The organism is Bacillus sp. GW823-FHT06B01, from assembly GCF_058952315.1.
In genome coordinates, this window is record NZ_JBXAHR010000004.1 from 347,910 (window position 1) to 463,252 (window position 115,343).

Annotated in this window: 117 protein-coding genes, 1 tRNA gene, 1 other RNA gene, 2 pseudogenes, 1 riboswitch and 2 other annotated features (2 of these 124 cut by a window edge); of the genes and pseudogenes, 84 read left to right on the forward strand and 37 right to left on the reverse strand. The window is 36.3% G+C overall.

What is annotated here, in order from left to right; genetic code table 11:
* The 18 genes from AC1Q8N_RS20235 to AC1Q8N_RS20320 form a co-directional block, all read left to right on the forward strand.
* Positions 1-220: the end of a hypothetical protein gene (locus AC1Q8N_RS20235; RefSeq protein ID WP_493521354.1), read on the forward strand. 401 nt of this gene lie to the left of the window's left edge; 220 of the gene's 621 nt are visible here — the last part of the coding sequence; its start codon lies beyond the left edge, outside the window; it ends in the stop codon at positions 218-220.
* Between the two features lie 46 nt (positions 221-266).
* Positions 267-695 (forward strand): DUF4362 domain-containing protein, encoded by a 429-nt coding sequence (locus AC1Q8N_RS20240; RefSeq protein ID WP_048542499.1) that lies wholly within the window; start codon positions 267-269, stop codon positions 693-695.
* A 151-nt stretch (positions 696-846) separates the two neighbouring features.
* Positions 847-2,823 (forward strand): excinuclease ABC subunit B, encoded by a 1,977-nt coding sequence (gene uvrB, locus AC1Q8N_RS20245; RefSeq protein WP_098721103.1) that lies wholly within the window; start codon positions 847-849, stop codon positions 2,821-2,823.
* Positions 2,824-2,834: 11 nt separating this feature from the next.
* Complete coding sequence (uvrA, locus tag AC1Q8N_RS20250; RefSeq protein WP_141497529.1) at positions 2,835-5,705, forward strand: excinuclease ABC subunit UvrA; 2,871 nt, start codon at positions 2,835-2,837, stop codon at positions 5,703-5,705.
* Positions 5,706-5,765: 60 nt separating this feature from the next.
* Positions 5,766-6,215 (forward strand): DUF4275 family protein, encoded by a 450-nt coding sequence (locus AC1Q8N_RS20255; protein WP_098078571.1) that lies wholly within the window; start codon positions 5,766-5,768, stop codon positions 6,213-6,215.
* A gap of 115 nt (positions 6,216-6,330) precedes the next feature.
* Positions 6,331-6,711 (forward strand): phage holin family protein, encoded by a 381-nt coding sequence (locus AC1Q8N_RS20260; protein WP_001267307.1) that lies wholly within the window; start codon positions 6,331-6,333, stop codon positions 6,709-6,711.
* Positions 6,712-6,867: 156 nt separating this feature from the next.
* Positions 6,868-7,797 (forward strand): HPr(Ser) kinase/phosphatase, encoded by a 930-nt coding sequence (gene hprK / locus AC1Q8N_RS20265; RefSeq protein WP_001127245.1) that lies wholly within the window; start codon positions 6,868-6,870, stop codon positions 7,795-7,797.
* A gap of 24 nt (positions 7,798-7,821) precedes the next feature.
* Positions 7,822-8,634: a prolipoprotein diacylglyceryl transferase gene (lgt, locus tag AC1Q8N_RS20270; RefSeq protein WP_000924234.1), complete on the forward strand. Its 813-nt coding sequence runs from the start codon at positions 7,822-7,824 to the stop codon at positions 8,632-8,634.
* A 67-nt stretch (positions 8,635-8,701) separates the two neighbouring features.
* Positions 8,702-9,352 (forward strand): pyrophosphatase PpaX, encoded by a 651-nt coding sequence (gene ppaX, locus AC1Q8N_RS20275; RefSeq protein WP_048542493.1) that lies wholly within the window; start codon positions 8,702-8,704, stop codon positions 9,350-9,352.
* Positions 9,353-9,427: 75 nt separating this feature from the next.
* Positions 9,428-9,934 (forward strand): acyltransferase, encoded by a 507-nt coding sequence (locus tag AC1Q8N_RS20280; protein WP_048542491.1) that lies wholly within the window; start codon positions 9,428-9,430, stop codon positions 9,932-9,934.
* A gap of 145 nt (positions 9,935-10,079) precedes the next feature.
* Complete coding sequence (locus AC1Q8N_RS20285; RefSeq protein ID WP_048542490.1) at positions 10,080-11,591, forward strand: tetratricopeptide repeat protein; 1,512 nt, start codon at positions 10,080-10,082, stop codon at positions 11,589-11,591.
* Positions 11,592-11,676: 85 nt separating this feature from the next.
* Positions 11,677-12,633, forward strand: coding sequence for a thioredoxin-disulfide reductase (gene trxB / locus AC1Q8N_RS20290; RefSeq protein WP_001288065.1), 957 nt, complete (start codon positions 11,677-11,679; stop codon positions 12,631-12,633).
* Between the two features lie 159 nt (positions 12,634-12,792).
* Positions 12,793-13,599 carry a DUF368 domain-containing protein gene (locus tag AC1Q8N_RS20295; RefSeq protein WP_000455195.1) on the forward strand — a complete coding sequence of 269 codons (807 nt, stop codon included), beginning with the start codon at positions 12,793-12,795 and terminating at the stop codon, positions 13,597-13,599.
* Positions 13,600-13,827: 228 nt separating this feature from the next.
* Positions 13,828-14,286 (forward strand): NUDIX hydrolase, encoded by a 459-nt coding sequence (locus tag AC1Q8N_RS20300; RefSeq protein ID WP_001190080.1) that lies wholly within the window; start codon positions 13,828-13,830, stop codon positions 14,284-14,286.
* Positions 14,287-14,306: 20 nt separating this feature from the next.
* Positions 14,307-15,188, forward strand: coding sequence for an RNase adapter RapZ (gene rapZ, locus AC1Q8N_RS20305; protein ID WP_000138461.1), 882 nt, complete (start codon positions 14,307-14,309; stop codon positions 15,186-15,188).
* Between the two features lie 3 nt (positions 15,189-15,191).
* The gene (locus tag AC1Q8N_RS20310; RefSeq protein ID WP_000712182.1) at positions 15,192-16,145 is read left to right on the forward strand and encodes a gluconeogenesis factor YvcK family protein; all 954 of its coding nucleotides are present in this window, start codon (positions 15,192-15,194) and stop codon (positions 16,143-16,145) included.
* Positions 16,146-16,234: 89 nt separating this feature from the next.
* The gene (gene whiA / locus AC1Q8N_RS20315) at positions 16,235-17,185 is read left to right on the forward strand and encodes a DNA-binding protein WhiA (protein ID WP_000006569.1); all 951 of its coding nucleotides are present in this window, start codon (positions 16,235-16,237) and stop codon (positions 17,183-17,185) included.
* Positions 17,186-17,208: 23 nt separating this feature from the next.
* Entirely contained in the window at positions 17,209-17,457 is a 249-nt protein-coding gene (locus AC1Q8N_RS20320; RefSeq protein WP_000250305.1) for an HPr family phosphocarrier protein, read from the forward strand.
* A 560-nt stretch (positions 17,458-18,017) separates the two neighbouring features.
* On the opposite strand, the gene clpP is transcribed toward AC1Q8N_RS20320, so the two are convergent.
* The 8 genes from clpP to AC1Q8N_RS20360 all read right to left on the reverse strand — a co-directional run bounded on the left by clpP (position 18,018) and on the right by AC1Q8N_RS20360 (position 22,603).
* A complete protein-coding gene (clpP, locus tag AC1Q8N_RS20325; RefSeq protein ID WP_001049163.1) occupies positions 18,018-18,599 on the reverse strand; it encodes an ATP-dependent Clp endopeptidase proteolytic subunit ClpP in 582 nt (193 codons plus the stop codon).
* Between the two features lie 240 nt (positions 18,600-18,839).
* Positions 18,840-19,709 (reverse strand): DUF421 domain-containing protein, encoded by an 870-nt coding sequence (locus AC1Q8N_RS20330; protein ID WP_046955590.1) that lies wholly within the window; start codon positions 19,707-19,709, stop codon positions 18,840-18,842.
* A 20-nt stretch (positions 19,710-19,729) separates the two neighbouring features.
* Positions 19,730-19,936, reverse strand: coding sequence for a DUF1657 domain-containing protein (locus AC1Q8N_RS20335; RefSeq protein ID WP_000215899.1), 207 nt, complete (start codon positions 19,934-19,936; stop codon positions 19,730-19,732).
* 11 nt (positions 19,937-19,947) lie between these two features.
* A complete protein-coding gene (spoVAE, locus tag AC1Q8N_RS20340; protein WP_000575918.1) occupies positions 19,948-20,298 on the reverse strand; it encodes a stage V sporulation protein AE in 351 nt (116 codons plus the stop codon).
* Positions 20,295-21,311 (reverse strand): stage V sporulation protein AD, encoded by a 1,017-nt coding sequence (gene spoVAD, locus AC1Q8N_RS20345; protein WP_098068792.1) that lies wholly within the window; start codon positions 21,309-21,311, stop codon positions 20,295-20,297. Before spoVAD ends, spoVAE begins: the two co-directional genes overlap by 4 nt.
* Entirely contained in the window at positions 21,312-21,788 is a 477-nt protein-coding gene (gene spoVAC, locus AC1Q8N_RS20350; RefSeq protein WP_000095399.1) for a stage V sporulation protein AC, read from the reverse strand. It abuts the gene before it with no gap.
* A 29-nt stretch (positions 21,789-21,817) separates the two neighbouring features.
* Positions 21,818-22,303: a YhcN/YlaJ family sporulation lipoprotein gene (locus AC1Q8N_RS20355; protein WP_098642303.1), complete on the reverse strand. Its 486-nt coding sequence runs from the start codon at positions 22,301-22,303 to the stop codon at positions 21,818-21,820.
* Between the two features lie 93 nt (positions 22,304-22,396).
* On the reverse strand, positions 22,397-22,603 hold the full coding sequence (locus tag AC1Q8N_RS20360) for a DUF1657 domain-containing protein (RefSeq protein ID WP_000216160.1): 207 nt from the start codon (positions 22,601-22,603) through the stop codon (positions 22,397-22,399).
* 205 nt (positions 22,604-22,808) lie between these two features.
* On the opposite strand from AC1Q8N_RS20360, the gene AC1Q8N_RS20365 reads away from it, so the two are divergent.
* From AC1Q8N_RS20365 to eno, 11 genes are all read left to right on the forward strand, one after another.
* A complete protein-coding gene (locus AC1Q8N_RS20365; RefSeq protein WP_000734941.1) occupies positions 22,809-23,162 on the forward strand; it encodes a YxeA family protein in 354 nt (117 codons plus the stop codon).
* A 155-nt stretch (positions 23,163-23,317) separates the two neighbouring features.
* Positions 23,318-23,393, forward strand: a tRNA-Arg gene (locus AC1Q8N_RS20370).
* Positions 23,394-23,573: 180 nt separating this feature from the next.
* Complete coding sequence (locus tag AC1Q8N_RS20375; protein WP_098078563.1) at positions 23,574-23,870, forward strand: hypothetical protein; 297 nt, start codon at positions 23,574-23,576, stop codon at positions 23,868-23,870.
* Positions 23,871-24,141: 271 nt separating this feature from the next.
* Positions 24,142-25,449, forward strand: a complete 1,308-nt coding sequence (gene rpoN / locus AC1Q8N_RS20380; RefSeq protein WP_088123730.1) for an RNA polymerase factor sigma-54 — start codon at positions 24,142-24,144, stop codon at positions 25,447-25,449.
* A gap of 9 nt (positions 25,450-25,458) precedes the next feature.
* The gene (locus AC1Q8N_RS20385) at positions 25,459-25,704 is read left to right on the forward strand and encodes a glutaredoxin family protein (RefSeq protein WP_098068791.1); all 246 of its coding nucleotides are present in this window, start codon (positions 25,459-25,461) and stop codon (positions 25,702-25,704) included.
* Positions 25,705-25,839: 135 nt separating this feature from the next.
* Positions 25,840-26,868 (forward strand): gapA transcriptional regulator CggR, encoded by a 1,029-nt coding sequence (gene cggR, locus AC1Q8N_RS20390; protein WP_001258183.1) that lies wholly within the window; start codon positions 25,840-25,842, stop codon positions 26,866-26,868.
* A 26-nt stretch (positions 26,869-26,894) separates the two neighbouring features.
* Positions 26,895-27,899, forward strand: a complete 1,005-nt coding sequence (gene gap / locus AC1Q8N_RS20395; RefSeq protein WP_000161234.1) for a type I glyceraldehyde-3-phosphate dehydrogenase — start codon at positions 26,895-26,897, stop codon at positions 27,897-27,899.
* Between the two features lie 139 nt (positions 27,900-28,038).
* Positions 28,039-29,223, forward strand: coding sequence for a phosphoglycerate kinase (locus AC1Q8N_RS20400; RefSeq protein ID WP_001036333.1), 1,185 nt, complete (start codon positions 28,039-28,041; stop codon positions 29,221-29,223).
* Positions 29,224-29,255: 32 nt separating this feature from the next.
* Complete coding sequence (gene tpiA, locus AC1Q8N_RS20405; protein ID WP_001231042.1) at positions 29,256-30,011, forward strand: triose-phosphate isomerase; 756 nt, start codon at positions 29,256-29,258, stop codon at positions 30,009-30,011.
* Positions 30,008-31,537: a 2,3-bisphosphoglycerate-independent phosphoglycerate mutase gene (gene gpmI, locus AC1Q8N_RS20410; RefSeq protein WP_493521355.1), complete on the forward strand. Its 1,530-nt coding sequence runs from the start codon at positions 30,008-30,010 to the stop codon at positions 31,535-31,537. The genes tpiA and gpmI overlap by 4 nt, the downstream gene beginning before the upstream one ends.
* A 30-nt stretch (positions 31,538-31,567) precedes the next feature.
* Positions 31,568-32,863, forward strand: a complete 1,296-nt coding sequence (eno, locus tag AC1Q8N_RS20415; RefSeq protein WP_000103948.1) for a phosphopyruvate hydratase — start codon at positions 31,568-31,570, stop codon at positions 32,861-32,863.
* Between the two features lie 100 nt (positions 32,864-32,963).
* On the opposite strand, the gene AC1Q8N_RS20420 is transcribed toward eno, so the two are convergent.
* Positions 32,964-33,914: a nucleoside hydrolase gene (locus AC1Q8N_RS20420; RefSeq protein ID WP_098078561.1), complete on the reverse strand. Its 951-nt coding sequence runs from the start codon at positions 33,912-33,914 to the stop codon at positions 32,964-32,966.
* A gap of 335 nt (positions 33,915-34,249) precedes the next feature.
* Here AC1Q8N_RS20420 and AC1Q8N_RS20425 point away from each other — a divergent pair, with 335 nt between their 5' ends.
* The 14 genes from AC1Q8N_RS20425 (at position 34,250) to alo (ending at position 49,260) form a co-directional block, all read left to right on the forward strand.
* Positions 34,250-34,618: a CidA/LrgA family holin-like protein gene (locus tag AC1Q8N_RS20425; RefSeq protein WP_000673212.1), complete on the forward strand. Its 369-nt coding sequence runs from the start codon at positions 34,250-34,252 to the stop codon at positions 34,616-34,618.
* The gene (locus tag AC1Q8N_RS20430; protein ID WP_000078299.1) at positions 34,615-35,307 is read left to right on the forward strand and encodes an LrgB family protein; all 693 of its coding nucleotides are present in this window, start codon (positions 34,615-34,617) and stop codon (positions 35,305-35,307) included. Before AC1Q8N_RS20425 ends, AC1Q8N_RS20430 begins: the two co-directional genes overlap by 4 nt.
* 94 nt (positions 35,308-35,401) lie before the next feature.
* Positions 35,402-35,635 carry a preprotein translocase subunit SecG gene (gene secG, locus AC1Q8N_RS20435; RefSeq protein ID WP_000557264.1) on the forward strand — a complete coding sequence of 78 codons (234 nt, stop codon included), beginning with the start codon at positions 35,402-35,404 and terminating at the stop codon, positions 35,633-35,635.
* A 161-nt stretch (positions 35,636-35,796) separates the two neighbouring features.
* On the forward strand, positions 35,797-36,537 hold the full coding sequence (estA, locus tag AC1Q8N_RS20440) for a carboxylesterase (protein ID WP_165775569.1): 741 nt from the start codon (positions 35,797-35,799) through the stop codon (positions 36,535-36,537).
* Between the two features lie 142 nt (positions 36,538-36,679).
* On the forward strand, positions 36,680-39,118 hold the full coding sequence (gene rnr, locus AC1Q8N_RS20445; protein ID WP_098078557.1) for a ribonuclease R: 2,439 nt from the start codon (positions 36,680-36,682) through the stop codon (positions 39,116-39,118).
* Positions 39,119-39,490: 372 nt separating this feature from the next.
* The gene (smpB, locus tag AC1Q8N_RS20450; RefSeq protein ID WP_001123908.1) at positions 39,491-39,958 is read left to right on the forward strand and encodes an SsrA-binding protein; all 468 of its coding nucleotides are present in this window, start codon (positions 39,491-39,493) and stop codon (positions 39,956-39,958) included.
* Positions 39,959-40,083: 125 nt separating this feature from the next.
* Positions 40,084-40,438, forward strand: a transfer-messenger RNA (tmRNA) gene (gene ssrA, locus AC1Q8N_RS20455).
* Between the two features lie 455 nt (positions 40,439-40,893).
* A complete protein-coding gene (locus AC1Q8N_RS20460; RefSeq protein WP_002184681.1) occupies positions 40,894-41,394 on the forward strand; it encodes a GNAT family N-acetyltransferase in 501 nt (166 codons plus the stop codon).
* An 879-nt stretch (positions 41,395-42,273) separates the two neighbouring features.
* A complete protein-coding gene (locus AC1Q8N_RS20465) occupies positions 42,274-42,951 on the forward strand; it encodes a response regulator transcription factor (RefSeq protein ID WP_002034688.1) in 678 nt (225 codons plus the stop codon).
* Between the two features lie 420 nt (positions 42,952-43,371).
* Positions 43,372-44,385 (forward strand): siderophore ABC transporter substrate-binding protein, encoded by a 1,014-nt coding sequence (locus AC1Q8N_RS20470; RefSeq protein ID WP_493521356.1) that lies wholly within the window; start codon positions 43,372-43,374, stop codon positions 44,383-44,385.
* Between the two features lie 19 nt (positions 44,386-44,404).
* Positions 44,405-45,421 carry an ABC transporter permease gene (locus AC1Q8N_RS20475; protein ID WP_098078549.1) on the forward strand — a complete coding sequence of 339 codons (1,017 nt, stop codon included), beginning with the start codon at positions 44,405-44,407 and terminating at the stop codon, positions 45,419-45,421.
* Positions 45,418-46,482, forward strand: coding sequence for an iron chelate uptake ABC transporter family permease subunit (locus tag AC1Q8N_RS20480; RefSeq protein WP_098078546.1), 1,065 nt, complete (start codon positions 45,418-45,420; stop codon positions 46,480-46,482). The genes AC1Q8N_RS20475 and AC1Q8N_RS20480 overlap by 4 nt, the downstream gene beginning before the upstream one ends.
* The gene (locus tag AC1Q8N_RS20485; protein WP_098078543.1) at positions 46,479-47,231 is read left to right on the forward strand and encodes an iron ABC transporter ATP-binding protein; all 753 of its coding nucleotides are present in this window, start codon (positions 46,479-46,481) and stop codon (positions 47,229-47,231) included. Before AC1Q8N_RS20480 ends, AC1Q8N_RS20485 begins: the two co-directional genes overlap by 4 nt.
* Before the next feature lie 490 nt (positions 47,232-47,721).
* On the forward strand, positions 47,722-49,260 hold the full coding sequence (alo, locus tag AC1Q8N_RS20490; RefSeq protein ID WP_098078541.1) for an anthrolysin O/cereolysin O family cholesterol-dependent cytolysin Alo: 1,539 nt from the start codon (positions 47,722-47,724) through the stop codon (positions 49,258-49,260).
* Positions 49,261-49,311: 51 nt separating this feature from the next.
* On the opposite strand, the gene AC1Q8N_RS20495 is transcribed toward alo, so the two are convergent.
* The 3 genes from AC1Q8N_RS20495 to AC1Q8N_RS20505 form a co-directional block, all read right to left on the reverse strand.
* Positions 49,312-50,592: a purine/pyrimidine permease gene (locus tag AC1Q8N_RS20495; RefSeq protein ID WP_098078538.1), complete on the reverse strand. Its 1,281-nt coding sequence runs from the start codon at positions 50,590-50,592 to the stop codon at positions 49,312-49,314.
* Between the two features lie 127 nt (positions 50,593-50,719).
* Positions 50,720-51,169: a cyanase gene (gene cynS, locus AC1Q8N_RS20500; RefSeq protein ID WP_033657709.1), complete on the reverse strand. Its 450-nt coding sequence runs from the start codon at positions 51,167-51,169 to the stop codon at positions 50,720-50,722.
* A 55-nt stretch (positions 51,170-51,224) separates the two neighbouring features.
* On the reverse strand, positions 51,225-51,806 hold the full coding sequence (locus tag AC1Q8N_RS20505) for a beta-class carbonic anhydrase (protein WP_098047322.1): 582 nt from the start codon (positions 51,804-51,806) through the stop codon (positions 51,225-51,227).
* Between the two features lie 167 nt (positions 51,807-51,973).
* On the opposite strand from AC1Q8N_RS20505, the gene AC1Q8N_RS20510 reads away from it, so the two are divergent.
* Positions 51,974-52,405, forward strand: a complete 432-nt coding sequence (locus tag AC1Q8N_RS20510; RefSeq protein WP_002096214.1) for an Lrp/AsnC family transcriptional regulator — start codon at positions 51,974-51,976, stop codon at positions 52,403-52,405.
* A 288-nt stretch (positions 52,406-52,693) separates the two neighbouring features.
* Positions 52,694-53,122 (forward strand): Lrp/AsnC family transcriptional regulator, encoded by a 429-nt coding sequence (locus AC1Q8N_RS20515; protein WP_223270633.1) that lies wholly within the window; start codon positions 52,694-52,696, stop codon positions 53,120-53,122.
* A gap of 40 nt (positions 53,123-53,162) precedes the next feature.
* Here AC1Q8N_RS20515 and AC1Q8N_RS20520 read toward each other — a convergent pair whose 3' ends face one another.
* A complete protein-coding gene (locus AC1Q8N_RS20520; protein ID WP_404520597.1) occupies positions 53,163-53,720 on the reverse strand; it encodes a cysteine hydrolase family protein in 558 nt (185 codons plus the stop codon).
* A gap of 294 nt (positions 53,721-54,014) precedes the next feature.
* Here AC1Q8N_RS20520 and psiE point away from each other — a divergent pair, with 294 nt between their 5' ends.
* Positions 54,015-54,419, forward strand: a complete 405-nt coding sequence (gene psiE / locus AC1Q8N_RS20525; protein WP_002144945.1) for a phosphate-starvation-inducible protein PsiE — start codon at positions 54,015-54,017, stop codon at positions 54,417-54,419.
* Between the two features lie 51 nt (positions 54,420-54,470).
* Here the strand turns inward: psiE and AC1Q8N_RS20530 are convergent.
* A pseudogene (locus AC1Q8N_RS20530) lies at positions 54,471-54,943 on the reverse strand (DUF4362 domain-containing protein).
* A gap of 461 nt (positions 54,944-55,404) precedes the next feature.
* Between AC1Q8N_RS20530 and speG the strand changes: the two are divergent.
* From speG to AC1Q8N_RS20550, 4 genes are all read left to right on the forward strand, one after another.
* Complete coding sequence (speG, locus tag AC1Q8N_RS20535; protein WP_088064778.1) at positions 55,405-55,920, forward strand: spermidine N1-acetyltransferase; 516 nt, start codon at positions 55,405-55,407, stop codon at positions 55,918-55,920.
* Between the two features lie 180 nt (positions 55,921-56,100).
* Positions 56,101-56,307, forward strand: coding sequence for a DUF3955 domain-containing protein (locus AC1Q8N_RS20540; protein WP_088123718.1), 207 nt, complete (start codon positions 56,101-56,103; stop codon positions 56,305-56,307).
* 50 nt (positions 56,308-56,357) lie between these two features.
* Complete coding sequence (locus tag AC1Q8N_RS20545) at positions 56,358-56,570, forward strand: DUF3955 domain-containing protein (RefSeq protein WP_262753398.1); 213 nt, start codon at positions 56,358-56,360, stop codon at positions 56,568-56,570.
* A gap of 63 nt (positions 56,571-56,633) precedes the next feature.
* The gene (locus tag AC1Q8N_RS20550; RefSeq protein WP_493521357.1) at positions 56,634-56,873 is read left to right on the forward strand and encodes a DUF3947 family protein; all 240 of its coding nucleotides are present in this window, start codon (positions 56,634-56,636) and stop codon (positions 56,871-56,873) included.
* Positions 56,874-56,906: 33 nt separating this feature from the next.
* Here AC1Q8N_RS20550 and crcB (AC1Q8N_RS20555) read toward each other — a convergent pair whose 3' ends face one another.
* Complete coding sequence (crcB, locus tag AC1Q8N_RS20555) at positions 56,907-57,263, reverse strand: fluoride efflux transporter CrcB (RefSeq protein WP_064473510.1); 357 nt, start codon at positions 57,261-57,263, stop codon at positions 56,907-56,909.
* Positions 57,260-57,664, reverse strand: coding sequence for a fluoride efflux transporter CrcB (crcB, locus tag AC1Q8N_RS20560; protein ID WP_048542863.1), 405 nt, complete (start codon positions 57,662-57,664; stop codon positions 57,260-57,262). Before crcB (AC1Q8N_RS20560) ends, crcB (AC1Q8N_RS20555) begins: the two co-directional genes overlap by 4 nt.
* Positions 57,665-57,718: 54 nt before the next feature.
* Positions 57,719-57,778: riboswitch (Fluoride riboswitch) on the reverse strand.
* A gap of 218 nt (positions 57,779-57,996) precedes the next feature.
* Here crcB (AC1Q8N_RS20560) and AC1Q8N_RS20565 point away from each other — a divergent pair.
* From AC1Q8N_RS20565 to tyrS, 7 genes are all read left to right on the forward strand, one after another.
* Positions 57,997-59,055 carry an endonuclease/exonuclease/phosphatase family protein gene (locus tag AC1Q8N_RS20565; protein ID WP_098222778.1) on the forward strand — a complete coding sequence of 353 codons (1,059 nt, stop codon included), beginning with the start codon at positions 57,997-57,999 and terminating at the stop codon, positions 59,053-59,055.
* 34 nt (positions 59,056-59,089) lie between these two features.
* Entirely contained in the window at positions 59,090-60,592 is a 1,503-nt protein-coding gene (locus AC1Q8N_RS20570) for a DUF4077 domain-containing protein (protein ID WP_098642715.1), read from the forward strand.
* 211 nt (positions 60,593-60,803) lie between these two features.
* On the forward strand, positions 60,804-61,199 hold the full coding sequence (locus tag AC1Q8N_RS20575) for an SET domain-containing protein (protein ID WP_000573650.1): 396 nt from the start codon (positions 60,804-60,806) through the stop codon (positions 61,197-61,199).
* A gap of 108 nt (positions 61,200-61,307) precedes the next feature.
* A complete protein-coding gene (locus AC1Q8N_RS20580; protein ID WP_098642716.1) occupies positions 61,308-61,868 on the forward strand; it encodes a sigma-70 family RNA polymerase sigma factor in 561 nt (186 codons plus the stop codon).
* Positions 61,838-63,235: a DUF4179 domain-containing protein gene (locus AC1Q8N_RS20585; protein ID WP_098078522.1), complete on the forward strand. Its 1,398-nt coding sequence runs from the start codon at positions 61,838-61,840 to the stop codon at positions 63,233-63,235. Before AC1Q8N_RS20580 ends, AC1Q8N_RS20585 begins: the two co-directional genes overlap by 31 nt.
* 380 nt (positions 63,236-63,615) lie before the next feature.
* Positions 63,616-64,530 (forward strand): UDP-N-acetylmuramate dehydrogenase, encoded by a 915-nt coding sequence (gene murB / locus AC1Q8N_RS20590; protein ID WP_048542427.1) that lies wholly within the window; start codon positions 63,616-63,618, stop codon positions 64,528-64,530.
* 108 nt (positions 64,531-64,638) lie between these two features.
* Positions 64,639-64,854 (forward strand) — a binding site (T-box leader).
* Positions 64,855-64,904: 50 nt separating this feature from the next.
* Entirely contained in the window at positions 64,905-66,167 is a 1,263-nt protein-coding gene (tyrS, locus tag AC1Q8N_RS20595; RefSeq protein WP_048542425.1) for a tyrosine--tRNA ligase, read from the forward strand.
* A 339-nt stretch (positions 66,168-66,506) separates the two neighbouring features.
* Here the strand turns inward: tyrS and AC1Q8N_RS20600 are convergent, their stop codons facing one another.
* From AC1Q8N_RS20600 to AC1Q8N_RS20610, 3 genes are all read right to left on the reverse strand, one after another.
* Positions 66,507-67,685, reverse strand: a complete 1,179-nt coding sequence (locus AC1Q8N_RS20600) for an NAD(P)/FAD-dependent oxidoreductase (RefSeq protein WP_000043194.1) — start codon at positions 67,683-67,685, stop codon at positions 66,507-66,509.
* A gap of 44 nt (positions 67,686-67,729) precedes the next feature.
* Complete coding sequence (locus AC1Q8N_RS20605) at positions 67,730-68,170, reverse strand: DUF1641 domain-containing protein (RefSeq protein WP_001115312.1); 441 nt, start codon at positions 68,168-68,170, stop codon at positions 67,730-67,732.
* Between the two features lie 430 nt (positions 68,171-68,600).
* Positions 68,601-68,948 carry a winged helix-turn-helix transcriptional regulator gene (locus AC1Q8N_RS20610; protein WP_000760478.1) on the reverse strand — a complete coding sequence of 116 codons (348 nt, stop codon included), beginning with the start codon at positions 68,946-68,948 and terminating at the stop codon, positions 68,601-68,603.
* A 395-nt stretch (positions 68,949-69,343) separates the two neighbouring features.
* Between AC1Q8N_RS20610 and AC1Q8N_RS20615 the strand changes: the two genes are divergently transcribed.
* The 4 genes from AC1Q8N_RS20615 (at position 69,344) to AC1Q8N_RS20630 (ending at position 77,399) form a co-directional block, all read left to right on the forward strand.
* Positions 69,344-70,507: an MFS transporter gene (locus tag AC1Q8N_RS20615; RefSeq protein ID WP_180228544.1), complete on the forward strand. Its 1,164-nt coding sequence runs from the start codon at positions 69,344-69,346 to the stop codon at positions 70,505-70,507.
* Positions 70,508-70,522: 15 nt separating this feature from the next.
* A complete protein-coding gene (locus tag AC1Q8N_RS20620) occupies positions 70,523-71,362 on the forward strand; it encodes an aldo/keto reductase (protein WP_493521358.1) in 840 nt (279 codons plus the stop codon).
* A gap of 124 nt (positions 71,363-71,486) precedes the next feature.
* Positions 71,487-72,416: a thioester domain-containing protein gene (locus AC1Q8N_RS20625; protein ID WP_493521359.1), complete on the forward strand. Its 930-nt coding sequence runs from the start codon at positions 71,487-71,489 to the stop codon at positions 72,414-72,416.
* Positions 72,417-72,986: 570 nt separating this feature from the next.
* Complete coding sequence (locus AC1Q8N_RS20630; protein ID WP_493521360.1) at positions 72,987-77,399, forward strand: putative mucin/carbohydrate-binding domain-containing protein; 4,413 nt, start codon at positions 72,987-72,989, stop codon at positions 77,397-77,399.
* Positions 77,400-77,441: 42 nt separating this feature from the next.
* Here AC1Q8N_RS20630 and AC1Q8N_RS20635 read toward each other — a convergent pair whose 3' ends face one another.
* On the reverse strand, positions 77,442-78,080 hold the full coding sequence (locus tag AC1Q8N_RS20635; RefSeq protein WP_048542416.1) for an NAD(P)-dependent oxidoreductase: 639 nt from the start codon (positions 78,078-78,080) through the stop codon (positions 77,442-77,444).
* 299 nt (positions 78,081-78,379) lie between these two features.
* On the opposite strand from AC1Q8N_RS20635, the gene AC1Q8N_RS20640 reads away from it, so the two are divergent.
* From AC1Q8N_RS20640 to AC1Q8N_RS20660, 5 genes are all read left to right on the forward strand, one after another.
* A complete protein-coding gene (locus AC1Q8N_RS20640) occupies positions 78,380-79,810 on the forward strand; it encodes an alanine/glycine:cation symporter family protein (protein WP_060488095.1) in 1,431 nt (476 codons plus the stop codon).
* A gap of 333 nt (positions 79,811-80,143) precedes the next feature.
* A complete protein-coding gene (locus AC1Q8N_RS20645) occupies positions 80,144-81,586 on the forward strand; it encodes an alanine/glycine:cation symporter family protein (protein ID WP_098078512.1) in 1,443 nt (480 codons plus the stop codon).
* 365 nt (positions 81,587-81,951) lie between these two features.
* Positions 81,952-83,133, forward strand: coding sequence for a NupC/NupG family nucleoside CNT transporter (locus tag AC1Q8N_RS20650; RefSeq protein ID WP_000673848.1), 1,182 nt, complete (start codon positions 81,952-81,954; stop codon positions 83,131-83,133).
* A gap of 351 nt (positions 83,134-83,484) precedes the next feature.
* Positions 83,485-84,666 (forward strand): NupC/NupG family nucleoside CNT transporter, encoded by a 1,182-nt coding sequence (locus AC1Q8N_RS20655; RefSeq protein WP_098078510.1) that lies wholly within the window; start codon positions 83,485-83,487, stop codon positions 84,664-84,666.
* 92 nt (positions 84,667-84,758) lie between these two features.
* Positions 84,759-84,992, forward strand: coding sequence for a hypothetical protein (locus tag AC1Q8N_RS20660; RefSeq protein ID WP_048542410.1), 234 nt, complete (start codon positions 84,759-84,761; stop codon positions 84,990-84,992).
* A gap of 25 nt (positions 84,993-85,017) precedes the next feature.
* Here the strand turns inward: AC1Q8N_RS20660 and AC1Q8N_RS20665 are convergent, their stop codons facing one another.
* Both AC1Q8N_RS20665 and AC1Q8N_RS20670 read right to left on the reverse strand, forming a co-directional pair.
* On the reverse strand, positions 85,018-85,524 hold the full coding sequence (locus tag AC1Q8N_RS20665) for a ferritin (protein WP_048542408.1): 507 nt from the start codon (positions 85,522-85,524) through the stop codon (positions 85,018-85,020).
* A 53-nt stretch (positions 85,525-85,577) separates the two neighbouring features.
* Positions 85,578-85,901 carry a MazG nucleotide pyrophosphohydrolase domain-containing protein gene (locus AC1Q8N_RS20670; RefSeq protein WP_098078507.1) on the reverse strand — a complete coding sequence of 108 codons (324 nt, stop codon included), beginning with the start codon at positions 85,899-85,901 and terminating at the stop codon, positions 85,578-85,580.
* A 73-nt stretch (positions 85,902-85,974) separates the two neighbouring features.
* Between AC1Q8N_RS20670 and AC1Q8N_RS20675 the strand changes: the two genes are divergently transcribed.
* Positions 85,975-86,553: an LOG family protein gene (locus tag AC1Q8N_RS20675; RefSeq protein ID WP_046955625.1), complete on the forward strand. Its 579-nt coding sequence runs from the start codon at positions 85,975-85,977 to the stop codon at positions 86,551-86,553.
* Positions 86,554-86,671: 118 nt separating this feature from the next.
* Positions 86,672-86,957, forward strand: a pseudogene (locus tag AC1Q8N_RS20680) (hypothetical protein).
* A gap of 17 nt (positions 86,958-86,974) precedes the next feature.
* Here the strand turns inward: AC1Q8N_RS20680 and AC1Q8N_RS20685 are convergent.
* The 3 genes from AC1Q8N_RS20685 to AC1Q8N_RS20695 form a co-directional block, all read right to left on the reverse strand.
* A complete protein-coding gene (locus AC1Q8N_RS20685) occupies positions 86,975-87,172 on the reverse strand; it encodes a hypothetical protein (protein ID WP_000656322.1) in 198 nt (65 codons plus the stop codon).
* A 596-nt stretch (positions 87,173-87,768) separates the two neighbouring features.
* Positions 87,769-88,209, reverse strand: a complete 441-nt coding sequence (locus AC1Q8N_RS20690) for a Dps family protein (RefSeq protein ID WP_001041898.1) — start codon at positions 88,207-88,209, stop codon at positions 87,769-87,771.
* Positions 88,210-88,422: 213 nt separating this feature from the next.
* The gene (locus tag AC1Q8N_RS20695) at positions 88,423-89,856 is read right to left on the reverse strand and encodes an alanine/glycine:cation symporter family protein (RefSeq protein ID WP_088060095.1); all 1,434 of its coding nucleotides are present in this window, start codon (positions 89,854-89,856) and stop codon (positions 88,423-88,425) included.
* 409 nt (positions 89,857-90,265) lie between these two features.
* Between AC1Q8N_RS20695 and AC1Q8N_RS20700 the strand changes: the two genes are divergently transcribed.
* The 7 genes from AC1Q8N_RS20700 (at position 90,266) to nprB (ending at position 96,288) form a co-directional block, all read left to right on the forward strand.
* The gene (locus AC1Q8N_RS20700) at positions 90,266-90,763 is read left to right on the forward strand and encodes a cation:proton antiporter regulatory subunit (RefSeq protein WP_001026069.1); all 498 of its coding nucleotides are present in this window, start codon (positions 90,266-90,268) and stop codon (positions 90,761-90,763) included.
* Positions 90,764-91,963 (forward strand): cation:proton antiporter, encoded by a 1,200-nt coding sequence (locus AC1Q8N_RS20705; RefSeq protein WP_000380223.1) that lies wholly within the window; start codon positions 90,764-90,766, stop codon positions 91,961-91,963.
* Positions 91,964-92,043: 80 nt separating this feature from the next.
* Positions 92,044-92,637 carry an undecaprenyl phosphate transporter UptA gene (gene uptA / locus AC1Q8N_RS20710; protein ID WP_000900216.1) on the forward strand — a complete coding sequence of 198 codons (594 nt, stop codon included), beginning with the start codon at positions 92,044-92,046 and terminating at the stop codon, positions 92,635-92,637.
* A 137-nt stretch (positions 92,638-92,774) separates the two neighbouring features.
* Complete coding sequence (locus AC1Q8N_RS20715; RefSeq protein ID WP_046960033.1) at positions 92,775-93,209, forward strand: DUF3920 family protein; 435 nt, start codon at positions 92,775-92,777, stop codon at positions 93,207-93,209.
* Positions 93,210-93,321: 112 nt separating this feature from the next.
* Positions 93,322-93,732, forward strand: coding sequence for a MarR family winged helix-turn-helix transcriptional regulator (locus AC1Q8N_RS20720; protein WP_064469276.1), 411 nt, complete (start codon positions 93,322-93,324; stop codon positions 93,730-93,732).
* A 51-nt stretch (positions 93,733-93,783) separates the two neighbouring features.
* The gene (locus AC1Q8N_RS20725) at positions 93,784-94,482 is read left to right on the forward strand and encodes a pirin family protein (RefSeq protein WP_048542399.1); all 699 of its coding nucleotides are present in this window, start codon (positions 93,784-93,786) and stop codon (positions 94,480-94,482) included.
* A 156-nt stretch (positions 94,483-94,638) separates the two neighbouring features.
* Entirely contained in the window at positions 94,639-96,288 is a 1,650-nt protein-coding gene (gene nprB, locus AC1Q8N_RS20730; protein ID WP_048542397.1) for a neutral protease NprB, read from the forward strand.
* Between the two features lie 42 nt (positions 96,289-96,330).
* Here the strand turns inward: nprB and AC1Q8N_RS20735 are convergent, their stop codons facing one another.
* The 4 genes from AC1Q8N_RS20735 to AC1Q8N_RS20750 all read right to left on the reverse strand — a co-directional run bounded on the left by AC1Q8N_RS20735 (position 96,331) and on the right by AC1Q8N_RS20750 (position 101,608).
* Complete coding sequence (locus AC1Q8N_RS20735; RefSeq protein ID WP_048542395.1) at positions 96,331-96,648, reverse strand: metal-sulfur cluster assembly factor; 318 nt, start codon at positions 96,646-96,648, stop codon at positions 96,331-96,333.
* A gap of 117 nt (positions 96,649-96,765) precedes the next feature.
* Entirely contained in the window at positions 96,766-98,457 is a 1,692-nt protein-coding gene (locus AC1Q8N_RS20740) for a methyl-accepting chemotaxis protein (protein WP_048542393.1), read from the reverse strand.
* Between the two features lie 225 nt (positions 98,458-98,682).
* The gene (locus AC1Q8N_RS20745; protein ID WP_493521361.1) at positions 98,683-100,377 is read right to left on the reverse strand and encodes a methyl-accepting chemotaxis protein; all 1,695 of its coding nucleotides are present in this window, start codon (positions 100,375-100,377) and stop codon (positions 98,683-98,685) included.
* 412 nt (positions 100,378-100,789) lie between these two features.
* Entirely contained in the window at positions 100,790-101,608 is an 819-nt protein-coding gene (locus tag AC1Q8N_RS20750; RefSeq protein ID WP_493521362.1) for a class I SAM-dependent methyltransferase, read from the reverse strand.
* 114 nt (positions 101,609-101,722) lie between these two features.
* Positions 101,723-101,993: a binding site (T-box leader), on the forward strand.
* 51 nt (positions 101,994-102,044) lie between these two features.
* Here AC1Q8N_RS20750 and metG point away from each other — a divergent pair.
* Entirely contained in the window at positions 102,045-103,679 is a 1,635-nt protein-coding gene (gene metG, locus AC1Q8N_RS20755; RefSeq protein WP_493521363.1) for a methionine--tRNA ligase, read from the forward strand.
* A 41-nt stretch (positions 103,680-103,720) separates the two neighbouring features.
* Here metG and AC1Q8N_RS20760 read toward each other — a convergent pair whose 3' ends face one another.
* The 6 genes from AC1Q8N_RS20760 to AC1Q8N_RS20785 form a co-directional block, all read right to left on the reverse strand.
* Positions 103,721-103,975: a hypothetical protein gene (locus AC1Q8N_RS20760; protein WP_000154150.1), complete on the reverse strand. Its 255-nt coding sequence runs from the start codon at positions 103,973-103,975 to the stop codon at positions 103,721-103,723.
* 72 nt (positions 103,976-104,047) lie between these two features.
* A complete protein-coding gene (locus AC1Q8N_RS20765; RefSeq protein WP_098078498.1) occupies positions 104,048-104,950 on the reverse strand; it encodes an EamA family transporter in 903 nt (300 codons plus the stop codon).
* A gap of 140 nt (positions 104,951-105,090) precedes the next feature.
* Complete coding sequence (locus AC1Q8N_RS20770) at positions 105,091-106,533, reverse strand: sensor histidine kinase (RefSeq protein ID WP_098078496.1); 1,443 nt, start codon at positions 106,531-106,533, stop codon at positions 105,091-105,093.
* Positions 106,511-107,176: a response regulator transcription factor gene (locus AC1Q8N_RS20775; protein ID WP_000148835.1), complete on the reverse strand. Its 666-nt coding sequence runs from the start codon at positions 107,174-107,176 to the stop codon at positions 106,511-106,513. Before AC1Q8N_RS20775 ends, AC1Q8N_RS20770 begins: the two co-directional genes overlap by 23 nt.
* 364 nt (positions 107,177-107,540) lie before the next feature.
* A complete protein-coding gene (locus tag AC1Q8N_RS20780; RefSeq protein ID WP_000735054.1) occupies positions 107,541-108,002 on the reverse strand; it encodes a L,D-transpeptidase in 462 nt (153 codons plus the stop codon).
* A 30-nt stretch (positions 108,003-108,032) separates the two neighbouring features.
* On the reverse strand, positions 108,033-108,476 hold the full coding sequence (locus AC1Q8N_RS20785) for a DUF3978 family protein (RefSeq protein ID WP_048542378.1): 444 nt from the start codon (positions 108,474-108,476) through the stop codon (positions 108,033-108,035).
* Positions 108,477-108,890: 414 nt separating this feature from the next.
* Between AC1Q8N_RS20785 and AC1Q8N_RS20790 the strand changes: the two genes are divergently transcribed.
* From AC1Q8N_RS20790 to AC1Q8N_RS20810, 5 genes are all read left to right on the forward strand, one after another.
* On the forward strand, positions 108,891-109,505 hold the full coding sequence (locus tag AC1Q8N_RS20790) for a DedA family protein (RefSeq protein WP_048542376.1): 615 nt from the start codon (positions 108,891-108,893) through the stop codon (positions 109,503-109,505).
* A gap of 218 nt (positions 109,506-109,723) precedes the next feature.
* Positions 109,724-109,945 carry a helix-turn-helix transcriptional regulator gene (locus AC1Q8N_RS20795; RefSeq protein ID WP_048542374.1) on the forward strand — a complete coding sequence of 74 codons (222 nt, stop codon included), beginning with the start codon at positions 109,724-109,726 and terminating at the stop codon, positions 109,943-109,945.
* Positions 109,929-110,642, forward strand: coding sequence for a DUF3169 family protein (locus AC1Q8N_RS20800; protein WP_098078493.1), 714 nt, complete (start codon positions 109,929-109,931; stop codon positions 110,640-110,642). The genes AC1Q8N_RS20795 and AC1Q8N_RS20800 overlap by 17 nt, the downstream gene beginning before the upstream one ends.
* A 12-nt stretch (positions 110,643-110,654) precedes the next feature.
* Entirely contained in the window at positions 110,655-111,737 is a 1,083-nt protein-coding gene (locus AC1Q8N_RS20805; protein ID WP_098078491.1) for a site-2 protease family protein, read from the forward strand.
* 96 nt (positions 111,738-111,833) lie between these two features.
* Positions 111,834-111,974, forward strand: a complete 141-nt coding sequence (locus AC1Q8N_RS20810; RefSeq protein ID WP_000404783.1) for a DUF3985 family protein — start codon at positions 111,834-111,836, stop codon at positions 111,972-111,974.
* Between the two features lie 227 nt (positions 111,975-112,201).
* Here the strand turns inward: AC1Q8N_RS20810 and AC1Q8N_RS20815 are convergent, their stop codons facing one another.
* The gene (locus AC1Q8N_RS20815) at positions 112,202-112,588 is read right to left on the reverse strand and encodes a DUF3938 domain-containing protein (protein ID WP_001077770.1); all 387 of its coding nucleotides are present in this window, start codon (positions 112,586-112,588) and stop codon (positions 112,202-112,204) included.
* Between the two features lie 461 nt (positions 112,589-113,049).
* Here AC1Q8N_RS20815 and AC1Q8N_RS20820 point away from each other — a divergent pair, with 461 nt between their 5' ends.
* On the forward strand, positions 113,050-113,571 hold the full coding sequence (locus AC1Q8N_RS20820; RefSeq protein ID WP_098078488.1) for a GNAT family N-acetyltransferase: 522 nt from the start codon (positions 113,050-113,052) through the stop codon (positions 113,569-113,571).
* 110 nt (positions 113,572-113,681) lie between these two features.
* On the opposite strand, the gene AC1Q8N_RS20825 is transcribed toward AC1Q8N_RS20820, so the two are convergent.
* A complete protein-coding gene (locus AC1Q8N_RS20825) occupies positions 113,682-114,575 on the reverse strand; it encodes a YitT family protein (protein ID WP_098078485.1) in 894 nt (297 codons plus the stop codon).
* Positions 114,576-114,851: 276 nt separating this feature from the next.
* Between AC1Q8N_RS20825 and AC1Q8N_RS20830 the strand changes: the two genes are divergently transcribed.
* Entirely contained in the window at positions 114,852-115,136 is a 285-nt protein-coding gene (locus AC1Q8N_RS20830) for a hypothetical protein (protein ID WP_000394931.1), read from the forward strand.
* 28 nt (positions 115,137-115,164) lie between these two features.
* A protein-coding gene (gene yidC / locus AC1Q8N_RS20835) for a membrane protein insertase YidC (protein WP_000920534.1) crosses the window boundary here: on the forward strand, positions 115,165-115,343 show its start. 604 nt of this gene lie beyond the right edge of the window; 179 of the gene's 783 nt are visible here — the first part of the coding sequence; it begins with the start codon at positions 115,165-115,167; its stop codon lies off the right edge, out of view.

Below are 115,343 nucleotides of genomic sequence, written 5' to 3' on the forward strand. Positions count from 1 at the left end.
TGTTTTATTCGTTGTTGCGCATATTTTCTTTTTCTTTCTGTACGGTTTTGTCCCGTTTGAACAATGGCATAATTGGTTAGAAACGGGGATTGTTTTAAATGAAAAAGCAAGTCGTGTTAGCCAAGTTTGGGCGATTATACTTTTAGTGGATACAGTTATTTCATTTTCATATGTTCTTTTCCCGAAGAAGGAAAAAGAAAAAGAGAAGCTACTTTCATAGAGGAAAGTAGCTTTTTCTAGTATACCAATAGTTTGTATAGGAGAGGATAACAATAGGAAAAACAGGTTTTATATGCTTATTTCTCTTTAGTTTAGTAGCATGCTCACAACCTAACATTGACATTGATAAGAAGAATGATGTCATTGTAAAGAGAGCAGTAATTTCCAATCTAGATAATTTTGAAAAGTTCGTTTTGAATGTTGACCAAGGGAAAGTTGATAAAATAAGAATTGTGCAGTATACCCATGAAGGTGATCCGATTTTTCAAACGGTAGAGCATAGTGAGAACGATATACTTTATGTGTTAGATAATAGAAAAGACCAATTTGCTGGTGAGCATAAAGGATTACATAAAGATAGTTGCAAAAGTATTGTTAAAGAGCAGGGAGAATTAGAAATCACTTATAGGTTAATAGATTGTACGAGTAAAAATGGGCGCAATGGATATGATTTATTATATGTACCTAAAAAATAGAGTTAGTAGAGGAAGGAAGTTTTTACTCCTTCCTTTTTCTATGTATATATTGTCGAAAATTTTACCGAATATCTGTTCGTTTTCTTGGTTTTTTTATGAGCATTCGTGGTAAAATGGGAATACAGATTTTTTACGAGGAGGTCGGTTTTGTTTGGAACATCAATTTGAAATTATCTCAGCTTATTCCCCGCAAGGTGATCAGCCGGTAGCTATAGAAAAGCTTGTAGAGGGAATTAATAGTGGGAAGAAAAAGCAAGTGTTGCTTGGAGCAACAGGAACGGGTAAGACATTTACGATTTCAAATGTCATTAAAGAAGTGCAGAAGCCAACACTTGTTATGGCTCATAATAAAACGTTAGCAGGACAGTTATATAGTGAGCTGAAAGATTTTTTTCCGAATAATGCAGTTGAATATTTTGTTAGTTATTACGATTATTATCAGCCAGAAGCGTATGTGCCTCAAACAGATACGTTTATTGAAAAAGATGCGCAGATTAATGATGAAATCGATAAATTGCGTCACTCAGCAACATCTGCACTATTTGAACGGGATGATGTGATTATTGTTGCGAGTGTTTCGTGTATATATGGTTTAGGTTCTCCAGAAGAATACCGCGAGTTAGTTGTTTCACTTAGAGTTGGTATGGAAAAGGACCGCAATCAATTGCTTCGTGAACTTGTTGATGTACAATATGGACGTAATGACATTGATTTCAAGCGTGGTACATTCCGTGTGCGCGGAGATGTAGTTGAAATCTTCCCAGCATCACTTGATGAGCATTGTATTCGAATTGAATTTTTTGGCGATGAAATCGATCGTATTCGCGAAGTAAATGCGTTAACAGGTGAAGTATTAGCAGAACGTGATCATGTAGCAATCTTCCCAGCATCTCACTTCGTTACACGTGAGGAAAAAATGAAGGTCGCTATTGAAAATATAGAAAAAGAATTAGAAGAACGTTTAAAGGAATTAAATGATAATGGCAAGTTGTTAGAAGCGCAGCGTATAGAACAGCGTACACGTTATGATTTAGAAATGATGCGTGAGATGGGCTTTTGTTCAGGGATTGAAAATTATTCCCGTCATTTAACACTTCGTCCGGCGGGTGCAACGCCATATACGTTAATAGACTATTTCCCGGAAGATTTCTTAATTGTTATGGATGAGTCACACGTATCAGTACCACAAGTAAGAGCGATGTATAACGGGGACCAAGCACGTAAGCAAGTACTTGTGGATCATGGGTTCCGTTTGCCATCAGCTTTAGATAATAGACCGCTTACGTTTGATGAGTTTGAAGGAAAAACGAATCAAGTTATTTACGTTTCGGCAACGCCAGGACCGTACGAGTTAGAGCAGGCACCGGAAGTAATAGAACAAATTATTCGTCCAACAGGGCTTTTAGATCCACCAATTGATATACGACCAATTGAAGGGCAAATTGATGATTTATTAGGAGAAATTCAAGATCGCATTGCCAAAAATGAACGTGTATTAATTACGACTTTAACGAAGAAAATGTCAGAGGATTTAACAGACTACTTAAAAGATGTAGGAATTAAAGTGAATTATCTCCACTCTGAAATTAAAACGTTAGAACGTATTGAAATTATCCGTGACCTTCGCCTTGGTAAGTTTGACGTACTTGTCGGTATTAACTTATTACGAGAAGGATTAGATATTCCAGAAGTATCACTTGTAGCTATTTTAGATGCTGATAAGGAAGGGTTCTTGCGTTCAGAGCGTTCATTAATTCAAACAATCGGTCGTGCAGCACGTAATGAAAACGGACGCGTTATTATGTATGCAGATCGTATAACAAGATCAATGGGAATTGCAATTGAAGAAACACAGCGTCGTCGTACTATACAAGAAGCTTACAATAAAGAGCATGGTATTACGCCGAAAACGATTCAAAAAGGCGTGCGTGATGTTATCCGTGCAACGACAGCTGCTGAAGAGCCGGAAATGTATGAAGCGGCACCAGCTAAGAAGATGACGAAAAAAGAGCGTGAAAAGACAATTGCGAAGATGGAAGCAGAGATGAAAGAAGCAGCAAAAGCGTTAGATTTCGAGCGTGCAGCTGAATTAAGAGATTTACTATTAGAATTAAAAGCGGAAGGGTGAACAGAGTGAGCATAAGCAAGGATTTTATTGTCGTAAAAGGTGCTAGAGCACATAACTTAAAAAATATTGATGTAACCATTCCGAGAAATCAGCTTGTTGTTGTGACGGGATTGTCTGGTTCAGGGAAATCATCATTAGCGTTTGATACGATTTATGCAGAAGGGCAACGCAGATACGTAGAATCGTTATCTGCGTATGCGCGCCAGTTTTTAGGACAAATGGATAAACCTGACGTGGATACGATTGAAGGTTTATCTCCAGCGATTTCAATCGATCAAAAAACGACAAGTCGTAATCCACGTTCAACAGTTGGAACGGTAACGGAGATTTATGATTATTTACGTTTATTATTTGCGCGAATTGGTACGCCAATTTGTCCGAATCATGGTATTGAAATTACATCACAAACAGTAGAGCAGATGGTAGACCGTGTACTTGAATATCCTGAACGTACGAAATTACAAGTGTTAGCTCCTATCGTTTCTGGGCGTAAAGGTGCACATGTGAAAGTGCTTGAAGATATTAAGAAGCAAGGGTATGTTCGTGTACGTGTTGATGGTGAAATGTTAGATGTATCTGAAGATATTGCGCTAGATAAAAATAAGAAGCATTCCATTGAAGTTGTAATTGACCGTATTGTTGTAAAAGAAGGGATTGCAAGCCGTCTTGCGGATTCTCTTGAAAGTGCATTAAAGCTTGGCGGGGGCCGAGTGTTAATTGATGTAATGGGAGAAGAGGAACTTCTATTTAGTGAACATCATGCTTGTCCGCATTGTGGTTTTTCAATCGGAGAATTAGAGCCGCGCATGTTCTCATTCAATAGTCCATTCGGGGCATGTCCTTCTTGTGATGGACTTGGTTCAAAGTTAGAGGTAGATTTAGAACTTGTCATTCCGAATTGGGATTTATCATTAAATGAACATGCGATTGCGCCTTGGGAGCCGACAAGCTCACAATATTACCCGCAGCTTTTACAATCTGTATGTAATCATTACGGTGTTGATATGGATATACCTGTGAAAGATATACCGAAAGATTTATTTGATAAAGTGTTGTACGGAAGCGGAGAAGAAAAAGTTTATTTCCGCTATGTAAATGAATTTGGTCAAGTAAAGGAAAATGAGATTTTATTTGAAGGTGTTATTCCAAATATCGAACGTCGTTATCGTGAAACGAGTTCTGATTATGTTCGTGAGCAAATGGAGAAATATATGGCAGAGCAAGCTTGTCCGAAGTGTAAAGGTGGACGCTTAAAGCCAGAGAGTTTAGCTGTTTTCGTTGGTGATAAAACGATTGCTGATGTAACGAAGTATTCTGTTCAAGAAGTACAGGAATTCTTCTCGAATGTGGAGCTAACGGAGAAACAACAAAAAATTGCTCATTTAATTTTAAGAGAAATCCAGGAGCGCGTTGGATTCTTAGTGAACGTCGGTTTAGATTATTTAACGTTAAGTCGTGCCGCAGGAACTTTATCAGGTGGTGAGGCGCAGCGTATTCGTTTAGCGACACAAATCGGTTCTCGTCTTACTGGCGTACTTTACATTCTTGATGAGCCTTCAATCGGCTTGCATCAGCGCGATAACGATCGTCTTATTCGTACGTTGCAAGAGATGCGTGATTTAGGGAATACGTTAATTGTCGTTGAACATGATGAAGATACGATGATGGCTGCTGATTATTTACTTGATATCGGACCTGGTGCAGGTATTCACGGTGGTCAAGTTGTATCAGCGGGTACGCCAGCTGAAGTGATGCAAGATGAGAATTCGCTAACAGGGAAGTATTTAAGCGGTAAAGAGTTTATTCCAGTTCCACTTGAAAGACGTAAAGGTGACGGACGTAAAGTGGAAATTGTCGGTGCAAAAGAGAATAACTTAAAGAATGCAAAGATGTCATTCCCGCTTGGTACGTTTGTAGCGATAACTGGTGTATCTGGTTCCGGTAAAAGTACGATGATTAATGAAGTACTATATAAATCATTAGCGCAAAAGTTATATAAAGCGAAAGCGAAGCCAGGTACGCATAAAGAAATTAAAGGTCTTGAGCATTTAGATAAAGTAATCGATATTGATCAATCGCCAATCGGGCGTACACCACGTTCTAATCCAGCGACGTATACAGGTGTATTCGATGATATTCGTGATGTGTTTGCACAAACGAATGAAGCGAAAGTGCGTGGATATCAAAAAGGACGTTTCAGCTTTAATGTAAAAGGTGGACGTTGTGAAGCGTGCCGTGGTGATGGAATTATTAAAATCGAAATGCACTTCTTACCAGACGTATACGTTCCGTGTGAAGTTTGTCATGGTAAACGTTATAACCGCGAAACGTTAGAAGTGAAGTATAAAGATAAGAACATTTCTGAAGTGTTAGGGATGACAATTGAAGATGGAGTAGAGTTCTTCGCTAATATCCCAAAAATTAAGCGTAAACTTCAAACGCTTGTAGATGTAGGTCTTGGTTATATGAAATTAGGACAGCCAGCTACGACGTTATCTGGTGGTGAAGCGCAGCGCGTGAAGCTAGCTTCTGAATTACACCGTCGTTCTACTGGGCGTACGTTATATATTTTAGATGAGCCAACGACTGGTTTGCATGCACATGATATCGCGCGTCTTCTAGAAGTGCTGCAACGCCTTGTTGAAAGTGGCGAGACAGTTCTTGTTATTGAACATAATTTAGATGTAATTAAAACAGCTGATTATATCGTTGACCTTGGACCAGAGGGCGGAGATAAAGGTGGGCAAATCGTTGCTTCCGGAACGCCAGAGCAAGTAGTAAAAGAAGAACGCTCGTATACAGGTAAGTATTTAAAAGAGATTTTAAATCGCGATAAAGCAAGAATGAAAGAGAAAATAAAAGAAGTAGAGCTATCACAATAAGGGTATTACTAAAAAACCGAGTGGAAATGACACTCGGTTTTTCGTTCATAGGGGGAGAAAATGGAGTTTACAGATGTTTTAAGAAAGAAAAATATGAAGGTAAGAGAGTTTCAAAATTGGGGTGTATATTTTCGCAAGCGCTGGGAGGATCATTTTGCAAACCATGTAAGTGATGAGGAAAAGGAAGACATCTTTCTGTATGGAGATAAGTATGCATGTGGGTATCTTTGGCACATATTTAGTTATGAGAAAAAGAAGTGTTTAGAGGGTGAAGAAGCGGAGAACACGTTTCATAATGTAGTGAAAAGGGATTGCTATATATTCTATCAAAATTGTGATGATGTACTGCTAATAAAAGATACGAGGTTGTTACATATGGAGGATATATTGTGTGAGCGGAACGATATGTATAAAGGCGATATCTATATTGTAGATAAAGAGTTCACTTGGACTTTTGTAAAAACTCATGAACATAGATGGTGTGGTCCCTATTTCACAAAGAAATGTTAGTAGGTATACAAGCATGAAGAGTAGAATAAGTTGATATAAGTGTTTGCATGATACTTGCGTTTCTTATCTATTAGCGTATGATGAAATATATATGTTTAAAAGGATGTGTAACGAAATGAGATGGATTGTATCACTTCTTGTAAATAGCGTTGTGTTAATCGCTGTATCGGGACTTTTAAAAGGGATTGCGCCAGACGCGTTTTACGTAGCAAATATACAAACTGCAATTATTGCGAGTATTATCTTGGCTGTTTTAAATGTGTTCGTAAAACCGTTTTTAATTTTAATTACGCTACCGATTACTCTTGTAACTTTCGGATTCTTCTTAATTGTTATTAATGCGATTACGTTAAAAATAGCAGATTCATTATTAGGAGATGCGTTTAATATATCAGGGTTTGGCGTAGCAATCGTTGCGGCAATTTGTATTTCAATTTTTAATATGATTATTGAAAAGGCAATTGTGGAACCTTTATATGAAAAAAAGAGAAAATGACAAAAAGAAAAACATTTCATGATGTATATGAAATGTTTTTTTCTATTTATTAGAAACCGTATTTCTTGTTTCCAGAAAAAAATGGTACAATATCCGGTAGAATGGAATTTTACATCAAATGAGACTGAACCCGCAGCGGAGTGGAGGTTTATACATATGCCGAAAGTAAGGACAAAAGATTTAATTGAACAATTTCAATTGGAGTTAATAAGTGGTGAAGAAGGAATTCATCGTCCGATTGATACAAGTGATTTATCACGACCTGGAATTGAAATGGCAGGATTTTTCACATATTATCCAGCTGATCGTGTGCAGCTTCTTGGAAAGACGGAGCTTACGTTCTTTGACACGTTAACGTCAGAGCAAAAACAAGAGAGAATGAAAGCGCTTTGTACTGAGGAGACGCCATGTATTATTATAACTCGTAATCAAGATGTACCAGATGAGTTACTGCATGCATCGCGTGAATCAGGCATGCCTTTATTACGTTCTGCTCAAACGACAACAAGATTATCAAGTCGTTTAACAAATTATTTAGAAGGTAAGTTAGCACCAACAACAGCTGTACATGGTGTGTTAGTAGATATTTACGGTGTTGGTGTTTTAATTACAGGTCAAAGTGGTGTCGGTAAAAGTGAGACAGCTCTTGAGCTTGTAAAACGTGGTCACCGTCTTGTTGCGGATGATAGTGTAGAAATTCGCCAAGAAGATGAAGACACATTAGTAGGAAGCTCACCAGATTTAATTGAGCATTTATTAGAAATTCGTGGTCTAGGTATCATTAACGTTATGACGTTATTCGGTGCAGGGGCAGTGCGAAATTATAAGCGTATTACACTTGTTATTAATCTTGAAATTTGGGATCAAAAGAAAAATTACGATCGCTTAGGTCTTGATGAAGAGAAGATGAAGATTATTGATACAGAGCTTACGAAGATTACACTTCCAGTTCGTCCTGGTCGAAACTTGGCTGTTATTATTGAAGTAGCAGCGATGAACTTCCGTTTAAAACGTATGGGAGTCAATGCAGCACAACAGTTCTCTGAACGATTAATGAGTGCGATTGAGTTAGGAAATCAGGAGTAAACTTTGGAGAGGGAGGTCATACATATGCTGTTAGGTTCTGTACCACAGCTTGACCGTGTAGCGATCCAACTTGGGCCGTTTCCTGTATATTGGTACGGGATTATTATCGGTACAGGCGTGCTATTAGGTCTTTGGCTAGCAACTCGCGAGGGAGAAAGACTAGGTATTCCAAAAGATACATTTGTTGACCTTGTATTAATTGCAGTACCGATCGCTATTCTATTTGCGAGAATGTACTATGTTATTTTTGAATGGGAATATTACGCGCAAAACCCGAGTCAAATTATTAATATTCGTCAAGGTGGCTTGGCGATTCATGGTGGTTTAATCGGGGCTGTTATTACAGGGATTCTTTTTGCGAAACGACGCGGGGTTTCATTCTGGAAGTTGGCTGATATTGCTGCGCCAAGTATTTTACTAGGACAAGCAATTGGTCGATGGGGAAACTTTATGAACCAAGAGGCGCATGGTGATGAAGTAACGAGACAGTTTTTAGAAGGACTTCATTTACCGGATTTCATTATTAATCAAATGTATATTGAGGGTGTGTACTATCACCCAACGTTTTTATATGAGTCATTATGGAATTTTGCAGGTGTCATTTTATTACTTGCATTACGAAAAGTGAATTTACGACGCGGGGAATTATTCTTCACATATTTAATTTGGTATTCAATAGGGCGCTTCTTCGTAGAAGGCTTACGTACAGATAGTTTAATGTTAGGACCACTTCGTATCGCACAAGTAATGTCAATTGGACTTGTTGTTATTTCTATTATTTTCATTATCGTGAGACGAAAAATGGGGCAAGCTGATAAAAGATATTCGGAAAATTAGAGAAAAGTAGCATCTTATTATAAGATGCTGCTTCTTTCATATTCAGGAAAGAGAAGGGACTAAGGCAATGAGAATAAATACAGTGTTATTTGATTTAGATGGAACTTTAATTAATACAAACGAACTTATTATTTCTTCTTTTTTACATACGTTACATACATATTATCCAAGTCAATATAAGCGTGAAGATGTATTGTCATTTATTGGCCCTTCTTTACATGATACTTTCAGCAAGATTGATGAAAACAAGGTTGAAGAGATGATTACATGTTATCGTCAATTTAACCATGATCATCACGATGAATTAGTGGAAGAATATGAAACTGTATATGAAACAGTTCAAGAGTTGAAGAAGCAAGGCTATAAAGTTGGTATTGTTACAACGAAAGCGAGACAAACAGTTGAGATGGGATTAAAGTTGTCAAAGCTTGATGAATTTTTTGATGTGGTCGTGACAATTGATGATGTGGAGCATGTGAAACCACATCCAGAACCACTTCAAAAAGCGCTTGAGTTATTAGATGCGAAACCGGAAGAAGCATTGATGGTTGGGGATAATCACCATGATATTGTTGGTGGACAAAATGCGGGCACGAAAACAGCTGCTGTCTCATGGACGTTGAAAGGTAGAGCGTATTTAGAGGCTTACAAGCCGGACTTTATGTTAGATAAAATGAGTGATTTGCTACCGATTTTGTCTGATATGAACCGTTCATAAAGGTCCAAGTAAGTTAGTAGGGGTCTGTTTCCCTACTAACTTACAGTTTCACTTTTTAGTAGAGGAGCGAGTTAAGTGCGACGGACAACGCGCTATCCTGTTTCGGGAGAAAATTCATTATGGAATGTGTATAAAACAGTTTCTTTTTGGAAGGTAATGAAAAACTTTATTATTATCCAAATTGCGCGTTATACACCATTTTTATCCGTCAAGAATTGGTTGTACCGTACATTTTTACGGATGAAAGTCGGAAAGAAAACATCAATTGCGCTTATGGTAGTGCCGGATATTATGTTCCCAGAAAAGATAACTGTGGGAGAGAATTCAATTATTGGCTATAATACAACGCTTTTAGCACATGAATATTTAATTCGCGAATATCGACTTGGAGAGATCGTCATAGGAAATGAAGTGATGATTGGAGCAAATACGACTATATTACCAGGTGTGAAAATTGGAGATGGCGCGATTGTTTCAGCTGGCACACTTGTTCATAGAGATGTCCCAAGTGGTGCTTTCGTGGGTGGAAATCCAATGCGTGTTATTTATACGAAAGAAGAAATGGATGCTAGAGAAGGTTGATGCTAAAAATGTAACATTTCTCTTCTTTTTTAATGAATAAAAAGGAAATAATTGAGTATAATATACTGTTTTGTTTTTTACGGAATCGTTTATACTTATAGATAGAAGAATGTGTGAACGAAGAAAACAAAAAACTGGAGGATATATGGGGAAAAATCAAGGAATATATAAGGAGAACGGACAAGTTATCTCTTTTAATCAATTATCGGACTTCTTTTATAAAAAAGGGATGAGGGCTTACAAAGGACAGAAATTGCAAGATGCAATTAAATATTTTCGAAGAGCGGCACAAAGTGAGAAGGAGCCGTTTATTTTATGCCAATTAGCAACAGTATTATCTGAGGCTGGTGAATATCAAGAGTCGAATCAAATCTTCTTTAAGCTTGTTAGATCTAATCCAGAACTTGAACAATGCTATTATTTTATTGCAAATAATTATGCATATATGGGGCTATTTCAGCAGGCGAAAAAGTATGCGGATCGCTATTTAGAAGTTGCAGAAGAGAAGGAATTTGTAGAAGATACATTAGAATTACTTGAAATTATGGAAGAAGAAGCGATGGGTGAGGAAGAGATTGAGGATGAGGACGATCTAATTGTTATGCAAGAAGAAGCGAATCGTTATATTCGTAACGGACAATTGGAAGAAGCAATTGCTACATTGGAAATTGTTACAAAAGATTATCCGGAATTTTGGTCGGGTCATAATAATTTAGCTATTGCACATTTTCAATCTGGTAATGTAGATAAAGCTCTGAAGTTAACGGAAATGATTTTAGAGAAAAATCCTGGTAATATACATGCGCTTTGTAATACGCTTATTTTCCTATATTCAATTGGAGAGCATAAACAAGTAGAAGCGTTAGCGGAGCAGTTAGTTTCAGTATATCCGATTTCGTTCGAGCATCGTTTGAAACTTGGAACGACACTTGCAACAATTGGTCATTTTGAGCCTGCATATAAATGGTTCAAAGTATTAAAGCGTCAAGGATATGAGGGAGACGTTAGTTTTTATTATTGGTTTGCATATTCTGCTTATATGGTGAAAGATCAGCAAGTAGCTGAAAAAATGTGGCAGCATGTTGTAGAATTGCACCCTGATAAAAAGGGAAAAGAACCGTGGAATGCGCTGAATTTAGCAGATGAAGGACAAAACGTATTATTTGAAGAATTACGAAAATCATTTCAACAAAGTGCGACGCTAGAGGAACAAATGCTAGCTTTATATTTAATGAATGAATTATCAACGCCAGAGAAGGTGGGATTCTTCTTTGATGTAACGCAGGCGAAGAACGGTGTTCCAATCGTATCGCAACTTGCAAAGTATTTCTTTTTACTTAATAGCCATAAGAGCATTCCAGCTGATTTACAGCAATTTGAACAGTGCGCGCAAATTGCGGATGCTTTATATAATTATACGAAAAAAGATGATGAATTAATCGAAGAGTGTTTACAATTTTGGTTTTGTACGTTCATACGTTTATATACATCTGGGGCAGTTTTTACAAATGTATACGGCTGGTCAGCTGCTGTTGAATATATTGTACGCAGCGAACAAGGAAATAAGATGACACAGTCGGAGCTTGGGGATGTATATAATGTATCTGTAGCGACTGTTCGAAAGTATGTGCAGGCTGTTAAACGTACGCACACATAGGGTAAGCAAATCATTGGGAAAAAAATGATGCTAACAGTATAATGAGGGTAACTTAATTGTGTAGGAATGAATAGGAGTGAATAGTGTGTCAGAAGAAAAAATTTATGATGTCATTATTATTGGTGCAGGACCAGCTGGTATGACAGCTGCAGTATATACATCTCGTGCGAATTTAAGCACATTAATGCTTGAGCGTGGTATCCCAGGTGGCCAAATGGCAAACACAGAGGATGTAGAGAACTACCCAGGTTATGAGTCTATTTTAGGACCAGACTTATCAAATAAAATGTTCGAGCATGCGAAGAAATTTGGTGCTGAATATGCATACGGTGATGTGAAAGCAGTCATCGATGGTAAAGAATACAAAACAATTATTGCTGGTAAAAAAGAATATAAAGCACGTGCAATTATCGTTGCAAGCGGTGCAGAATATAAAAAAATTGGTGTGCCAGGCGAAACAGAACTTGGCGGCCGTGGTGTATCATATTGTGCAGTATGTGATGGGGCTTTCTTTAAAGGAAAAGAACTTGTAGTTATTGGTGGTGGAGATTCTGCTGTTGAAGAGGGTGTATTCTTAACACGCTTCGCATCAAAGGTAACAATCGTTCACCGTCGTGACACTCTTCGTGCACAGAAAATTTTACAAGATCGTGCTTTCCAAAACGAGAAAGTTGATTTCATTTGGAATCACACTATAAAAGAAATTAACGATGCAAATGGTAAAGTGGGAAGCGTAACACTTGTAGACGTAAACAGTGGAGAAGAGAAAGAAGTCAAAACTGATGGCGTGTTCATATACATCGGTATGTTACCACTATCAAAACCATTTGTTGAACTAGGTATTACAAATGAAAATGGTTACCTTGAAACAAATGAGCGTATGGAAACGAAAGTTCCTGGTATTTTCGCAGCTGGAGATGTTCGTGAAAAAATGCTACGTCAAATTGTAACTGCAACAGGTGATGGTAGTATCGCAGCACAAAGTGCACAACATTACGTAGAAGAATTATTAGAAGAACTAAAAACAGTATCAGAAAAATAAGGGATAATATGCCTTTTGAGAAGAAAGCTACCGATAGGAGCTTTCTTTTTTTATGAAAATGTCAAAGTTTTGTCAAAAAATATTGGGATTATAAGCTTTCTTATTGATATACTGGACTTTACGGAAAAATCACTATAAGAAATGAGGAATTTATTCAGTATGGAATGGCGTAATATATATCGTGGGTTTTGTATGGGCGTTAGTGATTTAATTCCTGGTGTGAGCGGCGGTACAATCGCTGTTGTGTTAGGGATTTATGAACAATTGCTTGCGGCAATTAGTGGATTCTTTAGTCGTGAATGGAAAAAACATTTAGGGTTTTTAATTCCCCTTGCAGCTGGTGTGGCAGCAGCGTTTTTAACGCTAAGTCACGTTATTAAATATTTACTTGCAAATCATTATGAACCGACTCAATTTTTCTTCCTCGGTTTAATTATTAGTATATTACCGATGTTAATGAGAGAAGCTGATGCAAAGTCGTCGTTTAAAGGTAAGCACATTGTTTTATTAATAGTTGCAGCAATTCTTGTTGCGATCACAGCTTTCTTTAAACCAGATAAGGCAGCAGATCCAATTACGACGTTAACAATTTTAAATGCAATTGGCTTATTTTTCGCGGGCTGGATGGCTAGTATGGCTATGTTGCTTCCTGGAATTAGCGGATCATTTATTTTATTAATTATTGGTGTGTATCCGACAGCAATTAATGCTTTAACTACACTGAACTTACCTTTAATCGTAGTTATCGGTGCTGGTGTTATGGCGGGGTTTGTTGTAAGTAGTAAAGGAATTAGTTTCTTGTTAGATCGTTATAAAAGTATGACATTTGCGGCAATTATTGGACTTGTTATCGGCTCGATTGTAATTGTGTTCCCTGGTATTCCAACTGGAGGATTTTCAATTATAAGTTCAATTATTACCTTTATTTTAGGATTTGCGATTGTTACTTATTTCGGTAAGAAATAAGTACTTTAATCCCCTTGGCGATAAAAATCGTTAAGGGGATTTTTCATGCTATTCATTGAAAGTCTAAGCATTTACATTGCTTGTTCTAGAAAGCTTTTTTAAAATTGTTGAGTGGCATGTGCTTAGCGAAAGAGGACTGGCTCCTTCGTTGTAGCAAACTGTTTTTGATAGTATAATGAAATGAGTATGCAGTGAGAAATTTACTGCAAGTAGCTGAGGTGAAGAAACATGCAAAGAGTGACAAACTGTGTGTTAATTAGAGATAATGAAGTACTCTTACTCCAAAAACCTCGCCGAAATTGGTGGGTTGCACCAGGCGGGAAAATGGAGCGTGGTGAGACAGTAAGAGATTCCGTTGTTCGCGAGTATCGTGAAGAAACAGGTATTTATTTAAAGAACCCAGCGTTAAAAGGGGTCTTCACCTTTGTCATCCAAGAAGGTGATAAAGTTGTTTCTGAATGGATGATGTTCTCCTTTTTAGCGACAGATTTTGCAGGAGAAAACAAACTAGAGAGCGAAGAAGGCATCATTGGTTGGCATACATTTGACAAAATTGATGATTTAGCAATGGCACCAGGAGATTATCACATTATTGATTATTTAATTAAAGGAAATGGCATAATCTACGGTACATTTGTATATACCCCAGATTTTGAGTTGCTTTCATATCGATTAGATCCGAGTTAAACCGTCAAGGAGAGGATACGATGACAGAGAATAATGATATAAAAATGGTAATTATTACAGGAATGTCTGGAGCTGGAAAGACAGTAGCTTTACAAAGTTTTGAAGATTTAGGATATTTCTGTGTAGATAATTTACCACCGATGTTATTGCCGAAGTTTATTGAACTTATGGCGGATTCAAAAGGGAAAATGAATAAAGTGGCACTTGGCGTTGATTTACGTGGCCGAGAGTTTTTCGAACATTTATGGGGAGCACTTGATGATTTATCAGAACGTACATGGATTATTCCTCATATTTTATTCTTAGATGCGAAAGATGGCACGCTTGTAACTCGTTATAAAGAAACGAGACGTTCGCATCCACTTGCACCAACTGGTTTACCGTTAAAGGGAATTGAGATGGAGCGTGGCTTATTAACTGATATGAAGGCACGAGCGAATATTGTGCTGGATACATCGGATTTAAAACCGAAAGAATTACGTGAAAAAATTGTTCACCTGTTTTCAACTGAAACTGAGCAAGCATTTCGTGTAAATGTTATGTCGTTTGGATTTAAGTACGGTATTCCAATTGATGCAGATTTAGTATTTGATGTTCGTTTTTTACCAAATCCATATTACATTCCACATATGAAGCCATTAACAGGACTAGATGAAGAAGTTTCATCGTATGTGCTGAAATTTAATGAGACACATAAGTTTTTAGAAAAATTGACGGATCTTATTACTTTCATGCTGCCTCATTATAAAAGAGAAGGCAAGAGTCAACTTGTAATTGCGATTGGATGTACAGGTGGACAGCATCGTTCTGTTACGCTTACAGAATACCTTGGGAAACATTTGAAACCAGAGTATAGCGTTCATGTATCTCATCGTGATGTGGAGAAGAGAAAGGGCCATTAAGGGATGAAAAAAGAGAGAAAACCTAAAATTGTTATCATGGGAGGCGGTACTGGACTCTCTGTTTTATTAAGAGGATTAAAACAATATCCAGTTGATATTACAGCAGTTGTTACAATCGCTGATGATGGTGGCAGTTCAGGTAGATTACGTGATGAGCTCGAAATTCCACCCCCAGGTGACATTCGTAACGTACTTGTTGCATTATCAGATGTAGAGCCGCTGGTGGAAGCTTTATTTCAGCATCGTTTCACAACGGGAGACGGGCTGAAAGGTCATGCGTTAGGAAATTTATTATTAGCGGGTATGACCTCGATTACAGGAGACTTCTTCCATGCGATTACGGAAACGAGTAAAGTGTTAAATGTCAGAGGACGTGTGTTACCTGCAGCGAACCAAAGTGCGGTACTTCATGCGGAACTAGAAGATGGAGAAATTGTAACAGGTGAATCAAAGATTCCTTATTCTGGGAAGAAGATTAACCGCGTCTTTTTAACTCCAGAAGATGTAGAGCCTTTACATGAAACGTTGGCTGAGATTAAACGAGCTGATTTACTTGTTTTTGGTCCAGGAAGTTTGTATACGAGTATATTACCGAATTTAGTTGTTAACAAAATCGGGGACGCTGTTCTTGCTGCAAAAGCGAAGAAGGTATATGTCTGTAATGTTATGACGCAAGCTGGTGAAACGATGGGATATACTGCGTTTGACCATGTGCAGGCGTTACATGATCATTTAGGTAAACCATTTATCGATACTGCAATTGTAAATAACCGTGATATTCCTTGTGAATTACGTCAGTTGTATGAGGAAGAAATGTCGGCACCAGTTGTAGTAGATGAAGAGCGTTTTACAGAGAGCAATATTGATGTCATTCAAGATCAATTAGCGAAGTATGATGATCGTGTTGTAAGGCACGATACATTAAAACTAGCTTCTATTTTATATTCACTGTTGTAGATGTGCGTTGCCTCTTTTGAGGTAACGCTCATCATTTCATATAGGACAAGATTTTTGTTCCAAAGTAATCGTATAAGGAGGTGTTGACTGTGTCATTTGCATCAGAAACAAAGAAAGAGCTAACGAATCTTGAGGTGAAGGAATGCTGTGAGAAAGCAGAATTATCAGCGTTACTTCGAATGAACGGATCGCTTTCTTTTTCAAACCGTCGTCTATCTATCGATATTCAAACGGAGAATGCGGCAATTGCAAGAAGGATTTATACGCTTTTGAAAAAAGGATATGACGTGACGGTAGAATTACTTGTTCGTAAAAAAATGCGATTGAAGAAAAATAATGTATATATTGTGCGGCTTGTTGAGAAGTCTCGCGAAATATTAGCTGATCTTCATATTGTTCGAGACGACTTTTCGTTAATTCGAAATATATCCCAGGAATTAATCGAGAAGAAATGTTGTAAACGATCGTATTTACGAGGTGCATTTTTAGCAGGTGGTTCAGTAAATAACCCAGAAACATCATCTTATCATTTAGAGGTCTTTTCGTTATATAAGGAACATAATGATGCTATATGTGAATTGATGAACGGATTTGATTTAAATAGTAAGACGTTGGAAAGAAGAAAAGGGTACATTACGTATTTGAAAGAAGCAGAAAAGATTACGGAGTTTTTAAATATTATAGGCGCTCATAATGCACTTTTAAGATTTGAAGACATTCGAATCGTTCGCGATATGCGTAATTCAGTAAATCGTTTAGTGAACTGCGAAACAGCCAATTTAAATAAAACAATTGGTGCAGCGCTAAGGCAGATTGAAAATATCCGTTATATTGATGAGACAGTTGGTCTTGATATATTACCAGATAAACTGCGAGAAATTGCACAATTACGAAGAGATTATCAAGATGTAACATTGAAAGAGTTAGGCGAGATGGTATCCGGGGGGAAAATTAGTAAATCGGGTATTAATCATCGTTTGCGTAAAATCGATGAGATTGCAGAGAAATTACGCGCGGGGGAAGCTGTAGCAAAAAAATAAGAGGTTAAAGGGGAAATGGAGCTGTGGTTCAAAAACGAGTTAAAGTTTCATTAAAAAACGGTTTACAAGCACGTCCGGCTGCGTTGTTTGTACAAGAGGCCAATCGCTTTCATGCAGATATCTTCATCGAGAAAGATGGAAAGACAGTGAATGCAAAGAGCATAATGGGGATTATGAGCTTAGCAATTGGAACTGGTAGCATGATAACAATTACAACAGAAGGTTCAGATGCAGAAGAAGCTTTAGAAGCATTAGCTGCATATATACAATAAGAAGCTATCGCGCATGTGCGATAGCTTTTTTGTTTTGTTATTTGGTGTTGGGAGTCGGGTATGTAGGGGGCGCGTGCTTGTCGAGGGTTGTCGGTAAGTCGATAAGTTGTGTCGAATCGTCGATATATTAAAATAATCGCCGATATAATTGGAGTTACGGTCGATATATTTGAAAAATCGCCGATATATTTAGGGGTATACTAGGTGGGGTATGTGAGCGGGGGACAATATATAAAAGAAGCGCCCAATTATAGGGCGCTTCCGCTTTAAATCTATCCTCCTCCCATTCTAAATGAGCCGCTTCCGCTTTAAATCTATCCAGCTCCAGCGGCTAGAATGGTCGGTGGCTTCGCTTCTTCCGACGAGGTAAAAAGCACCTCTTTGTCAGAAGCTCCATCCTCCTCCCATTCTAAATGAGCCGCTTCCGCTTTAAATCTATCCAGCTCCAGCGGCTAGAATGGTCGGTCGTTTCACCCCTTCATTCGAGGCAAAAAAGCGCCTCGTAATCAGGGGTTCCAACTTCCTCCTGTTCTAAACGAGCCGCTTCCGCTTTAAATCTATTAACGATTTGTAAAGATCTTATCGATTAAGCCGTATTCTAGAGCTCTTTCAGCTGTCATGAAGTTGTCGCGGTCTGTGTCGCGTTGTAGTACTTCAAGTGGTTGACCTGTGCGGTCAGCAAGAATTTGGTTTAGTTTTTCACGTAAGAATAGGATACGTTTTGCAGCGATTTCGATTTCAGTCGCTTGGCCTTGTGCTCCGCCAAGTGGTTGGTGAATCATTACTTCACTGTTTGGAAGTGCATAACGTTTTCCTTTTTCACCTGCTGCAAGTAAGAATGCACCCATAGATGCAGCCATACCGATACAGATTGTTGATACTTGTGGTTTAATAAATTGCATTGTATCGTAAATTGCCATACCTGCTGTGATAGAACCACCAGGGCTATTGATGTAGATGTGAATATCTTTTTCTGGATCTTGAGATTCCAAGAATAAAAGCTGGGAAACGATTGAGTTAGCTACGTTGTCATCAATTGCACTACCAAGCATAATGATGCGGTCTTTTAATAGTCGAGAGTAAATATCGTAAGCGCGTTCTCCACGATTTGTTTGTTCAATTACTGTAGGAATTAAATTCATCTGTTATTTCCTCCTTCTAAAGCTTTCTTAGTCTTATAATACAATTATGGTCAATAAAGGTCAAACGAAACCACTTTAAATCAAAAAAATATGTAGTTGTACCATGAATTATTCGCTATGTTTTTGAAATTCCCTGCTTATGTATCTTCAACATCATAACCGAATTACATAAATTTAAACGTCATGAAATCTGTAGTAAAAAGAAAAGAACGCCTTTTTACTGAAGCGTTCTTGTGATATCTATTCTTTTAAAAGATAGGTTACTTTATTTAAAATCTTTTCGATGTGTTTCGCGTTTTTACTATACATTTCGCTTGCTGATTTCGACTTTGTTTCTAGGGAAAATAGTTCAAGATCAGCATGACATTTTTTTAAAGATGCTAATAATAAAGGCTTGTTTTGAGGAGAAGGCATTTGTAGTTTGTCATTATAAATGTCGATAGTAAGTTGTCCGTATGAATCCACTTGACCGAGAAAGACATTTTCAATAACAACACCGAGCTTTTCTAGTTCAGAATGTAACCAAGCGCGGTTATGTCCACTAGAGGATAGAGGTTCATCTAAGACATTGCCATCCATAATAACAGTTTGTGGTTCTTTTTCATTCGGTACTTTTAAGCCAACGTCTTTTGCTGTAAGTGGTTGGCGATCTTTCTTCAATAATACATTTAATTCTCCGCTCGGTTCTAGTACGGCAAATTCAACATCAGCTACGCTGAAAGCATTTTTTCCACGGAGTAGTTCCAGTAATTCGTCACTTGTATATTTTTCTTTCTTTAAGTTATCTTCGAGTATTTTTCCATCTTTTATTAATACGGTAGATTTCCCTTCAAAGAAGTCGCGAGCTGTTTTGTTCTTTAAGGAGAGGATTCCTGTGAAAAAAGGTACCACAGCGAAAATGAGTATCGCAAAGACGCCGTGGAAAAATTTTGAATCGAGCCCTGTAGATACTTGGGCAGCGATGTCACCGATTGTCATTCCGGCTATGTATTCAAAAAAGGAGAGCTGAGAGATTTGTCTTTTCCCTAACCATTTCGTAATAGCGAATAAAATAATTAATATGAATACAGAGCGAAGAATGACAAGTGTCCATTCCGGCAGGTGAGACATAGTCATTTCCTCCAGTCTACTTAAAACCCTTTATATTGAGGTTCTTCACGTTCTAATAATGAAACTCTATTCTGTAAATCAGCGATGATGCTGTCCATTTCTAACATACATTCATGAAATACGCGTTTTGATTCCGCGTCCTGTGAATGTAGTGAAAGGGAGCTTAAACTTGCTTGAGCGCCCCTTACACTAGCAAGGCAGGTTTTAACGCTAGCGATAACTGTCATACAAACACCTCTTATCCTTTCGGTTTGAATAGTAATGCACCAATGAATCCGAATATGATAGCAGCAGAAATACCAGCGCTTGTTACTTTAAACATTCCGGTAATGACGCCAACGATGCCGTGTTTTGCAGCTTCTTCCATTGCGCCGTGAACGAGAGCATTACCGAAACTTGTAATAGGTACAGTTGCCCCGGCTCCAGCAAAATCGATTAATGGTTCATACAGGTTGAATCCGTCCAGTATAGCACCGGCAACAACAAGTGTTGCCATTGTATGAGCGGGTGTTAGCTTGCCAACATCAAACATAAGTTGGCCAATTACACATATGAGTCCGCCGATGACGAAAGCCCAGAAAAAAATCATTGCGTTGCACCTCCAAATTCAATCGAAACGGCGTGAGCGATACACGGAATCGTTTCTTCTTGTTGGAATGTAAGTGGAGATAGTAAAGCTCCTGTCGCAACGACAAGTATTTTTTTGAACTCTCCTCTTTTCATTCGGTTTAATAAATGACCGTACACGACTGTTGCGGAACATCCCGGTCCGCTAGCACCAGCTATGACAGGTTGCCCTTCTCTATAAATGAGTATGCCGCAATCTTGAAACTGTTCGCTCGTTACTTTCGTTCCGTGTTTATGTAGTAAGTCATAAGCAATTTCGCGACCGACATGTCCTAGGTCGCCTGTTACGATTAAATCGTAGTAAGAGGCATCAATTTGGCGTTCGCGCAAGTGGGCTTCAATTGTATCGACGGCAGCTGGAGCCATCGCACCGCCCATATTAAACGGATCCGTTAGTCCCATATCAACCACTCGTCCGATTGTTGCAGATGTTACTCTAGGACCATGTCCAGTGTCGCTTAAAATAGCTGCGCCAGCTCCAGTTACTGTCCATTGTGCGGTAGGAGGTTTTTGACCGCCGTATTCAGTTGGATATCGGAACTGCTTCTCTACAGCGGTGTTATGACTAGATGCCCCGGTTAATAAATATTTTGCGCCTTTTGCATTTACAATACTTGCCCCGAGCGCTAATCCTTCCATGGAAGTAGAACATGCTCCGAATAATCCGAGATATGGTGTTCCGAGTGTACGGCAGGCAAAGCTTGTTGGAGTGATTTGATTAATTAAATCTCCTGCAAGTACGAATTGAATATCGTCTTTACGAAGCTTGGCTTTTTCAGTAGCGCGGCTACAAGCTTCTTCGAATAAAATTTTATGTGCTTTTTCATAGGAATCCTGGCCGAGCCATAAATCTTCATGGAGGATATCGAAGTCTTCTGGAATGTTTCCTTTTGCTTCAAACGGTCCACCAACGACTCCTGTCGAAATAATAACGGGTTTATTTTCAAATACCCACGTTCGGTGTCCTTGTAACATTTATAGCCCTCCCCATTGAACGAGAATCGTTTTAATAAGTGCGATGACGAAAGCTGAAAATACACCAAACAAAATAACAGAGCCGGCTAATTTAAACATATTTCCTCCAACGCCGAGTACGAACCCTTCTGTTCGGTGTTCGATACATGCGGCAATAACAGAGTTACCAAATCCAGTAACGGGTACAGCTGTGCCTGCTCCAGCAAACTGCCCAAAGCGGTCATATATACCGAAACCAGTTAGTAACATGGAAATGAAAATGAGAGTTGCGACTGTTGGATTTCCTGCTGAACGCTCAGTGAAGTCAAAATATGTGATATAAAACGTAGAAATGAGTTGTCCGATGAAGCAAATAAAACCACCGACGAAAAAGGCTTTAATACAATTTTTCAAGACAGGGCGCTTCGGTTCGCGTTCTTGCTCGAATTTTTTATACTCTTGTTGCACAGGGGTTAAGTTCTTATCTTTACTAGACATTGCGATCCTTCCTTTTCTATTAAAAAGCGTTAAGTGTTAGACTCCATTTTTTTCCCAATGAGTTTTAATTGCTTATTGATCTCGTCTTTAGATACTTCTTTTTTCTTAATTTTGTTCTCAAGCTTTTCGAGTAACATAAAGATTTTTTTATCAGTACTTACACGAACATCGAAAGTAGGATGCTCATCACTTAACTGCTTTTGAAGCTTCTTACGCAGAGGCTTTAATCCAAACCTTTCGTGATGCTCAGGCAGAACTGCTATGTAGAGATCCAAATTTGAATTCACTGCTGTGCTTTTTGTAATTTCATCCATAGCGAGAGCCCTTTTGTTGGCTCCTTGTGATATAGATTGATTAAAGGATTCTGTACTCGTCTTTGTTAGTTTGGGACCTTTTTCTTTCTCCGTTCGTTTTGCTTCTTCTTTCACTTTTTTATCTAAGGGACTATTATCACATCCGGCAAAAGAGCTACATAGAAGGGCAAATAACGCGGTTATGAGGCCGAGTTTTCGCATGATTATCATTCCATTTCTGTTGCAATATGTAATGTGATAGAAAAAGGATGACTGCATATCATCCTTTTTCTATTTCACAGCATGACTAATTCGTTATTGCTGTGAGTATTGTGGTTCTTCTTGTTGGACTTCTTCAACGCGTGGATTTAAAGAATCGATAATCGTTTGCGTTTGCTCTGCAGCTGTTTGGAAAAGTTGCTTAGCTTGTTGGTTATCCGTATCAAGAGCGAATCCCTCTAAGCTAGCTTGTGCACTTTTTAATCCAGAAACAGTTTGCTTTAATTTTGTAATTACAGTCATTGAATGAAGCCCCCTTTGGAATATCAATTCAAAGATTATAATTTGTGAGTTGGGGTGAATTTATGATTGGAAAATTTAGGAGTGTTACATGTGTGGATTACAATTTTGTAATGAATATGTAAGGAAAAGCGATAGTGGAAAAAAACTTTTTCTCCTAGAATAAAGAAAGTAAAGCAAGTCAAAAGGACATTTGAAGGAGAGAAAAATGAAGAAATTATTATTAGGTTTAATTGGACTTTTTATATTAGTTATTGGTGTGGCAAGCTTTTCTCATAATGAGGTGACTGATAGATATAATCCGCTTGTGAAAGAAGACTTTGTATATGTAAAAGCGAAAGAATCTGGCCGACTATCTACAGTTGGAGAGGTAGCTGGAGACTATAAACTTACTGGTTATTACGCTTCGGGCGAAGGAAGAGATGTTAAGTTTTATGCACCTCGTGGGCTTAGAGAAGGAGCATATGTAAAGGTTAAAACGAAAGGTGAGTATATCGAAACGTACCAAGAAGTACAACCGGATGAAATTCCAAAAGAGATTAAAGAGAAACTAGATAAATAAGACCGTTAAGAATTGCCTCCTAAATGTAGAAAATAGGGGGCATTTTTATGCAGAAAATATCGTATATACAATGTGCTATCAAAGAGTTTTTATTGATTTAAATGGTTTTTATTGCTATTATTATGGAGAGAAAATGAAGTGTATTTTATAATCATGCGCCCATAGCTCAGTCGGATAGAGCGGTGGTTTCCGGTACCACGTCTGCCGGGGGTTCGAATCCCTCTGGGCGCGTTATGTATTGTTGGTGTTACGTGTTGAAAATAAATAGTAAATTTAAAACAACCTCTTGTATGTGATTAGAAATAATCGTGTATAGGGGGTTTTTGTTATGGTCCAACAAGGTACTTCTGTTAATTTTGTAATGAGTTTATACTAAAATTATCTAAAACTTATAGTATGAGGGGATTGCAGGTGCGTAAAATTAGTGGATATTTAAGTATTTTAGGGGATAACGAACGTAGAACCGTTGCTGTATCTGATTCTGGTGAAATTACAGGCGATGAAATGTTGAAATTCATGTTAAATATGGAATTGCAATATAAAGGAATTGATAGGGATTGTTTTGGACCTAGTCACTATTTGCCTAGCGGAGACTACCATAAGGATTTAATAGCGATTGTCTTTACGGCTGAAATGATGTTAGACGACATGGAATTAGAAGGTGAATGGCCTGCTGAAGAAGGGGATGTTATATTTAACGGAGCATAATGAATCTATCTGCATAAAAAGGTCTGCACTTACAAATATAAGTGCAGACCTTTTTTATTAACACTTGTTATATCTGATAATAAGATTTACTATTAGTATGTGGTAATAATTTTATCGCGCTATTATTTTCTTTCAATATTATTCAAATTTCGGTTGTAAGTTGTAAATCTCATTAATACATATAAATTAATAATATTTTGGAATGGGTGTCTGTGATAGCATTCTCCTTTTACCAAACTTATTGTACAATAGAAACAAGGGGGAGATTAGTTTGAAGGCAAGTCTTTTACAAGAACAAAGCTTACGTTTGGCAATGACACAAGAGTTAAGGCAAGCGATTACAATGCTCCAGTATAATGTACAAGAATTATCGGAGTTTTTGTATGAGCAATCGTTAGAGAATCCCCTTATTGAGTTAGGTGGTTTTGAGAGGGAGAAGAAAAAGAGCTCTAACAACAGTAAAAGTACCAGCAAACAAGTCGAGAATCAGATGGAAATCTACAGTGTGGATTCAACAACGATTCAGCAACATTTATTAAATCAAATACAGTATTATAAAATAGATGAAGAAGAGCGAAAAATAGCTTCTTTCATTATTATGAACATGGATGGAAATGGGTATTTACAAGAAACGAACGAAGAGTTAGCGGATCTCCTTTCCGCACCGATTCATGAAGTCGCCCGCTTTGTAGAGCTTGTCCAATCACTCGAGCCAGCAGGGGTAGGAGCGCGTAATATTCAGGAATGTCTAACTTTGCAATTGAAGCGCTTACAAAGACGGAATGGATTAGCGGAAGAGGTTATAGAGGATCACTTCGCTTATTTCGTGAAGAAAGATTGGCGAAAGCTCGTTCAAGTGTTGAAGTGTAGTAATGAAGAATTGCAATCGGCGGTGAACTGTATTACGTCATTACAGCCGAAACCAGGTCTTGCGTTTTCTTCTGATAAACCGCTTTATATTGTGCCTGATATGGCGGTGAAAAAAGATGGTGATCGTCTCGTTTTACAAATGAACGAGAGAAATATGCCGAGAATTGAAATTCATTCTGAGTATAGTGCGCTTCTGAATAATAGTGAAAGTGAAGTAGCATCTTATGTATCAGAAAAGTATCAGCATGTGCAGTGGATTATGCGCAGTTTAAAACAGAGAAAACAAACGCTTCTGCAAGTGATGACTATTATTATGGAAAAACAACGTGATTTCTTCTGGGAAGGGCCAGAATATTTAAAACCGCTTGCTTTAAAAGAGGTAGCGGAAGAGTTAAGTGTGCATGAATCTACAATTAGTCGTGCAACGCGAAATAAATATGTGCAAACACCACATGGTTTATTTGAGATGAAATCTTTCTTTAGTAATGCTATTTCGACTACTGAAGATGAAGCAGTTTCTACAAAGCGTGTGAAACGATTTATCCAAACGCTTGTTGAGGCGGAGAATAAGAAAAAGCCACTTTCAGATCAAAAGATTTCAAAATTATTAGAAGAAGAGCATGAAATCGTTATTTCTCGAAGAACAGTGGCGAAGTATAGAGAACAAATGCACATTCCAGCGTCATCATTACGAAAAACGATCGGATAGGTGAAGAATATGAAAGTTGTACTGTATACAAAAAAAGATTGTGGCCTTTGCTTGCAGGCGAAACAAGTTTTAGAGGAAGTACAATGTGAATATTCTTTTCAAATCGAGGAAATAAATATATATGAAGATAATGACCTTTTAGAAAAATATCACCTAATGATTCCGGTGGTAGAAATAGGCGGAAAACAAGTAGAATATGGTAACATTCACAAAGGTGTCATAATAAACTATATAAAGAATGCAGTTAAGAGTTGAATAAGTTTCTATCTCCTGTTACAATAATACACGTAGCAGGGATTATTTTTTTAACCTATGTGGGACACAAAATGTCACTACGGGACGTAAAGTGACCACGAGGAAAAATGAACCAATGTAGTGAGGAGAAAAGATATGCGCTCATGGATTCAGAACACAAAAAAATTATTACCTGATCTGCTACCTGTTATGCAAACGAGAATGCAAATTCTTCAATACATTAGGCTCATGCAGCCGATTGGAAGAAGAAACTTGTCAGCAAGTCTCGGTATGACAGAACGAGTATTGCGAAGTGAAGTTCAAGTTTTGAAAGAACAAAACTTAGTTCACGTCGCTTCTTCTGGAATGACTTTGACAGAAGAAGGAACAGCTTTAGTTCTTGCTTTGGAAGACTTTATGAAAGAAATTTCCGGGTTAAAGGTTTTAGAAAAGCAACTTAAGGAAACATTAGACTTGGATGAAGTTTTCGTTGTCCCTGGTGATAGTGATGAATCACCTTGGGTCAAACTGGAGATGGGCCGTGCTTGTGTGACTTGTATAAAAGACCGTCTGACAGCGAATAATATCGTTGCTGTGGCTGGAGGAACTACGCTAGCTGCTGCTGCGGACATGATGCAGCTTGATTGCAAAGATTTACATATGCTATTTGTCCCAGCGCGTGGTGGAATTGGAGAGGGTGTCGAATTAGAAGCCAATACCATTTGTGCCAAGATGGCACAAAATACGATGAGTAATTATCGCTTATTGTATGTTCCAGACCATGTTAGTAGCGAAGCATATGCGTCTATTGTGACAGAGCCTTCCGTGAAAGAAGTTCTTGAGTTGATTCGATCTTCCAATATCGTCATTCATGGAATAGGTGATGCGTTAACAATGGCACGTCGCAGAAATACTTCAGAAGCAGATTGGTTAAAGATTCAAGCAAGCGAAGCAGTAGGCGAAGCTTTCGGTTACTACTTTAATGAACAAGGAAATGTTGTTCATAAAGTAAGAACAGTTGGTATGCAACTTGAGGATTTACAACATGTATCTCACGTTGTTGCAGTCGCTGGAGGTTCTTCAAAGGCAAAGGCAATACAGGCTGTAATTAAACAAGGGCACACTTCAATTCTAATTACAGATGAAGGTGCAGCAAAACAGTTAACAAAGGGTATTACCCTTTAATATAATCCCCCAAGGAGGAAATTCAAATGACTAAAATTGGTATTAATGGATTTGGACGTATCGGACGTAACGTATTCCGCGCAGCTCTTAACAACTCTGAGGTAGAAGTAGTAGCAATCAACGACTTAACAGATGCTAAAACATTAGCTCACCTTTTAAAATATGACACAGTTCACGGAACTTTAAATGCAGAAGTATCTGCTAACGAAAACAGCATCGTTGTTAACGGTAAAGAAATTAAAGTTATCGCTGAGCGTGACCCAGCTCAATTACCATGGAGCGACTACGGAGTAGAAGTAGTAGTAGAATCTACTGGCCGTTTCACTAAAAAATCAGACGCTGAAAAACACTTAGGTGGATCAGTTAAGAAAGTTATCATCTCAGCTCCAGCTTCTGACGAAGATATCACTGTAGTTATGGGTGTTAACCACGAACAATATGATGCAGCTAACCACAACGTAGTATCTAACGCTTCTTGTACTACAAACTGTCTAGCTCCATTCGCTAAAGTATTAAACGAAAAATTCGGCGTAAAACGCGGAATGATGACAACAATTCACTCTTACACTAACGACCAACAAATCTTAGACTTACCACACAAAGATTTACGTCGTGCTCGTGCAGCAGCTGAAAACATGATCCCAACATCTACTGGTGCAGCTAAAGCTGTAGCATTAGTATTACCAGAACTTAAAGGTAAATTAAACGGTGGCGCTGTACGTGTTCCAACTGCTAACGTTTCTCTTGTTGACTTAGTTGTTGAACTTGACAAAGAAGTAACAGTTGAAGATGTAAACGCAGCATTCAAAGCAGCAGCTGAAGGCGAATTAAAAGGTATCCTTGGATACAGCGAAGAGCCATTAGTATCTATCGACTATAACGGATGTACAGCTTCTTCTACAATCGATGCATTATCTACAATGGTAATGGAAGGTAACATGGTTAAAGTACTTTCTTGGTACGATAACGAAACTGGTTACTCTAACCGCGTAGTAGACCTAGCAGCATACATGACTTCTAAAGGTCTTTAATTCTTAATTATATAAGTAATCAATGACAAAACGAGGGAGAGGGTTTGTTCCCTCTCTCTCTTCTTTCGTTTTAAAAGCAAATGTGTTAAGCTTTTGAGTGGGTTTTGTCAATCCTAACTAGTAGTCGGAGGGAAATCCAATGAACAAAAAATCAATTCGTGACGTAGATTTAAAAGGTAAGCGTGTATTTTGCCGCGTTGATTTCAACGTACCTATGAAAGAAGGCAAAATTACAGATGAAACTCGTATCCGTGCAGCTCTTCCTACAATTCAATATTTAGTAGAGCAAGGTGCGAAAGTTATTTTAGCAAGTCACTTAGGCCGTCCAAAAGGTCAAGCAGTAGAAGAATTACGTCTTACTCCAGTAGCAGCACGTTTAGGCGAGCTTCTTGGTAAAGATGTTAAAAAAGCAGACGAAGCATTCGGACCAGTTGCACAAGAAATGGTTGCAGCAATGAACGAAGGCGACGTATTAGTTCTTGAAAACGTACGTTTCTATGCGGGCGAAGAAAAGAACGATGCAGAACTTGCGAAAGAATTTGCAGCTCTTGCTGATATCTTCGTAAACGATGCATTCGGTGCAGCTCACCGTGCTCACGCTTCTACAGCAGGTATCGCAGACTACCTACCAGCAGTATCTGGATTATTAATGGAAAAAGAGTTAGATGTACTTGGAAAAGCACTTTCTAACCCAGAACGTCCATTCACAGCTATCATCGGTGGTGCGAAAGTAAAAGATAAAATCGGTGTAATTCGTCATCTATTAGACAAAGTAGATAACTTAATCATCGGTGGCGGACTTGCTTACACATTCGTTAAAGCTTTAGGTCATGAAATTGGTCTATCTCTATGTGAAGACGACAAGATCGAACTAGCTAAAGAATTTATGCAACTTGCAAAAGAAAAAGGCGTAAACTTCTACATGCCAGTTGATGTTGTAATCACAGAGGAATTCTCTGAAACTGCAACAACTCAAATCGTAGGTATCGACTCTATCCCTTCTACTTGGGAAGGCGTGGACATCGGTCCTAAAACACGTGAAATTTATGCAGATGTAATTAAAAATTCTAAGCTTGTTGTATGGAATGGACCAATGGGTGTATTCGAAATGACTCCATTCGCAGAAGGTACAAAAGCAGTAGGACAAGCATTAGCAGATGCAGAAGATACATACTCTGTTATCGGCGGTGGTGACTCTGCAGCAGCTGTTGAAAAATTCGGTATGGCTGATAAAATGAGCCACATTTCTACTGGCGGCGGTGCGTCATTAGAATTCATGGAAGGCAAAGAGCTTCCAGGTGTAGTTTGTCTTAACGACAAATAAGTAGCAGCCAAAGAAAAAGGACGGTGCAAAGCATGCGTAAACCAATTATCGCAGGTAACTGGAAAATGAATAAAACTCTATCTGAAGCAGTTAGCTTCGTAGAGGAAGTTAAAGGTCAAATCCCAGCAGCTTCAGCTGTTGATGCAGTAGTTTGCTCTCCAGCTCTATTTTTAGAGCGTTTAGTAGCAGCAACTGAAGGAACTGATTTACAAGTAGGTGCACAAAACATGCACTTCGAAAAAAATGGTGCATTCACTGGCGAAATTAGCCCAGTAGCACTTAGCGACTTAAAAGTAGGCTACGTAGTACTTGGCCACTCTGAGCGTCGTGAAATGTTTGCTGAAACAGATGAGTCAGTAAACAAAAAGACTCTTGCAGCATTTGAACATGGTTTAACACCAATCGTATGTTGTGGTGAGACTTTAGAAGAGCGCGAAAGCGGAAAAACATTTGATCTAGTAGCAGGTCAAGTGACAAAAGCACTTGCAGGTTTAACAGAAGAGCAAGTTAAAGCAACTGTTATCGCTTATGAGCCAATCTGGGCTATCGGTACAGGTAAATCTTCTTCTTCTGCAGATGCAAACGAAGTATGTGCGCACATCCGTAAAGTTGTTGCAGAAGCTGTTTCTCCAGAAGCTGCAGAAGCTGTTCGTATTCAATACGGCGGTAGCGTAAAACCAGAAAACATTAAAGAGTATATGGCACAATCTGACATCGACGGCGCTTTAGTTGGCGGTGCTAGCTTAGAGCCTGCTTCGTTCTTAGGTCTTCTGGGGGCGGTAAAATGAGAAAGCCAACAGCTTTAATCATTCTTGATGGTTTCGGACTACGTGAAGAAACTCATGGGAATGCTGTAGCACAAGCTAAGAAACCTAATTTTGATGGTTACTGGAACAAATTCCCTCATACAACGCTTACAGCTTGTGGTGAGGAAGTAGGTCTTCCAGAAGGTCAAATGGGTAACTCTGAGGTTGGTCACTTAAATATCGGTGCTGGCCGCATTGTATATCAAAGCTTAACACGCGTAAACGTTGCAATTCGTGAAGGTGAGTTCGATCAGAACGAAACTTTCCAAAATGCAATTAAAAGCGTAAAAGAAAAAGGTACTGCTCTTCATTTATTCGGTTTACTTTCTGATGGTGGTGTGCACAGTCACATGAACCATATGTTTGCTCTTCTTCGCTTAGCAGCAAAAGAAGGCGTGGAGAAAGTTTATATCCATGCATTCTTAGACGGCCGCGATGTTGGACCACAAACAGCAAAAGGTTATATCGATGCAACAAATGAAGTAATTAAAGAAACAGGAGTAGGACAATTCGCGACTATCTCTGGTCGTTATTACTCTATGGACCGTGACAAGCGTTGGGATCGCGTAGAAAAATGTTACAGTGCTATGGTGAATGGTGAAGGCCCTACTTATAAATCAGCAGAAGAGTGTGTAGAAGACTCTTATGCGAACGGTATCTATGATGAATTCGTATTGCCGTCTGTAATTGTTAACGAAGATAACACGCCAGTTGCAACAATCAATGATGATGATGCAGTTATCTTCTATAACTTCCGTCCAGACCGTGCAATTCAAATTGCTCGTGTATTTACAAACGAAGACTTCCGTGAGTTCGATCGTGGTGAAAAAGTACCTCACATTCCTGAATTCGTTTGTATGACACATTTCAGTGAAACTGTAGATGGTTACGTGGCATTCAAGCCAATGAACCTTGATAACACATTAGGTGAAGTTGTTGCGCAAGCGGGATTAAAGCAACTTCGCATCGCGGAAACTGAAAAGTATCCGCACGTTACATTCTTCTTTAGCGGTGGTCGTGAGGCTGAATTCCCAGGAGAAGAGCGTATTTTAATTAACTCACCGAAGGTTGCAACGTATGACTTGAAACCTGAAATGAGCATTTACGAAGTAACGGACGCTTTAGTAAATGAAATCGAAAATGATAAACATGATGTTATCATTCTTAACTTTGCAAACTGTGATATGGTTGGCCATTCTGGGATGATGGAACCAACAATTAAAGCAGTAGAAGCAACTGACGAATGTTTAGGAAAAATTGTAGAAGCGATTCTTGCAAAAGATGGTGTAGCACTTATTACTGCTGACCATGGTAATGCTGATCAGGAGTTAACTGCTGATGGTGGACCAATGACAGCTCATACAACTAACCCGGTTCCTTTCATCGTTACAAAAAATGATGTAGAGCTTCGTGAAGGTGGTATTTTAGGAGATATCGCTCCAACAATGCTTACGCTTTTAAATGTGGAACAACCGAAAGAAATGACAGGTAAAACAATTATTAAATAATTTGCTTATATAAAAAGGAGAGAATTTATTATGTCAACAATTATTGATGTTTATGCTCGCGAAGTCCTTGACTCTCGTGGTAACCCAACTGTAGAAGTAGAAGTTTACACAGAAAGCGGCGCTTTCGGACGCGCTATCGTACCAAGTGGTGCATCTACTGGTGAGCACGAAGCAGTAGAATTACGTGACGGTGACAAATCTCGTTACCTTGGTAAAGGTGTTCTAAATGCAGTAAACAACGTTAACGAAGCAATCGCTCCAGAAATCGTTGGTTTCGACGTAACTGACCAAGCTGGTATCGACCGTGCTATGATCGAATTAGATGGCACTCCAAACAAAGGTAAACTAGGCGCTAACGCTATCCTTGGTGTATCTATGGCAGTAGCTCACGCAGCAGCTGACTTCGTAGGTCTTCCATTATACCGTTACCTTGGTGGATTCAATGCAAAACAATTACCAACTCCAATGATGAACATCATCAACGGTGGTTCTCACGCTGATAACAACGTAGACTTCCAAGAGTTCATGATCTTACCAGTTGGTGCTCCAACATTCAAAGAATCAATCCGTATGGGTGCTGAAGTATTCCATGCACTTAAAGCTGTATTACATGACAAAGGTCTTAACACTGCAGTAGGTGACGAAGGTGGATTCGCTCCAAACCTTGGTTCTAACCGTGAAGCATTAGAAGTAATCATCGAAGCTATCGAAAAAGCTGGTTACAAAGCTGGCGAGAACGTATTCTTAGGAATGGACGTTGCTTCTTCTGAGTTCTACAACAAAGAAACTGGTAAATATGACCTTGCAGGCGAAGGCCGTACTGGCTTAACTTCTGCAGAAATGGTTGATTTCTACGAAGAGCTTTGCAAAGACTTCCCAATCATCTCTATCGAAGATGGTTTAGACGAAAACGACTGGGATGGTCACAAATTATTAACTGAGCGTATCGGTGATAAAGTACAATTAGTTGGTGACGACTTATTCGTAACTAACACTCAAAAACTTGCTGAAGGTATCGAAAAAGGTATCTCTAACTCAATCTTAATTAAAGTTAACCAAATCGGTACTTTAACTGAGACTTTCGAAGCTATCGAAATGGCTAAACGTGCTGGTTACACAGCAGTTGTATCTCACCGTTCTGGTGAAACTGAAGATGCTACAATCGCTGACATCGCAGTTGCAACTAACGCTGGCCAAATCAAAACTGGTTCTATGAGCCGTACTGACCGTATTGCTAAGTACAACCAATTATTACGCATCGAAGACGAACTAGGCGAAATCGCTGTTTACGATGGTATCAAATCTTTCTACAACATCAAACGATAATTGTAGAAAATAACGACAGACCGTGAGAAATCACGGTCTGTTTTTTTTATCCCGCGTTAACGGACAGTAAAACCCCCACTGATTAAAGTTTCACTTTATGTTAAAATTGCTCACCCGTCATAAGTGACATGAAATGTTTAAAGAAGCGGTTATAATCAAAATCAATTGCGATTTGATGACTCGGCCAATCAATAAATGGCTTAGATTCTCCTAAAGAACGAAATTCCCCTATGCTTGTTCCTTGTGCATAAGATTCTGTCATGACAACGATAGGTGACTTGTGATATGTAAACATAGAGTTATCAAGTAAAGCGAGTATTGGCATTGTGTCATGGAAGGGGCTCCCCTTTAAATGCGGTAAGGCGTCTTTATAATATCCGTAGTAATAATGATTGAATAACGGTTTGACGAGTGGAGCTTTTCCTTTTGCTTCAATGTATTCAGCCATTTCTGGTGTAATGATGGAATACTGAGTGACGTTTAATGGATAGATGTACATGTTGGGTGAGGATTGAAGGACTATATTAGCAGCAGTAGGATCGCCATAAAAGTTTGCTTCGGAAATAGGGGTAACATTACCAGGATGTAAAAAGGCACCGCCCATTACGTAGTAAGATTTAACTTGCTTCATGAGCTGTTTACATAAGATGAATAAAATTGCTAGGGAGGTAAGTCTGCCTAAACTAACAATGATTAATTCATCTTTATACTGTTCAATAAGAGGAATAACTTCGAAAAAATTCTCCATTTCTCCGTTAGTCACATGTCCCTTGGGAATAATTGGCCCGAGCCCCTGTTTCCCGTGTACTTCCGTAAAGAAAGTAGGAGGGGCGCCAGTAAGTGGGCGTTCTGATCCACCAAATATCTTGATATTTCTATCCTTTGCTTCGTTCTTAAGAAAATGAGCGTTTTGTACGGCCATTTCTTTTGGAACATTGCCGTAATCAGCAACGATGCCGACGATTTCTATTTCATCAATAAAGAATGCTAAGAGGAGAGCCATCGTATCATCAATGCCAGGATCACAAAAAATAAGAACTTTTTTTGGCATATGTTCACCACCTATCTTGTTTATCCCGTAAAAGTCCGATTGTGGGGATGAAGAAAACCACCACTAATGAAAGTTTCACATTATATATATGTAAGCTTAAGGATAAAAAGATTATTTTATTGAAATAACAACGTTATAAATTCAGAAAATAAAAACTTTTTATATTAGGTCAAGGTTTTTGACTTAATTTCTATGTGGAAATCCAGTCATATCAAGGTTGTAAGCGTCTAACATAAGCTGTTTTTGCTGTCAAGTTGATAAATTGCAGCTTTTTACAATTTATACTATGATAAAGATATTAAGAGAAGATCGTATAAACATGAGGGATGATGAACATGAAATTTACAAAGATTCTTGTCCAAATTGCAGCTCTTTACGTTTTTTATATGGTTGGAAATTGGGTACAAGAAGTGTTAAATATTCCGATTCCAGGAAGTTTGATTGGAATGTTCCTCTTACTTGTTTTACTTAGCCTAAAAGTCCTTCCAGTGAAATGGTTCGATTTAGGAGCAGAAACACTCGTTGCTATTATGCCGTTTTTATTAATTCCGCCAACGCTTGGCCTAATGAATTACGGTGCTTTTTTTATGAGTAAAGGAATTTCTCTTTTCATTACAATTGTAGCGAGTACATTTTTAATTATTATTGTCGCAGGACATACAGGACAATATCTTGCGAATAGAAAGGAAAGAGAGTCGCGATGAGCCAAATATTAATCGGAATCGGTTGGGTTCTTTTTACGGTGCTATTATACCAATTATCTAAAAAAATCTATAAATTATTTCCAACACCATTCACCATTCCAATGCTTGTAGCAACAGGGTTAATGGCTTTCTTATTTATCATGCTTGATATACCATATCAACATTATATGGAAAGCGGTGGTGGCTGGATTGCAAAACTGCTCGGACCCGGTGTTGTAGCATTTGCAATTCCTCTTTATAAACAACGTCACGTTCTACAAAAATATGTTGTACCGATTGCTGGTGGCGTATTAGTAGGGACAACAGTTGCAATCGCAAGTGATTTTGCCATTGCATCACTTATGGGAACAGATAAAAGCTTAATTTTATCTTCTTTACCAAAATCGGTGACAATGCCAGTTGCGATGAGTGTTTCAGAGCAAGTTGGTGGTGTACCGTCATTAACAGCAGCTTTCGTTGTTATCGCAGGTATTACTGGAACGATTACCGGCCCACTTTTATTAAAATGGAGCCGTGTTACAAACTCAGTTGGTAAAGGTATCGGATTTGGATGTGCTTCTCATATTATGGGTGTAATGAGAGCGATGAAAAATAATGAACATGAAGGTGTTATTGGATCGGTAACAATGACATTAACAGCAATTTTGACATGTTTGCTCGGGCCGTTATTTGCAATGATGTTTATGTAATAGAAGAAAAGCGAGAGCGACTCTATAGCTCTCGCTTTTCTATAGAATTTATGCTACAGTTAAAATAACTGAATCTTTGTAGGAGGTACGCCAAGTGCATACGTTATTATCCGTTTTACTTATTATTGTATCGATTTTAATGATTGTTATGGTACTTATGCAGTCTAGTAATAGCTCAGGCCTTTCAGGTGCAATTTCAGGCGGTGCAGAGCAATTATTTGGTAAGCAAAAAGCACGTGGAATTGAAGCGGTATTAAACCGTATTACAATTGTTTTAGCTGTATTGTTCTTTGTATTAACAATTGGTGTTACGTACTTCAATTTATAGAATTGAAAGAAGAAGCGTTAGTAAGATGTACTAATGGTTCTTCTTTTTTTATTTTGCCATTTGAAAGATGTTTCTAATTAGATTATAGAAATATAAATATGGTACACTAGATATAGAAAGAATACGACTAGATTACAGAAGAGAAAGAGGAGAAGTACATGATGAAATTAGCATCTCCGAAACCATTTACATTTGAGGGTGGAGACCGCGCTGTTTTATTACTACATGGTTTCACAGGAAACTCAGCTGATGTACGTATGTTAGGGCGTTTCTTAGAGAAGAAAGGCTATACTTGTCATGCGCCAATTTTTAAAGGGCACGGTGTACCACCAGAAGAGCTTGTTCATACAGGTCCTGAAGATTGGTGGCAAGACGTAATGGAAGCATATCAGCTTTTAAAAGATAAAGGCTTTGAGAAAATTGCTGTTGCTGGATTATCACTTGGCGGCGTATTTTCTTTAAAATTAGGTTATACAGTACCGGTTTTAGGTGTAGTGCCAATGTGTGCACCAATGTATATTAAGAGTGAAGAAACGATGTACCAAGGTATATTGGCATATGCCCGCGAATATAAAAAACGTGAGCAAAAATCACCAGAGCAAATTGAACAAGAAATGTTGGAATTCCAAAAGACACCGATGAATACATTAAAAGCATTACAACAATTAATTGCTGACGTACGTAACAATGTGGATATGATTTATGCCCCAACATTTGTTGTACAAGCGCGTCATGATGAAATGATTAATACAGATAGTGCTAACATTATTTATAACGGTGTAGAATCTACGTTAAAAGACATTAAATGGTATGAAGACTCTACGCATGTCATTACACTTGATAAAGAGCGTGACGAGCTACATGAGGATGTATATAACTTCTTGGAGCAACTAGATTGGTAAGATCTAGTTGCCTCTTTTTTTCATAAGGAATTTTTTGTGAAAACTGTAAAAATCATTAGGGGAGTATTAAAGTTTCGCTTTATACATCCCCGGTCTTTCGGATACACTAAATAATATAAGGGTTTAAAGGAGGTATTTCTGCTTGGAAGAAATCATACAAGAAAATATTGATAAGTTGTTATTATTTATGAGAGAAGAAGCGTATAAACCGCTAACGATACAAGAGTTAGAAGAGGCATTTGGAATTGAAGGTTCTGAGGGCTTTAAAGATTTTGTAAAGGCACTTGTAACGATGGAAGAGAAGGGACTTGTTATTCGCACACGTAGTAACCGTTACGGTCTTCCTGAAAAGATGAATTTAGTACGCGGTAAATTAATTGGACATGCACGTGGCTTTGCATTCGTTGTACCAGAAGAGAAGAAAACCGGAGACGATGATCTTTTCATCCCACCTACAGAGTTAAACGGTGCACTTCATGGCGATACAGTATTAGCGCGTGTTAGCGCACAATCAAGTGGATCACGCCAAGAAGGTTCAATTGTACGTATTTTAGAGCGCGGCACGAAAGAACTAGTTGGTACATATACAGAATCGAAAAACTTTGGATTTGTTGTACCTGACAATAAGCGCTGGACGAGTGATATCTTTATCTTGAAAAGTGCATCAATGGGTGCTGTAGAAGGCCATAAAGTAGTTGTGAAAATTACGAGCTATCCAGAGAATCGTTTAAGTGCAGAAGGTGAAGTTATTCAAATTCTAGGTCATAAAAATGATCCAGGAGTAGATATTTTATCAGTTATCCATAAACATCATTTACCTTTAGCATTCCCTGAAGAAGTGATGGAGCATGCAAACAGTGTACCAGAAACGATTTCAGAAGAAGATTTAAAAGATCGCCGTGACCTGCGTGACCAAATGATCGTAACGATTGACGGTGCAGACGCGAAAGATTTAGATGACGCTGTTACAGTAACGAAGCTCGAGAATGGTAACTACAAGCTTGGCGTTCATATTGCGGATGTAAGTCATTACGTTCAAGAAGGTTCTCCAATTGATGTAGAAGCAGCGGAAAGAGCAACGAGTGTATATCTTGTTGACCGTGTAATTCCGATGATTCCGCATCGTCTATCTAACGGTATTTGTTCGTTAAACCCGAAAGTAGACCGTCTGACGTTATCTTGTGAAATGGAAATTAACAACTTAGGTGATGTTGTAAAGCATGAGATTTTCCAAAGTGTGATTAAAACGACAGAGCGTATGACGTATGCTGACGTAAGAAGCATTTTAGAAGATGAGGACGAAGAGTTAATCAAACGCTATGAGCCGCTCGTACCGATGTTTAAAGAGATGGGTCAATTGGCACAGATTTTACGTGAAAAACGTATGCGCCGCGGTGCAATCGACTTTGACTTTAAAGAAGCGAAAGTATTAGTAGATGAAGAAGGTAAACCGACAGATGTTGTCATGCGTGATCGTTCTGTATCAGAGAAGCTAATTGAAGAATTTATGCTTGTTGCGAACGAAACAGTAGCAGAGCATTTTCACTGGATGAACGTACCATTCATGTACCGTGTCCATGAAGATCCGAAAGAAGATAAGCTGGAACGTTTCTTCGAGTTTGTAACAAACTTCGGATATGCAGTAAAAGGACGTGCGAATGAAATACATCCTCGTGCGCTGCAACAAATTCTTGAAATGGTTCAAGGACAGCCGGAAGAAGTAGTTATTTCAACAGTAATGCTTCGTTCAATGAAGCAAGCGCGTTACGATGCGGATAGCTTAGGACATTTCGGTTTATCAACTGAGTTCTACACACATTTCACATCACCAATTCGTCGTTACCCAGATACAATCGTTCATAGATTAATTCGTGAATACATCATTAACGGTAAAGTCGATAACGAAACACAAGCAAAATGGCGTGAAAACTTACCTGAAATTGCAGAGCATTCTTCTAATATGGAACGTCGTGCTGTTGAAGCAGAACGTGAAACAGACGAAATGAAAAAAGCAGAGTATATGGTTGATAAGATTGGCGAAGAGTATGACGGTATGATTAGCTCTGTAACAAACTTCGGTTTATTCGTAGAGCTTCCAAATACGATTGAAGGTCTTGTACACGTTAGCTACTTAACGGATGATTACTACCGTTATGACGAGAAACATTTCGCAATGATCGGAGAACGTACAGGTAACGTATTCCGCATCGGAGACGAAATCACAATTCGCGTTATTAACGTAAACAAAGACGAGCGTGCAATCGACTTTGAAATCGTTGGCATGAAAGGTACGCCTCGTCGTAAGTTTAAAGATCGCCCAGTCGTTATCGAACAGCCAAGAACAGGCAGAAAGAAACGCGGTGGACGTAGCGAGCGTAGTGATGAGCGCGGCGGAGAACGTGGTACAGGTAGAAAATCCGACCGTGGTGGCAAAGGAAAAGGAAGAGGATCAGCGTCTGCGTCCTCATCTGCATCCTCATCTGCTAGTCAGCCAGGAAAAAAAGATGGTAACGGCAAGAAGAAAAAAGCATTCTTCGAAAATGTACCAGGATTCAAGAAGAAAAAGAAAAAGCGTAAGTAAGAAAAGGAGGGCTTCGCTTTGATGAAAAGCGGGGCTTTTTCTTTTTTATTGGTGGCTTGAGAGCGAGCCACTTTCGCTTTTTGTTGGAATCCAGCTACAGTGGCTAGAATGTTCGGCGGCTTCGCTTCTTCCCGAGAGGCAAAGAGCGCCTCAAGGTCAGAAGCTCCATCCACCTCACATTCTGAGCGAGCCACTTTCGCTTTTTAATGGAATCCAGCTACAGTGGCTAGAATCTATTGGCCATTTCACTCCCTCGAACGAAGCAAAAAACGCTTCTCTCTCGGGAGTTCCAATGTCCAAAGATTCTGAGCGAGCCACTTTCGCTTTTTATTAACATTTGTTACAATAGTAAAAATAGAGGAGGGACGTTATATGCCAAAGGGTTCAGGTAAGGTTATTGCACAAAATAAAAAAGCATTTCATGATTATTTCATTGAAGAAACATACGAGGCAGGGCTTGTCCTTCAAGGAACGGAAATTAAGTCGATTCGCGCTGGACGCGTGAACTTGAAAGATGCGTTTGCACGTGTACATAATGGTGAAGTATGGGTACATAATATGCATATTAGTACGTACGAGCAAGGGAATCGTTTCAACCATGATCCGCTTCGTACGAGAAAGTTACTTCTTCATAAAAAAGAGATTGAAAAGTTAACGGGTGCTTCAAAAGAAACAGGCTATGCATTAGTTCCAGTTAGAATTTATTTGAAAAATGGATTCGCGAAAATGGCACTTGGTTTAGCAAAAGGTAAAAAGCAATATGATAAGCGTAACGATTTAAAAGAAAAAGAAGCAAAACGTGAAATTGCACGCGCGTTCCGTGATCGTCAAAAGATGTAATACAGATATTTACATTTGTAAAACGACGCGCGTATGTTATAATAACTTATGTAAGATTGTTGCACATTGAAAAACAGCTCTTAGTAGCTATCACGATATTTCTTCGTATGCTCCATTTTTATCATGGGGACGTTACGGATTCGACAGGGATAGTTCGAGCTTAGGTTGCGAGTCGAGGGGATCGGCCTCGTTAAAACGTCAAAGCCTATAATTGGCAAACAAAACAATCTTTCTTTAGCTGCTTAATTGCACTAAAGGTTCCTCCCTCCATCGTCCATGTGGTAGGGTAAGGGACTCAAACTAAGTGGACTACGCCGGAGTTCGCCGTCTGAGGGCGAAGGAAGAGAACAATCAGACTAGCAACTTGGAAGCCTGTCGATAGGCCGAAGAGTTCGCGAAATGCTAATATATCGACTACACTCGTAGAAGCTTAAGTGCCGATATTTTTGGACGTGGGTTCGACTCCCACCGTCTCCACCAATACATATTTGGTGGTTTTTTTATTTTGTGTGATTTGAACCATAACTTTGCCATTTTGGCAAGGTTATGGTTCTTTTTGTTTGTGGCAAACTTATGCTTCCAGGATTTGAAGAATATTTTTAATGTCGCTTTTAAATAAAGTCACGATGTTTATAAAAAAGACGCGATGTTTTCTCCCTTTGGATCTGTTTATCTAAAGGGGTGTTTTTATAGTGAAAAGAAGATTTGAACTGAAAGACGGATTAAGGAACTGTTGAGTAGCAATAAAGTTACTCAACTAAAGGGCCATTTTGTGGAATAACACTTAATAAGAAAATTAGATATTTCTGTTAAAGAATATAGAGAATATTATGAAGAAACGTACTTAAGCTAAGTGGCAGGTTAGTTGAAGAAGGAATTTCTCTAAACTTGGAAGAATTTATATTCAAAAATATGTTAAGGAGCTTGTGAATTATATGGAATCCATTAGCAAAAGCGAAGTGAAGCTACGAGATATCACAGAGGAAGATCTTCCTATCTTTTTCGAACAACAACTAGATTCAACGGCGAACTATATGGCTGCCTTTACAGCTAAAGATCCCACTGATAAGGACGCATTTTTTGACCATTGGAAAAAAATTATCGCTGACGAGACTATCACAATTAAGACTATATTATTCAATGGCATTGTCACTGGACACGTCTCGAACTTTGAACAGTTCTGCGAACCCGAAGTAAGCTACTGGATTGGGAAGGAATACTGGGGTCATGGTATTGCAACTAAAGCGTTGTCAGAGTTTCTGGAGTATATTAAGGTACGCCCGCTCTATGCTCGTGCCGCTAAAGATAACCTCGCCTCCATTAGGGTATTGGAAAAATGCAGGTTTAAAATCATCTCTGAAGATAAGGGTTTTTCCAACGCAAGAGGCAAGGATGTTGAAGAATTTATTTTGAAGCTCGAATCTTATGATAGGTAATTTAATACCGTAATACTATTGGAGCGGTTCTTGACTAAGAAACCTTCTGTTGTTTAACCAACGGGTGCTTTTCTTCAATAAGGTTTGAATAATGATCTTTAGTAATCGGACGCGATTGTTGAGCAAACACAGATAGAAAAATGATTAAACTTTTTATAAAAAATTATTCACTAGCAACAAATAACCCAAGCATTTTGATCAAACTTTTTTCAAAATGTTTGGGTTTCTTCTGTTGAAAAATCAATTTTTGTAGCATGCTTTTAATCAAACTTTATTACAAACCAACAGTATTCACGGCAAGCTTATGGGTTAATAATTAATCCACGGCAAAGATATGCTTCCTTTAGCGGCAACTTTATGGGTAAAGTCACAAAAAGAACCATAACTTTGCCAGGTTGGCGAGGTTATGGTTCTAAAATTAGAATGTATTTAATTCTTCGGTTCTTTCAATTCCATTCTCAATGCATCTTGTGTGTGTTATCCCCTAACGATCACAATTTTATCTAAAATAAACAATAACAAAATCACTTCTACACAAGTATTTATAAGTAGAAAAATAGAAAGAATACCGTTTTTTCATTTTGTGGTTTTATAAAATGCTTAAGTTGAGGACGGTACCCTTGAAACAGAAACTGAGGGAATAGTTATTGATAATAAGCAGCTAGATAATATAGTTGCTCTTAATGATTAAATAATATGTATTTAAATCTTCATATATTTTGTGTTTTTATCCATATCTATTGTAAGATTATATAGAGTTCTCCTAATAAGCTGTTATAATGGCTTTTTTTAGGGATTTAATATTTATAAATCTTAAATTATTTTTTGGAGATAACTTTTTATCCAACTAAGTTATATTGAAGTAGAGGTGAACCATCGGTGAAGCAGGTGTTAGTAATTAAGAATGAACGGTCTTTTGCAAAGAAAATAGTAAGCGGTCTAACGCAAGAGGGCTATTTCATTTTAAAACTTCACAATGAAAACCAAGGTTTAAATATAGTATATGAACAAGATTGGGATATTATCATATTGGATTGGGATTCATTAAGTATATCGGGGCCAGAAATTTGTAGACAAATACGACTTGTTAAAACGACACCGATCATTATTGTGACCGACAATATTTCTAGTAAGGATTGCATAGCAGGGCTACAAGCAGGAGCAGATGATTATATTAGAAAACCATTTGTGAAAGAAGAATTAGTAGCGAGGGTTCAAGCTATTTTAAGGAGAAGTGACTGTATCCAGCAAAATGAGACAAACTTTTTTCAGTTTAAAGATCTCTTTGTTGATGCATCTAGCAATATTGTGAAAAAAGGTGGTAAAAATCTCACGCTTACGAAGCGCGAGTACGATTTACTTGTATTTTTAATCAAGAATAAAAACACAATATTGAGCCGTGAAATGCTTTTGAACCAGGTTTGGGGATATAACGTAGTAGTCAATCCCAATGTAGTGGATTTATATATTGGGTATGTAAGAAAAAAATTAAAGTGCGAGAAGAGAGATAGATATATTCAAACGATACATGGCAGGGGCTATTCAATGATTGAATGATAAAATAAGATAATAGGTAAAGTACAGTTTTTTCTATTAAACCTGATAATCAAATAGTTTCTGTGAAATATTAAAAGACGGAAACTATAAAAAGAAGATTGCTACCAGGCAATGGATTATGAAAAAATTAGCTATTCATGGGCATTTTTTTTGCAGTAGAAATCATGGTTTATAAGGTGCTAATCTATCAGTTAGTACGTGTGGGGGATGGATCTGGTGGAGACTGTATCTAATTTGTTTTTAATTTTGTTAACTCACACCATTCACAAGATTTTCACAGAATTAATGACTATACTAATTAACAGGATGTTCAAATGAAAATGATTATCAATATTGATTTAGGTGAATAGCAGTTATTATCTAATTCAATCTATGGACGTTATCATTTTCGAACTAAATTACATAATAAGGAGTATACGTATGAAAAAAACTATGCTTTTAAAATTAGTAAGTATTCTAGCAATTTTCACTTTAATGTTAGTAGCTTGCTCAGATTCAGGTAAGGAAACTTCGAAAGCTAATAAAGGTGATAGTAGTGATAAGCCAAAAACGGTTGAAATCACTGATGCTCATGGAACTGTTAAAGTCCCTGTAAATCCAAAGAATGTAGTTGCTTTAGATAATAGAACTTTTGAAACTCTAGCTGATTGGGGAATTAAATTAGCGGCTGCTCCAAAGGATATCATGCCTGCGGATTCAGCATATAAAAAAGATGATTCAGTTAAAAATATCGGGAATCACCGCGAACCAAATCTTGAAATTATTGCAGCGGCAAACCCTGAACTTGTAATCGTTGGTCAAAGATTTGCTGATCATTACGAAGAAATCAAAAAATTAGTGCCAAATGCAGCTGTTATTGATCTTAATTTTGATGTTTCTGAGAAGGCTACTAAGCCTGGAGAAAACTTAGTAAAAGGACTTAAAGATTCTACAACTACTTTAGGAAAAATCTTTGCTAAAGATAAAGAAGCTAAACAATTAGTAGCTGATTTTGATAAATCTATTGAAAAAGCAAAATCTGCTTATAACGGAAAAGATAAAGTTATGAGTGTTATCGTTACTGGTGGGAATATTGGTTTTGCTGCTCCACATTCTGGTCGTGTTTGGGGACCAATGTATGAAATTTTCGGTTGGACTCCAGCATTAGAAGTGTCTAATTCTACTGCAGGTCATAAAGGTGATGACGTTTCTGTTGAAGCTATTGCACAAACAAATCCTGATTGGCTTTTCGTATTAGATCGTGATGCTGCAACATCTGATGCAGCTAAGTCAGCTCCTGCTAAGGATGTTATTTCTAAATCACCAGCTCTTCAAAACACAACTGCTGTTTCTAAACAACAAGTTGTTTATGCACCAGAAGATACTTACACAAATGAATCAATTCAGACTTATGTAGAGTTATTTGGGAATATTGCAAAAACTTTAGCTGAGTAGTGTAAAGGGGTACGAAACAGTGTCAAAAAATATGATTTCTAGGGTTGAGAATATTTCTCAACCCCAGTTTTATAATCACAATAAAATATGGACAAAACCTTTTATAATAGCGGTTATAGTTGTTATGATTTTAGGGATTATATCACTGTTTACTGGGGTTTATGATATTCGTGGACAAGAGGACGGAATGGAGATGTTTTTCATTACTCGTGTTCCGAGAACAGTTGCATTAATGCTTACTGGAGCTGCAATGGCGATGGCAGGACTCGTAATGCAACTCATTACACAGAATCGCTTTGTTGAACCTACTACAACGGGAACGATTGAATGGTCAGGCTTAGGCCTGCTTTTTGTGTATTTATTATTTCCTGCCCCGACTTTAGTTCAAAGAATGACTGGTGCAATCATTTTTTCTTTTATAGGAACTATGATTTTCTTTTTATTTTTAAGAAGAGTTAAACTTCGTTCTTCTTTAATTGTCCCGATTATTGGATTGATGCTTGGAGCAGTTATTTCTGCAGTGTCTACTTTTATGGGACTTCTTTTTCAAATGACGCAAAGTATTGAAACTTGGTTCGTAGGTTCATTTGCTAACATTCAGGTAGGAAGATATGAATATTTATGGCTAATTGTTATCGTTACTTTGCTTATTTTTATGTATGCTAATAGATTGACTTTAGCTGGACTAGGAGAAGATGTCGCAACAAGCCTTGGCGTTAATTACAATAGAATTGTTCTTTTTGGGACTGGCCTTATCTCTGTTGCAGTTGGAATTGTTGCAGCTGTTATTGGACACTTACCTTTCTTGGGATTAATTGTGCCAAATATTGTTTCCATGTTTAGAGGTGATGATCTTAGAAGTAATTTACCTTGGGTTTGTGTGATTGGAATGGGGACAATAACTGCCTGTGACATCATTTCTCGAACAATTATAAAGCCTTTTGAAGTCCCTGTTTCTTTAATACTTGCAACAGTGGGAGCGGTCGTGTTTATTACTATTCTATTGAGACGAAGAAAACCAAGGAGGCTGCGATGATCACATTAGAATATAAAAATAAGGAAAATGTCGAAATCGATTCTAGCCTTCATAATGCAAGTAGATCAGCTAGTGCTTTTCGTTCTAAGAAGGAAGCAAGACGTTATTGGATTTTACTCATAACATTGATTGCTTTAGGTCTCCTTTCTTCATATGGACTTTTAGTTTATAACAATCCAGTTCCGATAGATTCACCTTCTTTTATCCCAGTTGTTAAGAGAAGGATAGTAGCTATTGTTGCAATGATTATTGCTGCAGTTTGCCATAGCTTATCGACAGTTGCTTTCCAATCCATTACGAATAATAAGATTATTACTCCTTCACTTTTAGGTTTCGAATCACTTTATTCAGCAATTCAAACGAGTACAATATTCTTCTTTGGTGCTAGTGCATTAATAAACTTTAATGGAATTGGATCATTTTTATTTCAAGTTGTTGTGATGGTCTTCATGAGTTTGATACTTTATGGATGGTTACTTTCCGGTAAATACGGGAATTTACAACTTATGCTTTTAGTTGGAATTATTATTGGTACCGGGCTAAATTCTGTGTCAACTTTCATGAGAAAACTACTTGCGCCTTCAGAATTTGATATTTTACAAGCGAGATTATTTGGTTCTGTTAACCATGCAGACCCTGCATATTTTCCTATTGTAATTCCTATGATCATAATTGTAGCAGTATTAATTTTTACTCATTCTAAGAAGTTGAATGTTTTGTCATTAGGAAAGGATGTTGCTACTTCTTTTGGGGTTAAATATCAACCTAGTGTAATTTATACGCTTGTGTTAGTTGCTATTTTGATGTCTATCTCAACAGCTCTAATTGGGCCACTTACTTTCTACGGCTTTTTAGTAGCAACTTTGAGTTATCAGGCGGCGTCAACTTATGATCATAGATATATTTTCCCAATGGCGTTTGCTATAGGATTTTTAATAATGACGAGTGCATACTTTTTAATGTATCATGTATTCCATGCTCAAGGTGTAGTTTCAGTTATTATTGAATTATTTGGTGGAATCATATTCTTAACTATTGTTTTAAGGAAGAGGGCTTTATGATAAAAATTGATAATGTTAAAAAGTTCTATACTGATAAGGTAAAAATAGGACCTTTGGATATTGAAATACCAAAAGCAGGCTTTACTTCTTTAATTGGACCAAATGGCGCTGGAAAGTCTACGACACTTTTGATGATTGGAAGACTTTTGGATATGGATGAAGGTCAAATTCAAGTAGCGAATATGGATGTTTCTGAATCTAAATCAAAAGACTTAGCAAAAATCCTGACTATATTGCGACAAGAAAATCATTTTGTAACGAGGCTTACTGTTAGACAATTAGTTGGATTTGGGCGCTTTCCTTATTCAAAGGGAAGATTAACTAAAGATGATGAAGTTATTATTTCTAAATATATCGATTTCTTAGATTTAACTAGTTTAGAGAATAGATATTTAGATGAGCTTTCTGGTGGTCAAAGACAAAGGGCATATGTAGCGATGGTATTGTGCCAAGAGACGGAATATGTACTTTTAGACGAGCCTCTGAACAACCTTGATGTTGCTCGTTCTGTTCAAATGATGGAGCATTTAAGACGTGCAGCTAATGAATTCGGAAGAACCATTTTGACTGTTATGCATGACATAAATTTTGCAGCTAAATACTCTGATAAAATTTGTGCTATGAAAGATGGACAAATTGCTGCTTTTGGAACAGTAGAAGAGGTTATGGACCCAACACTTTTGACAGATATTTTTGAAACAAAAATAGAAATTATTAATGGTCCTTATGGGCCAATTGCTGTTTATTAGTTACAAAATGATTATGCAAAAAAGCTGCTGTCTATATTTTATAGGTAGCAGCTTTTTTTATGCGATTGCCGATGATAGCTCTGTCCCACAGGTATTTCATTACTTCCGGCCCTGCGACGCTTCCAACAATAAACTTGTAAATTACTCATAAAATGCAAAGGAATGCTTCAATTTTTCAAGTATCTACCAAACGGAAAATTTATCTCTGTATAACTTTTTATAAGGATTCAGCTTGGTTCTTAGTATGTAATATTGCATATAAGAGTGTATTGATAAAAGTGTAAGGGGTCACTATAATGGGGGCATAAAGATTAATCACATTTTCGCAGCAATAAAAAAGGAGGAAATAATATGGAAATCGCAATGGCAGTTTTAAAATTTTTAGGTGGAGTAATTCCTTTAGTTCAAGAATTTTTAAAAGCGTTTATGTAAGGTTATTAGCTAGCTATCATATATCAATCATTATTATATCTTACTAAAAAAGAACGGGGTGATTTTTCTGAATATTAAGAAAAACACTAAAAGAAGAAAGTTCCTTGCATGTTTATTAGTTAGTCTATGCACTATTAATTATTCATCTATTTCCTTCGCAGAAACACAAGTAGGTAATGCAACTGATGTAATCAAAAATGCTAGTGGCATTGATACTGGTATAGCAAATCTTAAATATAATAATCAAGAGGTTTTAGCTGTAAATGGTGATAAGGTAGAGAGTTTTGTTCCGAAAGAAAGTATCAATTCAAATGGTAAATTTGTAGTAGTGGAACGCGAGAAAAAATCACTTACAACTTCACCAGTCGATATTTCGATTATTGATTCTGTGGTGAATCGTACGTATCCAGGAGCGGTACAACTTGCAAATAAAGCTTTTGCAGACAATCAACCGAGTTTATTAGTGGCTAAGAGAAAGCCTTTGAATATTAGTATAGACTTACCTGGCATGAGAAAAGAAAATACAATTACTGTCCAAAATCCGACATATGGTAATGTGGCTGGAGCAGTAGATGATTTAGTATCTACTTGGAATGAAAAGTATTCTAAAACACATACGTTACCTGCAAGAATGCAGTATACAGAATCTATGGTTTATAGTAAATCACAAATCGCAAGTGCCCTTAACGTTAACGCTAAATATCTCGATAACAGTCTAAACATCGATTTTAATGCGGTTGCAAATGGAGAGAAGAAAGTGATGGTAGCGGCATATAAGCAAATATTTTATACCGTAAGTGCTGAACTACCTAACAATCCATCCGATCTTTTTGATAATAGTGTTACTTTTGGTGAGTTAACTCGTAAAGGTGTAAGTAATTCGGCTCCACCTGTTATGGTTTCAAATGTAGCTTATGGTAGAACTGTTTATGTAAAATTAGAAACAACATCTAAGAGTAAAGATGTACAAGCTGCTTTTAAAGCCTTACTTAAGAATAACAGCGTCGAAACGAGTGGACAGTATAAAGATATTTTTGAAGAAAGTACCTTTACTGCTGTCGTATTAGGCGGAGATGCGAAAGAGCATAACAAGGTTGTTACAAAAGATTTCAATGAAATCCGAAATATCATTAAAGATAATGCTGAATTAAGTTTTAAAAATCCAGCATACCCAATTTCATATACAAGCACTTTCTTAAAAGATAATGCAACTGCTGCTGTTCATAACAATACAGATTATATTGAGACGACAACTACAGAATATTCAAGTGCTAAAATGATACTTGATCATTACGGTGCTTACGTTGCTCAATTTGATGTATCTTGGGATGAATTCACATTTGATCAAAATGGGAAAGAAGTACTAACACATAAAACATGGGATGGTAGCGGTAGAGACAAAACAGCTCATTACTCTACAGTTATCCCTCTTCCACCAAATTCAAAAAATATAAAAATCGTAGCTAGAGAATGTACTGGTCTTGCATGGGAATGGTGGAGAACAATTATTAATGAACAAAATGTTCCATTAACAAATGAAATAAAAGTTTCAATTGGAGGAACAACATTATACCCAACGGCTAGTATTAGTCATTAGGTATAAAAAAGCGCCCTGTAATCAGGGCGCTTTTTTACTTAGTCACAAATTTTACTCTTTCCAAAATTGTTCTAGCAAAATAACGATCATAGTACCTACGAGTAATCCGTTACTTAAAACATATTGTAAGGAAGAAGGAACTTCGCTAAATGCACTTTCTGGAAGAAACATTATTCCCAAACTGATTAATAATGAAATTCCTAATATAGTTAATCGGCGTTGCTTTAATTCTTCACGTAAAATGGATTGAAATGAAATGCCTATTACTTGGACAAATGTAGCTAAAAGTGCAGAATTAGCAATAGGACCTGGTAGCAAGGATATAAAGTTTACAATTGAGGGGATAAAAGAAATACTTGCTAATATAAGACTTGCTATAAGAAACGACTTCACCTTTTTTTGACCTGTTAGTTGAATAAATCCTGCTGATGCAGGTAATGGTACAATTCCAATTGTAGAGAACAATGATGAGATAATATGTGATATACCTCCGACCCATACACCACGGTTCAGTGTTTGCTTTTCATTTTCTTTAGATAACGGAGCCACTTGTTTTACAGCCGAAATAGCAGCAATTGTATTTGCAACTAAAAGAAAGGTAAATAAAGTCGCAGTTAGAGTCATTCCAATATCGAATCTAGGTGTGCCCCAAGCAAATATCTCTGGTAACTTAACTAGCGTTGTATGTGAAGGCATATGAGATGATTTTCCTAATACTGCATACAAAAGCCAACCGCATGAAATTCCAAGTAACACAGCGTAACTTTTCATCCATCCTTTCCCTTTAATTGATAAGAAAGTAATAAGAGCAAAAACAAAGAGCGCAATAGTAGCTGTTGTATAGTCGGGATGAGTTGCAGATTCTTGTAATCCCATCATTCCTTTTAGTAATACACCACTAAGCTGAAGTGCTAAGATTAAAAGAAAAGTTCCTGTAACTAAAGGGGTAAATAAACGTAAGGTTCGATGAACAAGCCCTGTTATACCAAGAACGAAGAGTAATATACCTGCAATAATTAACCCGCCTTCTAAAAGTTGTAATACATCTTTTGCACTTTGTCCCTGATGCATAGCTACTTGTCCCAATATGACAAATATACTTACCCATGAACCTGCTGGCCCATCCGCTATGGGATAGCAATGCCCAAACCACGCTTGTAGAAACGAACTTACTCCCACGACTAAAAAAGTCCGCTGCATTAATGTTGAGATATCTTCTATTGGTAAATGGAATATGCCACCAATAATGATAGGTAATGCAATTGCATTTGCTAATAGAAACACAAACCATTGTAGAATACTAAAGCTCGTATCAAAGTATTTTTTATTCATATTAGTCTCCTTTGCTGAAAAAGAATCGCATAGTAAAAATCCATCCTTTCTACACAGTTAGATTAAAAAGGATGGATTTTGTAAATCTATAAAATTATTTTAATTATATAGATAGATTTTTAATTAATTACCAAGTACGGAATGGTAAGAATTTCCCGTTAAGTGTAATCACGATACGAGGATCGCCGCCTTTTGGATCTTCTTGTGTATCCACACCTAGGTTGAAGTTAATCGCACTCATTACGCCTTCGCCGGCTTTTTCTAAGATTAACTCTCTAATAGTTGGTGCATATTGTAACATCATTTCATATAAACGATATGCAATTGGGTCAGTAGGAGGCATTTCCATTACTTGGCCGCGAAGTGGAACTACTGTTAATGCTTGAACTACTTCTTCATCTAATTCTAATAGTTTACCGATTTTTTCTGCTTCTGGGCGTGTCATTGTAGCTTGTCCTAATAACGCTGTTACAACCCAAGTCTCAGAGTTTTCACTTACTTTTGCAATTTCTTCCCATGTTAAACCTTTTGCAATTTTTGCTTCTAAAATTTTTTTTGTAGCTTCTGGTCGATTCATATCTAATACTTGTCTTTTCATATCTAATAACTTCCCTTCGTGTAAGTAATATTAATTATTTTGTTTCACCATGTAATGCTTTATATCCATCTACCACTACATCTAATTTCCCTGTATGTGGATCAATAACTAAACCGTGTACAGGAACATCTTTTGGAATAAGTGGGTGATTTCTTACTAAATCAACATTAGCTTGTGTTGAATCGCGAACATCATCGAATCCGAATAACCATTTTTTAAGGTCAACACCAGCATATTCAATCGCTGATAAAATTTCTGGTGAAGCTACTCCACGATCTAATATTTTTTGAAGTGTTCCTTTTGGATTCGTTTGGCTCGCACCACATCTATGGTGTCCAATAAGGAAGATTTCATCTGCATTTAAATCGTATACTGACGCGACAACACTTTGCATAACACTATCGAAAGCAGAAGCAATTTTACCACCTGCATTTCTGATAACTTTTGCATCACCATCGTGTATATCTAAAGCTTTTGGAAGTAGCTCAATTAAACGAGCATCCATGCAAGAAACAACAACCATACGTTTTTTAGGCATTTTTGTCGCTTCACGAGGAGCGTATTCCTTATTTTCTACAAATTGTTCATTGAACGATAGAATTTCTTGTAATAACATATTTGTAACCTCCTTTAAATCTAGATGTATTTTTTTGTTGCGTCCTCTGTGTTATAAGTAAATATAACTGATAAATAATGTGATGTAAGAGGATAAACTAAGTATAGTGAATTGTATCGATAAGCAGAATAAGTTGGCGAAACACTTTCTGGCTTTCTACTTTCACGGTGAAAGGATTGGTTTATATCATTGATCAAACAGATTTTGAGATACTGAAATTATTAGGAGAAAACTCAAGAATACAATGGAAAGAACTTGGTCAAAAAATACATATGACGGGGCAGGCCGTAGGAAATCGAATTCGAAGATTAGAGGATTTAGGGATTATTGAACAATATACAATTGCAATAAATCGAATCAAATTAGGACAAGTAGTGACTGCATTTGTTACTTTGTTCGTAACAACAGCTAATCATCAAGAGTTTATGAATTTCTTTCAAGGAGAAGAAGGGATTTCTGAAGTACACCGTATAAGTGGTGAGGGGTGTTATTTATTAAAAACACATTTTGCTTCCAATGAAGAACTAGATAACTTTCTAGGACGACTATTAAAATACGGGAATTATCGTGTTAACTTATCAATAGGAAAGTTGAAATAAGGTTTCTTTTCCTTGGAGGGGATGGCAACATTATTTGCTAAACCTTATTTGTATAGAGATAATGAAGTCGTTTCATGTTTATCTTAAATAGTCAGAGCCTTACTACAATTTATGTGTAGTAAGGCTTTTTAAAGCTGTTAAAAAAATACATTGTAAGGAAGAAGGAAAGCCATTAACAATAATGTAATTTCTAATAGAGTTAATTGATTGTATTGTAAAATTTTTTGAGATGAATTGTAGGGGAAATGAAGATCTTATAGAAGGGATTCTTATAGGAAGGGGATGTCCATGTTCGATTCAACAGATTTTAAAATTATAAAGTTACTACAAGAAAACGCTAGAATGAACTGGAAGGAAATTGGAGAGAGAGTACATTTGACTGGCCAGGCTGTTGGGAAACGAATTAATAAATTAGAAGAGGCAGGTGTCATTCAAAAATATACGATAGATATCGACAGGGCTAAGTTAGAAGGGTCTATTATGACGTTTGTGACACTATTTCTGCATGCACCACATTACCATAATCAAATTCAAACCTTTTTTGAAAAAACGGACGTAATTACTGAAATGTATCGTATAAGTGGCGATGGGTGTTATATCATGATTCTTCACACATCTTCGCACCAGCAATTAGAAGAGACTCTTGCAGATGTTTTACATTATGGTGATTATCGTATAAATACTGTCATTAAGACAATCGAAAAAAAGAAAGAATAAGAGATTTATTCTTTCTTTTTTTATATGGAACTGTAATTCTTTATTTGCTCTTGTTTATAAAACAGTTTGCCGACATGATTTTTGCATAAATATCACCAAACTCTAACGAACTCATGAACGATTGATGAGCGTGTACTGCGGGGATCAGATTTCCTTGAAATTCTAAATCTTTTGTTGTACAAGCATCTTCAATTACAACACATTGAAATCCTAAATCACTTGCAGCACGTACTGTTGCATCAATACATACATGAGTCATCATGCCGCAAATGACTAGTTGATCTATTTCTTCATTCTTTAATGTTTCAAATAAATTGGTTCTTAAAAAACTGTTAGGGTGATGTTTTTGTATGACTCTTTCGTTAGCGATTGGCTGTACATCATCATGAATTTGAACACCTACTGTTTCAGGTAAGAAGAAAGTAGCTCCTTCATTGTTCGCAATATGTTGTACGTGAATAACTGTTTTATGTTTTTCACGAAATACTTTCAAGACTTCTTTCGCTTTTTGTGCGGCTTTTTCAGGTTGATGCAATTCCATATTGCCGCCTTCAAAGTAATCATTTTGTATGTCGACTAATAGTAACGCTTCGTTCATAGTTAATCCCCCCACATATATTTGTACAGTACGTTGTTTGTACTGTACCGTTATTATATAAAGTGTAGGTATGTGCAGGTAATAATGTCATGAAACGATTTTGACGCATATAGTTTCATTGTGAAAAAGCTAAAAGATACAAAGTAAAGATTGGTGAAACGGCTATATTAAGCGTAAATATCAGGATGGTGAAGTGATAGTGAAAGAGGACGATCATATTTGATTTAACACTTTTGCTAGTATAATTTTGCTATAATAAATACGTACTTACACGAAGGGGAGTTTAAAGATAAAATGAAGTCCTTTAATATCGATCATCTTATAGCTAGCGTTTTACAGTGGATATTAAATATAGCGTTAATTATATTATCCATTGTCTTATCTATCTTTTTAATTAACGAGACTATCACATTTATTCAATACATATTTTCAGCGAAGAAGTATACATCATATAAATTAGTTGAGAGCATCATCGTTTATTTCTTATACTTCGAGTTCATCGCATTGATTATTAAGTATTTTAAGTCGAATTATCATTTCCCGTTACGTTATTTTATTTATATCGGAATTACGGCGTTAATTCGTTTAATTATCGTATCTCATGAGGAACCGATGGAGACGTTGTTATATGCGGGATCCATTCTTGTTTTAGTCATTGCTTTATACATATCAAATATGAGAGATTTGAGAAAAGAGTAGTAGTGCAGACATAAGTTTGCACTACTTTTTTATTTGCAATTTTCCTCCCTATTATTTTGAGGCTGTAATCAAATGAATAGTGTCAGGACATTCTAATTTATAAGTTATTTTGTTGTCTTCGATATCTTTCTGTATCTTTTGACATGTATTATTCGAATATTGTATCTCTTGATTTTCATTATGTTTCTCACTTGTTTTTGTGTAGTTGACATCATAATAGACGGAGGTAGATTCCTTTTCTTTTTTTACAGTTAAATCAATAATAATAGGTTCGTTCTTGTTATTAAATTTAGTAATTCTAACTGAATCGTCTTTATTTGAATTATAGTTTTTTACGAAAGTATCTAATTTCTTTATGTTATAAACTTTATCGTTTTTTTCAATAATATCACCACGTTTTTGGGAATCCTCAAAAGTATATGTTTCGTTTTTATTGTTTTTTTCTCATTATTAGTACAACCAATAAGAGTAAATAGGGCTAGTGAAATTACAGATAATGCATACTTTCTATATTGTATTCTCATAGATTTATCTACTTTTCTTAATTTTCAGAAAAACATTCACAATAATATTTTAGCCTACACGGGTCTAGGGTAGGTTAAGGGTAATTTGTTTTTTTATTAACTTACAGTAAATATCTGCATTTTTTTCATTTTTTCGTTAATAAGTTGTAAATTTCGACATGAAATTTTTATATTAGTTTATCATGTTTTTGTAATAAGGGAATCTAAAAAGGAGTGATGTGATTCATGTTTAACAAATTTTGGGGGAATTCAAGAGCAAAAAAGATTTGTGGAATTGGGGCATTAGCAACTTTAATAGGTTTTTCGTCGTTAGGGTCAGTTAGTGCAGGCGTAGCTTGCACTAACTTTTTATGTCTTGACCTTCAAGTTACTTGAAAGTTTACAATGTAAATAGGGCGTTTGAAATTGAAAAAAATTGAGAAATTAAGTGAAGAAGTTTCTTTTACTTGGAGGTTATAGCAATGAGTCAGGATTTGAAGTTACGTCCTTTAGAACGAGAAGATTTAAAGTTTGTACACGAACTGAATAATAATGCACATATTATGTCGTATTGGTTTGAAGAGCCGTATGAGGCATTTGTGGAGCTGCAGGATTTATACGATAAACATATACATGATCAAAGTGAACGGCGTTTTATCCTAGAGAAAGATAATGAGATGGTTGGATTAGTTGAGTTAGTGGAAATTGATTATATTCATCGAAGAACAGAATTCCAAATTATTATTGATCCGAATTATCAAGGACATGGCTATGCAGCGGAAGCGACGCGTTTAGCGATGGATTACGCTTTTTCTGTATTAAATATGCATAAACTCTATTTAGTGGTTGATAAAGAGAATGAAAAAGCTGTACATGTTTATAAAAAAGTTGGATTTATGGTAGAAGGAGAACTTCTCGACGAATTTTTCGTTGATGGTAACTACCATAATGCGATAAGAATGTGTATGTTTCAGAAGCAATATTTTAGAACGAAATAATGGAGTGAAAAGGCTATAGATAATGATTGTCTATAGCCTTTTTGTTACGTTTAACAATAATATATTATCGTAAAACGATAAATAGTTATTGACTGAGAATGTTAGTGGGCTTATTATGATGGTAGTGATAATAGTAAAAAGGAATGCAGATAAATTAATTGTGAAAGCAAAGGAGAATATATTATGAAAAAATATTTATTAGCAATTGTATTGATATCATTAGGAGCTACTTGTTTATTCATACACGGTGCAACTAGTAAAATGGATGGAACTGGTTTGCTTATAGAACCGTACTTTTTCTTAGTACCAATAAGTTATTTACTGTTTTTTAGTGGTATTGGTATTTCGTTATTTGGATTTATTACTTCAAGGTTAAAAAAACAGTAATAGATCAAAGTGTTTAAATTTTCAATCTTACAGTATAAAAAGGAGAGATTATGATGAAAAAATATTTATTAGCTTCTAGTCCAATATTTTTAGGAGTGTTATGCATCATTATGTTTAATGTAATTGGTTCGGAAGTAAAACGAGATGGAACTTTAGTGGAGCCATTTTACTTAATTCCGTTAGCATATTTATTTACTTTCACTGGAATTGTTGCAATTTTGTGTGTGTCTCTTTTCTCGGTGCTTCGAAAAAAGACAGCGTAATAAAACACTTGCCATGAAATAGAAACATACGATAGGGAAGAAAAATAAAAAGTGAGCTGAATCATGGTGAATCATTATTGTTATCCTGAAAGGCAAGTCGGATCGGCTATTACTTTGGTAGGAGCACAGGGGACAATTCATGCTGTGAATCAAGCGATTCAAATGCAGCAGCAAGCATATTTTGCACAAATGATGCAAGGGCAGTATATGTCGTACTCACAGCCTCCGATGCAAATTGTACATTACGATGTGCATCCAGTGGGTTTATTTTCCATTCTATATGGCGGGACATACTTCTTATGAAAGAAAGCGACTGATAAGAGTCGCTTTCTTTTTTTATATTCCGCCTAGTTTCATTCCAAGAAATGCAAAAAGGATACCAATAATATAAGTAGCACTTAAATATAGAAATAGTATGCAAAAGTTTTTACGATTGAAGAGCTGAATGGACTCTAGTTTAAATGTTGAAAATGTCGTGAAGGCACCCATAAATCCAGTACCTAATAATAATTGCCAACCTGTAGTGACGCCATTGCCAATTATATATCCGAGTAAAAACGCCCCTGTTATATTAATGAGAAATGTAGCAATTGGAAAGGAAGTTTTATTTCTTTTTTTAAACCAATTGCTAATTGCAAATCGTGTAATAGCACCGAAAAATCCACCTGTTGCCACTAATAAAGCTTCTATCATAAGTGATCACCTTCCGTAAGATGTTTCTTAATTAAGAAATCACCTAGTGTATAGCCAAGACCAGACATAATGAGACCACCAAGTATGCTGCATGATACATATAAGAAAGCCGTACCCCATTCAGAAAGATGGATTAGTTGCACAGTTTCTACACTAAATGTTGAAAACGTCGTAAAGGAACCGATGAATCCAGTCCCAATGCCTGTGATAATTTCTGAAGGCAAGATGTTTCTCCGAGCGATATACGTAGTCAGCCACGCTAATAAGAAGCAGCCGAGTAAGTTGATGAGCAATGTAGCTAGCGGAAATGAATGATTCCATGAATTATGAATAGTAAGACCTAAATAATAGCGAGAAAGGGCTCCTAATATACCGGCTATGCCAACGATAATATAAATCAATTTCTTCACCTCTTTAAATAGCTTGCTCAAAAAAATAGACTCCTACCAGTAGTTATACTGGTAGGAGTCATTAGCTAAGCAGCAGTTATGGCGAACTCCATCGCCTATGATTATTACATATAGTGTACTAAACATCGCGTTTGATTTCCAGTGAAAAAGTTGGGATATTTTGTATTTTTTGCTGATGTAAGAGCAAGAATATTTACTTATAAACTAAATATAGTGATATAGGGTTTTCTATGTGATAAAATATTTCGTATGTCTGTCATTCAGTTTTATTTAACTGAAAATAAAGATAATTAAGTTGCATGTTTTAGAAAAGGGGCGTTTATTTGAAGAAATTATTAAAAATAGTACTTATATGTATTTTAGTAGGGGTGGGAGTTGTAGGTGGTTTTTTAGCGTATATGACACTTACAAAAGAACAGCCAGCTAATGTTATAAGTTTGAAGGTGGAAAATAATAAGGAACGTGTGTTAGCGCTTGGAAATGAATTTAAAGTTACAACATTTAATATTGGATATGCTGGATTAGATAAGGATCAAGACTTCTTTATGGATGGTGGAAAAGGTTCTGGTTCAAGTAGTAAAGAGCAAACGGAAACGAATTTAAAGAATATGCTTTCGTTTTTACAAAATGAGAATAGTGATTTTACCTTATTACAAGAGGTTGATATAAAATCACTGCGATCTTTTGATGTAAATGGACATGAATTTTTGAAAAAAGGATTACCTGATTATGCTTCGTCGTTCGGAAAGAACTATGATACAAAATGGGTCCCTGTACCAATTACAAGTCCAATGGGATATGCGGAGGCTGGACTAAGTACGTTTTCTAAATATACAGTCCAAACAGCGCAGAGGTTCCAACTTCCTGGAATGGAGCCTTGGCCAAAGCGTTTGTTTGATTTAGATCGAGCGATTGTTGAGCATAAAATACCTGTTAATAATGGGAAGTTTGTGAGACTCGTAAATTTACATTTGTCTGCGTATGATGAAGGCGGGAAAATTAGAAAACAGCAAGTAGAGTTTTTAAAAGAATATATGAACAAGCATTATGAAAATGGTGATTACGTAATAATGGGCGGAGATTGGAATCAATTACTTTCGGACGCTCAGTTAAGTGATCCGAAGTTTGTGAAAGAGCGTCCTGAGTGGTTAGTAGAGTTACCAAAGGACTTTACTGATGGTGGCTTTAAGTGGGCTGTAGACCCGTCTGTTATGACTGTGAGAGATGATGTGAAGAAGTATGTGGAAGGTGAAAACTTTGTCACAATTATTGATGGTTTTATCGTTTCACCGAATGTGGAAATTGTAAATGTACAAGGGAAAGATTTAAAGTTTGAAAATAGCGATCATAACCCAGTAAGTGCGGTATTTAAGCTGAAGTAATCGATATGTATAAGTAGAAGGTGGGGCTTCATATATGGAGTGGTTAAAGAGAACTTGTTTTTCTAACCTGGAGAAAGAATCACAGAAAAATCATTTATTGCTGTTCATTACGATTTGTAGTTTCTTTCTTGGAATAATCGCGATTGGGTATTACGGATATATTTTTACAGAGAGAGCAATAGCGTTTTGGGTTTGTGGTATTTCAGTTGTTGTATTTGGAACGCTGTTTACTTTTATAGAAAGCATGGAAGCGATGTATAAATATATCATGACATTTATGTTGCTTATTATGTCTTTCATTATGGTACAAGCTTTTAATGAAAGTCCGGCTGTATTTCAAATGGTCTACTTTACATTAGCAGTTTCACTTATTTATTTAAGTGAACGTCTCGTTATCATTCTCGGCGGAGTGGCGGTTGTTAGCACATTTATTCTTTGTAGTTATTGGCCGAAGCAATTTTTTGCTTATACAGCGGCATCTGAAGCTGCAAACTTCGCGAGCTTGTTAGCAATCGTAACGATCGCTATGTGGGGCGTAACGAAGATTGGCTCTAATCTGCTAGCTCGTTTAAGTGATGAGAAGCAAGAAGTAATGAGGAAAGCTCAGGAGCTAGAAGAAACGCAAAGACTGATTGAGGAAACGGTTGTGAATCTAGATAGTAATTTCAATCACTTAAGACAAAATATGAATACATCGATGGAGTCGATGAGTGAAATTAATTTTGCTTTTGAAGAGGTGGCAGTTGGCACTCAATCACAATCAGAGATGATGTCACGTTCAGTAGAAGTATTGAACGATATGGAAGGGAATATTGAACAAATCATTTCGCAAGTAAGAAATGCATCGACTCGTGTTGATGAAAGTTTAGAGATTTCAAAGGGTAGTGTACATACTTTACGAAATTTTGAAGCGAATATGAGAAGTTTAAATGATGTTGTTTCACAATCAGGAATTATATTTAGAGATTTAATGATGCAGTCGAAGCAAATCAACGAAATTGTAGATGTAATAACGAATATCTCAAGTCAGACGAGTTTGCTAGCTTTAAATGCAAATATTGAAGCGGCAAGAGCGGGCGAGCATGGAAAAGGATTTGCTATTGTAGCGAATGAAGTATTAAAGCTTGCCGAAGAATCGAATCGCTCTGCGGGGAGAATTCAAGGTATTTTGAAGGAGTTTAGTAATCAGGCAAGTAAAGTGGAAGTACAGGTAGAAAAATCAGAAAAAGTACAAGAAGAATGTAATGAAATGCTAGCAAGTGTTTTAACAAATGTAACGGATTTAGGAAAGTTTATTGATGCAATTAATGATGTAATGAGAGAGATTGTTGGTCATCAAGAAAACTTGCAGGTTAAAACGACAAATATCGTAAAGGATGTTACATATGCTTCTAATGTAATTCAGCAAACTTCTGCGGCTACGGAAGAAGTGTTAGCAAGTGTGGAAGAAGAAAAACATCGAAATGATATATCGGTGAAGACGTTGCATACTGTTAGCGAGCAAGTGAAGTTGCTAGAAAATATTTTAGAAAAGTAATATCTCTTAAAAAGGGCACACTATGTGTGCTCTTTTTTCATTTAAATGAATACTTGATAGTAATTTAATTGCTTTTCTGCGCGTTTTCTGCCAAGCTTAAGGAGATAAACTGAGACTTTAATTAGTGGGGCTATACGCTACTGATTATTAGTTGAACCCCGCAAATAGCGGAATAAAATACTTCAAAGAAAGAATTATATAGGTGACGCATATGATCGAAGTTAAGACTTCTGAACTTAGTGATGGAGAATTTAATAGAGGGGTATTTGCAACTCGTGATATTAAAAAGGGTGAGTTGATTCACTCAGCACCAGTTATCTCTTATCCGAATGAACAGCATGAACACATTGAGAAAACGTTACTTGCTGACTACGCATTTGAGTATGGGGTAAATCATACAGCATTCCTTTTAGGATACGGCATGTTATTTAATCATGCATATAATCCGAATGCAACGTATGATATTGTCTTTGAGAATCACACGTTTAACTTCTTTGCTTACAAAGATATAAAAGCGGGAGAAGAGATTCTAATCAATTATAATGGTGAAGTTGATGACGATGAACTATTATGGTTTGATAAGGAAAAAGAAGAGAACGAAAAGTAAATTAAAGAGCACATTCTATGGAATGTGCTCTTTTTATATGGAATAAAATATACTTTTTTGAAACCAAAAGGTACCACGGAGTATCTAATAAGTGAAAGGAGGGATAAGATGGACGAAATAAAATTAGTTAAAAAGGCAAGAAAAGGTGACGATAAGGCATTTGAAAAGCTTATTGGTCTCTATCAAGATAGATTGTATCGTACGGCTTATATGTATGTGCAAAATAAAGAAGATGCACTAGATGTCGTACAAGAAGCAGTATATAAAGCGTATTTATCAATTGGACAATTAAAGGAACCGAGCTACTTTTTAACGTGGTTAACGCGTATTCTTATACATAATGCTTATCGGTTACTAGATGAGAAGAAAAAAGTGAAGAAGATAGAGGATGAAAGAGCTACAGGTACGTATAGTGAAGTGGTAAATAAGTTACACCAAGTTGAACAGCATATTGATTTGCAGGGAGCAATTCAAAGGTTGGATGAGAACTATCAAACGGTCATCATTTTATATTATTATTATGATTTTTCTATTAGTAAAATTGCGTGGCAAATGAATAAACCAGAGGGAACGGTAAAGACATACTTATACCGAGCGAGAAAAGCGTTAAAGGAACTATTAGGAGGGAGTGAAGAGAATTGGATAAACAGTGGTTTAATGACGAAGTAAATAAGATTGATGTCCCAAAAGAGGATGTAAGTATTGCTATAAAAAATGGAATTGCTAGGGCACAAAAAGAAAAAACAACGAAAAAAATACAAAAAAGAAGAACAATTACTTTGATAACAGCGGCTTCCATATGTATTGGTATACTCGGATCAGGATTTGTTGTACCGCAAATGAACAGTGTATTAGCGGATGTACCGATAATAGGGAAAATGTACTCGTATTTTTATACCGATACAATCGGTCAAAGGTTATCAGCAAGTGCATTAGTGACTGAGTTAAATGAGGAAGCAGTAAGCAATGGAATTAGCGTAGCAATGAAAAGTGTTTATTACGATGCTGGTAAAATTGGGGTAATGTTTAAGGTGAATAATCCAGATGCCGGAGCCAAAAGGGGCGTATTTCATAAACACTTTACTTATGACTTTAAACTTGCTGATGGTAGTAGGGAATGGCAAATAGCAGCATCTAGAGGTGGAAGAGTAACTGATGAAGGTTGGCTTGGTACGATTCAAATTAACTATCCTGATAAGGAGCTCCCGCCGAAAACAACTTTGCCAATTACTATTACTTCCATCGGTGAAACAAGAGGCCTATGGAAGTTCGATATCCCGGTGGAACAATTACAAAATAAAGTGATTCATCCCGGGAAATCCATAAGTAGTGAGGATAAAGAACATACATTTAACTTTGAAAAAATAACAGTTGGGAAAGAATCAGTTGCGATTGATTATAAAGTACTTTATCCACTTGCAGGAGAAAATGATTTAGCGAGAATTGAAAAGGTGGTAGATGACAAAGGAAAGGAATTAGATTTTCAAGCTTCAGGTATTGAATTTGGTAGAGAGAAAGTTGGAAATCAAGTTGAATCTGATGAACGATCAATTTTCGGGGGAATTCCTGGTGATGCAGAATTCTTTACAATATACCCTGTTGTTCGGGTGGCAGAAAAGTCATCTATTCAAATGCTAAATAGAGAGACACCTTTTGATATAAAGAGTACTCGTAGTAATGTAATATTAACGGTTGATCAGTTAGAACAAAAAAATAAGAAATTAATTATGAAATACACACTTCATAATGTAAATACGAAGAAAATAAGTTTAGAAGAATTAAGGAATTTCGGTGAGAACATGCATCTTATACATTCTTCTTATGCCAATAAAGAAGATGTACCAAAAGGTTATATGATTAAAGGGAGTACAGTGAAAGTATTAGATCCTAAAAAATTACAATTTCAAGGAACGTTTGAATTAGGTGGGGAGTATGGTGTGGATAATTTTAGTTTAGATAATTATGCATTAAAAATACAACTATCAATGTTTATTGCGAATAAAGAATTATCCCCAGTCCAAATTAACTTAAAATAAGCAATAAAAAAGATGTTTCTTACGTAGATAAGAAACATCTTTTTTATCAATGAAAAGAAAGTAAAGATTACAAAAAAATACCACTTTATTTTCGTATGGTATAGTAAGATACTGAAGGATAGTGTTTTGAAAAAGTAATATATTTTACAAATTGTTGTCTTTCTGATGACATGTCAAGTTTAGTAGCCCATTTTGGTTGCTTTATTATGCAATATATATTTTAATATGAGTGGCACCTCTTATAAATTAAGAGGTTTATAGGTGTCTCGAATTGATTTTGGGTACACTGTATCCACCACTTTAGGTTCGTTCATGTATGTGGGGATATTATGGGCCCGTATAACGGGATAAAAAGAATATAGAAATAGAGGAATCGTAAAATGAATATGCAAGAGGTTTATAAATATTTAAGTACGGTATTGCCTGAAGGTCATGTGAAACAAGATGAAATGTTAAAGAATCATACGCATATTAAAGTTGGTGGAAAAGCAGATGTGTTCGTTGCGCCGACAAATTATGATGAAATTCAAGAAGTTATCAAATATGCTAACGAATATAATATTCCAGTTACGTTTTTAGGAAATGGATCGAATGTCATTATTAAAGATGGTGGAATTCGTGGGATTACAGTAAGTTTAATTCACATTACAGATGTGACTGTAACAGGAACGACGATTGTGGCACAGTGTGGTGCAGCAATTATTGATGTATCACGTATTGCATTAGATCATAATTTAACGGGTCTTGAGTTTGCTTGTGGCATTCCAGGTTCAGTTGGCGGAGCTTTATATATGAATGCTGGCGCATACGGCGGTGAAGTATCGTTTGTATTAACAGAAGCTGTCGTAATGACAGGTGATGGAGAGTTACGTACTTTAACGAAAGAAGCATTTGAATTTGGATATCGTAAGAGTGTATTTGCAAACAACCATTACATTATTCTTGAAGCGAGATTTGAGCTTCAAGAAGGTGTGCGTGAAGAAATTAAAGAAAAAATGGATGATTTAACGTTTAAACGTGAATCAAAACAACCTCTAGAATATCCTTCATGTGGTAGTGTATTTAAGCGTCCACCAAATAACTTTGCTGGTAAATTGATTCAAGAATCAGGACTACAAGGTAAGCGAATTGGCGGAGTGGAAGTTTCTTTAAAACACGCTGGATTTATGGTGAATGTTGATAACGGAACAGCACAAGATTACATCGATTTAATTCACTTTGTACAAAAGACTGTTGAAGAGAAATTTGGCGTGAAGTTAGAGCGAGAAGTAAGGATTATTGGAGAAGATCTATAATAATCTTTGAATTAAAAGCGTATAAAAGTATGAATTATTTTAAAATAACATTTGGGTATTGTTGACAATTTGTTTTCAATTCAATATAATGGCTAATAATTTAACAAATAACATACGTTGAAAGAGCCCAGTAGCAGTTTGTCACTGTTAACGAGAGAGCTAGGGGTTGCTGGAACCTAGCACAAACAAACTTGCGAATTACACTCTGGAGTATCTTAGGTAATGCTAAGCGGATTGGCAATCGATATTATTGCTAAGAGTGGTATGAGTAGCTATGCTATTTATACAAACTGGGTGGTAACACGGTGAATAATCGTCCCTATGTCATAGACATAGGGACTTTTTGTTTTAAAAAATAAAGGGGATGACAAAAGATGAATATTATTGATGAATTAGAATGGCGCGGCGCTGTGAATCAACAGACTGATGAAGAAGGTTTACGTAAGCTAGTAGAAGAGAAAAAGATTTCACTATACTGCGGAGTTGATCCGACTGGTGATAGTATGCATATTGGACATTTAATTCCGTTTATGATGATGAAGAGATTCCAGTTAGCTGGCCATCATCCAGTTATTTTAATTGGTGGGGCAACAGGAACGATTGGTGATCCGAGCGGACGTCAATCAGAACGTCAACTTCAAACGTTAGAAGTAGTTCAGCATAACGTGGATGCGTTAACAGAGCAAATGAAAAAGCTATTTGATTTTGGCGGAAATAGCGAAGTGAAGATGGTAAATAACTACGACTGGACACATGAAATAAACATTATTGAGTTTTTACGTGATTACGGAAAGAACTTTAGCATTAATAGCATGTTAGCGAAGGATATTGTAGCAAGTCGTTTAGATACAGGAATTTCTTTCACAGAATTTACGTACCAAATTTTGCAAGCGATGGACTTCCATCATTTATACACGAAAGAAGAAGTTCAACTGCAAATTGGTGGTAGTGACCAATGGGGAAATATTACGAGTGGTTTAGATTTAATTCGTAAGTTAGAAGGGCACGAAGCGAAAGTATTTGGATTAACGATTCCGTTATTACTGAAATCAGATGGTACGAAGTTCGGTAAATCAGCAGGTGGTGCAGTTTGGCTTGATCCTGAAAAAACAACACCATTTGAATTTTACCAGTTTTGGGTGAATACAGATGACCGTGATGTAGTTAAATACTTGAAATACTTTACGTTCTTAACGAAAGAGCGCATTGATGAATTGGCAACGAAGGTAGAAACAGAGCCTCATAGACGTGAAGCGCAAAAAGTATTAGCGGAAGAAATGACGAAATTCGTTCATGGAGAAGAGGCCTTCCTGCAAGCTGTGAAAATTACAGCAGCGTTATTTAGCGGGGATATTAAATCGTTAACAGCCGATGAAATTGAACAGGGCTTTAAAGAGATGCCAACATTCCAGTCTTCAAAGGAGACGAAAAATATCGTAGAATGGCTAGTCGATTTAGGAATTGAGCCATCTAGACGACAAGCACGTGAGGATATTAATAATGGAGCTATTTCGATGAATGGCGAAAAAGTAACGGATGTGGGTACAGATGTTACTGTAGAAAATTCATTTGATGGACGATTTATTATTATTCGTAAAGGGAAGAAGAACTACAGCTTAGTGAAGTTAGGAGAATAATTTGTGTGAAAGGATGGGAGTAGGAAGAATACTTCCATCTTTTCATATACACAATTTAGACATAAAATAATCAGTAAATTTAGATAATTAAAAGGGTTATAATATTCTTCTGCCGAATAAATAAGTTAGAGAAAATTACGGATAAAGTGAAACTTTAATCAGTGGGAATTTTGTTCATCCCCACTGATTATTAGTTGAACCAATCGGGCTTTTACGGGCAGTTAATCTTCCAACTTCATCCCTGCATTCACTGAATTTAAGGTGGAAGTTTTACTGCCCGTTAATGCGGGACAAAAATAGCCCGAACCATGCAGGGCATGATTCGGGCTTATATTCAGATTAGTAAGCTAAGCTGAATAGACCTTTAATGTGTGATAAGTAACGAACGTTACTTGCTTCTTTCATTAATGATGCTGGTAAGCCTTTAAGTGGAGTATTGCTTGCTCCAATTGTAGCAACAGCATCTTTGCGTCCTAGACTAGCAAGTGTTCCAGAGTTTACAGGTGCGAACTCTTCGAATGCTTTGCCTTCTAGTGCTGCGTATAAGTTGTATCCAATTAACTCACCCATTTGCCAAGCGATTTGTGCAGTTGGTGGGTATGGACGTCCGTCTGGAGCGAAGACAACAGCGCTGTCTCCAGCAACGAATACGTCTTTGTGAGAAGTAGATTGTAGGTATGCATCAACTGTTGCACGGCCACGGTTTACTTCAAGACCTGATTCACCGATTAATGGGTTACCTTGTACGCCGCCTGTCCAAACGAATGTGTTAGCAACAAGTTTTTGACCGTCTTTTAAGTCGATTTCATTGCCAGCAACGTTTGTTACAGGAAGACCTGTTAAGAATGTAACACCGCGTGCTTCTAGGCTAGTAGTTGCACGTTCGATTAAGTGGTCTGGTAATACTGGAAGGATTTTTGGACCTGCTTCAACAAGAAGAAGTTTAACTTCTTTTGGATTTACGCCGTGGCTTTTTGCAAGTTTAGGCATAATGTCAGCAAGCTCACCAACTAGCTCAACGCCAGTTAATCCGCCACCACCGATTACGATTGTAGCATCAGCTTCGTTTTTCGTTTTCGCGTATTCACGAATACGGTCTTCAACGTGTTTGTAGATTTTGTTTGCATCAGCAGCAGATTTTAATACCATGCTGTTTTCTTCTAGTCCTGGAATACCGAAGTAAGCAGTTTTACTTCCTAAAGCAACTACAAGTGCGTCGTAAGATAAAGTAGTGCCACCAGCTAGTTTAATTTCTTTGCTATCAACTGAGAATGACTCAACTGTTGCGATTTTAAGATCGATGTCTTTACCTTTGAAAAGCTTTGTAAGTGGCATTGCAATTGCTTGCTCAGCAACGTTACCAGCTGCAAGGCGGTGTAGTTCAGTGATGATTTGGTGTGTTGGGTATTGGTTAATCACTGTAACTTGCGCTTCTGATTTGCTGTAATATTTACGTACGTTTAAAGCGGCAAGAAGACCGCCATAACCAGCGCCTAAGATGACAATTTGTTTTGACATAGTATGATATCCCCCGTCTTTACTAATTGTTGTTATAAGTTAACTTATTTATTGTTACGTTCTGCACTAATTTGAAGATATGCGTTCACAAAGCGGAACATTTTTTGCGCTTGTGGGTCTTTTAATAATTTTAATAGACCGAACAGGCCGATAACTTCATTGCTTTCGTCAGCACGATCTTTCGCTTCGATTGCAGTAGCAGCCATGCCTTTCACTGTATCTTTTACAGGTTCTACAAGCTCTGTGATTGCACTAACAGTGTCGCTTTTTAATACTTCATCAGTAGCAACAGTTTGAGCGAAATCATAAGACTTAGTTAAAATGTTAACAAGCTCAGTTAATTTTGGAAGCTGTTCTACTAGTGTAGTTAATGATTCTTGTACCTCAGGTTTTAACAACTGATCAAGTACATCAAGTTGTCCTTGGCTAGCAGAAATTTGTACAGTTTCTTGTTCTGGCTTTGTTTGAGTCATAGTTTCTGGCATCTCCAATTCTCCTTTACGATAGCAATACTCTTATTTTTGATAGGTAAGATAGTAAACGTTTGCGAAACTTTATACAAAGTTTCACAAAGCACAATAAAATGCCTTTAAATTTATGCCAGCAAGTAAGCTGAAATCATAAATCCAAAACCATAATGTCCTACCTATTATTTATGAACTGTCCGATACATGGCTTGTCCGCATAATGGAAAGTTCCTTTATCGGAAAGTGTATATAATATATATCCTATATTATATACTATATACACCTATGTTAACATAAAAATGATTCCTAATTATTTGATATTAAGCGTATAACGTAGTACTGACAAGGCGTGAAAGCGCATAAATTATTTTGATAAGATAGGAAATGTACGTATATATAAATAAGAAAAGGAAAAAATGGACAAATTTATGTTCATTTTTTCCTTTTCTTATTGTTCACCTTCTGTAATTAGCATCGATGTGTTACCGCTTTTTTCAAGGTGGCATTCGCCCCAAGTACAAAGAGAATCAAGAATGGATTCTAAAGACCAACCGTAGTCTGTAAGAGAATATTCTACTTTCGGTGGTACTTGATTGTATACCTTTCTTTGAATAACTCCGTCTTCTTCTAATTCGCGTAATTGCTGTGTTAACATCTTTTGTGTAATACCAGGCATGAGACGTTTTAATTCACTCGTTCTCTTTGTACCTTTCGTTAAGTGGCAAAGAATAACGACTTTCCATTTTCCGCCGATAACCTCTAAAGTCGCTTCAACGGGAATATTATATTTCTTCATATAAAAAATCTCCTTTGATGAATATAGATTTCAGTTCTCCAACAAAAGAAGCTAAATAATTTAAATGTTACTAAAAAGTACCTATAGCACTTTAAAGTACGTACTTTTTATCATGTTGAATATGTTCCATAATAGCATACGTAAGAGGGAAATGAGTAGTACGGTACTAAAAAGTGCCTATGTTACTTTTTGGTACCTATCGTACTTCAAAGTGCGTTCTTCAAAAAAAGAGTGAAGCCATTCATAATAGCATATATCAGCAGTAAAGTTATGTTTGTAGAAGATAAAAAGGCCTTTTTATCACACTATTATGATTGGATTTCTCGCATTAAGGAGGAGTTCAAGTGAATTCATATACAGTATCTTCTTCAGCGGTACAGACGAATAGAAGAAGTATGTTTGCTTTATTAGCACTAGCAATTAGTGCGTTTGGAATTGGTACAACCGAATTTATTAGTGTCGGTTTATTACCATCTATTTCAGAGGATTTACATGTTTCTGTTACAACAGCGGGTTTAACCGTTTCTTTATATGCATTAGGAGTAGCGTTTGGTGCCCCAGTATTAACGTCGTTAACAGCTAGTATGTCGCGAAAGACGTTATTAATGTGGATTATGATTATTTTCATTATTGGTAATGGAATTGCGGCAGTGGCAACAAGTTTTACTGTGTTACTTATCGCGAGGGTTGTATCTGCGTTTGCGCATGGTGTTTTTATGTCGATAGGATCCACAATTGCGGCTGCGCTTGTACCAGAGAATAAACGTGCAAGTGCAATTGCATTTATGTTTACTGGTTTAACTGTTGCGACCATTACAGGCGTACCAATTGGAACATTTATCGGTCAACAATTTGGCTGGAGAGCATCGTTTATGGTAATTGTGGCAATTGGAATCGTTGCCTTAATCGCTAACAGTATGCTAATTCCGTCTAACTTGAAAAAAGGTACATCCGTATCATTTCGTGATCAATTCAAACTGATTACGAATGGAAGACTATTACTTGTATTTACTATTACTGCATTAGGGTACGGGGGAACATTCGTAACATTTACGTATTTATCTCCGCTATTACAAGAAGTAACAGGATTTAAATCAAGTACCGTTACAATTATTTTGTTAGTGTACGGAATTGCAATTGCAATTGGGAATATGGTTGGCGGGAAATTATCAAATCATAATCCGATTCGAGCATTATTTTACATGTTCTTTATTCAAGCAATTGTATTATTTGTTTTAACATTTACAGCGCCATTTAAAGTCGCTGGACTCATCACAATTATTTTTATGGGACTATTTGCGTTTATGAATGTTCCAGGGCTACAAGTGTATGTCGTTATCTTGGCTGAGAGATTTGTTCCAAGTGCTGTTGATGTGGCATCAGCGATTAACATTGCAGCATTTAACGCAGGAATTGCTCTTGGTGCTTACTTGGGCGGTATTGTAACGAACTCGTTAGGGTTAATTCATACGGCCTGGGTAGGCGGCATCATGGTAGCGGGGGCTGTTATTTTAACAATGTGGAGTATGACATTAGAAAAAAGAGATCAAGTGAAATAAGGGAGAGAAAATATAATGAAAAATTTACAAAGTACAACAACATTGCATAACGGTGTAGAAATGCCTTGGTTCGGTTTAGGTGTATTTAAAGTAGAAGATGGACCAGAACTTGTAGAAGCTGTGAAATCGGCGATTAAAGCAGGATACCGCAGTATCGATACAGCTGCGATTTATGGAAATGAGAAAGCTGTAGGAGAAGGAATTCGTGCTGGTATAAAAGAAGCAGGGATTACTCGAGAAGATTTATTTATTACTTCAAAAGTGTGGAATGCAGATCAAGGGTATGAAACGACACTTGCTGCATATGAAGAGAGCTTAAAAAAATTAGAACTAGACTATTTAGATTTATACCTTGTTCACTGGCCTGTAGAAGGAAAATATAAAGATACATGGAGAGCGTTAGAAACACTTTATAAAGAAGAGCGCGTACGTGCAATTGGTGTAAGTAACTTCCAAGTTCATCACTTACAAGATGTAATGAAAGATGCGGAAATCAAGCCAATGATTAACCAAGTGGAATATCACCCTCGCTTAACACAAAAAGAATTACAAGCTTTCTGTAAAGAGCAGGGTATTCAAATGGAAGCATGGTCACCACTTATGCAAGGTCAATTGTTAGATAACGAAACATTGCAAGAAGTTGCTGATAAGTATGATAAAACGACAGCTCAAATCATTTTACGTTGGGATCTTCAAAATGAAGTTGTAACAATTCCGAAATCAACGAAAGAACACCGCATTATTGCAAATGCTCATATATTTAATTTTGAATTAACGAAAGAAGATATGGAGAAAATTGATGCGTTAAATGAAAATCATCGCGTTGGTCCAGATCCTGATAACTTTGATTTCTAAACTTATAGTGGAGAGAAGGGGTGCAAACAGTTTGCACTCTTTTTTGTTTTGCTTATGCATAAAAAAAGTTTCTAACTAAATAATAAACAGAAGAAAATTTGTTATTTCATAAGGGGTTGTAAACATGAATATAAAAAGATCGTTCAAGCTAATGGCCGCTTTTTTGAGTGTTTTATTTGTATTTGCGAACTTATTATTTCCACTTCAAAAAGCATTCGCGGAAGTTATGGATCATACAAAGTATGAAATGGATTGGAGTTATAGTAGGTCAAAGAAGAAACCAATTCGAACAGAGCTTATTAAAACAGCAGATGGAAAAATTGCCTTTTGCTTAAATGTAGATTTGAAATCTCCAAGCGGTCAAGATTTACCGGAAATGGGAAAAGTGGATATTAATGTATACCGTGTACTGTTAAATGGGTATCCGCAAAAGAGCCCACAAGAATTAGGTGTTTCTGATTGGAGAGATGCCCATTACGCAACGCAGCTTGCAGTATGGAATGCGTTAAAGCAAATTGATATTAACGATTTAGAGTTCCGTAATAAAAATGTAGAAAAAGTAACGAAAGATATCGTTGCAAAGGCAAGCGCTAGTGAAGAATTACAAGAAATTACGATGAGTGTCGTGCCGTCAGAAGAGCAACAAGCAGTGTTGAAAAATGATTTCTTTGAAACAGGTTTATATACAGTAGAAACAAATGCGAAAAGCGGAACGTATAAAGTGCAAGCAACAGGTGCACCAGAAGGCGCGAAATTTGTAAATGAAAAGGGCGAAGCAAAAACGGAATTCAATGTAGGAGAAAAGTTCCGCATCTTAATTCCGAAACAAACACCAGCTGGTGGGTTTAGCTTTAAAGTATTAGGGAATTTAACGAAATTACAAGGAATTGCGCATAAAGGCACACCAACAATTCAAAATGCGGTTGTATTACTTGAGCGTAGTGAGGAAAAAACAAGTCCGGAGTTAGCGGTAAGTTGGAAAACAACAAATGGTCATGATAATAATAAACCACATACTCCAAATGAACCGCATAAACCGAATCAAAAGAGATAAAGAAAAAGCATTGGCGTTTGCCAGTGCTTTTTTATATGAATGATAAAATTATATTAGAAAAATTAAATGTGGGATGAAATTACTGTTTATACAGTTTGAACTCTATTTAGAAATAATATAAATATATTAAAATTCAAACGTTACAATTAATAGATTATATTCACGGAATTGTAACATTATTCCGATTGAAACGGCTATCAAACAGTGTAGAAAGCGTGTAAAATTCAGTTGGAAAAACTACCTATAGATGGTCATATATGAAGAAAATGTAAGTTCCTATTGTTATTTGTATTTATACATGTATAGATGACAAGACTAAAAATCTTTTACTATTCTCTTTTTATGTAGACAGAGAACTCATCACAAGTAGATGGAAGTGATGAGGATACAGTACATAAAAATTTTTACAATGTAATAAAGCGAATACATTGAAAGGAATGCGGTAGTAAATGATGTAGGTGTGCGAGGTGTTAGTCTATTCGTTAAATGTTTTTATAAAGATAATAGGATTATTTATTAAATGAATATATAGGATAGTTTCTCTAAATAAAGGAACAGGGGATACAGATTATGTCGAAGAAAAAGACGAGTAGGGTATTAGTAGCTGGAATATGTATATCTACATTATTATCGCCAGTAGCTTTCGAAGCATCGAAAGGATATGCAGCGCCTTTAGAAGAGGTTAAAGGTGGGAATTTGGAAGAGAACAAATTTGAGCAAAGGACGTTCCAGGTACCTGGAAAAGGGGATATAGACAAGGAAACAGAACGATTAAAAGTAACTTTTGATCTTTCTGTTAATGAACCGACTGGAATTTATGCAGCGGCAAATGAAAAAATTACAGTTGAAATAAAAGGAACACAGTCTATTCAAGCTTTCATAGGAACGAGATCTTATGATGAAGAGGCACCTGAAAAATTCGATTTAAAACCTGGAAAAAACGTTATTTCATCGCCAAGAGGTGGTATTTTATATTTTTACAATATGAATAACGAAGGTGAGGTAACTGCTTCAGTTACGAAGGGTGGTAGCCATTTTCCTTTATTTATTTTAGGTAAGCATACGAAAAAAGATTGGGATGAAATGTTAAAGAAATATAAAGATCCTTATGCGGTTGAATTAAAAGGTGAGCGAAGTTTAGTTACTGCTAGTCCGAGCTCTATACAAAAGTTTATGAAAAACACAAGCCCGATAGAGTTAATGAAATTGCATGATAAGATTATTCGAATAGAAAATGCAGTAGCTGGTTTATCAGAGGATGGAATTGGACTCGCGAAATCTCCAATTCATTATGTTCAGTTTGTTGAAAAACGGAAGCCTGCTGAAGATGATTTTATGTTTGCAACAAATTATCATACAGGATATATTCCAAGCGCAATGAATAGAGTTTTAGATATAGAAGTGCTTGAAAAGGATGGCTGGGGACCATGGCATGAAGTTGGACATCTACATCAGCAAAGTCCTTGGGATTGGGATGCTATTGGAGAAGTAACAGTCAATATTTATTCTTTAATGGTGCAAAAAGCATTAGGAAATGAATTAGAAATGGATGGGCACTATAAAAAGTCATTTGAGTACTTAGAGAAACCTATAGAAGAAAGAATAATTGATGAATTTGATCCTCTTACAATGTTTTGGCAATTAAATGTTGTTTACGGAGAACATTTTTATCCGAGACTGCATCAAGCTTATCGTATGTTACCTAAGGAGGAATTGCCTACTTCTGATGAAGAGAAAAAGCAAATGTTTGTTTATATGACATCAAAAGTGGCAGGACAAAATTTAGTTCCTTTCTTTAAAGAATGGGGATTAACTCCAAGTGATGAGACTAGAGAAAAAATAGAAAAATTAAATTTACCTAAATTAGAAAAAGAAATATGGAAAGCTACAGATAGTAATGATATTCGCGAGAAGCAAGTTGAACCGTATAAAGTTCCGTATGGTGAACCTGCTAATGAGGTACAAAACCTTGTAGTTGGTACCAATTTTGATGAAGAGCAAGCGGGTAAACTTGTTCAAAATTTAGGTGAGAATGTAAAAGTAACAGGTAAGATTATATGGTCTAAATTAGAGAGTGGAAAACAGGAAGTGTTAGTAGAAATTGAGGATGAAAAAGGGAATGAAAATTTAATTACTGTTCCAGTCAATGCTGTTTATGGTGACAGTATGATTTTTCAAGGGATTTCAAATGATGTAATGTCGACAGTGGAGCTTCGTCACAATGAAAAAAAATTACATGTCGCTTTTATTAGTAATGAAATACATTACCTTTTTGATAAAGAAAAATATATAGGTTTAACAGTATATGATCAAAATGGGATTGAAAAGAAAAGTGTATCAGCAGAAGGGCAAGAAAGTGGAAAACGATTTGCGATGGAACTAAATGGATTGAATTTTGAATATGGTGATGTAGTAAAAGTATTCCATGCAGAACCAAGTCGTTTAAAATGGTACCGAAATAACGAACTTGTAGATCAAGGGAAAGCTAAAAATAAAAAAGAAAAATTCTTTAAAATTACTCCGCAAGGGTTCGAATTAAAAGATAGTTTACAAGAAGTGACGGCGAAACCGCAAAAAGTAGTAGTTGGAATGGATGTAGACAAACTAGATCCGAAAGAATTCGTACAAGTAAAAGACGGTGAAGTAGTAGGTTTTGTAGAAAAACCAAATACAACAAAAATCGGTGAACAAAAAGTAAAAGTAGAAACGAAAGATCGTTTTGGGAATAAGCAAGTGACAGAGGTACCTGTAGAAGTGGTTTATGGAGATAGTATTGTATACGCAGGATATGGCGATGATATTGCTTCAATTGTAACTTTAAAGCACGAAGAGAAGAAATTCCATGTGACTGATATGGATAGCGAGATTCATGAGTATTTTAATAAAGAGTTATACATGGGTATCACGTTATACGATCGAGATGGAAAAGAGAAAAAACATGTAACAGCAGAGGGACAAGAAACATCAGAGAACTTTGCGAAGCAAGTGAATGGTATGCAATTCGAGTATGGAGATGTAGTAAAAGTATTCCACGCAGAACCGGATCGTTTGAAATGGTATCAAAATAATACCTTTACTGGTCAAGGTGAGAAAAAAGGGGCAAAAGAACTATTCTTCAAAGTGACAGAAAAAGGTTTTGAGAGAATGGATATGTTGCAAGAAGTAACAGCGAAACCGCAAAAAGTAGTAGTTGGAACAGATGTTGAAAAGTTAGACGTGAAAAACTTTGTTGAAGTAAAAGATGGGGAAGTAGTTGGATTTGTAGAAAAGCCAAATACAACAAAAATCGGTGAACAAAAAGTAAAAGTAGAAACGAAAGACCGTTTCGGAAATAAGCAAGTGACAGAGGTTACATTAGAAGTAATTTACGGTGATAGCATTATGTTCTTTGGTACATGGCATGGTGGAACGAATATTAAATCGATTGTGACATTAAACCATGAAGAAAAGAAATTTAGTACAACAAATTCAGAAGGTTCAATGCATACTTCATTTGCAGATGAGAAGTATATGGAGATGACTGTATACGATAAAGCTGGAAAAGAGAAGAAAGTAGTATCTGTAAAAGCATCTGAAAATACGAAAGCATTTGCAGAACAATTCAATGGAATGACTTTTGAGTATGGTGATGTAGTAAAAGTATATCAAAAAGAGTTTGATAGATTTAAAGTGTATAAAAAGAATGAATTCGTGGATACAGAGTATGGCGTTCATGAAGTATTCTTTAAAGTTACGGAGCAAGGTTTCGAAAGAATGGCGACTCAACAAGAAATAACAGCGAAACCGCAACAAGTAGTAGTAGGAACAGACGTTGAAAAGTTAGACGCGAAAAACTTTGTTGAAGTAAAAGGTGGAGAAGTAGTAGGTTTTATAGGGAAACCAGATACAACAAAACTAGGTGAACAAAAAGTAAAAGTAGAAACGAAAGATATGTTTGGAAATAAGCAAGTGACAGAAGTTCCTTTAACAGTAACATATGGAGATAGCCTACTTGTATATGGATTAAGTTATGGTGCCGACGATATGAAATCAATTGTAACTTTGCATCATGATACGAAAAAACTGAGTGCGACACATACAAAGAACTTAATTCATGATTACTTTAAAGATGAAAAGTATTTTGAATTCACACTGTACGATAAAGAAGGAACAGTGAAGAAAAATATAGTGGTAAAAGGTTTAGAGAATACGCAAGAATTTGCTAAGGAAGTAAATGGACTTGCATTTGAGTATGGAGATGTAGTGAAAGTATATCATGCGGAATCTTCTCGTTTACATTGGTATCAAAAAGATGTATATGTGGGCGAAGGAAAAAGTAAAGAGATAAAGGAATTAGTCTTCAAAATCACTGAAAATGGATTTGAAAGATTAGACGGTGAGCAAACAGTAAAAGCAAATCCGCAGCAAGTAGTAATCGGAACAAATAGTGAAACGCTAGATGCGAAGAAATTTGTTGAAGTACAGGGTGGAGAAGTAGTAGGTTTTGTAGGGAAACCAGATACGACAAAAATTGGTCAGCAAACAGTGAAAGTAGAAACGAAAGATCGATTTGGAAATAAGAAAGTGACGGAAGTTCCTGTAGAAGTGACATATGGGGATAGTCTAGTCTATCAAGGTGTGTCCGATGTTACACGTTCTATTATTACGTTAAATCATGATGAAAAGAAGTTACATGCAACATTTACGAATGATGTGATTCATTATCGTTTTGTGAACGAAGAGTATATAGGCTTTGCGATTTATGATCAAAATGGGAATAAGAAAAAGCATATATCAGCGGAAGGGCAAGAAACTTCAAAGAATTTTGCGGAACAGGTAAATGTTACTTCATTTGAGTATGGTGATGTAGTAAAAGTGTATCATGCAGAACCAAGTCGTCTGAAATGGTATAAAAAGAATGAGTTAGCAGAACAAGTGGCTTCAACAGAAGTTGAATTTAAAATCACTCAAAGTGGATTAAAGCTAGTAAAGAAAACATTGTAATAAAAAATGCGCGTAGATGTTGGGTCTACGCGCATTTTTGTATTATTCAGCTTCAGAAACAACTGTGAAGCGTTCGTTTACGTGTTTTGGATTTTCGATTTCATCAAGTGCTGCAACTGCGAAGTCTTCGTAACTTACGTAGCTATCACCTTTTGCGTTAACAAGGAGATTGTCTTGTCCAGCTGTATAAGAACCAGTACGTTTTCCTAATGCGAATAGTGCAGAAGGGCTGATGAATGTCCAAGTAATATCGTTTGTTTGTTGCAGAATTTCTAAGTTTTTACCTTGGTTTTGAGCTGTTGCAAGGTATTCATTTGGGAAACCTGGCGTATCAAATACACGCGTTGTTTTCTCTTCGTCTACAAATAAGCTTCCAGCGCCGCCAACTACAAGTAATTTTGTGTTAGGTGCACCTTTCATAGCTTCAATTAGTACGTTTCCTGCATCTACGTGAAGATGTTCTTCTCCTGCTGGAGCGCCGAATGCATTTACAACTACGTCAAATGCTTGTAGGTCATTAGATGTAAGAGCGAATACATCTTTCTCTAAAACTTTTATATTTTCTTCTGTAATTTTTGCAGCGTTTCTTACGATTGCAGTTACTTCATGTCCGCGATCTAATGCTTCTTTTAAAATACGACTTCCTGCTTTACCAGTTGCTCCGATGATTCCGATTTTCATAATAAATCCCTCCAAAGTGTTTTGTTAAAGTGTATATCTGAAAGTAAATGAATTTGTTGTAATAAGCTTTGTTACAACCTGATGTAATCATTATAGTTACAGGTTGGTGTTTTTGTCAATGGGGTAGTTTGTAGATTTACTTTTTGTTTAGTATGCACAGTTAGAGGGAGGAGAGTCATAAAGATATTGTTACTTCGTGTCTGGCTAATATTTGGAAATTGCAAATTGTCGAAAAATGTTGATTTTTAAATGTTTTTTAAATATAATTCGTTTTATGGAGAAAAGGAGGGGTTAATTGTATGAATATTTTAGAGCAATTTGTTTCATCAACGAATACAATTCTTTGGTCATATATTCTTATTGCAATGTTAATTGGTTTAGGTCTTTATTTTTCTATTAAATTGAAATTCGTACAAATTACTCATTTAGGGGAAATGGTTCGACTAATGAGTGATGGATTAACTGGAAAGACGCGTAAAAAAGGTAGTGTATCTTCTTTCCAAGCGTTCTGTATGAGTTCAGCAGCTCGTATTGGAATCGGGAACTTAGCGGGCGTAGCGTTAGCTATTTCTATGGGAGGACCTGGAGCAGTATTTTGGATGTGGGTTATTGCAATTGTCGGAGCGTCTTCAAGTTTCGTGGAAAGTACGCTTGCACAAATTTATAAAATAAAAGATGGCAGTGGCTTCCGTGGTGGTCCTGCTTATTATATGGAAAAAGGTTTAAATAAACGTTGGATGGGAATTTGGTTCTCTATCCTTATTACAATTAGTTACGGATTAATTTTCAACTCCGTACAAGCAAATACAGTTACATTAGCATTTAAAAACGCTTTTGGTATTGAGCGTTACGTTGTTGGGATTGTATTAGCAGTATTAGTTGCGGTTATTATTTTTGGTGGCGTGAAAAGTATCGCGCGTATGTCTGAAATGATCGTTCCGCCAATGGCACTTATTTATATTGCAGTAGCAATTTTCGTTGTTATTAAAAATTATTATTTAATACCGGATATGTTTACAGAAATTTTTAAAGGAGCATTTGGTTTAGATTCAGCTGTAGGTGGCGGTATCGGTGCTGCAATGAAGTATGGTATTCAGCGCGGATTATTTGCGAACGAGGCAGGTATGGGTAGTGCGCCGAACGCGGCAGCAACAGCTGATGTAACGCATCCGGCGAAACAAGGTTTTATTCAAACAATTGGAGTGTTAGTGGATACATTCTTAGTATGTACATCAACAGCATTTATCGTACTATGTTCTGGTGCATATAAGGCAACAAATTTAGAAGGTATTGAATTAACACAAAATGCATTAAGTTCACAAATTGGCCCATGGGCAAGTAGCTTCTTAGCGATTATTATTTTCCTATTCGCTTTCAGTTCACTTCTAGGAAACTACTATTATGGTGAAACGAACATTGAATTCATTAAACAAAGTAAAACTTGGTTAACGATTTACCGTATTGCGGTAGTGGGAATGGTATTATTCGGTTCGGTTGCCACACTTCAAGTTGTATGGAATATGGCGGATTTATTTATGGGACTAATGGTAATCACAAACTTAATCGCGATTACACTTCTTGGCCGATTTGCATATGCTGCTTTGGCAGACTATGTAAGGCAAAAGAAACAAGGGAAAGATCCAGTCTTCAGTGCAGATTCTATTCCTGGTTTAACGAATACAGAGTGTTGGGATAAGCCAACGGTAACGGATAAAGAAAAAGCAGTGTAATGAAAAGGTGAGCATCGAGATAAATTCGATGCTCGCCTTTTTTGTTGTAGTAAATGATGAAAAGGGTGAGAGGTAATTAGTAATATAATTTTTGTTTGTTCATTCCTCTCGTTATTTGTAGAGAACGCACTGTCTTAAAAGTATGACCGGTCGAATGGGATGAGTGATTGAGTATTGGATAAATGCACGTACTGGTTATATTTTTACGTAAAAAAACATATATGTTAAGAAGTTTAACGTGACCATGTCATGAAACCTAACATAAAATTCTTGATTACTAAAAGTTTTTAGAATATAATTTTCTTATTGTTAGGAAGAGGGGGCAATGCAATTATGGATTTTTTAGCTAAGGTAATTGGGGATGTAAATAATGTCCTTTGGTCATATATCATTATTGCGATGTTAATTGGGTTAGGGCTTTACTTTTCATTTCGTGTGAAATTTGTCCAAGTTCGTTACTTCGGTGAAATGATTCGTTTGCTTGGGGATGGGGCAAGTTCGAAAACGAGAAAAGCACAAAAAGAGAAGAGCGGTGTATCTTCGTTCCAGGCTTTTTGTATGAGTACAGCTTCTCGTGTAGGTACTGGTAACTTAGCTGGTGTAGCTATCGCAATCTCAGCAGGTGGACCAGGAGCAGTATTTTGGATGTGGTTAATTGCGGTAATTGGGGGTGCTTCTGCATTTGTAGAGAGCACATTAGCGCAAATTTATAAAGTAAAAGATGGGAATGCATTCCGTGGTGGTCCAGCTTATTATATGGAAAAGGGATTAAATAAGCGCTGGCTTGGAGCAATTTTCTCTGTTTTAATAACAGTAAGTTTCGGATTGATTTTTAACGCTGTACAGTCTAATACTGTAGCGGCTGCTTTTGATGGGGCATTCAAAACAGACAGTAGATTAGTAGGTCTTGTAATGGCTGGTTTACTTGCAGTTATTATCTTCGGTGGAGTAAAACGTATTGCACGTGCGGTTGAAATGATCGTTCCAGTAATGGCAATTATTTATGTAGCAGTAGCATTATTCGTTGTTGTAACAAACATTACGGCAATTCCGTATGTATTTAAAGAAATTTTCTTACATGCTTTCGGAATTAAAGAAGTAGTAGGTGGGGGATTAGGAGCTGCGATTTTACTAGGGGTAAAACGTGGATTATTCTCAAATGAAGCAGGTATGGGTAGTGCGCCGAACGCAGCTGCGACTGCAAACGTAACGCACCCAGTTAAACAAGGTTTCATTCAAACTTTAGGGGTATTTACAGATACATTATTAATTTGTAGTTGTACAGCATTTATCATTCTTTTATCAGATGTGCATAATGCAGCTGATCTAAATGGTATTCAATTAACGCAGCAAGCATTAAGCCAACATATCGGACCGTGGGCGTCTATATTTGTAGCAGTTGCAATCTTCTTGTTTGCATTTAGTTCATTGGTAGGTAACTACTACTATGGTGAAACGAATATTGAGTTTTTAAATGGAAGTAAAGTGTTATTAAATGCATACCGCATTGCTGTACTTGGTATGGTTGTTTTAGGATCTGTAGCAACAATTCAAATCGTTTGGGATTTAGCAGATTTATTTATGGGGATTATGGCTGTTATTAACTTAGTTGCGATCGTATTTCTTTCTAAGTATGCTTTCGCGGCATTATCAGATTACGTTAAGCAAAAGAAACAAGGAAAAGATCCAGTATTCTATGCGGAGTCTATTCCAGGTTTGAACAATACAGAGTGCTGGGATAAGCCAGCAGTAGCTGATAAAGAAAAAGCAGTATAATGAGGTGAGCATCAAGTGAAACTTGATGCTCATTTTTTTGTTTTATCCTGCTATTTGTGAACAGTAAAACTCTCGATTGATACGGGCTAATAATCAGTGGGGATGATATTGATTAAAGTTTCGCTATATAATGTAAAAGACGAACATTCATGAACGTTTTATAATAAAATGTAATTTTTTTAAGAAAAATGCAGATATGAGTTGTGATTTATGTTAGAATGGGAAATGCCTTTGAAACAAGAGGTTTTATGATCTTTCCTATCCGATTGAAGGTTTTGGAGGAGAAATGGAAAGTTCGGATTATTTCTTATTTCAAGTAGTCAGACGTTCAACGTTAATGAAGAGTTAAATGGAGGATTTTATTAATGAAGTTTGTTATGTTTCTTGTAGGATTGCTCGTTGTATTCGTACTCGGTTTTCTTATAAGTGCCGATCGAAAGAAGATTAAGTATAAACCAATCGCAATTATGCTTGTTATTCAGCTAGCGTTAAGTTATTTCTTATTAAACACGCAAGTTGGTTATATTTTAGTAAAAGGAATTTCAGATGGATTTGGCGCACTTCTTGGATATGCGGAAGCTGGAATCGTTTTCGTATTTGGCGGTCTTGTTAATAAAGGAGAGGTTTCATTCTTCTTAACAGCGTTATTACCAATCGTATTCTTTGCCGTTTTAATCGGAATTCTGCAACACTTTAAAATTTTACCGATATTTATTCGTGCTATTGGTACTGCGCTAAGTAAAGTAAATGGTTTAGGAAAACTAGAATCATATAACGCAGTAGCAGCGGCTATTGTTGGGCAAGCGGAAGTATTTATTACAGTAAAAGATCAATTAAGTAAAATCCCAAAACATCGTTTATATACATTATGTGCATCTTCCATGTCGACAGTATCAATGTCAATCGTAGGTTCTTATATGAAAATGATCGAACCGAAATATGTAGTAACAGCACTTGTATTAAATTTATTTAGTGGTTTCATTATTATTCATATTATTAACCCGTACGATATTACAGAAGAAGAAGATACACTGAAATTAGAAAATAAGAAAAAACAATCATTCTTTGAAATGCTAAGTGAATACATTATGCTTGGCTTTACAATCGCGATTACAGTAGCGGCAATGTTACTTGGTTTCGTAGCATTAATTACAGCAATTAATAGCTTGTTTGATTCAATGTTCGGTATTACATTCCAAGCTATTTTAGGATACATTTTCTCACCATTAGCATTCGTAATGGGTATCCCGCAAGCAGAGATGGTAACAGCGGGACAAATTATGGCAACAAAATTAGTATCAAATGAGTTTGTTGCGATGCTGGATCTTGGAAAAGTAGCGGGTGATTTATCAGCTCGTACAGTTGGTATTCTTTCTGTATTTCTTGTATCATTTGCGAACTTCTCATCAATCGGAATTATCGCAGGTGCAACGAAAGGTATCGATGAAAACCAATCAAATGTTGTATCATCATTCGGTCTACGCCTTGTGTATGGTGCGACATTAGTAAGTATTCTATCAGCGATTATCGTTGGTGTTATGTTATAAACAAAGGTGGCCCTAGCTTATAGCTAGGGCTATTTTTTATGGTAAATTTGCATGAAAAAACCAATTAGTTAGGAATATATTAACATATAAAAATCTTTTTAAATTTATATTGCATTTCGATTAGATAACGCTTACAATTTGATTTGTAGGTGGTATCAATTTCAGACTTTCAAGTATGGTAGGAGAGAAGAAGCTACCTTTTATAAATTGCAATTTATGTAAACGCTTACTGATTTTGGAAAACAGTTGAATAGTATTTAGGGGTTTTAAATTTTTTAACATCAATGGTCAGACGTCATTCGTTATACGTTATACGACCGATAACTCGTGGGAGAAGTGGAGGATTCACATATGAAGATCGTAATGTTTCTAGTCGGTTTACTTGTAGTATTTGTACTAGGGTTCCTTATCAGTTCAGATCGTAAGAAAATTAAATATAAACCAATTGCACTTATGCTTGTCATTCAATTGGTACTTGCGTATTTCTTACTAAATACAAAGGTCGGATTTGTATTAGTAAAAGGGATTGCAGATGGATTTGGCGCTATTTTAAAATTTGCGGAAGCAGGGGTTAATTTCGTATTTGGTGGTCTAGCAAATGATGGACAAGCACCATTTTTCTTAACAGTATTATTACCAATTATTTTCTTAGCAGTATTAATCGGGATCTTACAACATATTAAAGTTTTACCGATTATCATCCGTGCAGTCGGTTTCCTATTAAGTAAAATTAACGGCTTAGGAAAACTAGAATCATATAATGCAGTAGCAGCTGCAATCGTTGGTCAAGGTGAAGTATTCATTACAGTAAAAGATCAACTAAGCAAATTACCGAAAAATCGTTTATACACACTTTGTGCATCTTCCATGTCAACAGTATCGATGTCAATCGTCGGTTCTTATATGAAAATGATTGATCCAAAGTATGTAGTAACAGCACTTGTATTAAACTTATTTAGTGGATTCATTATCGTTCATATTATTAATCCATATGAAGTGAAAGAAGAAGACGATATTTTAGAATTACAAGAAGATAAAAAACAAACATTCTTTGAAATGTTAGGCGAATATATTATGCTTGGTTTCTCTATCGCTGTAACAGTAGCGGCGATGTTAATCGGTTTCGTAGCATTAATTACAGCAATTAACGGTGTGTTCGATTCAATTTTCGGAATCACATTCCAAAGCATTTTAGGATACGTTTTCTCACCATTAGCATTCGTAATGGGTATTCCAACATCAGAGATGCTAACGGCAGGACAAATTATGGCAACGAAATTAGTAACGAACGAATTCGTTGCAATGCTTGACCTTGGAAAAGTAGCTGGTGATTTATCAACTCGTACAGTAGGTATTTTATCTATCTTCCTTGTATCATTTGCAAATTTCTCATCAATCGGAATTATCGCAGGTGCAACGAAGAGTATCGATGGCAAACAAGCAAACGTTGTATCTTCATTCGGATTAAAACTTGTATACGGTGCAACGTTAGTAAGTATATTATCAGCGATTATCGTTGGGGTTATGCTGTAATAAAAACAAACGAAGTCGTTTATCTCTCGTCTAGAGGGATGAACGACTTTTTTATTTTGGTATGATGAATAATATAGAGAGGGGGAATTAGGGTGAAAGAATCGGATAGTTTAAGGGAGTTTGATGAGATTATAGAGAACATTAATCATTTAACTGGAGAAGATGCTAGAGCGCTTTTGAAGTTTATACATGGATATTTAAGCATAGTAGAAGAAGGCGATGGGACTTTTACTCATAGTAACTTTGTTGAAAAGGTTTCAGGGCTTTATAAGAAGGATTTGGCGAGGGTTATTCAGCTTAGAGAAGAAATAAAAAAATCACCTTAATACATTCATTAAGGTGATTGAAATACTATTCAGCTGGAGGCGTAAATGTACGTTTCTCTAATTCAGCGTCTAGCATAAATAATGCGTTTGAATCGCTTGTAATACGTTTTAATTTTTGGATGATGCTATCGAATGAAGATTCTTCTTCTACTTGCTCATCGACGAACCATTTTAAGAATGTAATTGTTGCATGCTCACGCTCATCCCAAGCGATATCAGATAAGTTGTAAATACGCTTCGTTACTTCACGCTCGTGCTCAAGTGCTACTTCAAAAGCGTTCAGTACAGATTCATATACGTTATTTGGATTATCAAATCCAGTAATAATAGCGCGCTCACCGCGGTCATTAATGTAGTTGTAAAGCTTCATTGCGTGGAAACGTTCTTCTTCAGCTTGTACAAGGAAAAAGTTAGCGAATCCATCATAGCTCTCAGCTGTACAGTAAGCAGCCATTGCCATATAGGCGTGGGCAGAGTAAAATTCAAAGTTCATTTGATCGTTTAATGCGTCGTGCAATTTTTTAGATAACATAAAATCCCCCTTAATATTGTGACAAGAATATTATACCATAATTGATAATATTCTCATTTGGATACTTCGAACCTTTTCGAAAGCTTTGTGACGTGAGCCTCCATAATGTCTTGTAAATCTAAATCATATTTTTGTGAAAGAATAATAAGATTAGATAGTACATCACCAAGTTCTTCTTTTAACTCTTGTTTTAGTTCTTCTTCTGTTTTCACTTTTTCGTCAGGACGATCACGGCCAATTTCGATTGCGCGAACAACGCGTGAAACTTCTCCAACTTCCTCTGTTAAGAAATTTAAGCGAATAAAGGAATTATACTGTGACCAGCTTCGTTTTTCGTAAAATTCCTCCACCCATCTTTGAAATGCGATGATATCCATTTCTTCCTCATCCCTTCAATATGTTGTACAATATTCATTGTATCATAACAATATATAGTTTCGGGGTGTAGGAATGAGAAAGATTTGTGTGTTTGCAGGTTCCAACTTAGGGGAGAGACCAGAATTTAAAGAGCAGGCAATAGCGTTAGGAAAAATGTTTGTTGAGAACGATTATGAGCTTGTATACGGTGGTTCTTGCGTTGGATTAATGGGAGAAGTGGCAAACGAAGTTCTTCGCTTAGGCGGACGTGTAACAGGTGTTATGCCACGCGGTCTATTCCGAGGAGAAATTGTTCATACAGGGCTAACAGAATTAATTGAAGTAGAAACGATGCACGAGCGCAAAGCGAAAATGGCAGAGCTTGCGGATGCTTTTATTGCATTACCAGGCGGATACGGAACGTTTGAAGAGCTATTTGAAGTAGTATGTTGGTCACAAATTGGTATACATAATAAGCCGGTTGGTTTATTGAACATAAAAGGCTTTTATGGACCAATTTTGCAAATGGTTGAACGTGCAGCAGAAGAAGGATTTATGAATCCATCAAATAAAGAGTTGATCGTTTCAGCTGAGACGGCAGATAAACTAATTCATGCAATCCAAAATTATGAGCGTCCTGTTTTAGGAACGAAGTGGAAACAGCTATCATAATACAATTTTATAGATATTTTTGGAAACACATGTCATTTTACTTTGAAAAGGCATGTGTTTTTAATTTGGTTAAATATGTTAATGTTAAGATGTAATGTTTTTAGAAAAGGAGAAATAGATGGAGGAGTTTGTGTATTTACGTCCTGTTTTTAAAAGTATATTAGCAGCATCTATTCTTGTTATGCTAATTGTTTCAACACAGAAGAAAGAGCTAATTAATGAATTTTCGCTTTGGTTTATTTCGATATTGTGTATTGGTGTTTCGGCGATAACACTCTTTATGATTGGCTTTATCGTTGATGAGTATAATCTAGCCGGAGATAGATGTGCATAGTTCTAATATGTTTATTGCGATTGGTTGTATTAGCGGTTTGAATTTTATTATTTATTATAGACGGCAATAAAAAGAAGGCATTCCGTATTACTTTGGAATGCCTTTATCATTTTGATTACTTTGTTTTTTATACAGGTACCAGCCACCCCAGCCGCCACCAATTGCTACAACAACGAGGAAAGCATAGTCTTTCACCTCGATACGTATATTGAAAATATTAGCTATAAGTAAGACAATACCAACCGTTATTAACGCAAAAAATGCTCTAATTAAGTAGTCTTTCAACTGAACCACTCCCGCCATTTAAGTAGTAAATGATGAATATGGAAAAGCTTTTTTGGATCTATTTTACTAAAGGATGTTACCTATATTTTAACATAAAAGGGATTGTAATATATTGATAAAAGTAGAGGAGAGGGGTGCTGATATTGTCGTGATTTGTCGGTAAGTCGATATATTGGAAAAATCGCTGATATATTTGATGGAATCGCCGATATATCGAGAAAATCGCTGATATATTTAATAGAATCGCCGATATAATGCAAAAAATCGCTGATATAAATTTCATGTACTGATATGCGCGATTAACCCCATACAAAAAAGCGACTCTGAACGAGCCGCTTCCGCTTTTAGTGATATCCAGCTCCAGCGGCTAGAACAGTCGGTTGTTTCACTCCTTCATTCGAGGCAAAAAGCGCCTCGTAATCAGGAGTTCCAACACCCTCCTGTTCTGAACGAGCCGCTTCCGCTTTTAATCTATCTAGCTCCGGTGACTAGAACAGTCGGTCATTTCGCGCCTTCCTGTGAGGCAAAAAGCGCCTCTTCGTCAGGAGCTCCAATGCCCTCTTGTTCTGAGCAAGTCACCTCCGCTTTAAAATCTATTATTGATTCAAGAACGCGCGTAGCATCCAAGCGTGTTTTTCTAGTTCTGTGTAGATGCCTAGTAGTAGGTCAGATGTCATTTCGTCATCAGAGTTTTGAGCGATTTCCATGCCTTTTTTCAGTTCGACTAGCATCATTTCGTAGTCTTTCATGATTGATTCAACCATTCCTTCTGCAGTTTCGCCGTATGCTGCTTCTTGAATAGAAGATAGTTCTAAGTATTCTTTCATTGTTGCTACTGGTTTGCCGCCAATTGCTAAAATACGTTCTGCAATTTCGTCGATGTGAGTAGCTGATTCTGTGTAAAGTTCTTCGAATTTCTCGTGTAATGTGAAGAATTGAGGTCCTTTTACGTACCAATGGAAGTTGTGTAATTTTGTGAATAAAACGCTCCAGTCTGCTACTTGTTTGTTTAATACTTCGATTACTTGTTTGTTCATTATGATCAATCTCCTTTTGAGTTGTTATGTTATATCAATTACTAATTTATAATCATTATAATCTAGTAATTTGTATAAATCAACCCTTTTGCTGGAATTAATTTGAACAAATTATGAACTGTTATAAATAAAAATCCCTATTACTGTGGAGTAATAGGGATTTTGTTTGATATATAGCTCTTGTTCTAAACGAGCCACATCCGCTTTTAATTATTATACAGCTTTTTGCTTCTCTTCTATATCCTGTCCATCCCAGCACTCTGTATTCTGTAAGCCAGGGATAGAACTTGCAACGAAGACAGGATCTTTTCCTTGTTTCTTTTGCTTTATATAGTCTACTAAAGCTGCGTATGCAAACTTGCTAAGGAATGAGATGGCAATTAAGTTTGTGAATACCATTAGTCCCATAAAGAAATCAGCTAAACTCCAAACTGTTTGAAGGGCAGCGATAGATCCGAAGAACACCATTCCGACAACTGCAACACGATAAATCAGTAACCATGTTTTGCTTTCTTTAATGAATGCGATGTTTGTTTCACCATAATAGTAGTTTCCTAGTAAAGAACTGAAAGCGAATAGGAAAATAATAATCGCTAAGAAAGTGCTTGCCCACGGTCCGATTTGTGAACTTAATGCTCGTTGTGTTAATTCAATACCTTCTAAATTCGATCCTTTGTAAAGTCCAGAACATAATACGATAAACGCTGTTGATGTACATACTAAGAATGTATCTACGAAAACACCTAATGCTTGAACAAGTCCTTGTTTTACAGGGTGAGATACATCTGATGTTGCTGCTGCGTTAGGGGAGCTACCCATACCAGCTTCTGTCGCGAATAAACCGCGCTGAATTCCGAATTTGATTGCTGCTCCAATACCACCAGCGATAGCTTGGTCTAAACCAAATGCGCTGTTAAATATTTCTGTAAAAATGCTTGGTAACATATTGAAGTTGTTAATTACGACAAAAATAGCCACACCGATATAAATGATCGCCATTGGAGGAACAATCATTTCTGTAATACGTGAAATGCTCTTAATACCACCAAAAATAATAACTGCAACTAATAAAGCTAATAGAGCTCCTACGATTGTTCGCTCTAGTCCAAAAGCATTTTCAAACGCTATTGTTACTGTATTTGCTTGTACAGAATTGAAAATTAATCCGTACGCAACTGTAATAAGAAGTGAGAACCAAACACCCATCCAGCGCTTGTTTAATCCTTTTTCCATGTAATATGCTGGCCCACCACGGAACCTGCTTCCATCTTTTACTTTATAAATTTGTGCGAGCGTACATTCTACGAAACTAGTAGCTGCTCCAAGGATAGCGATAAACCACATCCAAAATATTGCGCCGGGTCCACCCATTGAAATGGCTAATGCTACACCAGCTAAGTTTCCGATACCGATACGTGCCGCTGCACTTAAGCAAAATGCTTGGAATGGAGAGATGCTATCTTTCTTTTTTTCTTTTCGATTAAACCCTTTACTAATTAAACTGACCATCTCACCGAAATGAGTAATTTGGACGAATTTTAATTTGAAAGAGAAATAAAGACCGAAGCCGATTAGCATTGCAATAAGAATATATGACCATAAAATATTATTCGTTACCTCAAGGAATCTGCTAAAGATATCAACCATATAATACACTTCCTTTTTTCCGTAATAAGAAAATTATATGCAAAAAATATACGAGAATCAATTTTTCTAAAAAATCATGTTACATAAACGTGTTTTGTGTTATGATTATGTTACATCGTAATATTTTTAGAATTATTTACATTTTAAAAAACTAAATTTAAAACGAGAAAGAGGGGATAATTTGAAAGAAGAATCTTTATTGAATATAAGCCTTAAGAGTTTGAAAATGAGAAGTAATATGTTTTTTATCATTACATCTTTAAGTATTTTTTTAGGAGCCACTTATTATTACAATAAAAGATTTCCAAGTCATAGGTATCCTGAATGGTTAGAATTTCTAAAATTGATTGGATGAACAAAAGACAGAAAAACAGAAAATTAAAATAAAGAAGTTATGGAGGAGCTAAATATGAATATTAGAGAAAGTGAACTTCCGGGTATTGGTTATAAGTTTCAAATCGTTACGAAAGGTAACGAAAAGATGGTGATTGTCATTCATGATGATGGGCGTAGAGAAATGTATCATTTTGATTCAGATCATGAAGAAAGTATCTCAAGTATTTCATTACGTGACTCAGAGGCGAGACAAATTGCAGCAATATTAGGTGGAATGGTATACAAACCTAGAGCATTAGAAAATGTTGAAATGGTCTTTGAAGGTTTAGCAATTGAGTGGTTTAAAGTAGAGAATGCAGCTCCGGCAATCGGAAAAACAATTGGCGACCTTGAAATAAGAAAAACATATAGCGTAACGATTATTGCAGTTATGAAAAAGAATATGAAAAAGCTATTCAATCCAGGACCAGAAACGGTAATTGAAGAAGGCGATATGCTTGTAGTTTCAGGTGAGAGAGAAGAAATTAAAAAAATTATTAATGAGTTACTTTCGAATAGGGGGACTGACTAGATGGATACGTTAATTTTTGAAGTTGGTACAGCTTTAGTTTTAGTGGCAATTGCGGCGGTAATTGCTGGAAAGTTTAAATTCTCAGTAATTCCTTTTCTAATTGTTCTTGGGATGTTAGTAGGACCGCACGCACCGACAATAGGTGTTATCGATCTCAAATTTATTGAAAGTGCGAGTGTCATTTCCTTCCTTGGACGGATTGGCGTTCTGTTCCTTCTTTTCTACCTAGGACTAGAGTTCTCGATGAAAAAACTAATTAAATCTGGACGTTCTATTGCGATTGGCGGAACAATCTATATTTTAATTAATTTTTCACTTGGATTATTATACGGATTTATAATGGGATTCCCTTTACTAGAAATTTTAATTATTGCGGGTATTATTACGATTTCTTCTAGTGCTATCGTTGCTAAAGTGTTAGTGGATTTAAGAAGAACTGGTAATAATGAAACCGAATTAATTTTAGGAATTATTATGTTTGAAGATATATTCCTTGCTGTATATTTATCAGTCGTATCTGGTTTAGTTCTAGGAGATCATGCTTCCTTCCTAGGTGCTCTTACTTCAATTGGAATTGCTTTAGGATACATGCTTCTATTCTTTATTGTAGCTAGAAAGGCGACGCCTTTATTAAATAAATTGCTCAATATTAGTTCAGATGAAATTTTTATTATTGTAGTATTTGCTTCGTTATTCTTTATTGCAGGTTTCTCGGAAACAATTCACGTTGCCGAAGCAATTGGAGCACTTCTTTTAGGATTAGTTTTCTCTGAGACAGAGCATAGTGACAGAATTGAACATCTTGTTGTTCCATTTAGAGACTTTTTCGGAGCTATTTTCTTCTTCAGTTTCGGATTAAGCATTGATCCGTTTTCATTAGGCGGAGCGATATGGTTAACGTTAGGTGCTGTCCTTCTTACAATCATCGGAAACTTTGTTGCAGGAATGATTGCAGGGCGACAAGCTGGGTTATCTCATAAAGCGTCAACAAATATTGGATTAACAATTGTTTCAAGAGGAGAATTCTCCATCATTATGGCCAATATCGGCATCGCCGGTGGTTTAATGTCAGTCTTGAAACCATTCTCGGCACTATACGTGCTTATACTATCGATCTTAGGTCCACTTCTGACGAAAGAGTCAAAGAATGTATATAAATTTTTAAATAAAATCTTTAAGTGGGATACGAAGACTAACTAATTTTAAAAAAATAAAAGTACAAGATATTTACTGCTTGTACTTTTATTTTTTGCAATGAAAACAGTAAAGAGAGGTACATAATGTTAGGAGAGTTGATTCATTCCGTTTTAGTTTTTCTAGAAGGACTTGGTTATTGGGGAATTATGCTTGGATTGATGTTAGAGGTTATTCCGAGTGAAATCGTATTGTCTTATGCAGGTTATTTAGTATCAACAGGAAGCATTACATTTTGGGGCGCTGTCGCGTTCGGTACAATTGGTGGTGTAATCGCACAATTATTCATTTATTGGATCGGTCGATACGGAGGAAGACCCGTCCTTGAGCGATATGGAAAATATATTTTAATTCAAAAGAAACATATTGATTATGCTGAAGATTGGTTTAATCGTTACGGAACTGGCGTTATTTTTACAGCGCGTTTTATTCCTGTTGTGCGTCATGCTATTTCGATACCAGCAGGGATTGCAAAAATGTCACATGCTAAGTTTATTACGCTAACTACATTAGCTGTTATTCCGTGGTCAATTGTATTTGTATATTTAGGTTTTAAATTAGGAACAGAGTGGGAAAGTATTAATAAAGTCGCTGGGCCATATGTGAAATACTTTGCACTTGCAGCTATTGTTTGTGCAATTGGTTACTTTGTATTAAAAAAAGTGATGAAAAAAAAGTGATTACGGAAAAGGAATCTATATCGGTATAGATTCCTTTTTTATTGGCATTTTTTCAAGGATGAAAGAATACGTTTAATATTTACCATATTGTGGCATACATATAGGAAAAGGGAGTTTGGAAAGGGGATTATAGAGAAATGGAACTCCAGTTTCAAAATGTATATCAACAGGTGGAGAATTGGTATGTGTTGGATTCGGAGCTTCCTTGGGATGTCAAAAGGCTTAGAGATGATTTGTTTTCACTGATTGAAGTATGTAAAACACCAGTTATTTTTTGTGATACGTGTGATGCGAATCATGTGCTTCTATCATTAGGAGAAGAAGAAGAGGAATTCTTATTCCCAGTAGGTGGTTTTTATCATAAAGAAAAACAATTAATTTTTGTTTGTATGTGGGAAGAGTATGAGCAGGTGCTCAAAACACTATTGCATGAATTTCGTCATGCGATGCAGCATAAGAGGGAAGTATTGTATGTTGGAAGTGAATTGTACGAAGATAGATGGATTGAGAAAGATGCGAGAAAATTCGCGGAGAGGAAGTTAGATGAATATAAAAATAGAAAGTTAATGTAAAGCATAGTGGAGAAATGGCACTGTGCTTTCTTTGTTGATTACTAAAAGTAAGCGATTGACTTTTATAAAGTTTAGTTCTAAACTAATGGTATGAAATAAGCGAGGTGATAGAATGAAAACAGAAGATAGACTCGGGTTACTATTATGGTTTCGTTTATCACGTTTTTATAACAAAAGTATTCGTGAGACGAATCAGCATTTGAAAGAATGGAATGTATCTGCCGCTCAGTTTGATGTGCTAGCTCAAGTTGGAGGACATAATCGTCTAACGCAGCAAGAGCTCGGAAATAAACTATTTGTTACGAAGGGAAATATCACGCAGCTATTAAATAAAATGGAGCAGCTGGAGTGGATTCATCGTGAACAAGAAGGCACTACAAAATATATTTCGTTAACAGAAAAGGGAAAAGCTTTATATGAAGAAATCGTCCCGCCTCAAGAAACGTTCCAAGCGGAGCAGTTTCAAAATTTAAATGTAGAAGAACAACATCAATTATTAAAATTACTAAAAAAATTACAGTGAGAAAAATTTTAAAAATAAATCTTGAATTCGAGATAATATGAGGTGAAGGATATGTTTAGAAAAGTTGATCATAAAAATATGGGAAGAGCAAATCACGGTTGGTTAAATACACATTTTCATTTTTCCTTTGCGAATTACTATAACCCGAATAACATGAACTTTGGAGCATTGCGCGTAATTAATGATGACTTAGTAGCACCGCAAACTGGTTTTGATATGCATCCGCACCGCGATATGGAAATCATTTCGTACGTTGTAGATGGTGCTTTAACACATGAGGATAGCATGGGGAACCGCGGAACAATTGAGCGAGGACATGTTCAATATATGAGTGCTGGCACAGGTGTATTTCATAGCGAGCATAATTTAGGAAATGAAACACTACGTTTATTACAAATTTGGATTTTACCAGATCGTGCGGATCATAAACCAAACTATGGTGAGTTTACATTTGATTGGAGCAAGCGTGAAAACGAATGGTTTCACATGGTATCTCCACTAGAAGGAGAGGCACCAATTCAAATTCACCAAGATGCGAATTTATATTCTTTATCATTAGATGCAGGAAAAGAAATTCATTTTCCTGTGCGAGAAGGCCGTCAATTGTATCTTGTACAAATTGAAGGAAGTAGTGTAATAAATGGTGAAAAGCTTGTTATGCGTGATGCAGCAGAAGCGATAGAAGAGGATATTCATATTGAAGCGAAAGAGCAATCACACTATTTAGCAATTGAATTGAAAAGACAATAAAACATTTATGAAAAAGAGGACACCCAATAGGATGTCCTTTTTTTTTGAGTGGAATTGTCAGAAAATTTTTTCTCAATATTTAGAAAAAGGTATTAGCCCGGAAAATAAGAATTGTATAAAAGTGTCAAAAATCTTTAGGGAATGGGGAATGTTATAGTGAAAAAGCAAGTCATTTCATCAGCATTAGCCTTAACTGTTATCGCCGGGGGATTTGGAACATTTGGAGCAACGACAACGAAAGCGGAAGAACAAAAAATTCAATATCATCAAGAATTTAAAACGCCTGCATACATAGGTGAAGAATGGAAAGCACCGGAAGGACTAGATAAAAAAGAGACAGTCTTTCAGTATTTAGAGAGTAAGAAAGATATGTTTAAATTAGCAGGAAATATTGATAAACATTTCAATGTCGTTGGGGAGGAAAAAGATGCTGAATCTGGTACGACACATGTGAAGTTAGTTGAGAAGCATAATAACATTCCTGTGTATGGTTCAGATCAAACTGTTACACTTGATAAAGAAAATAATGTAAAAGCATTCTTCGGACAAGTTATTCCGAATTTAGAGGATAAAAATATTCCTGCGTTTGCAAATATTAGTGCAGAGCAAGCTGAAACGATTGCAAAGGCAGATATTGAAAAAGAAGTTGGTAAAGTAAAGAATTATGACGGTGTGAAAAAAGATTTATTTGTGTATGAAAAAGATGGGAAGTACTATCTTGCATACTTAGTTAAAGCATCGATTTCAAAACCAGCTCCAGGATATTGGCATTATTTTGTTGATGCAACGAATGGAAATGTGATTGAGAAATATAACGCTGTAGATCACATTACAGGATTTGGTTACGGAGTATTAGGCGATAGACAATCATTTGAAATTGCTCAAGATGAGAAAACAGGAGCGTTCAACTTGTTTGATGGTAAACGAGGACAAGGTGTTCACACATTTGATGCAGAAAATATGGATGAAAACTTGTTTAACTTATTCTCACAATGGCTTGGATATACAGGAGAAGAAGTTGAGAGTAAATCTAAGTTCTTCGAAGATAAGGCTGCAGTTGATGCGCATGTAAATGCAGGAAAAGTATATGATTACTACAAAAAGACATTTAATCGTAATTCTTTCGATGATAAAGGTGCGAAGCTTATTTCTACTGTTCACGTCGGAGAAAGCTGGAATAACGCAGCTTGGAATGGTGTGCAAATGATGTATGGTGATGGCGATGGAAAAACATTCATTCCATTATCTGCTGGACTAGATGTTATCGGTCATGAATTAACGCATGCTGTAACTGAACATACAGCAAACCTTGTTTATAAAAATGAGTCAGGTGCGTTAAATGAATCGTTATCTGATATTATGGGTGTCATGGTTGAGAAGAAGAGCTGGGATTTAGGTGCTGACATTTATACACCTGGAAAACCTGGTGATGCACTTCGTTCTCTGAAAGATCCAGCATCTATTCCAAATCCATTAAAACCAGGTGAAGGTTACCCAGATCATTACAATAAACGCTACACTGGAACAGCTGATAATGGCGGCGTTCATATTAACAGTAGTATTAACAATAAAGCTGCATATTTAGTATCTGATGGCGGAGAGCATTACGGTGTGAAAGTAACTGGAGTAGGCCGTGAAGCGACAGAAAAAATTTATTACCGTGCTCTTACGAAATATTTAACTGCAAACTCTGACTTTAAGATGATGCGTCAAGCTGCTCTGCAGTCAGCTGAAGATTTATATGGTAAAAACTCTAAAGCTGTACAAGCTGTAACGAAAGCTTATGATGCAGTAGGCGTAAAATAATAAGAGAAAAAGACCTGACTAGGATGTCAGGTCTTTCTTTATTTAGTCACGAACACCTAATGCGATTTTCGCCATACGTGACATGCGTTCTTTAGACCAGGGCGGATTCCAAACGACATTTACCTCTATTTCATTGACTTCAGGTACGTTCGTTGATAATACTTTTTTAACGTCTGATATAATTTGCCCAGCCATTGGACAACCGATAGAAGTCATCGTCATCGTAATGACAGCATTATTATTTTCATCTGCTGTAACGTCATAAACTAATCCAAGATTAACAATATCAACACCTAGTTCAGGATCAATAACAGCTTCTAAGTTTGCATATAACTTTTCTTCAAATGCTTGTTGTGACATGTATAGCACCCCCTACATATTAATGATATCGATTCTCATTATAACGGATATATATATAATATGCAGGGAATGAGCTCAAAAAAATATTCCTCTTGAAAGAGGAATATTTTTTGAAAGCTATTCAGTTTTGAAATGAGATACGAGTTGATCTAATTCTTGAACTGTTTGTTTCATTTGTCTAGCAGTTACAGTCATCTCATTCATAGTAATGACCTTTTGCTCAGCAGATTGTGCTGTTGCCGCTGTTTCACTAGATACTTCAGTCGAAATAGAAGCGATGTTATTCAGTGAAGCGTTCATTTCTTCAGCGCTTGCAGCCATTTCTTCAGCAGTTGCGGAGATGTCTTGCATTTGAGTAGATACTTTATTTACTTGTTCTACAATCGTTGTGAAAGAATTTCCAGCTTCACGAATGACATGAATGCCTTCAAATGCTTCCGAACGACCTTGGGACATCATAGAGCTCGCAGTTTCAGTGTCTTGTTGAATTTGATGTAGTAGTTGGTTAATATCTGTTGCCGCTGTTTTAGATTGTTCAGCAAGTTTTCGAACTTCGTCAGCTACGACAGCGAAGCCTTTTCCTTGTTCGCCAGCACGAGCTGCTTCGATAGATGCATTTAAAGCAAGTAAGTTTGTTTGCTCTGCGATATTAGAAATAGATTGTACAGCTGTATCAATATATTTTGTGTGAGTGATTAGACGTTCGACCACTTCTGACGTAGCATTTACCGCGTCGTGTATCGTTGTCATTTGTGAAACGGATTTTTGAATAACAGTACTTCCGTCGTTAGCTTGTTCAGATGTAACTACAGCAAGCTCAGTTACAGATGTGGCAGATTCAGCAATACGCTGAACACTTGCCGCCATATCGTCCATTGCTGTTGAGCTTTCTTCCATACTAGAGGCTTGTGATTGAATATTTGCATTTAAGCTAGACATCGAGCTCTGAACTTTTATTGTTGCCTCGCGTGATATATTCGTCTTTTCTAGCATATTTTCAGAAGCGTTTTGCACTTCCACAGATGTTTTTTGAACACGATTGATAATATGTTGTAGGTTTTCTAACATTTTATTAAATGATGTTGCGATCGTACCAATTTCATCATTACTATTTACTTGTAGGCGGGCTGTTAAGTCACCTTCTTGAGATGATAATTCTTTTAGCTTACTATCAATTTGTTGAATTGGTTTAACAAGTTTACCAGAGAACCACCATGCAACAGTGATAGCTACGATAATACAAATAACAAGTGATAAGAAGACAACATATTCAATTTGTAGCGAAGATTGATCAATTTTCTTGATAGATTGATCACGTAACTTTGCTTGTTCGTTACTGTAATTTGTGAAGTCCCCAATTACTTTATACACAGTACCATTTTCTGCATAAGCTACTTGTAAAGCCTCTTCCCACTTTTGTTCTTTTGCAAGAGTGAAAACTTTTTCTTCAATAAATTTTCTCCAAGTGGATCCTGATTCCATTGTATTTTTCATGGACTGAGAAACATTTGGATTAGAAAGAAGTTTATCTTTTGAATCCTCCAGACGTTTACTCATCTCATTAAATTTGTCTAATTCAACTTGATCATGTTGTAATAAATAACCTCTTAAAGCAGAGAGCTGTACTTGATAAGCGTCCCCACGCTCTTTCAATTCTGTTGCCAGAGGGGAAATTTCTTTTTGTAATGCTTCAGCTTGACGAGATTGATCCATGGTAAAGAATAAAATAAAAGCTAAGGCGATGCCAAATAAAGCGCAAATCGTTCCCATCATGAACATTAGTTTTTTTCGAATGCTAATAAAACTCATATGATAAAAAGCCTCCTTTGTGAAATCTTAGTATTAGAATTAATAAATTTAAAAAATTGAAAGAAAGCTTTACTCCATTTGGAACAAAGCTTTCTTCTTTCCTTTAGGAATTATAGCAGACGGAATGGGAGATAGAAAGAGATATTTTAAGGTGAAAAAAGAGAGACTGTAAATCTCTCTTTTTAACAACTTGGAGCTCATAGAAGTATAAAGGAAAGTTTTGCTTTAAACGTTTGTTTTGAAATGAGAAACGAGAACTTCAAGTTCTTGTACGGTCGTTTTCATTTCAGAAGCTTTTTTAGCAACGACACTCATTTTATTTACTTGGTCACCAGCTGAAGTTGCTGTTTGTGATGTTTCGGCGGCAACTTCATTTGAAATAGAAGCGATGTTATTTAAAGCTGCATTCATTTCTTCTGAACTTGCGGCCATTTCTTCAGCAGTTGCAGACATTTCTTGCATTTGTGTAGAGACTTTATTAATGTGGTTAACAATTTCCGAGAATGAAAGTCCAGCGGTACGAATGACTGTAATTCCTTCCGAAGCCTCTGACTGACCTTGTGTCATCATTTCATTTGCTATTTTTGTGTCAGCTTGAATTTGATGAAGTAAATGGTTAATGTCAGTTGCTGCTAGCTGAGATTGTTCAGCAAGTTTTCGTACTTCATCGGCAACAACGGCGAATCCTTTTCCGTGTTCGCCAGCACGTGCTGCTTCAATTGAAGCATTTAAAGCGAGTAAATTCGTTTGTTCCGCGATATTAGAAATGGATTGAAGTGCAGTATCAATATGATTCGTATGTGTAATGAGTCGCTCTACTACTTGTGATGTAGCGTTAACAGCTTCGTTAATGGTATGCATTTGTGTAATAGATTTCTCAATGACTTTATTCCCACTATCTGCTTTTTCTGAAGTTGTAACAGCTAGGCTAGCAACAGAAGAGGCAGATTCTGCAATACGCTGAACACTCGTTGTCATATCGTCCATTGCAGTTGAACTTTCTTCGATGCTTGAAACTTGTGAACGAATACTATACTCAAGAGCATTCATAGTTTCTTCGGTTTTTGCTGTATTTTCCATAGAAGCAGTGGTTTCGATGAACACATTTTCAGACGCTTCTTTTACACTTGTTGATGTTTGTTGCACTTGTTTTATGATACGTTGTAAGTTAGCGAGCATTTGATTAAAGGAATTAGCGATATCACCAATTTCATCTTTACTCGTTACGTGTAATCTAGCAGTTAAATCGCCGTCTTGAGAAGCTAATTCTTTTAATTTCTCATCAATTTGTCGTATCGGTTTAACGAGTTTACCAGAGAACCACCATGCTAATAAAATAGATGTTAACGTACATGTAATGAGTGAGAAGAAAATAATATATTGAATAAGAGATGAAGAAGACTCTACGTCAGCAATTAATGCGTCACGTTTATCATTTTCTTCATTTGCATATTTAGTAAAACGACTTAAAAGATCGTTTACATAATCGGTTTGAGCTAAAGCGATTTTGGATGCTTCGTCCCATTTTCCTTCGCGAGCGAGAGGGAGGACTTCATTATCTATGACGCTTCGCCATTTTGCGCCCATTAAAATCGCTTCTTTCATTCCTTCTGGAAGTTTTTTATCACTTGTTACCTTCTCTCTAGTGTCAGCAAGTTTTTTTCCTTCTCGGTTGAATTTATCCAATCCTTTTTGATCATGTGACAGTAAATATTCTTGTAAACCGGCAACTTGTGCTTGGAACCAATCACCACGTTCTTTTAAAATTGTTGCTCGTTTTGATACATCATTTTTTAACGTTTCAATTTCGCTTGCTTGGTTCATAGCGAATGAAAGAATAACAATAAGAGCAATACTAAATAAAGAAGAAATGCTTAAGAGTGTGAACAGTAGTTTTTTGCGAATACTAACATATTTCATCGTTACCCCTGCCTTTAAAAACTGTTTATTATAATTTATAAATATTAAGAACGACATTAATAAAAACATCATTATGAAGTTATTAATCTGTTCAATGAAAATTATAGCAGATAATGGAAGATGGCAGATTGATATGAGTAAATGTTCTTAAAATGTATACATTTGTATATCAAAAAGTTCATAAATAAAAATGAGAAATGCTATTGTAATTTGAAATAACATCATGTATACTTCTAATTAGTTGATAACGATTATCAGTATCAACTAATGACATTACTCTTCGTTATGTTGGTCATACCCCTTTTTGACGACGTAAGTCAGAGACGAAATGTTGAAATATCTTGTGTCCTATTCTACAGAATTATGGTAATCTCCAACCTCAACTTATATGCGTGAGCATGCAAAAAGGATCCTATCCGTGAAGGGATCCTTTTTTGCATGCTGTCGCAATTAATGTATATAAACCAGGCACGCGATTTTCAATTTCTTCCGGTGCAGTAGAAGGGAAGACCCACCTTTGATGAGACCCGTGTTCTTCAACTAGTTTTTCAATTTTAAAATGTTCTTCGGCAAGTGTTGTAACAATTTCTCCTAGCGTCCAGCGGCGGATAGTTGTTTTAGGTAGCGATTCTTTCTGTGCTTCTGTAAGAAGGATGCTATAAGCAACATCATCTTCAATCAATTCTTCATCAAAATAATTTCCATTGGCCTGAAATGATGGATGGTCGACTCCTAATAATTTCGTGTAAACAGGATGATAGTCACGAAGGATAAGCATTCCATCTTGTTTAAGTAAGTTAGCAATCTTTTGAAAGAGTGGTTTTAAATCTAAAAAGTAATGAAGTACACCAAGTTCCAGCAATACGACATCAAATGATTCGGAAAGATTTATATCCAGTACATCAGAGACGATGTATTGGATAGAGACACCAGCAGCTTCGGCTAGTTCGGTTGCGTATTTTTCATTACTTGCTGAAATGTCTACAACTGTTACATCGGCTCCTAAAAGAGCAAGAGCAACTGCTTTATTTCCTTTTGATCCGAGTAAATTAATAATACGCTTTCCTTTTGGAGATTGTATGTAAGGTAAATAATGATTTACCTCGCGCACGGGATCTTCCATGAGCTTTTTCGCATAATCCTCTGGCGCCCCGTGGCGATTTGTCCAAGCTTCATAAGCAGCTGCGTTCCAGCTTTTTTCATTAATAGTACTTAGTTGTTTTTGATTCAATCATATCACTCCTTTTGTGAACGTATAGGTATTCGGCAGGAAGGTGAGATTTCCTGTTTTTCTTGAATTAAAGTTTGATTTTTCTGTTATTAAGTCGTAAAATACGTGTTATACGTAAAAGCGTTGAAAAGGAAAAGTAGGATGAACACATTCTTTCCAGAGAGCTTCGGTAGCTGAGAAGAAGCAAGAATATTCATTTGAACAATGGCCTTTGAGCTTCGTCCTGAACTTATCAAATGATAATAGTAGGCGGCGACGAGAGTTGGTACTCGTTATCAAAACCACAGTATAAGAGCTTATAGCTCCGTACTTGATAAGGCTAATTATGTGAGTAATTGGCGAAATAAGGTGGTACCGCGACTGTTTATACAGCCCCGCCCTTATCTTTTTTAAGATAAGGGTGGGGCTTTTTTATATTTAAAAGGAGGAATATAAGATGAGTATTTTTATTGGAGGTGCTTGGCCGTATGCAAATGGTTCGTTACATCTTGGACATATTGCGAGTTTGTTACCTGGAGATATTTTAGCACGTTATTACCGGGCAAAAGGTGAGAATGTGTTGTATGTTTCGGGAAGTGATTGTAATGGAACACCGATTGCAATTCGGGCAAAACAAGAAGGTGTGACGGCGAAGGAAATTGCTGATAAGTATCATGAAGAATTCCAGCGATGTTTTCGTAGCCTTGGTTTTACGTATGATTGCTATACACGTACAGATAGTGAGCACCATCATGAAACGGTTCAAAATGTTTTTTTACGTTTATTAGAAGAGGGACATATTTATAAAAAAACAGTGGAACAAGCATATTGCGAAACGTGTACGCAGTTTTTACCTGATCGTTATGTAGAAGGCGTTTGTCCACATTGTCATGAAGCAGCAAGAGGAGATCAATGCGATGCGTGTTCAGCTATTTTAGATCCACTCGATTTGCTAGAAAAGAAATGTAAGTTATGTGGTAATACGCCGTCTGTACAGGAAACAGAGCATTTCTATTTCGCATTGCATACATTTCAGGAGCAAATTAAAACGGCTGTAGAAAACGCCAAACAAACAGGAACATGGCGAGACAATGCGATTCAACTAACAGAGAGATATGTAAAGGAAGGGTTACAAGATAGGGCCGTATCACGTGATTTACCAATTGGGGTACCAATTCCAGTAGAAGGGTATGAAGATAAGAAAATTTACGTATGGATTGAAGCAGTGACAGGGTATTATTCAGCGAGTAAACATTGGGCTGAAAAAAAAGGGAAAGATGATCAAGAGTTTTGGGATAAAGAAGCGAAAACATATTATGTACACGGAAAGGATAATATTCCGTTCCATTCCGTCATTTGGCCAGCGGTATTACTTGGAATAGGGGAAGGCGCAATTCCACGTCATATCGTTTCGAATGAATATTTAACAGTTGAAAAAAGAAAATTATCTACAAGTAAAAACTGGGCAGTATGGGTGCCTGACATATTAGAACGCTATGATCCAGATTCTATTCGTTACTTTTTAACCGTCAACGCACCAGAAAATCGTGATACTGATTTTTCATGGCGGGAATTTATTTACAGTCATAATAGTGAATTGTTAGGTGCATACGGGAACTTTGTGAACCGGACATTAAAGTTTATTGAAAAATATTATGGTGGTATCTTGCCGAAAGGAAGTATTGATGTAGAGCTGAAAGATAAAGTAGAAGGATTATATAAACATGTAGGAGAGGCGATTGAGCAAACTAAATTTAAGGTGGCACTAGAATCAATATTTGATGCAGTACGTTTTGCAAATAAATACTTTGATGAGAGGCAGCCGTGGAAACAAAGGGAAGATGATCCAGTTTCATGTAAAGAAACCATTTATAACTGTGTGTATCTTATCGCTAATTTTGCAAATCTCCTTGAACCGTTTTTACCATTTTCAAGTGAAAAAGTTAGAAATACATTATCGATTGTGAACCGAAATTGGGAGCCTCAACATACGTTGCCGAATAGAATTGATAGTGTACAGCTCCTATTTGAGCGAATCGATGTAAAGCAAATTGAGCATGAGGTAGGGAAGCTATATGGAGCAGTAAAGTGAGATAGAGAAAAAGACCTTTCAAATAAATGAAAGGTCTTTTGTTATGCAGTAGGATTCTCTTTCTTATCCTTTAAGAAGAAAAGCACAGCAAGGATTACGAGAATAATAGCTGCAATATCATATGTTATTTTGAATGTAGTATTAAAGTTTAAGTACTCCACTAAAGGGGTTTTGACTGCCCCAGCATATATGCAAATGGGAATGAGGAGCAAATCGTAAAATTTCTTTTCTTTCATATATCTTATTAGGAAGAAGATACACATAATGGCAAAAAAGGCTACGCTTAAAATAGTCATTTATACCTCCAAATAGATTTGAAATTATACCACATTGTAACTGCATTTACATTTATATACAAATTTCTATTTTCATGCGCTATGCACGCTACTATGTTTCTTTTCTTTCCTAGCGGTAAGCAGCTGAGGAGTAAAAATTCCAAGTAGTATAAAGATGATCCCAATCCACTGCATGAAGGTTACGACTTCATGTACAAGTGTAATAGAAGCGATAATGGCCGTTGGTAATTCAGCTGCTCCTAGTATTGTACTAAGTCCTGTTCCTACTTTCGGTACACCAATTGAAAAACAAATGACAGGTACGACAACGCCGAACAATCCGAGGAAGAAAGCGTATTTCCAAAGACCGGCTTGCAGGGTACCATCCGTTAAAAAGGTTGGCGGGAAGAATAGGCATACGATAAGAGTAGCACTTGTTGTCATAAGAAAGCTTTTCGTATAAGGTGGTACTTCTGTAGCAACACGCCCACTTGCAAAAACATAGAATGAAAAAGAGACAGCGGCTAATAGACCAAAGATAATACCTTTCGTGGAAAAGTTTTGTCCGAGACCTTCAAAGACACCGCCTGCAAACAATGTTCCAGTAAATAAAATAATGATAGATATAACTTTCTCACGGTTTGGTAATGTTCGATTAGCGATTGCTTCTATAACGACACCAATCCATGTGAACTGGAAGAGTAGGACAACAGCGATAGATGCTGGTAGTTCTTCTACAGAAATAGCGTAGAAGATACCAGTCATACTCATTGTTGTGCCAACTGTTAGTAAGGAAAAGAATTGCTTTTTTGTTACTTTATGACGTGAAACGAAAAGAACGAGCAGAAGAAGCCCGATCCATCCGAAGACATATTGTCCCCCTAATAGTTGATGTGCTGAAAATCCATCAATGAATCCGAGTTTGAAAATAGTTGAAAGTACGCCGTAGCTACAAGCGCCGAATAAAACAAGTAATGAATACTTAAATTTCTCCATGAAAATCCTCCTTTTAAATAATAAAAAACGCCCGCTATCCAAATAAGGATAACGGGCGAACGAAACAGAGTAAGATACTCTACAAAATTCCGCCATTCATACGAAGTATGAATTTGGGGTATGAAATTGTAGTAGGTTTTTTACATTGCTTTTGGGAATACAATAGAACATTTTACACCTTGAGGTGTGTTTTGTATCCCATAAGGAAACTGATGTTTATCTAATATTTGTTTTACAATATATAGCCCAAGGCCACTACCTTGTACTAATCCATGTTTGCCAGGGTTTGCGCGATAGAATGGCTCAAATAAATGGGCGAGTTTATCCTCATCAATTTGTGAACCTGTATTTAATACTTCTAATGCATAACCGTTTGGCTTTTCATAAAGCTTTATATATACATGCTGATGGTCAATTGTGTAATGAATTGCATTTGAAATAATGTTAAAAATAGCAGTTTGAATAAATTTAGGGTCAGCTAAAATTTGTACATCTTGCTTAATGTTAGATTGAACATTTAATTGCTTTACAGATACAAAGTAATCTACTTTCTTCATAACATCCTCAATAATATTAGTTAATGAGATAACTTTTAAATCAGGTTTAAATTGAGGGTTTTGTATTTTGGATAATTCCGACATTTTTTCCGTTAATATGTTAATGTCTTGCATCATTTCATAGGAACGTTTTAAATATTTATCTCTATCTTTATAAGCTCCAATTCCGTGAATCATGCCATCTAGTTGTCCCATAACGGCTGCGATTGGTGTTTTTAATTCATGGGAAACCATAGACATAAATTCTTTACGAGATTGTTCTAATTGTTGTTCCTTTTTGAGTTCATTTCTTAAATCTTGATTGCTTGCATGTAAATTCTTCACTATATTTGGGACCTGTGAAGCAGCTACTTGCAAATTAAAATCTGTTTGATCTGTATTTTTGTTAAGTAGCTTTTTATCTGAGAAATCAAGATTCATAATATCTTTTAAAGCATCACTCATAAATTGAAAAGGTTTGGCAATTAGTTTCGTATAAATTAAAGATCCGAGTAAAGATAATGCAAGCATTGTCGCACCAATATGTGGAGCCAATTGCTGCAGTGCATCTGCTAATTTTGGATAATCTTGTGTATCATTTGTGTTATTTGCTGCATTTTGTTTATGTAAGGCATCATTAGTAGCGACTTGCTTTTCCGTTTCTGTAAGTGGAGCAGAAGTGCTGTTTTTCCCCGCAATATTTTGGGTATGTTCTTTTGCTTTTACAGTTTGGCTAGGCTGCAAAAGGTGATTTATGGCTGTAGAGAGTGCTTTATAATCTATAATAGAAGATTGGAAATTGGAAATCATACTCTCTGAAACAGCCTTACTTTGATTCGTTTTACTTTGGTCGTTTTGTTTGTCTGAATCCGCTTGTTCTGTAGACAGCGCTCCATTTTCTTTTGCAAAACGTTCTTTATCGTAGTTTGAAGCTAGAAAATAAATAATTTGATAAAGACAAAGTGATAAAAGAATACAAAATAATAAGGTTTTGATGAAAATATTTTTGGTGATGTTGTCTGTACTACGATTCGATTTTGTAGCCAATGCCTTTCACCGTTTTAATATAAGGAATCCCTAATTTTTTTCTTAAGTTTTTAATATGTGTATCTATAACTCTTACATCACCATAATGTTCATAGCCCCATACCTTATTCAGCAAATCACTTCTTGATAATACTTTTCCCCGATTTTGCAGTAAAGTATATAAAATTTCAAATTCTTTTGTTGTTAATTCAATTTGATTACCATGAACATAAGCGGCATAGGCTGTAGAATTTAACATCAATTCATGGAATTGTAGTATAGTTGCAGCTTCTGCTTCCTTCGTTGCTGCCCTTCTTAATACAGCCTCTACACGTTTAATAAATACGGTGTAATGGAACGGTTTCGTAATATAGTCATCAATACCTAACTCAAATCCTTTAATTTCACTTTCTTCATTATGTAAGCCTGTTAACATAATGATCGGTACATCAGATTGTCCTCGCATAATTTTACAAATACTATAGCCATCTATATCTGGTAACATCACATCAAGGAGGACAAGATCGTATGAATTTTTTTGGAAAAGAAGAATACCTTCTGTTCCAGCGCCAACGACATCAACAGTAAAGTTTTGTGCCATTAGAAATTCACGAATCAGTTCTTGTATATCTGGGTTGTCTTCAATCACCAGTATATGCGTCATAGTAACACCTCCTAAATAACGCTTTTTACTGCAATATTCGAATTCATCATTTTTTGGATAACTCAAATTGTTTATACATATAATAAGCCCCCGCTATAAAGTCATCATGAAAGTAGCAAGGGGAATGGTTTAGAGAAACTGAATATTTCAGAATTACATTAGTTCTATTATAGTATGTATTGTAAAATTTATAAAATATTATAACTGTATAATTTTAATATCCATGTTTATCAATGTTTTGATATTGCTTAACGAAACCTATTCTTATTATATATGTAAATACAGTTGTTTTGCTACTGTAAATGAATAAATAAAATAAGCCAAGATATAAAATTCTTGGCTACACATAAATCTTGTTTTTAGGTTATTTTACAGTGACGGTAGCTTGCTGCTGAATACGCTCAAATAACCAGTGTATATCATTGTTATACATACGAATACAACCAAGTGTTGTCCATTTGCCGATTGCTTGATTATTGTTAGTACCATGAATCGCATAAGTTGTTCCGTAAGTTCCTGCCATGTTTAGTCCGAGCCAACGGTCACCAAGTGGATTACGTGGATCGCCGCCTTTAATTTTTCCTGTATAGTAAGGACGGTTTTTAATTTTATTAACGATTTGAAAAGTACCTTTAGGCGTAGGTGTGGCTGCCTTTCCAGTAGCTACAGTAAAACTCTTTATAAATTGTCCGTTTTGATAATAATCCATTTTATTTAACTGCGTATTCACGATAAGCTGATCGTTTGTTGTAGCTGCCTCAGCATTTGTGAATGGAATAGTTAAAAATCCTAATGATAATAGTGCGCTTAATAATAGTTTTTTCATTATATTCTCCTTTTTGCTATTGTAATAGTCTTACATACAATGAATTTGCAATCCTCGTAATACTTTATTTACATTTTCATCTAATGTTTCAAAGAAGGTAGTAATCTTTGGATTTTGTTTGTTGTTTTTATCAATAAGTAATCTTTCATTTAGTAAAAGTTCACCATGTAGTCCAAAACTTTGAACTTGAATATTTAGCTCATCTTCAGTTTCAGAAATAATTGGTAAGAAGTAGTGGAAAGCTTTCGTTGGAATGATGTAACTTTTACCAATCATGCTTTCTTGATTTGAATTAATCCATTTTTTCGTAACAATCTTAATGTTCTTTTTTGAAACGATAAAAGACAGTGTTGTAGATTTTATTAAACTTACGTCAAATTCACTTGTTTCACATATGTGTAAATTAAAAACGGTTTCATTTTGATGAGATTCAACATTTGTATTAATAAAATCATGCATTTTATAAGCTTCCATTTCTTATTCACCCTTTTTTCAATTTCGAAAAACTACTTATATTTATTCAATTTAATGCTTAGTCATATATTAGTTAAATTTTTCAACAAATTCCGATATAATCTTACAATACGTATATGAAGCTAATATGAAGTTAGTATGAGTTTGTGGTGGTTTTTTATTGAGAACAAAATAAGGTGACTTTTAAGTGTTAAAAACTGGATAAAAAATGCATATTAACGCCCTTGTGTCGTCTTATATATAGTTGTTAGCTTATTTTAAAACGATAATGGATAGCAGCAAATAATGAACAGAAAACTTTAGTGTGAGCCTTACAAAAATGTAATAAAAATGTAAGCTATTGTGATAGTTATTTCGACAATTTTTTTATACAATAATAGTAAGAAGTTGTACGTGATTGAAAGGAGAGATGACATGGAATGGGTTCATGAATTATTTCAGCAGTACGGGTACTATGTTGTACTTGTTGGTTTGCTGTTAGAATATATTGCACTTCCGTTTCCGGGAGAGCCAACGTTAGCATATGCGGGGTTTTTAGCACAGAAGGGCGATTTAAGTTTACCAATTTTAATTATCCTATCCTTTATTGGGACAAGTGTAGGAATGACAATTCAATACTTTTTAGGAAATAAATTAGGTATGCCCTTTATTCAAAAGTATGGGAAATACGTATTTTTAACACAAAGAAAAATCGACTTAACAAGAATGTGGTTTGATAAGTATGGATACTTCCTTATTTTTATCGGCTTCTTTATTCCTGGTGTACGTCATTTTACAGGATATTTTGCAGGAATTATTAACTTACCATTCCGTCGTTTTGCGATTACAATTTACTCAGGTGCTCTATTTTGGGTATCATTCTTCTTAATCGGTGGTTACTGGTTAGGTGGCAACTTACATGATATTTTTGGAGTGCTAGAAGATCATATCGGTAAAATCATTGTTGGAGTTATCGTTATCGTAGCAATTACGTTAGGAGTACGTTTCCGCAAACAGCTAAAACGAGTATTGTTACAAAACGCAAGTTAATATGGAATCCATTCTATGTCAGAATTTAGGAAGGCAGTGCAGACGCACTGCCTTTTTATTTTATGTTCCAATCTATTTTAATGAGATTTTGTTAGTTCATCTGTTTAAAATTATATAGATTATATTGTCAATTATTAACGTCAAAATGACAATTATAATTGACAAAAATAAGGACATTATTTACAATTTTAATTAAATAAATGAAAAAGAGGGAAGACATGAAGCTTCAAAATCGAGTGAGGGAATTGCGAGCAAAGCATCGTTTATCACAAGGGGATTTAGGGAAAGCGATAGGATCATCACGGCAAACGATTAGTTTAATTGAGCGCGGGGATTATGCACCATCTATTGTATTGTCGCTAAAAATCGCACACATTTTCAACGTACCGGTGGAGGAAATATTTACGTTAGTGGAGGGGGAAGATGGAGATGAAGAGTAAAGTAAAGGGGAAAAATTTGACTATACTGAAGTTGTTAGTAGGAGTGGTATGCGGTGGGGTTATAGGGTATGTAGTAGGAGATATTGCAACAGAGGGAACTAGTAAAATATCTCCTGTTATTAGCATTGGCATGATGAGTTTATTTGGCGTAATAGCTATATATTATATTTGGAAGCGTACAAGAGCGCTCGCACAAACGAAAGATGAAGAAGAAAATGTTAAGGGACGAAGATTAGGAATAGCACTTATTTATTTTCGAGTAATGGAAATTGTTATTCCATCATGGTTTGTTTGCTCAGTTATCGCTTTTTATAGAACGTATAAAAGTGAGGGAAGCTTGCTCTTTGTTAGTGTAAATATTGTGGTATCTACAGTGTGCTTTATTGCTATAACTTGGTTAGGATCTGTAATGAGGAAAAGGTATAACGCTCTATATCCAGAACAGAGTGTTACGTATTCTCAGTCAATGGAAATGTGGGCAAAGAATGCAGATGAAGGGCAAAAACAAATTGTTCATGAAGCGGGATATAAGGCATACCAATATACAAATATGACACTTGCCTGTGCGTGGTTAGCGGCGATTGTGTATGCACTTTTAGATGGGAAAGATTATTTTATGGTCATTATGATTTCGTTCGTTTGGGTATTACATGTTGGAACATATATGTACGAAATGCATAGAAAAATGATTTATTAAGGGGAGAAAAAGGTGGATATTTTAAGAAGGCCAGCTGGTTCACTGACAGTGGCGCTCATTCTGTCCATTTTATACGGAGTGATCCGAACTGGGAAATTAGAAACAATGTTGAATATATGGGCATTATTGGGGATTTTTCTGGCAGTGGTAATCATTCATGAGTTAGGACATGTCGTATTCGGTGTAATAGGTGGTTTGACATTTAAATTTATGACAGTAGGGCCTATTACTGTTCAAAAAGAGAAGGGGAAAGTACGCATTCGAGAAAATAAATTATGGGCGTACTTCGGAGGCGTGGCAATGTTAATACCGCCTTCTATAGTAACACCTAACCTTTCAAAAAAATGGGCATGGATGACTTTAGGTGGACCAATTACAAGTTTACTATTTGGTATTACTTTTGGTTACATATACATGGTGAGTTATTATCAATATCTGTTATATTTTTCTGTTTTCCATTTTATCATTTTTGCGGTTACAATCGTGCCGATAAAAGGAACGCTTATGAGCGATGGTATGCAATTTCTCATTTTAATTAAAGATGATGGAAAGGCGAGGCAGCATTTATATAATATTCAAGTATCAAGTGAGTTATTTAGTTATAAGAGGCCGAAAGATTGGGATAAGAGATTAGTAGAACTTACCGAAGATAAAATAAAAGAACATAAAAGTATAAGAGAGATCATGAGCGGACTTATGCTTGTCTTCCTTGCCCGGTCGGATCAAAAGGGAATGGAAAAAGCGATACCGTATGTAGAACAAATCGTGAAACTCCCTGTAACGAAAGAAAATAAATTTTTCGTTAGTAGTTTTCATAGTTGGTATCTTTTATATAAAGCTCTTTATGAGATGGATCGTCTTTCTCTGCAAGAAGCGAAGGAACATTGGAAGGCCATTACAAAAATAGACTTACATGGGTATTATCGAGCACAAGCAATTGTTACATATGCAGAGAATGATTTAGAAGCTTCCCGTATGTATATGAAGAAAGCCGATAAAGAATTACAGAATGCTGAAAAGAATGAACTGGGATATTTACAATTAGAGAGAGAATGGTTTGAGCAGTTGAAAGAGAGGGTATCTTACGATGGGTAAGGTATCCTCTTTTTTCTATGTCGTCTTCTGCCGTTCCATAAAAAGTCTGTAGCGAGTAAAATAAGATAAGAAGAGCAAAGCTTGGAGGAATTCTAGATGGAAATTTTAACGATTATTTTAATAGTCTTGCTCATTTATGCTGTTTTTAAAGTAGCATATGTGGCATTAAAGATACTCGCGATCCTATTAGTTATCTTTTTAATCGTAGAGTTCGGCAGTAAATTGCTTGGGGGATAGGGTATGTTGTACGCTTTGAGTGTCGAAGCGTCGATATAATGAAAAAATCGCCGATATAAGTGGAGAAATGATCGATATAATGAAAAAATCGTTGATATATTTTAGTGAATACTGAATGGGGTATGTGGAAAAGAAGTTGCCGTGGGGGTAGCTTCTTTTTATTTTAGTGATGGGGTATGAACAGGAAAGAGTAACAAAACAAAAAAGCTGGAAGAGTATCTTCCAGCTTACGAGTTACTTTCAATTTGGCGACCGTTCTCCTCTTCATTGTCTTGTAAAAGGTTGAATACGTCTGCTAGGCAGAATGCAATGAACCAAGTCCATAGACCGTGGAAGAAAGCTGAGCTTAATTGAAGTGGTAATGTATAGTTAGTCATTGAGTAGGAGATACATCCGCCAACGATTCCGATCATTGTTAATAACATTGTTTTTTGCGCATTTTCTTCTGGATTGAAGAGGAAGAAAATGTATCCACCTAAAATTGAAGCGCTTACAAGCGTTTCGATTCCATTAAAAATGATATTCTCTCCAAGCTGAGTGTTTGTCCAGAAGCAGATTGTTCCGCCGATAATAGCAAACAGGACGGCTATTGTATATCTTATATATTGATTCATATGTTCATCTCCTTATGTAATAAGATGATTTGGAAGTCAAAAAGGTAGGTATAGTATATTGAAGTGAATTTTAGTTGTACGTATCTTTTTATAAAAAGATCATGGAAGAATAACTAAGATGATCGGTTTTTTAAACCGTTACGTGTATGGTGTCTGAAATATACCTGACTGCTCGTTTCTTTTTGCTTGTAAAAATAAGAGAAACTTCCAAGTCTATATACTCTTTTTTTGTGAGTCTGCTTTCATTATAACACATTTAGGGCCACAATAATAGAATTATCTGATTTTGTAATAAGTGTAAAAAATAAAAATCGCAAGGAAATACCACTAACAATGCAGTTTAGTGGAAGAAGGATTTTAATTTATTATGATGAAATATGTAATCAAGGTGAGGTCTAAGAAGGAGGATTAAATACTATAAAAAATGTTTTGTAGCATGAATGTAAGGGAGGAGAGCTAACTTGGAGATCACAACAGAAAGATTAATAATTAGACCTTTTAAGAGTACTGATTTACAGGATGTATTTGCTATTTATAATAATGATGATACATGTAAGTTCCTATTACATAATAAGTGGACTCATGAAGACATGCAGAAAAAATTTAATAAGAAGCTAGTAAATAATGTACTTACTAAAGAATCAATATTAAGTTTGGCAGTTATATACAAGACTAAAGTAATTGGTGATTTATCCGTATGGTACACAAATATGAAAGACACTGTTGAGATTGGTTATAGTTTTTCAAATGAAGTAGCTGGGAGAGGTTTGGCAACAGAAGCAGTAAATAGTTTGGTATTTAAATTATTTAATGAATTTCATGTACATCGTATACAAGCTAATCTTGATGCACGTAATACAGCTTCACAAAAATTGTGTGAACGAATAGGCATGAGAAAGGAAGCCCATTTCATACAAGATTTTTGGAGTAAAAATGAATGGACAGATAGTATTGTATACGGAATGCTATCCTCCGATTTGTAGTAATAAACTTCGTGATTTTATTATGCTAAAGGGTGCGTTAGTTGAATAACAAAGGGCATAACATATTATATATGACTAATATGTTATGCCCTTTCATGTATTAACCTTTTTTATATGCGTTTGAAACGGCCGACAATTTCAACTGTTTCAGTAATGTTCATGAATGCTTTGTTATCCACTTGACGGATAATACGTTTCATTTCGCCTAACTCATAGCGAGTCACGACAGTGTAAATCATTTTTTTCTTATGGTTTGTATAGCCGCCGACAGCATCTACCATTGTCACACCGCGTATGCCGCGATGCAATAGTGCGCTTTTTATTTCCTCGCCTTTTTCTGTAACTGTCATTATCGTTAATTTAATATGTTTCGTATGCACAGCATCGATAACTTTGCTGACTACAAACCGGCTAATTAACGTATAAAGCGTAATATCCCATCCGAAAATAAATCCTGCTGCAACAAGTAAGATTAAGTTGAATCCAAAGATGATTGCTCCAATTGAAATATCTCGATGTTTCGCTACAATCAATCCAACAACATCGAAGCCACCTGTTGAAGAAGCAAATCGGAATATGATTCCGGAAGCTGCTCCGCAGATTACACCACCAAATACAGAAGACAGTAAAATATCGTCTGAAACTTGGTGTACCGGGATAATGTTCATCGCTAACGATGATATAGCTACAAAGTACGCTGTTAAAAAGGTTGTCTTCTTGCCTAAGTAAAAGTGACTTAAAATAAGAAGAGGAATGTTTAGTAAAAAGATAAGTGCACCGATATTGTAGTGCATTAAATAACCGATAATCATCCCTACACCAGCGAAGCCACCGCTAATCATGTTATGCGGGATAAAGAACATATTCATAGAAATTGCATACAAAATAGAGGCTACGAAAATAACAACCAACTGTATGATAAATTCTAAGTGAAATGTTTTAGCTGCTGGGAAGGATAAAAAGGCGGTGTCGGGAACGTAATCGGCGTCTCCTAGTTGACCCATAGTATGTTTCATCTCCATATTCATTATTGATTACAAGAAGAGAATAAAGGTTTTTTCAAAAACTGGCAATAGTTTTATTATAATGCGAAAATTTTATAAATTTCTAACAAATTAAACCTATACAAGGATACGTGTGAATATACTAAAGAAAGCGAATACATTAGTTTTTTAGCATAGTTTTCTTGAGAAAATATGCAAAATACTTTTTTGACGATAAAAGGAAATAGAGAATATTTGCCCGATGTGCTAAAATGACCTTATTAAGGATGTGAAGCGATGGAATTTTTATTGCAGGATGCAATTCTATATATATCGTTTGTAACGACAGCACTTTGTTTATTAGAAGTTTTCTTCCTTGCTAACGTTTCTCGCTTTGTGCGTCAGCAAGCATCAAGCGGTAGACAAAGAGCTTTTAAACTAGTTAATACGTGTGAAGAGGGTACTGGTAATGTATCGCTTTTCTCTATTTTTTATAAATATGGAATGATTCGTTCTGTGCGCAGACAAGAATCCAGTGAAGAGAATGACGAGGTCGGTCCGTATACACCAATGTTTCGCTAAATAATTACGAAACATTGGAGGAATGAACATGTTAAAATCATACCGAGCTGTGCTCGTTAGTTTATCATTATTACTTGTTTTTGTTTTATCTGGTTGCAGTAATGCAGCCCCAATTGATGCACATAGTACGGGAATTTGGGATCATTATTTCGTATATCCAATCTCGTTTATGATTCAATTTGTTGCTCATCATATACCGGGAGCTAG

Excerpts from the sequence above, each read along its gene's own strand:
- AC1Q8N_RS20255 (WP_098078571.1), top strand. The coding sequence starts at position 5,766 with ATGGAGTTTACAGATGTTTTAAGAAAGAAAAATATGAAGGTAAGAGAG.
- AC1Q8N_RS20260 (WP_001267307.1), top strand. The coding sequence starts at position 6,331 with ATGAGATGGATTGTATCACTTCTTGTAAATAGCGTTGTGTTAATCGCT.
- hprK (WP_001127245.1), top strand. The coding sequence starts at position 6,868 with ATGCCGAAAGTAAGGACAAAAGATTTAATTGAACAATTTCAATTGGAG.
- lgt (WP_000924234.1), top strand. The coding sequence starts at position 7,822 with ATGCTGTTAGGTTCTGTACCACAGCTTGACCGTGTAGCGATCCAACTT.
- ppaX (WP_048542493.1), top strand. The coding sequence starts at position 8,702 with ATGAGAATAAATACAGTGTTATTTGATTTAGATGGAACTTTAATTAAT.
- AC1Q8N_RS20285 (WP_048542490.1), top strand. The coding sequence starts at position 10,080 with ATGGGGAAAAATCAAGGAATATATAAGGAGAACGGACAAGTTATCTCT.
- AC1Q8N_RS20295 (WP_000455195.1), top strand. The coding sequence starts at position 12,793 with ATGGAATGGCGTAATATATATCGTGGGTTTTGTATGGGCGTTAGTGAT.
- AC1Q8N_RS20300 (WP_001190080.1), top strand. The coding sequence starts at position 13,828 with ATGCAAAGAGTGACAAACTGTGTGTTAATTAGAGATAATGAAGTACTC.
- rapZ (WP_000138461.1), top strand. The coding sequence starts at position 14,307 with ATGACAGAGAATAATGATATAAAAATGGTAATTATTACAGGAATGTCT.
- AC1Q8N_RS20310 (WP_000712182.1), top strand. The coding sequence starts at position 15,192 with ATGAAAAAAGAGAGAAAACCTAAAATTGTTATCATGGGAGGCGGTACT.
- clpP (WP_001049163.1), bottom strand. The coding sequence starts at position 18,599 with ATGAATTTAATTCCTACAGTAATTGAACAAACAAATCGTGGAGAACGC.
- AC1Q8N_RS20330 (WP_046955590.1), bottom strand. The coding sequence starts at position 19,709 with ATGTCTCACCTGCCGGAATGGACACTTGTCATTCTTCGCTCTGTATTC.
- AC1Q8N_RS20335 (WP_000215899.1), bottom strand. The coding sequence starts at position 19,936 with ATGACAGTTATCGCTAGCGTTAAAACCTGCCTTGCTAGTGTAAGGGGC.
- spoVAE (WP_000575918.1), bottom strand. The coding sequence starts at position 20,298 with ATGATTTTTTTCTGGGCTTTCGTCATCGGCGGACTCATATGTGTAATT.
- spoVAD (WP_098068792.1), bottom strand. The coding sequence starts at position 21,311 with ATGTTACAAGGACACCGAACGTGGGTATTTGAAAATAAACCCGTTATT.
- spoVAC (WP_000095399.1), bottom strand. The coding sequence starts at position 21,788 with ATGTCTAGTAAAGATAAGAACTTAACCCCTGTGCAACAAGAGTATAAA.
- AC1Q8N_RS20355 (WP_098642303.1), bottom strand. The coding sequence starts at position 22,303 with ATGCGAAAACTCGGCCTCATAACCGCGTTATTTGCCCTTCTATGTAGC.
- AC1Q8N_RS20360 (WP_000216160.1), bottom strand. The coding sequence starts at position 22,603 with ATGACTGTAATTACAAAATTAAAGCAAACTGTTTCTGGATTAAAAAGT.
- AC1Q8N_RS20365 (WP_000734941.1), top strand. The coding sequence starts at position 22,809 with ATGAAGAAATTATTATTAGGTTTAATTGGACTTTTTATATTAGTTATT.
- AC1Q8N_RS20385 (WP_098068791.1), top strand. The coding sequence starts at position 25,459 with ATGAAAGTTGTACTGTATACAAAAAAAGATTGTGGCCTTTGCTTGCAG.
- cggR (WP_001258183.1), top strand. The coding sequence starts at position 25,840 with ATGCGCTCATGGATTCAGAACACAAAAAAATTATTACCTGATCTGCTA.
- gap (WP_000161234.1), top strand. The coding sequence starts at position 26,895 with ATGACTAAAATTGGTATTAATGGATTTGGACGTATCGGACGTAACGTA.
- AC1Q8N_RS20400 (WP_001036333.1), top strand. The coding sequence starts at position 28,039 with ATGAACAAAAAATCAATTCGTGACGTAGATTTAAAAGGTAAGCGTGTA.
- tpiA (WP_001231042.1), top strand. The coding sequence starts at position 29,256 with ATGCGTAAACCAATTATCGCAGGTAACTGGAAAATGAATAAAACTCTA.
- gpmI (WP_493521355.1), top strand. The coding sequence starts at position 30,008 with ATGAGAAAGCCAACAGCTTTAATCATTCTTGATGGTTTCGGACTACGT.
- eno (WP_000103948.1), top strand. The coding sequence starts at position 31,568 with ATGTCAACAATTATTGATGTTTATGCTCGCGAAGTCCTTGACTCTCGT.
- AC1Q8N_RS20420 (WP_098078561.1), bottom strand. The coding sequence starts at position 33,914 with ATGCCAAAAAAAGTTCTTATTTTTTGTGATCCTGGCATTGATGATACG.
- AC1Q8N_RS20425 (WP_000673212.1), top strand. The coding sequence starts at position 34,250 with ATGAAATTTACAAAGATTCTTGTCCAAATTGCAGCTCTTTACGTTTTT.
- AC1Q8N_RS20430 (WP_000078299.1), top strand. The coding sequence starts at position 34,615 with ATGAGCCAAATATTAATCGGAATCGGTTGGGTTCTTTTTACGGTGCTA.
- estA (WP_165775569.1), top strand. The coding sequence starts at position 35,797 with ATGAAATTAGCATCTCCGAAACCATTTACATTTGAGGGTGGAGACCGC.
- smpB (WP_001123908.1), top strand. The coding sequence starts at position 39,491 with ATGCCAAAGGGTTCAGGTAAGGTTATTGCACAAAATAAAAAAGCATTT.
- AC1Q8N_RS20460 (WP_002184681.1), top strand. The coding sequence starts at position 40,894 with ATGGAATCCATTAGCAAAAGCGAAGTGAAGCTACGAGATATCACAGAG.
- AC1Q8N_RS20470 (WP_493521356.1), top strand. The coding sequence starts at position 43,372 with ATGAAAAAAACTATGCTTTTAAAATTAGTAAGTATTCTAGCAATTTTC.
- AC1Q8N_RS20480 (WP_098078546.1), top strand. The coding sequence starts at position 45,418 with ATGATCACATTAGAATATAAAAATAAGGAAAATGTCGAAATCGATTCT.
- AC1Q8N_RS20485 (WP_098078543.1), top strand. The coding sequence starts at position 46,479 with ATGATAAAAATTGATAATGTTAAAAAGTTCTATACTGATAAGGTAAAA.
- AC1Q8N_RS20495 (WP_098078538.1), bottom strand. The coding sequence starts at position 50,592 with ATGAATAAAAAATACTTTGATACGAGCTTTAGTATTCTACAATGGTTT.
- cynS (WP_033657709.1), bottom strand. The coding sequence starts at position 51,169 with ATGAATCGACCAGAAGCTACAAAAAAAATTTTAGAAGCAAAAATTGCA.
- AC1Q8N_RS20505 (WP_098047322.1), bottom strand. The coding sequence starts at position 51,806 with ATGTTATTACAAGAAATTCTATCGTTCAATGAACAATTTGTAGAAAAT.
- AC1Q8N_RS20515 (WP_223270633.1), top strand. The coding sequence starts at position 52,694 with ATGTTCGATTCAACAGATTTTAAAATTATAAAGTTACTACAAGAAAAC.
- AC1Q8N_RS20520 (WP_404520597.1), bottom strand. The coding sequence starts at position 53,720 with ATGAACGAAGCGTTACTATTAGTCGACATACAAAATGATTACTTTGAA.
- psiE (WP_002144945.1), top strand. The coding sequence starts at position 54,015 with ATGAAGTCCTTTAATATCGATCATCTTATAGCTAGCGTTTTACAGTGG.
- speG (WP_088064778.1), top strand. The coding sequence starts at position 55,405 with ATGAGTCAGGATTTGAAGTTACGTCCTTTAGAACGAGAAGATTTAAAG.
- AC1Q8N_RS20545 (WP_262753398.1), top strand. The coding sequence starts at position 56,358 with ATGATGAAAAAATATTTATTAGCTTCTAGTCCAATATTTTTAGGAGTG.
- AC1Q8N_RS20550 (WP_493521357.1), top strand. The coding sequence starts at position 56,634 with ATGGTGAATCATTATTGTTATCCTGAAAGGCAAGTCGGATCGGCTATT.
- crcB (WP_064473510.1), bottom strand. The coding sequence starts at position 57,263 with ATGATAGAAGCTTTATTAGTGGCAACAGGTGGATTTTTCGGTGCTATT.
- AC1Q8N_RS20570 (WP_098642715.1), top strand. The coding sequence starts at position 59,090 with ATGGAGTGGTTAAAGAGAACTTGTTTTTCTAACCTGGAGAAAGAATCA.
- AC1Q8N_RS20575 (WP_000573650.1), top strand. The coding sequence starts at position 60,804 with ATGATCGAAGTTAAGACTTCTGAACTTAGTGATGGAGAATTTAATAGA.
- AC1Q8N_RS20580 (WP_098642716.1), top strand. The coding sequence starts at position 61,308 with ATGGACGAAATAAAATTAGTTAAAAAGGCAAGAAAAGGTGACGATAAG.
- murB (WP_048542427.1), top strand. The coding sequence starts at position 63,616 with ATGAATATGCAAGAGGTTTATAAATATTTAAGTACGGTATTGCCTGAA.
- tyrS (WP_048542425.1), top strand. The coding sequence starts at position 64,905 with ATGAATATTATTGATGAATTAGAATGGCGCGGCGCTGTGAATCAACAG.
- AC1Q8N_RS20600 (WP_000043194.1), bottom strand. The coding sequence starts at position 67,685 with ATGTCAAAACAAATTGTCATCTTAGGCGCTGGTTATGGCGGTCTTCTT.
- AC1Q8N_RS20605 (WP_001115312.1), bottom strand. The coding sequence starts at position 68,170 with ATGCCAGAAACTATGACTCAAACAAAGCCAGAACAAGAAACTGTACAA.
- AC1Q8N_RS20610 (WP_000760478.1), bottom strand. The coding sequence starts at position 68,948 with ATGAAGAAATATAATATTCCCGTTGAAGCGACTTTAGAGGTTATCGGC.
- AC1Q8N_RS20615 (WP_180228544.1), top strand. The coding sequence starts at position 69,344 with ATGTTTGCTTTATTAGCACTAGCAATTAGTGCGTTTGGAATTGGTACA.
- AC1Q8N_RS20620 (WP_493521358.1), top strand. The coding sequence starts at position 70,523 with ATGAAAAATTTACAAAGTACAACAACATTGCATAACGGTGTAGAAATG.
- AC1Q8N_RS20625 (WP_493521359.1), top strand. The coding sequence starts at position 71,487 with ATGAATATAAAAAGATCGTTCAAGCTAATGGCCGCTTTTTTGAGTGTT.
- AC1Q8N_RS20630 (WP_493521360.1), top strand. The coding sequence starts at position 72,987 with ATGTCGAAGAAAAAGACGAGTAGGGTATTAGTAGCTGGAATATGTATA.
- AC1Q8N_RS20635 (WP_048542416.1), bottom strand. The coding sequence starts at position 78,080 with ATGAAAATCGGAATCATCGGAGCAACTGGTAAAGCAGGAAGTCGTATT.
- AC1Q8N_RS20640 (WP_060488095.1), top strand. The coding sequence starts at position 78,380 with ATGAATATTTTAGAGCAATTTGTTTCATCAACGAATACAATTCTTTGG.
- AC1Q8N_RS20645 (WP_098078512.1), top strand. The coding sequence starts at position 80,144 with ATGGATTTTTTAGCTAAGGTAATTGGGGATGTAAATAATGTCCTTTGG.
- AC1Q8N_RS20650 (WP_000673848.1), top strand. The coding sequence starts at position 81,952 with ATGAAGTTTGTTATGTTTCTTGTAGGATTGCTCGTTGTATTCGTACTC.
- AC1Q8N_RS20655 (WP_098078510.1), top strand. The coding sequence starts at position 83,485 with ATGAAGATCGTAATGTTTCTAGTCGGTTTACTTGTAGTATTTGTACTA.
- AC1Q8N_RS20665 (WP_048542408.1), bottom strand. The coding sequence starts at position 85,524 with ATGTTATCTAAAAAATTGCACGACGCATTAAACGATCAAATGAACTTT.
- AC1Q8N_RS20670 (WP_098078507.1), bottom strand. The coding sequence starts at position 85,901 with ATGGATATCATCGCATTTCAAAGATGGGTGGAGGAATTTTACGAAAAA.
- AC1Q8N_RS20675 (WP_046955625.1), top strand. The coding sequence starts at position 85,975 with ATGAGAAAGATTTGTGTGTTTGCAGGTTCCAACTTAGGGGAGAGACCA.
- AC1Q8N_RS20690 (WP_001041898.1), bottom strand. The coding sequence starts at position 88,209 with ATGAACAAACAAGTAATCGAAGTATTAAACAAACAAGTAGCAGACTGG.
- AC1Q8N_RS20695 (WP_088060095.1), bottom strand. The coding sequence starts at position 89,856 with ATGGTTGATATCTTTAGCAGATTCCTTGAGGTAACGAATAATATTTTA.
- AC1Q8N_RS20700 (WP_001026069.1), top strand. The coding sequence starts at position 90,266 with ATGAATATTAGAGAAAGTGAACTTCCGGGTATTGGTTATAAGTTTCAA.
- AC1Q8N_RS20705 (WP_000380223.1), top strand. The coding sequence starts at position 90,764 with ATGGATACGTTAATTTTTGAAGTTGGTACAGCTTTAGTTTTAGTGGCA.
- uptA (WP_000900216.1), top strand. The coding sequence starts at position 92,044 with ATGTTAGGAGAGTTGATTCATTCCGTTTTAGTTTTTCTAGAAGGACTT.
- AC1Q8N_RS20715 (WP_046960033.1), top strand. The coding sequence starts at position 92,775 with ATGGAACTCCAGTTTCAAAATGTATATCAACAGGTGGAGAATTGGTAT.
- AC1Q8N_RS20720 (WP_064469276.1), top strand. The coding sequence starts at position 93,322 with ATGAAAACAGAAGATAGACTCGGGTTACTATTATGGTTTCGTTTATCA.
- AC1Q8N_RS20725 (WP_048542399.1), top strand. The coding sequence starts at position 93,784 with ATGTTTAGAAAAGTTGATCATAAAAATATGGGAAGAGCAAATCACGGT.
- AC1Q8N_RS20735 (WP_048542395.1), bottom strand. The coding sequence starts at position 96,648 with ATGTCACAACAAGCATTTGAAGAAAAGTTATATGCAAACTTAGAAGCT.
- AC1Q8N_RS20740 (WP_048542393.1), bottom strand. The coding sequence starts at position 98,457 with ATGAGTTTTATTAGCATTCGAAAAAAACTAATGTTCATGATGGGAACG.
- AC1Q8N_RS20745 (WP_493521361.1), bottom strand. The coding sequence starts at position 100,377 with ATGAAATATGTTAGTATTCGCAAAAAACTACTGTTCACACTCTTAAGC.
- metG (WP_493521363.1), top strand. The coding sequence starts at position 102,045 with ATGAGTATTTTTATTGGAGGTGCTTGGCCGTATGCAAATGGTTCGTTA.
- AC1Q8N_RS20760 (WP_000154150.1), bottom strand. The coding sequence starts at position 103,975 with ATGACTATTTTAAGCGTAGCCTTTTTTGCCATTATGTGTATCTTCTTC.
- AC1Q8N_RS20765 (WP_098078498.1), bottom strand. The coding sequence starts at position 104,950 with ATGGAGAAATTTAAGTATTCATTACTTGTTTTATTCGGCGCTTGTAGC.
- AC1Q8N_RS20775 (WP_000148835.1), bottom strand. The coding sequence starts at position 107,176 with ATGACGCATATACTGGTGATTGAAGACAACCCAGATATACAAGAACTG.
- AC1Q8N_RS20780 (WP_000735054.1), bottom strand. The coding sequence starts at position 108,002 with ATGAAAAAACTATTATTAAGCGCACTATTATCATTAGGATTTTTAACT.
- AC1Q8N_RS20785 (WP_048542378.1), bottom strand. The coding sequence starts at position 108,476 with ATGGAAGCTTATAAAATGCATGATTTTATTAATACAAATGTTGAATCT.
- AC1Q8N_RS20790 (WP_048542376.1), top strand. The coding sequence starts at position 108,891 with ATGGAATGGGTTCATGAATTATTTCAGCAGTACGGGTACTATGTTGTA.
- AC1Q8N_RS20795 (WP_048542374.1), top strand. The coding sequence starts at position 109,724 with ATGAAGCTTCAAAATCGAGTGAGGGAATTGCGAGCAAAGCATCGTTTA.
- AC1Q8N_RS20800 (WP_098078493.1), top strand. The coding sequence starts at position 109,929 with ATGGAGATGAAGAGTAAAGTAAAGGGGAAAAATTTGACTATACTGAAG.
- AC1Q8N_RS20810 (WP_000404783.1), top strand. The coding sequence starts at position 111,834 with ATGGAAATTTTAACGATTATTTTAATAGTCTTGCTCATTTATGCTGTT.
- AC1Q8N_RS20815 (WP_001077770.1), bottom strand. The coding sequence starts at position 112,588 with ATGAATCAATATATAAGATATACAATAGCCGTCCTGTTTGCTATTATC.
- AC1Q8N_RS20825 (WP_098078485.1), bottom strand. The coding sequence starts at position 114,575 with ATGGGTCAACTAGGAGACGCCGATTACGTTCCCGACACCGCCTTTTTA.
- AC1Q8N_RS20830 (WP_000394931.1), top strand. The coding sequence starts at position 114,852 with ATGGAATTTTTATTGCAGGATGCAATTCTATATATATCGTTTGTAACG.